This window comes from Gulosibacter massiliensis (assembly GCF_900626105.1).
GTDB lineage: Bacteria > Actinomycetota > Actinomycetes > Actinomycetales > Microbacteriaceae > Gulosibacter > Gulosibacter sediminis.
On record NZ_UYZX01000001.1, the window covers coordinates 113,456 to 228,798 of the forward strand.

Below are 115,343 nucleotides of genomic sequence, written 5' to 3' on the forward strand. Positions count from 1 at the left end.
CGGCCAGAGCTACGACACGTCGATCGGCTGGCGCTTCCCGAACCCCCGCTTCGTCGACGGCGAGCTCGCCCGCGACGGCAAGATGACCTTCTCGATGCCCGAGACCGGCGAGGAAGTCGCCGAGGTCTTCGGCATCAGCCGCGAGGACGCCGATGCCTTCGCGGTGCGCTCGCACGAGAACGCCTTCGCGGCGATCGAAGCTGGCCGCTTCGACAATGAGATCGTGCCTGTCGAGGTGCGCGACCGCAAGGGCAACGTGACGGTCGTCGACACCGACGAGGGGCCGCGCGCGGGCACGACGCTGGAGGTCCTCAGCCGGCTTCGCCCGGTGGTGAGGCCAGGCGGCGTGGTCACCGCCGGCAATTCTTCGTCGCTCAATGATGGCGCCTCCGCGCTCGTGATTGCCTCCGACCGCGCGATCGAGCGCTTCGGTCTCACGCCTCGCGCCCGCATTGCGGGCTCTGGCTCGGCCGGTGTAGCGCCCGAGATCATGGGAGTCGGCCCGGTGCCTGCGACGCGCAAGGCCCTCGACCGCGCTGGGTGGTCGCTCGACTCGGTGGGCGCGATCGAGCTCAACGAGGCGTTCGCGACGCAATCGCTCGCCACGCTGCGCGAACTCGGTGCCGACCAAGGCCGGGTGAATCGCAACGGTGGCGCGATCGCGCTCGGTCACCCGCTCGGTTCCTCCGGTGCCCGCATCACCGTGACCCTCATGAACCGCATGGAGCAGGAGGGGGCCGACCGCGGCCTCGCCACGATGTGCATCGGCGTTGGCCAGGGCACCGCCGTGCTGCTCGAGCGCCCGTAGCCGCCCGCTATCGAAGAACTGGAGCACCTCCATGACGATTTCCGACCTCGTCGCGCGCGCGGCCGCATTCGAACGGCTTCGCGTCGACGTTGCCGCCGACCGCGTCATCGTGACCCTCGACCACGCGCCCACCCGCAACGCGATTGACCAGCAGATGGTCGATGAGCTGCACGTCCTGTGCGGCGAGCTCGAGCGCGAGCCACGCATCCTCATCATCACCGGCGCCAACGGCATCTTTGCCTCGGGCGCCGACATCGCGCAGCTGCGCGAGCGTCGCCGCGACGATGCCCTCGCGGGCATCAACTCGACGATCTTCGACCGCATCGCGAAGCTGCCGATGCCGGTCATCGCCGCGATCGAGGGCTACGCCCTGGGCGGCGGAGCGGAGCTCGCGTACGCGGCGGACTTCCGCATCGCGACCCCCAATGTGAAGCTTGGCAACCCCGAGACCGCGCTCGGCATCATGGCCGCGGCGGGCGCCACCTGGCGGCTCAAGGAACTCGTGGGGGAGCCACTCGCGAAGGAGATCCTGCTCGCGGGACGTCAGCTCGGCGCTGACGAAGCGCTCGCCTGCCATCTCATCACCGAGGTGCACGAGGCCGAGTCGCTGCTCAACGCGGCGAACGTGCTGGCCGACCGCATCGTGAAGCAAGACCCGCTCGCGGTGCGCATCTCGAAGTCGGTCTTTCACCTACCTCGTGAGGCCCACCCGGTCGTCGACACGCTCGCCCAGGGCATGCTGTTCGAATCGCAGCAGAAGTTCGATCGCATGCAGGCCTTCCTCGACCGACGCGAGGCGAAGCGAGCTGCCAGTGCGGCCGAAAACGAGAGCAAGGAGAGCAAGTCATGAGCACATCCGTGCTTCCCGCCCGCGTTGGCGTCATCGGCGGCGGGCGCATGGGCGCCGGCATCGCCCACGCCTTCCTCATCAACGGCGCCGACGTCGTCGTACTTGAGCGCGACGAGGCCGCCGCTGCAGCGGCGCACGATCGCGTGGTCGAGAGCGTCGCGAAGTCGATCCAGCGTGGATTTGAGCTCGACGCCGAGGTCACGGCCGCGCGGCTCCGCACGGCGGTCGACTACTCGGCGCTCGCCGACCGCGACCTGGTCGTCGAGGCGGTGTTTGAAGACTTCGCGGTGAAGCGGGATGCGCTGCGCGCGGCCGAGGCGCAACTGCGCGCCGACGCGACGCTCGCGTCAAACACCTCGTCGATCTCGCTCGACTGCCTCGCGGCCGAACTCAAGCGCCCCGAGCAGTTCCTCGGGCTGCACTTCTTCAACCCGGTGCCCGCGTCGACGCTGATCGAGGTCGTTATCGCCTCGGCCACGTCGGCGGCGCTACGCGAGGCGGCGCCCGAGTGGGTGCGCGCGCTCGGCAAGACGCCGGTCGTCGTGCGGGACTCGCCCGGCTTCGCCTCGTCGCGCCTCGGCGTCGCGATTGCACTCGAGGCCATCCGCATGGTCGAGGAGGGCGTCGCGAGCGCCGAGGACATCGACGCCGCGATGGAGCTCGGGTACAAGCACCCGCAGGGGCCACTGAAGACGACCGACATCGTTGGCCTCGACGTGCGCCTCGGCATCGCCGAGTACCTCGCCGAGCACCTCGGCGAGCGCTTCGCCCCGCCGCAGCTGCTGCGCGACAAGGTGGCTCGCGGCGAACTCGGCCGCAAGAGCGGCCGCGGCTTCTACGACTGGAATTAGGCGCGTCGGCACCGTCGCCGCCGCGGAGAGGACACAGCAACCATGACCCGGGTCAGCAACACCATCGACTTTGTGCCGAGCTACGTGCGCGGTGAATGGTGGACGCCGTCCGGCGAAACCGCCGGGCAGCTCGTGCGGGATGCCGCGACGGGTGACGTGATCGCGCAGGTCTCGACCGACGGCCTCGACCTCGCCGAGGTGGTGGAGTACGCGCGCACGGTCGGTCGGGCCGGGCTTGGCGCGTTCACGATTCACCAGCGAGCGATGATCCTGAAGCAGCTCGCGCTGCTGCTCACCGAGCGCAAACCCGAGCTCTACGAACTCTCGATGCGCAGCGGTTCGACCAAGGTCGACAACTTCATCGACATCGACGGCGGTATCGGCGTGCTCTTCACGATGAGCTCGAAGGCACGACGCGAGCTGCCGAACTCGAATGTCGTCATCGACGGGCAGCTCGAGCAGCTGTCGAAAGACGGCTCCTTCGTCGGCGAGCACATCTACGCCCGCACGCCCGGCATCACCGCCGAGATCAACGCCTTTAACTTCCCCGTCTGGGGCATGCTCGAGAAGTTCGCCCCGGCGTTCATCGCGGGCGTGCCGTCGATCGTGAAGCCCGCGACGCCAACGGGGTACATCACCGAAGCCTGCGTGCGCATCATGGTCGAGTCCGGGCTGCTGCCCGACGGTTCGCTGCAGCTCGTCTCGGGCTCGGCTCGTGAGCTGCTCGACCACCTCGACTTCCGCGATTCCGTCGCCTTCACGGGCTCGAAGTCGACGGCTGACAAGCTGCGACAGCACCCGAACGTTGCCGAGGGAGGCCTGCGCTTCAACGCCGAGGCCGACTCGCTCAACGCGGCGATCCTCGGCGACGACGCGACGGCCGACTCGCCCGAATTCGAGTCGTTCGTCCGTTCTGTGGTGACCGAGGTGCAGGCGAAGGCGGGGCAGAAGTGCACCGCGATTCGTCGCGTGATTGTGCCGAACGCGCTTGTCGAGCCGGTCATCAACGCGATCGCGCAGCGCCTCGACGAGAAGGTCCGCGTGGGCGACCCCCGCGCCGAGGGTACGACGATGGGCGCGCTCGCGTCGCTCGAGCAACTGCACGACGTGCAGGATGCGGTCGACCGCCTGATCTCGGGCGGCGGCGAAATCGTCTACGGCTCGAACGAGCGCGATGAGGAGGCCACTGCGGCCTTCATGTCGCCGGTCGTGCTCAAGTGGGATGACAACCGCGCGGAGGCACTCCACGCGACCGAGGCGTTCGGGCCGGTCACCTCGGTCACGGGCTACGACACGCTCGACGAGGCCGTCGAACTCGCTGCGCTCGGCGCGGGCTCGCTCGTTGCGACGATTGCGACGAACGACCCCGAGGTGGCACGCACGCTGACCACCGGCATCGCGGGCTACCACGGTCGCGTGCACCTGCTCAACCGCACGACGGCGAAGACCTCGACCGGGCACGGCTCGCCGATGCCGCACCTCGTGCACGGCGGCCCGGGCCGCGCCGGTGGCGGCGAAGAGCTCGGCGGCGTGCGCTCGATCTTCCACTACATGCAGCGCAGTGCGATCCAAGGCTCGCCCGATCTGCTCACCGCGGTGACAGGCCAGTGGCACACCGGCGCGGCCCAGCAGCGTGTCGGCGCGCCGAGCTACGGCGGCACGCCCGAGGGCGAGAACGGGGCGGTGCATCCGTTCCGCAAGTCGCTCGAGACGCTGCGCCTCGGCGATGCGTTCGTGTCGGAGCTGCGCCAGGCGACGCTGCAGGAGATCACCGATTTCGCGAACACGACCGGCGACATCTTCTACGCACACACCAATGCGGAGGCGGCCGAGGCGAACCCGTTCTTCCCAGGCATCGTCGCGCACGGCTACCTGCTCATCAGCTGGGCAGCCGGCCTCTTTGTCGCTCCCGGTCGCAGCGCCGTCTACGCGAACTACGGCATGGAGCGGCTGCGGTTCATCACCCCGGTCGGCGTCGATGACTCGGTGCGCGTCGAGCTCACGGCGAAGCGCATCACCCCGCGTGAGACCGAGGACTACGCCGAGGTCGTGTGGGATGCGGTGCTCCGCAACCAAGACGACGAGCTCGTCGCAACCTACGACGTGCTCACCCTCGTCGCGAAGCGCGAGGAACAGGCGCTCGGCTAGGCGACGTGCGCGAAGCTATGAGCTTCGCGCACGCAGGCCCTGGAAGACCAACCGCACGACGAGGTCGCCCAGGGCCTGTCCGTTGAGCGGGCCGTCGGTGCGGTACCACTCGGTGATCGAGTTGATCATGCCGAAGACGAGCCGTGTCGCCGCGCGAGGGTCGATGTCGGCGCGAATGTTCTCTTCGTCGGCCACGTCCTGCATCAGTTGGGCGACCGCGCGGTCGAAGTGGCGTCGGCGCTCGAGCACGCGGCGCTCGAGCTCGGTGTTGCCGCGCAGCCGCAGCAGTAGGGTCACCTCGGCGAGCTCCCCTGTTAGTACCGTGACGGTGCCGCGCATGACGAACTCGAGCCGGTCAACAACGTCGCCGGTCACGGCCTGCGGGTCGTCGAGCACGGCCTCGAGCGCGCCCATGGCATGGTCGAGCGCGGCGGCGAGCAGTTCTTCCTTGCTGCGCACGTGGTGGTAGATCGCCGACTTCGAGACACCGAGCTGGTCGGCGATCATGCCGATCGTCGTGGCCTCGTAGCCGTGCTCGTTGAACAGGCGCACGGCCGCTGAAATGACGTCGTCGCGATCGTTGCCGGGGCGGCCGCGGCGGGGCGCGTCGGGCTTGGTGCTGGAGATACTCATGTCTGGGGCAATCCTAGGCGGGAATGGGAGCGACGGGCACGTACGCAAACGGGACCCGCTGGTGTGGCGGGTCCCGGATGCGGTGGTCGCGTTAGCGCGTGAGCGGGCGGTAGTGGTCGGGTAGCTCCGACTGCGGCCGGTCGCGGTAGTCGAAAATGCGCTTCGCTTTGCCCTCGGAACGGGCGACGGTGTTCGGGTCGACGATGTGGATGCGCACCGAGGAGCCGATGCGGATCTTGATGTCCTGGCGCAGGTGCTCGCCGCAGGCCTGGGCCTCAGCCATGGTGAACTCGGGGCGACGCTCGATCACGACCGTGAGCTCGTCCATCCGCTTCGGGCGCGTGAGCTCGAGGTGGTAGTACGGGCTGAGCGCGCGCTGGCCGAGCGCGAGCTCCTCGATCTGCGACGGGAACATATTCACGCCGCGCAGGATGATCATGTCGTCGGTGCGGGTTGCGACCTTCTTCATGCGGCGCATGTTCGGGCGGGCGTCGCCTGGCAGCAGCGTCGAAAGGTCCTTCGTGCGGTAGCGGATGATCGGCATGGCTTCTTTGGTGAGCGAGGTGAACACGAGCTCACCGATCTCACCGTCTGGCAGCACCTTCGTGAGGTCGTCCTTGTCGACGATCTCGGGGCGGAAGAGATCCTCCCAGATCGTCGCACCGTCTTGATGCTCGACCGACTCGCCCGCCATGCCGGGACCCATGAGCTCCGACAGGCCGTAGATGTCGATGGTCTTGAGGTCGAAGCCGCGCTCGATCTCGGCGCGCATCTGCTCGCTCCACGGCTCGGCGCCGAGGATCGCGATCTCGAGCGAGGTGTCGCGGGCATCGAGGCCCTGCTGATGCATCTCGTCGAGGATCGTCAGCAGATACGAGGGTGTACACATGATGATGCGTGGCGTGAAGTCCCGAATCATCTGAATCTGGCGCGAGGTCTGGCCGCCCGACATCGGCACGACCGTAAGGCCGGCCGCTTCGATGCCGGCGTGGGCGCCGAGACCGCCGGTGAACAGGCCGTAGCCGTAGGCGTTATGGACGATGTCGCCCTTCCGGGCACCGGCGAGTCGCATGACGCGGGCGACGGCGCGGGCCCAGCGGTCGAGGTCGCCCTCGGTGTAGCCGACCACGGTTGGGCGCCCGGTCGTGCCCGACGATGCGTGCACACGGCGCACCTGCTCCATCGGCACGGCGAAGGTGCCGAACGGGTAGTTCTCGCGGAGATCTTCCTTCGTCGTGAACGGGAACTTCGCGAGGTCGGCAAGCTCCTGCAGATCGTCGGGGGTGACGCCGGCCTCGTCGAACTTCTTGCGGTACATCGGCACGTTCTCGTACGCGTGACGCACGGTCCACTTGAGGCGCTCGAGCTGCAGTGCGTCGAGCTCCTCACGGCTCATCTGCTCTTCGGGGTCGAGCGTGTCGAGATCAAATTTCTGGTCCACGGGAAATCGTTGCCTTCTCAGATCGATTGGTGGGGGAGTGGAGTCGGTGGCTACTCGGGCTTGCGGATGGTCCGGCAGCGGCCGCGGAAGAGGGCGATGCGTTGTGCCTCGGTGTCGTCGGGGCTCTGCGCGAAGATTTCGATGTCGCAGATGCCGCTTCGGGCCTGGTGCTGCATCTCGGCGCGAGCGGTGAGGGTTTGCCCCTGCGTCGCTTGGCGGAGGAAGTTGATGTCGACTCCCTGCGCGACCGTGATGGTGCCGTCGTCCTCGGGTGGATTGCACGCGAGAGCGAACGCCGTGTCGGCGAACGCGAACACCATGCCACCGTGGGCGATGCCAAATCCGTTGAGCATCTCCTGGCGAAGCTCCATCTCGATCTCGACCTTGCCGGGCGCGTACGAGCGCACGCGAATGCCCATCCACTTGCTCGCAAAATCGTCCTGCAGGATGCGGTGGGAGGATGCGAGCTCGTCGAACGTGGGGGTGGATTCGACAGCGGAATTCCTGGTGGTCGGCGACGGTGCCTGGGTCATGGGTTCACTCCTTCGTGAATTCCTGAACAGTCTTACAGAAAATTCGAAATATCGCTGAGAGTCGGTTGCTTGACCTTTCGAGTGGAACACATATACTGAACGCACGTTCTGTAATTGCTGACGTGTAGTCGCGTGCGCCCACGCGGCCACCGCCAAGTCGAAGGAGACACACAGTGACGAACAATGTGACCGAGCTGCCCGGCCGCGACGAACTCGACCTCGAGCGGGCGCAGGCGTACTTTGACCAGCTCATCGCCGACGACACGCGCGTCGAGCCGGCCGACTGGATGCCCGACGCCTACCGCAAGACCCTCACGCGCCAGATGGCCCAGCATGCGCACTCCGAGATCATCGGCATGCAGCCCGAGGCGAACTGGATCACCCGAGCCCCGTCGCTGAAGCGCAAGGCGATTCTCACCGCCAAGGTGCAGGACGAGGCCGGCCACGGCCTCTACCTCTACTCGGCCGCTGAGACGCTCGGCACTCCGCGCGACGTCATGACCGAGCAGCTCATCTCGGGCAAGGCGAAGTACTCGTCGATCTTCAACTATCCGGCCCGCACCTGGGCCGACATGGGCGCGATCGGCTGGCTCGTCGACGGTGCCGCGATCTGCAACCAGGTGCCGCTGTGCCGCTGCTCGTACGGACCGTACGGCCGCGCGATGGTGCGCATCTGCAAGGAAGAGTCGTTCCACCAGCGCCAGGGCTGGGAGATCCTCTACTCGCTCTCGAACGGCACGCCCGCGCAGAAGCAGATGGCGCAGGAGGCCGTGAACCGCCTCTACGGCCCCGCGCTGCAGATGTTCGGCCCGCCCGACGACCAGTCGCCGAACTCGCAGCAGTCGATGGACTGGAACATCAAGCGCTTCTCGAACGACGTGCTGCGCCAGCGCTTCGTCGACATGATCGTGCCGCAGGCCGAGGCGCTCGGCCTCACGCTGCCCGACCCCGAGCTCAAGTGGAACGAAGAGCGCGGCCACTACGACTTCGGCGAGCTCGACTGGACCGAGTTCTTCGACGTCATCAAGGGGCATGGCCCCGCGAACGCGCAGCGTCTCGCCCGCCGCAAGGAGGCGCACGAGAACGGCGCCTGGGTGCGCGAGGCTGCCGCGGCCTACGCCGCGAAGCAGGCCGACGTCGCCACCCGCGTGGCGTAGCCCGTACTAGTTTTCTCGTTGCGGTGGAGCACCGCGACGACTCGATGGAGAGTGTGAAATGTCCGAAACGACCGAATCCGTTCAGCCCGCGGGCCGCAACGAGTGGCCGCTCTGGGAAGTGTTCGTCCGTTCGTCGCGTGGCCTGAGCCATGTACACGCCGGCTCGCTGCACGCGCCCGACGAACATATGGCTCTGCGCAACGCGCGCGACCTGTACACCCGTCGCAACGAGGGCGTTTCGCTCTGGGTGGTGCGCAGCACCGACATCACCGCGAGCGACCCCGACCACAAGGACTCCTACTTTGAGTCGTCGCAGGGCAAGAGCTTTCGCCACGCGACCTACTACACGAAGTCCGAAGGGGTGAAGCACCTGTGAGCGGCTCGGGTTTCGATTCCGCGACCCTCATCTCGGCCGGCTACGCGCTCACGAGCGAGGAGCTCATCCAGCGCGACGTCAAGGCGAGCGAGGATGTCGCTCAGTACGCGCTTCGCCTCGGCGACGACGCGCTGATCCTCGCGCAGCGCAACCTCTGGTGGGTTGCCCGCGCGCCCGAGCTCGAGGAGGACATCGCGCTGAGCAACATTGCGCTCGACCTGCTCGGTCACGCGCGCGTGCTGCTCACCTACGCGGGCAGCGCGTGGGGCAAGAGCGAGGATGACCTCGCCTACTTCCGCGAGGAAGAGGAGTTCCGCAGCCTCCACCTCGTCGAGCTCGAGAGCGAAGACTTCGGCCGCACCATCGCCCGCCAGCTGGTGTGGGCACACTACGGCTTCGAGCTGTTCACCCGTCTGTCGCAGTCGCAGGATGAGATTCTCTCGGCCATCGCACAGAAGGCCGCGAAGGAGTACGACTACCACGTCGACCACGCCGAGCAGTGGACGCTGCGACTCGGCATCGGTACTGAAGATGCGAACGCGCGCCTGCAGGCCGGGCTCGAGCACATCGCGCCCTACCTCGACGAGCTGTTCGAAGACGAGGAGCTGTACGATCGCCTCGACGGCATCGCGCCGCGCCCGTCCGAGCTGCGCGAGCCCGTCATGTCGCGCGTGAACTCGGTGCTTGCGGAGGCCGGCCTGACGCTGCCCGAGGTGCCCCAGGCCCTCACCGGAGGCCGCCGCGGCGAGCACCGCGAGTCGCTCGGTTACCTCCTCGCCGAGATGCAGGTGCTGGCACGGAAGCACCCTGGCGCGAGCTGGTAGGTGGGGGCATGAACACGCAGGTGCATCCCCACACGTCGACGCGGCCCAGCGACGCCCGGGCGGGTGCGGTGTGGGACGTCGCCGCGCAGGTTGCCGATCCGGAGATTCCCGTGCTCACGATCGACGACCTCGGCATCCTCCGCGATGCGCTCGTCGCCGACGACGGCACGGCGCAGGTGATCATCACGCCGACGTACTCGGGCTGCCCGGCGATGGGCACGATTAAGCAGGACCTCCTGCACGCGCTCGAGTCGGCCGGCTACGCCGACCCCGAGGTTGTGCTCGTGCTCGCGCCGGCCTGGAGCACCGACTGGATTACCGACGAGGGCAAGCGCAAGCTCGAGGAGTACGGCATCGCGCCGCCCTCCGGCCGCTCGGCCGTCGGCGCGCAGCGCGGCGCGACTCGCCTCTCGCTCTCGGTACGCTGCCCTCGCTGCGGGTCCATCCAGACCAACGAACTCAGCCGCTTCGGCTCCACCTCCTGCAAGGCGCTGTATCAGTGCGCCGAATGCAAGGAGCCCTTCGATTACTTCAAGGTGCACTAGTGACTGCTACGAATCTGAACAAATCCGACTCATCGGCCGGCGAAGGCTCTGGCATGGGCAAGCGTCGTGCGACGTTTCACCCACTCGAGGTGTCGCAGGTGCGCAGGCTTACTGACAGCGCGGTCGAGGTGAGCTTCGCCGTGCCCGCCGAACTGCAGGACGAATACGACTATGTGGCGGGCCAGTACGTGGCGCTGCGCACCGAGATCGACGGCACCGAGATCCGCCGCAGCTATTCGATCTGCGAGGCGCCCACCCCGGGTGTGCTCAAGGTCGGCATCAAGAAAGACCTCGGCGGCGTCTTCTCGACCTGGGCGAACGAAGACCTCAAGGCGGGGGAGACGCTCGAGGTGATGAGTCCGCAGGGTGCGTTCATCTCGCAGCACCGGCTCACCGGCATGAACGATGCCGAGGCCGTTTCGGGCGAGGCGCTCGCGGCGGGGCGCACGCATTTCGTGGCGGCCGCAGCCGGCTCGGGCATCACGCCCATCCTCGCGATCGCGAAGACCCTGCTCGCGCATCCTGAGACGACGCTCGACCTGATTTACGCGAACCGTTCCGCGAGCGAGGTGATGTTCCTCGAGGAGCTCGCTGACCTCAAGGACCGCTACCCGTCGCGGCTCGCGATTCACCACGTGCTCTCGCGCGAGCAGCGCCAGGCGCCGATCTACTCGGGGCGCATCGACGCCGACCGCCTCGAACAGATCTTCACGCACCTCATCGATGTCGACAAGGTCGACGAGTGGTTCCTCTGCGGGCCGTTCGAACTCGTGCAGCTCATCCGCGACGAGCTGGATGGCCGCAATGTGCCGGCCGCGAAGGTGCGCTTCGAACTGTTCTCGACCGGCCAGCCGGGCGAGGGCGCCCAGGGCAGCGCCGGGCGACCGGTCGAGGTCGACCCCGAGGGCGAGAACTTCGAGATCAGCTTCCAGCTCGACGGCCTGACCGGCGACGTGAAGTCGCCGAAGACCGCCCGCGAGACGGTGCTCAACGCGGCGCTGCGCGTGCGCGCCGACGTGCCTTTCGCCTGCGCCGGCGGGGTCTGCGGCACCTGCCGCGCGAAAGTCACCGAGGGCACCGTCGACATGGCCGAGAACTACGCGCTCGAGGCCGACGACGTCGAGCGCGGCTACGTACTGACCTGCCAGTCGCGACCGACGAGCGATCGCGTCGCGGTGGACTTCGACGCCTAGGAGGCACGCCGTGATTACGACCCAGGTGACCGACCGGGTGATTGAGATTGTCCTGGATGCGCCCGAGCGGCTCAACTCGCTCGGCTTCGGCGACCTTGAGGAGCTCGCGACGGCGATTCGAGCGGCGGCCTCGGCCGTCGACTCGGGCGAGATTGGAGCGCTGGTGCTGCGAGGCGAGGGCCGCGCATTCTGCGCTGGCCGCGACATCTCGGGCGTCGACCCCGCCGAGGACGACGTGATCGGCTATCTCGAGGGTGGCGTCGAGACGGTCATGCGCGCGCTCAGCGAGTTTCCCGCGCCGACATTCGCGGCGGTGCAAGGCGCCTGCCTCGGGGTCGGGCTCGGGCTCGCGCTCGCGTGCGACGTCGTTTACGTCGCCGAACGGGCGAAGCTTGGTTCGCCGTTTGCGAACCTCGGGGCGACGCTTGACTCGGGCGGGCACTGGCTGTTCACGGAGCGCCTCGGGCCGCATCGCACGCTCGACCTCATCTACACGGCCGAGTTCATGAGCGGCCGCGAGGCGGTCGATCAGGGGCTGTTTAGCCGCTGGGTCGCCGACGATGAACTGCTCGAATTCACGCGCGTGCGCGCGGCGAAGGCGGCCTCGGGAGCCAGGCTCGCGTTCAACGCCTCGAAGGAGCTTGTGCAGCAAATCCGCGATCAGCGAGTTGGCCTGTGGAAGTCGATGTCGGCCGAGAACCACGCGCAGGCAGACCTCTGCGCGACCGAAGACTATCGCGAGGGCTTCGCCTCGTTCCAGCAGAAGCGCAAGCCCACATTCACAGGCCGCTGACCGGCCCCGCCTAGGCGGGTTGGCCCATCGCGCGACCCACGTACGCGACCGTGCCCTCGAGCTTGGTGCCCGACGCATCCCGGCGGGCGACCAGCTCGGGCAGCTGACGAATCGCGCCGTCCTTCGCATTCGCGTGCGCGGGGCCTGGGCCGACCCAGCCGATCGCAAGGGCCGATTCGCCGCGCACGAAGCGCTGCGCGCGCACGCCGCCGGTGCCGCGGCCCTTGGTCGGGTACTCGGCGAGCGGGGTGACCTTCGCGCTGCCCTCGACGTCGGCGAACAGCGCTTCGTCGCTCGGTGGCTCGGCGATGGTCACGACGACCGCGTCGTCGCGCTGCGCCGAGGTAACGACCGAGAAACCGATGACCCGCGCGCCGTCGCTGAGCCGCACGCCGGCCATGCCGCCGGCGCCGATCCCTTGCGGACGCACGTTCGACGCCTCGAACCGCAGCAGCTGGGCGTCGGACGTGACGAACACAAGGTCGTCCGCGTCGTCGGCCCGGGCGGCGCCCACCACCTCGTCATCACCCTTGAGCGCGATGGCCGAGAGCTCGTGCTGCTTGCCCCATTCGGCGGGGTTCACACGCTTGACGACGCCGTTGCGGGTGCCAATGGCGAGCGGCGTCGATACGCTCAACGGCACGAGGCCCACGATTCGCTCTGCCTTGTCGGTGATGCCGAAGTAGTCGCGCGCCATGACGCCACCGGTGAGCAGCACTGAGCTAGCCGGCGAGGCGGGCAGCGAGACGGCGGTCATGCGGTAGACGATGCCGCGGTTCGTTACGGCACCGATGTCGCTCAGCGTGGTGGTCGCGATCTCGGCGAGGATCGCGTCGTGCTTCGTGCGGCGCTTCGGGCGCACGAACGTCTCGCCCTCGGCCACGTTGACGCGCAGGATGCGTCCGCTCGCCGAGAAGATGACGCGGGTCGGGTCGTCGCTCGACTGCAGCGACGCCTCGCCCGACTTCGCGCTCTGCTTTGCCGCCCGAATCTCGGTGTCGTCGGCGATGAGCACGGTGCGGCGCGGCGTCGCAAACTGGTCAGACGTGTCGCTGAGTTCCTGGCTGACGGCCTGGCGCAGCAACTGCTCGTCGGCGAGGAGCGCCTCGAGGTCGGCAATCTTGCGTCGCAGCTCGTCGGCTTCGGTCTCGAGCTCGATGCGCGAGAACTTCGTGAGGCGACGCAGGCGCAACTCGAGGATGTATTCGGCCTGGCGTTCCGAAAGGTCGAAGACGAGCATGAGCCGGCTCCGGGCGGCCTCAGCGTCGTCGGACGACCGGATGATCTCGATGACCTCATCGATGTCGACGAGCGCGATGAGCAGGCCGTCGACGAGGTGCAGACGGTCCTTGTGCTTGTTCAAGCGGAACTGGCTGCGGCGCCGCACCGCGCTGATGCGGTGCTTGAGATACACGTCGAGCATCTCGCGTAGGCCGAGCGTCTTCGGCGCGGTGTCGACAATCGCGACGTTGTTGATGTGGAAGGAATCTTCGAGCGGGGTGTGCCGGTAGAGCTGTTCGAGCACGGCCTCGGGTGCAAATCCCGTCTTCAGCTCGATGACGAGCTTGAGGCCCGACTTGCGGTCGGTGAGGTCGGTGACCTGCGAGATGCCGGCAAGCTTCTTGGACTGCACGCCCTGCTTGATCTTTTCGATGACCTTCTCAGGGCCAACGAGGTACGGAAGCTCGGAGACGACGATGCCGAGGCGGCGGGCGGTGACGTGCTCGATCGATGCCGTCGCGCGCATGGTGAACGAGCCACGCCCGTTCGCGTAGGCGTCGCGTACACCGTCGAGGCCGACGATGCGGGCACCGCCCGGCAGATCAGGGCCGGGCACGTGCTCCATGAGGTCCTCGAGCGTGGCGTCGGGATGCGCGAGCAGGTGCCGCGCGGCCGCGATCACCTCGCCGAGGTTGTGCGGCGCCATATTCGTCGCCATGCCCACGGCGATGCCCGAGGCGCCGTTGACGAGCAGGTTCGGCCACGCCGAGGGCAGCACCTCCGGCTGCTGCAGCGAGTTGTCGTAGTTCGGCACGAAGTCGACGACGTCTTCGTCGAGCGAGTCTGTGAGAGCAAGGGCCGCGGCGGTGAGGCGGGCCTCGGTGTAGCGGGGCGCGGCGGGGCCGTCGTCGAGCGAGCCGAAGTTGCCGTGGCCGTCGACGAGCGGGACCCGCTGCACGAACGGCTGCGCGAGGCGCACGAGCGCGTCGTAGATCGCCGAGTCGCCGTGGGGGTGCAGCTTGCCCATGACGTCGCCGACGACGCGGGCCGACTTCACATGCCCGCGGTCGGGGCGCAGACCCATCTCGGTCATCTGGTAGAGGATGCGCCGCTGCACGGGCTTGAGGCCGTCGCGGGCGTCGGGCAGCGCGCGAGAGTAGATGACGGAGTAGGCGTACTCGAGGTACGACCCCTGCATCTCGCCCGAGACGTCAACGTCTTCAATGCGTTCGCCGTTTGCGCCCGTCGCCATTTGTTGCATCCACCTGCCTTGTCGCACGCCAAAACGGCGTTCCGGCCGGGCATTGCGAGTGTGAAAAGATACTCAGATGCCGTTTACGTTAGTGGAATCACCGGGTGATCAGCCGCTCCTCGCCGACGTGTTGCCGGATTGCCTTGCCGCGATGGGCGTGCCGTCGCCCGACGCGACGGGGCGGCTCGACCTCCCCGAAGTTCGCGGCGCCATCGTCATCCTCGTGGACGGCCTCGGGGCGCATCAGCTCCGGGCCCGCTCGGGGCATGCGCGCACGATCACGCGTGCCTGGAACGACGGCACCGCGCAAAGCTTCCCCTCAACCACGGTCTCGGGCATCACCTCGCTCACGACCGCGAGCCGGGCTGGTGACCACGGCATGGTCGCGTACTCGGTGTGGGACCGCGAGCAGCGCATGTACCTGAACCAGCTCTCGGGCTGGGGAACGAACATGCCGCCCGACACTTGGCAGCTGCGCGACACCGTGTTCGAGACGGTTCGTGGCGCGAGCCCCGTTGTCGTTTCGGTCGAGGATTACCGTGACTCCGGGCTCACACTCGCGAGCCTGCGCGGCGCCGACTACCTCGGTGCCGAGACGATGCGCGAGCGCAGTGAGGTGGCCGCGCAGGCGGCGCGCGAGCTCGCGCATCCGCTCATTTACCTGTACCACGCCGAGCTCGACCAGACGGGCCACTCGCAGGGCTGGGAGTCGGATGCGTGGACGGCCCGGCTCGAGGAGCTCGATGCGTCGATCGACCGCCTGCTCGAGCTCGTACCCGACGACATCGGCATTCTGCTGCTCGCCGACCACGGCATGGTCGATGTCGCTCGCGAGCGACAGCGCGACATTGACGACGCTTTGCCGAGCGACGTGGTTGCCGTCGCGGGGGAGCCGCGGCTGCGGCACATCTACCTGCCCGACGACGCCACCGACCTCGACCGCGAGGTGCTCGCGAGCCGGTTGCGAGCGGCCGAGGGCGACCTCGCCGTCGCGCTCACCCGCGACGAGGCGATCGCGCGCGGCTGGTACGGCGACGATGTCGACCCAGAGGTGTTCGACCGCATTGGCGACGTCGTGCTCGCGGCCGTCGGCGATGTCTCGTACTACGTGCGCCCCATGCCCGCGAGCATGCGCCAAATGATCGGCCAGCACGGCTCGGTCACACCGGAAGAGACAACGGTGCCGCTCGTACGCCTCGGGGCCTTCGTGCGCTAGCCGACTCGCGCGCGAGTCGGCGCTAGTCGTCAGTGCGAGTACCGAAGACGATTTCGTCCCACGTCGGCATCGCCGGGCGCGCGCCGGTGCGTTTGCGCGACTGCGACGGTGCCTGCTCGGCCTCGTCGACCGCGAGGTCGAGCTGGTTCGCGTCGTCGTCGAGCGCGACCGGATCGTGCTCGGGGTCGACCTCAGCCTCGGGCTCCGCCGGCGACTCGTCGGGCTGCGCGCTCGCGGCCGCGAACGGCGTCACGCGCGCCTGTGGCTCGGACGCGTCGGCCGGGCCGTCGATGACGAGCTCGTCGTCGTCCTGGTACTCGGCCATCTCGTCGTAGACCGTGTGCTGGCGCTCGCCGCGGCGGCGGCGCAGCTGCTCGAGCAGGTCGGCGGTCTCGTAGGTCGTGGCCGAGCTCGTGGCCTCGCTCGCTTCGGGCGCCGCGGGGGCGTCCTTCTCAGCGACGGGAATCACGCCCTCGGGATGCTCGTGGGCGACAGCGCGCAGGTGCGGCCCGCGCATGCCCTGCACCTCGCCCTGCTGCGACAGCGTGACGGCCGCGGGGGAGTCGGGGCGCAGCGCGTGGCCCTTCGTGTCGAACTTCCACAGCGCGTGGCGCTCGACGTCGCCCGTGACGAAGTTGAGGCCAACGTGCCAGCCGGTCTCGGGGTCGCGCCAGGCATCCCAGCGCACCTGCCGTGCCTCGAGCTGCTCGAGGCGCGCGTCGATCGCGACGCCGAAGCTCGTGGCCTCGCTCGAGAGCGGGTCAACCTGCTGCTGTAGTCGCACCGGCACCCCTCGCGCCTGTTCGACGATGTAGCCGCGCTCAGCAATGATCGGCGCCTCGAAGCGCTCGACCGTCTCACGGTCGGCGCCGGTCTCGGCCACGACCTCGTCGACCGTGTGGCCGGCGCGAATCAGCTGCTGGATCTCACGTGGCGGCACCTTCGGGCCGGCGCTGCGCACCTGGCGTTGCGGCCGGAGTGCGGCCTGCAGCGTGTCGTCGACACGAAGGCGGAATCGGTCACCGTTTTCGTTGGTGGCGAGCATCCAGCCGTCCTCGACGCTGACGAACCGCAGTTCCTGCATTTGAGCCTCCTCTATCGCCAAAAAGCTTCACAGATAAGCCCGAAAGAGTGCGGCAAATGGCTCGCGCGCCGCCGAAATATTCGCTCTCAGCGAGTTCCGCCCAAGGTCGCGTTGCGCGGGCTGCAAATGTCGTGCATAATTGCGCGCCAGCAGGGGTGTTTCCCTGCCACGTTCTTGAGCTATTGGATGGTAATGGCAACTGACTACGATGCCCCTCGTAAAACAGAAGAAGACACCGACTCGATCGAAGCGCTGAAGGAACGAGTACCCGCCTCGGCTTCCGCGAATGTCGACATCGACCAGGGTGATGGTGTTCACGGGTTTGACCTGTCGGACAGCGATCTCAGTGATATTGAGCTTGAGACCGTCGTGATTCCGCCGCAGGCCGACGAGTTCACCTGTATGGAGTGCTTCCTCATCAAGCACCGCTCGCAGCTCTCGTCGCACTCGACGCAGGGCAACCCGGTCTGTAAGGACTGCGCCGGCTAACTCACCGCCCGCGCGCTCAGTGGCTCAGCTTCGCTTCGGAAGCTGAGCCACTGCCGCATCCAGCGCCTTCGCAAGCTCCTTGGGGCGGCGGGTCGAGAACAGCCAGTAAGGGATCGGGTCGCGCTCGTCGGTGATCTCGACGCGCACGCTCGTGCGGACCCAGCCGCGCAGGCTCGTCCATGCCCGCGCATCCAGGCCTGGACCCGCTGCGTGGCGGGCCGCTGGCACGGTCTCGTTGGCGGTGACGGCGCCGACATGGCGCAGCGGAATCTGGGCGGCGCCGACGCGCAGGGTCGCGTCGCTGACCTCGATGACGGGGGAGCTGCTGACGAGAAAGGCGACGTACCCGCCGTACAGGGCGATACCGAGGATCACGCCGACGAGGGTGTTGATCGGCAGAAATACCACGATCATCGCCGGCACAATGAGTGCCCCGGCGATGTACATCCAGAGGGACGGGGAGACTCGTTCGCGGTAATTCACCCTGCTATGCAATCACCGTCACCGCGTGGATTCCTGAGTTCTCGGTGCTCGATTCATTAGAGCTTTCCCCGGTCGACTAGCCTACGTAGCGTGAGTGGCCACTACGACATCCCCTTTACCGGTACCCGGCCTTACCGGGCGAATCCGAACGACGCTGGCGCCGATTTGCTCTCGGCCGAGGAGCTGACCTTGCAACCGGGCGAGCGCGCGCTCGTTGGCACCGGCACCGCGATCGCGCTGCCGACCGGTACGGTCGGACTCGTCGCACCACGCTCGGGTCTCGCCGCGAAGCATGGCATCACGATCGTGAATGCGCCGGGCGTCATCGACGCGGGATATCGTGGCGAGCTCAAGGTTTCGCTGCTGAATACAGATGCTCGCGAGCCGTACACGATCAACGTGGGCGACCGCATCGCCCAGCTACTAGTAGTGCCGATTCCCACCGTCGTGTTCTCGCAGGTGGATGTGTTGCCCGAGGGTGAGCGCGGGGAAGCAGGATTCGGCTCGAGCGGATACGCGCACGGCGCGACCGCGACGCAGGCAGGAGAGGAGCCCGTGAATGGGTCTGTTTGACATGTTCCGCAAGCAGGAGGATGTGCCGAAAGCGGAGAAGCTCGTCGTCGAGGATGACGAGCTCGAGGTCGACGCCGAGACCGACGAGGTGGAGCCCGAGGAATTCGAGAAGGAGGCCCCGGCCGACCGTGCTGAGGAGGGCCCCTACGACGAGTCTGAGGCCGACGCCGCGACGAACCCGAGCGGCTACATCGACTTTGGCGCCCTGCGCATCCCTGCCCGCGAGGGGCTCGCGCTGCGCCTCGAGTTTCTCGAGAAGACGCGCCGGGTCATCGCCGTTGCACTCGACCTCAACGGCTCGACGCTGCAGGTGCAGGCGTTCGCCGCTCCGCGCTCGTCGGGCATCTGGGCGGATGTGCGCAGCAAGCTCAAGACGACCGTCACGCAGCAGGGTGGCGAGGTGACCGAGGTCGAGTCGGATCTCGGTACGGCGCTGCACACATTCTTGCCACAGGTGGCGAACCAGAAGGGCGCCGCGCCGCGCCGCGGCGCCTTCTTCTACGGTGTCGACGGCCCGCGGTGGTTCCTCCGCGGTGTCGTGAGCGGTGCCGCGACCCGCGATGACGAGAAGCTCGAAGAGATGCTCGCGCTGTTCCGCGGCGTCATCGTGGTGCGTGGCGGCCGTGCTGCGCCGCCCCGCGACCTGCTCGAGCTCACGGTGCCGAAGGCGATGGCCGAGCAAATGCAGAAGCAGGCCGCCGCGCAGGCGGCGAAGCGCAAGCTTCAGGCCTAACGGAACAGTGACGACATGAGCGACGAACCGCGCGAGCGCGACACGGCGGCTGAGGGCCCGAGCGGCGACGAACTGCAGCAGAAGTTTGGCGCCGCCGCGCGCAACTCGGCGCTCGGGCGCGTCGCCGAGACCGACTCGATGTCGGCAGCGCTGCTCACCGCGATGGGCGGCTGGCGCGGCCTCGTCGAGGCGCTGCTGCCGGGGATCGCGTTCCTCGTGCTCTACGTGCTCACGCAGGACCTCTGGCTCTCGGTGGGCGTGCCCGCCGTGATCGGTCTCGCATTCGTGATCGTGCGCCTGGTGCGCCGCGAGCCGGCCGCATCCGCGGTCGGCGGCCTGCTCGGGCTCGTCGTCTCGGGGTTCCTCGCGCTGCGCAGTGGCGAGGGTGCGCAGTATTTCGTTGTCGGGTTCTGGACCAACGGTGCCTACGCGGCCGGGCTGTTGCTCTCGATGCTCGTCCGCTGGCCGATCATCGGCGTCATCTCGGGTTTCCTGTTTGGCGACGGCACCAAGTGGCGCGCCTCGCGGCGGCTGATGTGGTGGATGCAGTTGGCGACTGGCGTCTGGGTCGTGTTTTTCCTGGCTCGCCTCGCGGTGCAGTTGCCGCTCTATTTTGCTGGCGCCGTCGAGGCCCTCGGGGTTGCCCGTTTGGTCATGGGGGCGCCCCTGTTCGCGCTCGTGATCGTGCTCACTGTGCTCTTTGTTCGCGCCGTATACCAAACCGCATCCGACCCCGCCAAGTCAGGCGAACCTAAGCAGAACCTGGCCGACGAATGAACTCGTCGCACCCGCAAATACGGTAAGATCTCTCTAAGTCGAGATATCTTCCGGCAAGTCAAAGATTAGGAGCATCGTGACTGCTATCAATAGTTTCGGCGCCAAAGACGTTCTGAGCGTCGAGGGCACGGATTACGAGATTTTCCGCATCGACAAGGTTGCCGGCTACGAGAAGCTGCCTTTCAGCCTCAAGGTGCTGCTCGAGAACCTCCTTCGCACCGAAGATGGCGCGAACGTGACGGCCGAGCAGATCCAGGCACTCGGCTCGTGGGATGCCTCGGCCGAGCCGAACACCGAGATCCAGTTCACCCCGGCCCGCGTGGTGATGCAGGACTTCACCGGTGTGCCCTGCATCGTCGACCTTGCCACCATGCGCGAGGCCGTGAAGGACCTTGGCGGCAACCCCGAAACGATCAACCCGCTCGCACCCGCCGAGCTCGTGATCGACCACTCGGTTATCGCCGAGCTCTTCGGTAGCGACGACGCCTTCGAGCGCAACGTCGAGATCGAGTACCAGCGCAACGGTGAGCGCTACCAATTCCTCCGCTGGGGCCAGGGTGCCTTCGACGACTTCATGGTCGTCCCCCCGGGAACCGGCATCGTGCACCAGGTGAACATCGAATACCTGGCGCGCGTCGCCTTCGTGCGCGAGGTCGACGGCGTCAAGCAGGCCTACCCCGACACCCTCGTCGGCACCGACTCGCACACCACCATGGTGAACGGTCTCGGCGTGCTCGGCTGGGGCGTTGGCGGCATCGAGGCCGAGGCCGCGATGCTCGGCCAGCCCGTGTCGATGCTCATCCCCAAGGTCGTCGGCTTCAAGCTCAACGGCTCGATCCCCACCGGCGTGACCGCGACCGACGTCGTGCTCACGATCACCGACATGCTGCGCCAGCACGGCGTCGTCGGCAAGTTTGTCGAGTTCTACGGTGAGGGCGTCGGCCAGGTACCGCTCGCGAACCGCGCCACCATCGGCAACATGTCGCCCGAGTTCGGTTCGACCGCCGCGGTCTTCCCGATCGACGACGAGACGCTGAACTACCTCCGCTTCACCGGCCGCTCGGAAGAGCAGGTCAAGCTCGTTGAGGCGTACGCCAAGGAGCAGACGCTCTGGCACGACGCCGCCAACGAGCCGAACTTCTCGGAGTACCTCGAGCTCGACCTCTCGACCGTCGTCGCGTCGATCGCCGGCCCCCGCCGCCCGCAGGACCGCATCGAGCTCGACAACGCGAAGACGCAGTTCGAGAGCGACCTGAACAACTACGCTTCGGAGGCCTCGAAGCCCGTCACCGTCAGCAACAACGGTGCCGAGTTCGAGCTCGACCACGGCCACGTCGGCATCGCCGCGATCACCTCGTGCACGAACACCTCGAACCCCTCGGTCATGATGGCCGCGGGCATTCTCGCCCGTAATGCGGTCGAGAAGGGCCTGCAGTCGAAGCCGTGGGTGAAGACCACGCTCGCACCGGGCTCGAAGGTCGTCACGAACTACTACGACAAGTCGGGTCTCACGAAGTACCTCGACGACCTCGGCTTCTACCTTGTCGGCTACGGCTGCACCACCTGCATCGGTAACTCGGGCCCGCTCGATCAGCCGATCTCGGAGGCCATTAACGACAACGACCTCGCCATCACGGCGGTGCTGTCGGGTAACCGCAACTTCGAGGGTCGCATCAACCCCGACGTGAAGATGAACTACCTCGCGTCGCCGCCGCTCGTCGTGGCCTACGCCCTCGCCGGCTCGATGGACTTCGACTTCGAGAACCAGCCGCTCGGCCAGGACTCGGACGGCAAGGACGTCTTCCTCGCCGACATCTGGCCCGACGCGGCCGAGGTGCAGCAGGTAATCGACGAGTCGATCGACACTGAGATGTACACGAACGAGTACGCCTCGGTCTTCGAGGGTGACGACCGCTGGCGTTCGCTGCCGACCCCGGCCGGCTCGACCTTCGAGTGGGACTCGGAGTCGACCTACGTGCGCAAGCCCACGTACTTCGACGGCATGACGCTTGAGCTCACCCCGGTGGCCGACATCACCGATGCCCGCGTGCTCGTCAAGCTCGGCGACTCGACCACGACCGACCACATCTCGCCCGCGGGTTCGATCCCGGCCGCGAGCCCGGCAGGTCAGTACCTCACCGAGCACGGTGTGGAGCGTCGTGACTTCAACTCCTACGGCTCGCGCCGCGGTAACCACGAGGTCATGATTCGCGGTACCTTCGCGAACATTCGCCTGAAGAACCAGCTCCTCGATGGCGTCGAGGGCGGCTACACCCGCGACTTCACGCAGACCGACGGCCCGCAGTCGTTCATCTACGACGCGGCGCAGAACTACGCCGCGCAGGGCACTCCGCTCGTCGTGCTCGGCGGCAAGGAGTACGGTTCGGGCTCGTCGCGTGACTGGGCTGCTAAGGGCACCAGCCTGCTCGGCGTTCGCGCGGTCATCGTCGAGAGCTACGAGCGCATCCACCGCTCGAACCTCATCGGCATGGGCGTTGTGCCGCTGCAGTTCCCTGCTGGCGAGTCGGCCGCATCGCTCGGCCTCGACGGCACCGAGTCGTTCTCGATCACGGGCCTCGAAGAGCTGAACAACGGCACGACCCCGAAGACCGTGCACGTCGTGGCAACCCCGACCGAGAACTCGGAGGCCGGTCGCGAGCCGGTCGAGTTCGACGCCGTCGTGCGCATCGACACGCCCGGTGAAGCCGACTACTACCGCAACGGTGGCATCCTGCAGTACGTGCTGCGCTCGCTCGTCGCGAACAAGTAGTTCACCGCAGACCGCGTCGGCGGGTAGCCTTAAGGGCTGCCCGCCGACGCGGTTTTCCGCGCGCGGGCGGTAGAATTACTGCTTACGTGAAGAAGGGAGTCCGAATGGCGGAGCAGCTCTTGCCATCGATTAAGGGGCCCCGAGATCTTGACCGTCTCTCGCAGGCGGAGCTCGAGCAATTGGCGGAAGAAGTCCGCGCGTTCCTGATCGAGCACGTCAGCCGTACCGGCGGGCACCTTGGCCCGAACCTCGGCGTCGTTGAACTGACGCTCGCGATTCATCGCGTCTTCGACTCACCGAAGGACGCCGTGGTGTTCGACACGGGGCACCAGTCGTACGTGCACAAGCTGCTCACGGGGCGCCAGAACTTCGACGAGCTGCGTGAACGCGGCGGCCTCGCTGGCTACCCGCAGCGCGCCGAGTCTGAGCACGACATCGTCGAGTCGTCGCACGCCTCGAGCTCGCTGAGCTGGGCCGACGGCATCTCGCGCGCCTGGCAGGTCACCGGCCAGCGCGACCGCGCCGTCGTTGCCGTCGTCGGCGACGGCGCGCTCACGGGCGGCATGACCTGGGAGGCGCTGAACAACATCAGCGACGACAACTCGCGCCGCCTCGTCATCGTCGTTAACGACAACGGCCGCTCGTACGCGCCGACCATCGGCGGCATGGCCCGCTTCCTCAACCGCGTGCGGACCGACCGCACCTACACGAGTCTCCAGAAGTCCTCCGACCGTGCCTTCTCGCGCTTCGGCGGCAAGTTCGGCCGCAGCGTCTATCGCGCGGTGCGCGGCGGTCTACACGGCTTCCTTTCGCGCTTCACGAACAACGAGTCGCTCTACTCGAACCTCGACGTCAAGTACCTCGGCCCGATCGACGGCCACGACGAGCGTGCCGTTGAGGAGGCACTGCGCCAGGCCCACGACTACGGGCAGCCCGTCATCGTGCACGTCATCACCGAGAAGGGGCACGGCTTCAAGCCGGCCACCGATGACGTGAACGACCAGTTCCACGCGGTCGGCCAGATCGACCCGATCACGGGCGAGCCGGTGGCCGAGTCAAGCGGGCAGTCCTGGACGGCCGTGTTTGGCGACGAACTCGTCAAGGTGGCCGACGAACGCGAGGACGTCGTGGGCATCACCGCGGCGATGCTGCGCCCGGTCGGCCTCGAACCGTTCGCGAAGAAGTACCCGAAGCGCGTGCACGACGTCGGCATTGCCGAGCAGCACGCGGTCACTTCGGCCGCCGGGATGGCCTTCGGCGGTCTGCACCCGGTCGTCGCGATCTACGCGACGTTCATGAATCGGGCGTTCGACCAGGTGCTCATGGATGTGGGCCTCCACCACGCGCCGGTCACCTTCGTGCTCGACCGCGCCGGCGTGACCGGCCCCGACGGCCCGAGCCACCACGGCATGTGGGATTTGGCGTTGCTGCAGATCGTGCCGGGCATTCGGCTCGCCGCGCCGCGCGACGCGACGCGGCTGCGCGAGGAATTCCGCGAGGCGGTTGCCGTGGAAGACGGCCCCACCGTGCTGCGGTATTCGAAGGGCAAGGTCGGCGACGAGATCGAGGCGCTACGTCGGCTCGACGATGGCGTCGACGTGCTGCATGTCGGCAGCCGTTCCGATGTCCTCATCGTCGCGGTTGGGTCGATGGCGGGCACCGCGATTGAGGTCGCGAAGCACGTCGAGGCCCAGGGCATCGGCGTCACGGTCGTCGACCCCCGCTGGGTCGTGCCCGTGCCCGAGAGCATCATCGCGCTCGCCGACGAACACCGGCTCGTCATCACGCTCGAAGACGGCATCGTCGTCGGCGGCATCGGCACCCGGGTGCGACAAGACCTGCGCGCGGCCGAGGTCGACACGACCGTGACCGAGCTCGGCCTGCCCGACGAGTTCATCGACCACGCGAGCCGCGGCCAGATTCTTGAGGATGCGGGGCTCACGCCCCAGCAGATCGCGCGAAACGTCGTGGCACAGGTGCTCGGGTCACGCATTCCGCACGCGCGACCCGAACGCGTTGGCGGCTCGACTACGCCGGAAAGTCTGCTTCGCCCTCGGCAAGCACCTCACCAGTGATCGTGAGCCGGGTACCTACCGCACGGATGCGCGTATCCGTGAGCTCAATGCCCGAGGGCAGTTGCTCGTTGATGGCGATGGTTTCGGGAATGCGCCCGTCGCGCAGCACGATGCGTTCGACCGCCTTGTAGGCGAGCGCGAGCACGGGGTTCTTGCTCGAGAACTTCACCTGCTTGATGTGCAACACCATGTCATCGTCGATGCTCGCCTGCGCATCGACGATGATGCTCGCGCGCACGATGCCGTAGCCGCAACGCAAGGCGATGCGCACGTGGGCCTCGCGGTCGCTCGGGGCCTCGACCTCGGGCGTGAACTCGAGCAGCTTCACCTTCGCGTCGGCGCGCTCGAGCACCTCGCGCGCGAGCGGCTCGAAGTCGCGTGTGTCGACCTCGAACTGCGCCGAGGCGTGCCCCGGCTTGCCGTCGGCCGACTTGAGGTGCTCGACCCAGAGGCCGCCCTTCGCGTCCTCGAGCCAGGCGTAGCGGATGTTCTCTGCCGAGCCGGTCGCCCTGAGCTCGAGGGGCCCCAGCTTGAGCGGCTGCGCCGAGAAGGATGCCGCGTCGACCTGCACGATCGTGGGCGATACTGGCTTCGCGGGCTCGTCCGGCACCTCCTGCTCTCGCTCCTTCGCCTGCTCGACGAGCTGGCGCGGGCTGAGCTGCGTGCCCGAGAGGTCGAGGTCGAGGCGCTCGATGCGGGTGCCCTCGTCGTGCACCTGGCTCGTCATGCGAATCGCGTCGACCTGGGCCCGGGTGAGGGCGCCATCCTCGGCGATGATGTCGCGCAGGAGCGCATGGAGTGACTCCGAGTTGGTCGGGCGGGGCGAGTCGATGAGGTATTCACGCATGCCACGACGCTAGCCGACGGCAGTGGCCGCAAAACTGAGTCGGGAAAACGAAGCGGGCCGGCTCCCGGTGGGGGAGTCGGCCCGCGTTCGGGCGTTCCTTAGCGCTGCGCGGCGCCGCGGATCGTCGGGGTGTGGAACGTGCCGCCGAAGGCGCGCTCGCTGGCGCCCACGCGGTCGAGGTACGGCGTGATGCCGCCATCGAGCAGCGGGAAGCCCGCGCCGAGGATGAGGCTCAGGTCGATGTCCTCCGGGGCGGTAACGACGCCCTCGTCGAGCATGATCTTGATCTCTTCGGCGAGCCCGGTCTCGAGGCGCTCACGGAGTTGCTCGGCGGTCATGGGGGTCTTGCCCTCGGTGCCGACGATCTTCTCGAACTCCTTCGTGTAGCCCTTCGGGCGACCCTTGCCGTCGCGCTCGATGAGCTTCGCGCCCGAATCGGCCAGCGCATCCAGGTTCTTCGACTCGAAGAAGCGGTCGGGGAACGGCGTGTGGTGCGAGGTGAGCACGTGCGCTCCGACCTTGAGACCAACCAGTTCGAGTAGCTCGAACGGGGTCATCGGCAGGCCGATGGGGTCGGAGGCGTGGTCGACGACGGCGATTGGGGTGCCGGTGTCGACGGCGTGCATCGCCTCACCGAGCACCTTGGCGAGCACGCGGTTGACGACGAAGCCCGGGCGGTCGCTGGTGATGACCGCGGTCTTCTTGAGGTTCTTCGCGACCTGCATCGCCGTCGCGAGCGTGGCCTCGTTCGTCTTCGCTGCGTTGACCACCTCGACGAGCGGCATGACGGCGACCGGGTTGAAGAAGTGGAAGCCGACGAGACGCTCCGGGTGGCGGAGCTTCGAGCCGATCTCGTCCACTGAGAGCGAGGAAGTGTTCGTTGCGAGGATCGCTTCTTCAGAGACGATGTTCTCGAGGTCGCCGAAGACGTCCTGCTTCACCGAAACCTCTTCGAACACGGCCTCGATCACCCAGTCGCAGTCGGCGAACTGGCTGCGGTCGGTCGTGCCGGTCACGAGGGCGGTGAGGCGGTTGAATTCGTCGTTGTCGAGGCGACCCTTGTCGCGCAGCTTCTCGAGCTCGGCGTGCACGTTCGCGACACCGCGGTCGACGCGCTCCTGGTCAAGGTCGGTCATGATGACGGGCACCTTGAGGCGTCGCACGAACAGCGTCGCGAACTGGCTGGCCATGAGGCCGGCGCCCACGACGCCCACCTTGGTGACCTTGCCTGCGAGCGACTTGTCGGGCGCACCGACGGGGCGCTTCGCGCGGCGCTGCACGAGGTCGAAGCCGTACATTGATGCCATGAACTGGTCGCCCGAGATGAGGTCGGCGAGCGCCTCGTTCTCGGCCTCGAACCCGCGCGCGAGGTCGTTATGCTTCGCGAGGGCGATGATGTCGAGGGCCCGGTAGGGTGCCTGCGGCACGGTGCCGAGACGCTCCTCGACCGACTTGCGCGCGATCTTCACCGCGATGTCCCATTTTGTGACTCGCTCGATCTTGCCGGGCTCGTTCGGGCGCTTCACCGTCTCGCCGCCGAGCACCGCATCCGCGAACTTCAGCGAGTCTTCGAGGAAGTTGACCGGCGCGATGAGCCGGTCGACGAGGCCGAGCTCGAGGGCCTGCTTCGGCTTGAGGGTGCGGTTCATCTTGAGCGGGTTCTCGATGATGACCTTGAGGGCGTTCTCGATGCCGATGAGGTTCGGCACGAGGGTGGCGCCGCCCCAGCCGGGCACGAGGCCGAGGTAGACCTCGGGGAGGGCGATGGCCGGGGTCGAGGCGTCGATGGTGCGGTAGGTCGAGTGCAGCGCGACCTCGACGCCGCCGCCGAGGGCGAGACCGTTGACGAACGCGAAGCTCGGCACACCGAGGTCGCCGAGCAGTCCGAGCGCGTGGTGCCCGATCTCGCCCATGAGGCGCGCGACGTCGCGGCTCGGGATGCGGTCGACGAGCGACAGGTCGGCGCCGGCCGCGAAGCTGAAGCGCTTGCCGGTGATGGCGACGGCGTCGATCTCACCGGCGGCGGCACGCGAGCGCAGCGACTCGAGCGTCTCGCCGAGCGCGGCGAGCGTGTTCGGGCCGAGCGTGTTCGGACGCTTGTAGTCCTTGTTGTTGTCCAGGGTGATGAGGGCGAGGGTGCGACCGGATGCGAGGCGTACGTCGCGCACCTTCGACTCGGTGATGACCTCGACATCGGCGGCCGACTCGAGCAGCGCCGCATACTTGCTGCGGTCAAACTTGGGGAACTTCACTTGTTCTGCCTACTTTCCTGCTCGCGCGTGCTTCTTGCCGTTCCAGGACGGGTTCTCCCAGATGATCGTGCCACCCTGGCCGAGACCGACGCAGAGCGCGGTAACGCCGTAGCGCACCTCGGGGAACTGCTCGAACTGGTTCGCGAGCTGCATCATGAGGCGCACGCCGCTCGCTGCGAGCGGGTGGCCGAGGGCGATTGCCCCGCCGAAGCGGTTGACCGAGGCGTCGTCGTCGGCGATGCCGAAGTGGTCGAGGAACGAGAGCACCTGCACCGCAAACGCTTCGTTGAGCTCGAACAGTCCGATGTCGTCAATCTTGAGGCCAGCGCGCTTGAGCGCCTTCTCGGTCGAGGGGATCGGGCCGAGGCCCATCACCTCGGGCTCGACGCCCGCGAACGCGAACGACACCATCTTCATCCGCGACTTGAGGCCGAACTCCTTGAGCGCGTCGTCGGAGACGAGGATCGACGCGGTGGCGCCGTCGGTGAGCGGCGAGGCGTTACCTGCCGTCACGCGACCGTGCGGGCGGAATGGCGTCTTGAGACCGGCGAGGCCCTCCATGGTGGTGTCGGGCCGCAGGTGCTCGTCGCGGTCGGCGAGACCCCAGCCGGCTTCGCTCTCGATGGCGACCGGAACGAGGTCACGGGTGAAATTGCCGTCCTCGTACGCCTTGGCGGCCTTCTGCTGCGAGGCGAGCGCGAAACGGTCGGCGCGCTCCTTCGTGTACTGGGGGTAGCGGTCGTGCAGGCGCTCGGCCGTGTTGCCCATGTTCAGAGCCTCGCCGTCGACGAGCCGCTCGGAGAGGAAACGGGGGTTCGGGTCGACCCCCTGACCCATCGGGTGGTGGCCCATGTGCTCGACGCCACCCGCGATGACGACGTCGTTCTGCCCAAAGCCGATGGTCGAACCCATCAGCGCCGAGGCGGTGAGCGCACCGGCGCACATGCGCTCGATCGCGAGGCCGGGGACGCTCAGCGGCAGGCCCGCGAGGATCGCGGTCGTGCGGCCGAGGGTGAGACCCTGATCGCCCTGCTGCGTCGTCGCCGCGATAGCGACGTCGTCATAGCGGTCGGCCGGGATCTGCGGATTGCGGTCGATGAGTGCCTTCATGGCCTTCACCGCCAGATCGTCGGCACGGGTTCCCCAGTACATGCCCTTTTCGCCAGCGCGGCCAAAAGGCGTGCGCGTGCCGTCAATGAAATGGACCTCTGATCCGGTCACTATTCCTCCTCGTGGTCCGCATCGTTACGGACCGTTGTGATCAGGGCGAGCCTATCGAGAGGAGATGTCGGAATCCGTAGCGCCTTGGGCAGCCTCGACAAATGACCTCGCGATTACGGGGGCCGTCATGTCGACCTGCCACTGTCGCGCTCCCAAATTACTGAGTTCAGTCCGAATCTCGGATTCAGTCTCGGCCGTGCCGTCCCAAGCAAGCTGTCGCAGGAGCGACGGCGTGAGCAGATTCTCGGTCGGCAGGTGCAGTTCTTCGGCGAGTTCGGCAACGGCGGGACGCGCTGCGCTGACCCGGGTGAACGCCTCGGGACGCTTCTGCTCCCAGGCCTTGATAGGCGGCACGCGGTTCGCATCCGGGGCTGCCCGCTTTGGCGGCACGGGGTTCTCACGGCCTGCGGCGACGGCAGCCCACCAGCGATCGAGCTGCGAGCGCGACTGCTTGCCCGTGAAGTCGCTCATCGCGCTGAGTTGTCCACGAGAGCGGGGCTGCGCCTTGGCGACTGCGAGCACGGCGCGATCGGGAACGATGCGACCGGGCGCCGTGTCGGTTTCGCGGGCGTAGGCGTCGCGGCTCAGCCAGAGTTCACGGGCGATCGAGAGCGCGCGCGGCGAACGAAGCTGATGCACGCCCGAGAGCGCACGCCACCGCTCGGGGTCGGCGTCGGGCTCGAGCGTCAGGTGCTTGACCGGATTGAGGGGCCGGCGCAGTTCATCCGCGAACTCCTCGCGCGCCCAGTCGGCCTTGCCCGCATCCGTCAGTCGCTTCGCGAGCTCGTCGCGCACATCCACGAGCAGCTCGACGTCGAGGGCCGCATATGCGAGCCACTCCTTCGGCAGCGGGCGAACCGACCAGTCGTCGGCCGAGTGCGCCTTCGCGAGCTCGATGCCGAGCAATTCCTGCACGACCGCGCCGAGCCCGACGCGATCCATGCCGAGCAGGCGCGCGGCGAGCTCGGTGTCGAACATCCGCGTTGGTTCGAGACCGATGTCGCGCATGCAGGGGAGATCCTGCGTCGCGGCGTGGAGGATCCACTCGTCGTCGGCGATCACCTCGGTCACTGACTTCAGCGAGCCGAACGGGATCGGGTCGATGAGCAGGGTGCCCGTCCCGCGACGGAAAATCTGAATGAGGTAGGCCCGGTCGGAGTACCGGTAGCCCGAGGCGCGCTCGGTGTCGATGGCGATGGGTCCGGTGCCCTCTTCGAGCCGGCCCAGGGCGTCGCTCAGGGCAATATGCGTGTCGATAACCTCGAGTCCGCCGCGCTCGAGGCGCTTGCCGTCAACCGCGGCCATGTTCACGCGCCGCGTGCCGCAGGATCGCGACGTCCTGCGAATCGACCGGCGGAAGTCCAGCGAGCATGCAGAGCAGCGTTGACCACGCCTCGACGTGGGTGGCAAGGTCGGAATTCTGCGGCGTCCACGAGGCGCGCATTTCGATCTGGGAGCCCTCACCCTGCTCGGTGAGCTCACCGAAGCCCTTCGAGTTCACCACTGTGACCGTGCCCGAGGGGAAGCGATAGTCGGCGCCGTTCTCGTCGAGCGCGTCGACGAGCCACGACCAGGCGACCTCCGGCAGCATGGCGTCGCCGCCAATGTCGGTCTCCAGCGGGGCCTGCGCGAAGCAGACGACGCGGAAATCACCGCGCCATGCATCCGGCTCGGAGGGGTCGTGCAGCAGGATGAAGCGGCCCGTGCCGAGCTGGGAGTCGCCCTCCAGGTTGCCAGGACTAACATCTGCTGCGAGCGCCAACGCATGAGGGGCCAGACCCTCGGGTGAACGGATTTCCTGCACCCGTAGGTCGCTGCGAAACTCGACAGCTCGAATTGACTCGACTGCCATGTCGAACGCTACGGGCACCGGATGCAAGCTGACCACCACGCCTGAAGGTTAGGCCGGGTGGTGCGGCCTGTGAGCTGCGGCGCGCCGACTTGCCGCGAACGGAGGAAAATGACCGAACGACCCCTCAGGAACGCGACCGCGCTTGCGGCCGGTGCCACCGTGTTTCTTGGCTCGCTCGCGGCAACCGCGGCGACCATGCTCGCGCGCCAGGTGGTGAACCCGCCGCGGAGCACGCGCGGGCCGGTGCGGGTCATCAAGTGCGACCTGCACAATCCCGAGGCAACGGCGGGCACGATCACGCTTGAGCGCACGATTGAATCGGAGACGTCGGGGGAGTACACCCTGTTGTGGGACTCGGCCCGGGGCCGCGCGCGCCTCGGCGAGATCGTCACCGCCGACTTGCGGACGGTGACGCGGCGCTTCAGCGAAGCGATCGGTACGCCAATTGTCGGCATTCGTACTGTGCGGGTGGCCTCTGCCCCGCAGCGCGACATTCGCGACCTCGGCCTGCACTGGCGCGAGGTGGAGGTGCCCGGCGAACTCGGCCCGATGCCCGCCTGGTTCGTGCCGGCCGACCGCGAGGGCAGCCACGACTGGGTCATTCACGTGCACGGGCGCGGCGCGGCAATGACCGAGCCGCTGCGCGCGGTGCCGCTCGTGCGGGCGCAGGGGTGGAACTCGCTCATCGTGAGCTATCGCAACGACCTCGGCGTGCCTTCGCCGGCCGACGGCAAGTACGGCCTTGGACTCACCGAGTGGCACGACGTCGATGCGGCGCTCGAGTGGGCAATTTCGCGCGGTGCCGAGCGAATCGTGCTCACCGGCTGGTCGATGGGCGGTGGCATCGTCGGGCAGACCTACCTCAACTCACGCTTCCGTAAGCGCATCGTCGGCCTCATGCTCGAGTCGCCGGCGGTGAACTGGCACGACACCCTCGAGTACCAGGCGGCGCAGATGCGCGTCCCCGCGCCGGTAGCAAAGCTCGGCATGTGGCTGCTCAACTCGCCCCTGCACCGGGGCCTGCTCGGCACCGACGAGCCGCTCGACCTCGCGGAGCTCGACCTCGTGGCGCGGGCCGACGAGTTCGAGGTGCCGATTCTGTTGCTGCACTCGACCGCCGACACCGTCGTGCCGGTGACCTCGAGCCAACGGCTCGCGCAGGCGCGGCCCGACCTCGTCGACTACGTGGAGTTCACGCGTGCGCGGCACACACGGCTCTGGAACGTCGACCGCGAGAGCTGGGAGACGGCGGTGGACGACTGGTTCGCCGGGCTCAGCGTGGAGGCTCAGGCGTCGTCGCGCACGAGCCGCTGATAGAGGAAGCCGAACTCGTCCTCGAGCAGCAGCTCGCGCCGGAAAGCCGAGTTGCGCGACGAGGAGGGGAGCGCCGGGGAGGTGTCGGGGCCGAACACCGGCGCCTGCGTGAGGCACACCTCGTCGAGGAGCGCCCCGTCGAGGAACTGACCGATCAGGGTCGTGCCGCCCTCGACGACGATCTGGTGTAGCCCGCGGCCGCGCAGCTCCGCGAGCACCGCATCCAGCGGCACCCGGCCACCCGACGTGTCGAACTCGGCGAAGTTGGCGCCGGGCATCGTCTCGGCCGCGCGGTCGCGCGCCGAAGCCGGCCCGCACACGAGCACCGAGGCAGCCGCATCCGCCTCGCTGATGCGGTGGCCCGTAAGGTTGCCAGACTCCGAGATGATGCAGAGCCAGGTGGGGCGGGTCGCGGTGTGGCGCTCCTCGCGCACCGTGTTCGCGCCGACCACGACCACATCGCTCATCTCACGGATGAGCCGGAGGATGCGCCGGTCGGCCCGGTTCGAGAGGCTGTCCGAGGTGCCGTCGCCGCCGGTGATGCGGCCGTTGAGTGAGCCGAGCATGTTCATGCGCACCCAGTCGGGCCGCGGCGGCGCATAGTGTTCGCGCAGCCACGACTCGGCGGCGCCGATGCCATCGCCGGTCAGGTCGAGCAGGTTGCCGGCACCGCCGAGCTGGCGGAGCCAGGCCGGGTCCGGCATGCGGCTGAGATCAAACGGCTGCGAAGTGTCGGGCACATCAACCAACCTACGCGCTCGTGGCCTCCCGGACCTGACGCTGCACGCGACCGAGCATGCCGACCATGCCGTTCAGGCGCAGCGGCGAGACCTGCTTGGTGATGCCGAGCTCGAACGGGAAGTCGACGGGGATGCCGATCACCTCGTCGGTCGAGAGCCCGTCGATGCCCTGCACGAGCACTGAGGCGAAGCCGCGGGTCGTGGGCGCCTCGGCCGGGGCCTTGGCGAACAGGTGCACTGTGCCGTCGTCGACCTCGGTCGTGATGAAGACCGGTGACTGGCACTCAATGACGCGCTCGAATTCGACGTCGGTGAAGCGTTCGGGCACGTCGGGCAGCTCATCAGAGAACTCGAGCAGCATCGTGAGCCGCTCGCGCTCGGGGATCGCGAGGAAGTCGTCGCGGATCTCCGCGAGCTGAGCAGGAATTGCAGACATCATTGCCTCTATCGGGTGGGCGCGGTGCCGGGCTCTTCGCCGACGACGATCGGGGCGCCAACGAGCGAACCCCACTCGGTCCACGAGCCGTCGTAGTTGCGCACCGTCGGGAAACCGAGGAGGTACTTCAGCACGAACCACGTGTGGCTCGAGCGCTCGCCGATGCGGCAGTATGCGATGACATCGTCGCTGTCGCCGAGGCCGAGTTCGCCGCGGTAGATCTGCTCGAGCTCCTCACGCGACTTGAACGTCGCATCCTCATTCGCGGCGCGCGCCCACGGCACCGAGTGGGCCGAGGGGATGTGTCCGCCGCGCAGCGCCGACTCCTGCGGGAAATCGGGCATGTGCGTGCGCTCGCCCGTGTACTCGGGGAAGCTGCGCACGTCGATGAGCGGCTTGCCCTCGCTCAGGTGCGCGACGACGTCGTCGCGACGGGCGCGCAGGCCGGTCTCGTCGCGCTCGACGACGGGGTAGTCCGAGGCGGTACGCTCGGGCACCTCTCGAGTGAGTTCCCGACCCTCGGCGACCCACTTCTCGCGGCCGCCGTTGACGAGGCGGATGTCTTCGTGGCCGAACAATTCGAACACCCACATGGCGTAGGCGGCCCACCAGTTCGAGCGGTCGCCGTAGAGCACGATGGTCGTGTCGCGGCTGATGCCGAGGCGGCTCATCAGCTCGGCGAAGCCCTCGCCGTCGACGTAGTCACGTACGACGGGATCGTTGAGGTCGGTGTGCCAGTCGACCTTGACTGCACCCGGAATGTGCCCGGTGTCGTAGAGGAGTACGTCTTCGTCAGACTCGACGACCACGAGGCCGTCATCGTGAAGGTGCTCGGCCAACCACTCGGTCGAGACAAGACGGTGGGGCTGCGCGTACTGCGCGAATTCCCGGGATTCGTCGAAGACGACGGACATGACTACTCCTCGAATACTGCGGCGTTCGTACCTAGGTCAGCGTAGTCTTGACCCAGCTTATTCCTGCGCAAAAGGAGACCTCTGTGACCGTAGGCACCCTCGTACATCTCACCGAACAGGTTCCGCAGATGACGCCGGATGAGATGGTGCGGGCCCTGGTGCCGCCGCCGCAGTTTGCGCACGCGAGTTTCGAGAACTACGTGCCCGATGAGTCCTATCCGTCGCAGATGCAGGCGGTCGAGATCTCGCGCGACTTCGCGAAGGCCGGGGGAGACCGCTCGAGCGGCCGCGGCTTCATGTCAAAGATGTTCAAGCGCGCACCGACGGTGAAGCCCGGCGTCTACCTCGACGGTGGCTTCGGCGTCGGCAAGACCCACTTGCTTGCCGCGACATGGCACGCCTTTAGCGGTCGCAAGTACTTCGGCACGTTCATCGAGTACACCTCGCTCGTCGGCGCACTCGGCTACCAGAAGGCCGTCGAGGCATTCACCGGCGCTAGCCTGCTCGCCATCGACGAGTTCGAGCTCGACGACCCGGGCGACACCATGGTCATGACCCGCTTCCTCGGCGCGCTCGTCGAGAAGGGCACCCACGTCATGGCGACCTCGAACACCCCGCCGAATGCGCTCGGTGAGGGACGATTCGCGGCGCAGGACTTCCTCCGCGAGATCACGAAGCTTGCCGACGTGTTCAAGACGGTGCGCATCGACGGCGTCGACTACCGTCGGCGCGCGGTTGAGGGCCACGCGATCGTGAGCTCGCCGGCCGAGGTGCAGGATGCGGTGGATGCGTGCATCAGCGCGGGCAAGACAGTCGCGCAGGACGACTTCCGCACCCTCATCGACTTCCTTGCCACCGTGCATCCCTCGAAGTATGTGCGCCTCGTCGACGGCATCAGCCTGCTCGCACTCACCGATGTGACCGAACTCACCGATCAGTCCGAGGCGCTGCGCTTCGTCGCCTTCATTGACCGGGTCTACGACGCCGAAATCCCGATTGTCGCCTCGGGCGTGCCCCTCGACGCGATCTTTGGTGGCGGCATGGTCGACGGCGGTTACCGCAAAAAGTACCTTCGCTCGGTGTCGCGACTCATCGCATCCACCGGCGCCGCCAGCGCGTAGCGCGCGCCGCGTTCGTCGCAGCCCGTAGCCCCGGAAAATTCCCGGGTTACGGGCTGATTCTTTGCAATTTTGCGCAATCTTCAACAAGGTTGCACGAAAGTTAAAATTTGTTGAGAGTGCAAAGTTACTCAAAATATGCACTGAAAACGCCATTTATTTTTGGCGTTCGGTCTACTCTCAGGAACCACACACCAACGGTTTCGGGTCGAGCGGTTGACCCGCCGGGTGTGATTGAGAGGAGAACTTCAATGGATACAGGTGGTGCGGCCTGGCTCATTACTGCGACGGCGTTGGTGTTGTTTATGACACCGGGCCTCGCGCTGTTCTACGGTGGCCTCGTTCGCGAGAAGGGCGCCATCTCGATGATGATGATGTCCTTCGGCGCGCTCGCGTTGGTCGCTGTGCTCTGGGTGCTGTTCGGACACGCGATGATCTCGGTCGACGGCTCGTCCTTCTTCCAGTTCGCGGGGAACCCGTTCACGGACTTCGGCATGGTGGCGACCTCGGGCGATAACGAAGCCATGATGGGCAGTGCCTACTCGGCGACATTCGCGATCATCACGGTGGCCCTCATCTCGGGCTCGATCGCGGATCGTGCACGCTTCGGCTCCTGGCTGCTGTTCGCGGGCATCTTCGCGACGCTGGTCTACTTCCCGGTCGCGGCCTGGGTGTGGGGCGGCGGCTGGATCTCACAGCTCGGCACGGCGCTCGGCTTCGGCGACCTCGGCGTCATCGACTACGCCGGTGGAACTGCGGTGCACATCAACGCGGGTGCTGCTGCCCTCGCTCTTGCGCTGGTGCTTGGTCGCCGCCAGGGCTTCGGCAAGAGCCTCAACCAGCCGCACAACGTGCCGCTCGTGCTCGTTGGTACCGCAATCCTCTGGTTCGGCTGGTTCGGCTTCAATGTCGGCGCCGAGGGCACGGGCAACCTTGTCGACGGCATCCCCGGCCTGATCACGGTCAACACGATCGTGGCCCCGGCTGCCGGTATCCTCGGCTGGCTCGCGATCGATCGACTTCGCGGCAAGAAGCCGACCGCGGTTGGCGCTGCCTCTGGTGTCATCGCTGGCCTCGTGGGTATCACCCCCGCGTGTGCCGACATTCTTCCCGGATGGGCTCTGCTCCTCGGCTTCGTGTGTGGTGTTGCCGCTGAGTACGCTTGCGACCTCAAGTGGGCCGCGAAGTACGACGACTCGCTTGATGTCGTGGGTATCCACCTGGTCGCGGGCCTCATCGGCTCGATCTGGCCCGGTCTGTTCGGAACTACCTCGGGACTGTTCATGGGCTTCGGTGTCCAGCAGCTGATCCTGCAGGTTGTCGCCTCTGTGGCGGTATTGATCTACTCGTTCGTGGTTGCGTATGTGGTGGGGATGGTCATTCAGAAGACCATCGGCTTCCGAATCACGAGCGAGGAGGAGCTCGCAGGTGTGGACGAAAGTGTCCACGGCGAACGCGCTTACCAGCGCACCGGCGAGCTCAACCAGGTTGGTGCGGCGTAGGCCACTGATCGTCCTACGACGAATGGATGGCGGTGCCGGAAGCACTCACTGCGGGCCAGCGTAATGCTGTGTGAGTGATTACGAAGCCGCCGACCACACCAACCACCAGGGCCCCGGAGTCATCGACTCCGGGGCCCTTATTAATTCTCCCGTTGCGCGCCCTGCGCGGCCGCTACGAGCGTTGTGGCCGTGCGTGCGCACCTGTGCCCGCGTATTCGCACTCGCACCAGATCGCGCCGCAGTCGATGTGGTTTTCTACGTTTGATGCGGTTGTACGCGCAGCGCTAGTAGAAAACTGCAGGGATCACCGGTTAGTGCTCTCGGAGTCGCGTGATGAGTTCGCTCTTTGTAGATCTGGACACTCCTGTGATGCCCAGCTCTCGCGCTCGCGCGCGGAGCTCCGGCACGGTCCGGTCCTCGTAGTTCTCAGCGGCTCCGCCGCGTTTGCCCACTGCGGTCCTGCCTTCCTTCGCTGCTGCGTTCGAGATCCGCGCTGCCTGTTCCTCAGACTTTCCCTCGGCGCGCAAGCTTTCGTACAGTTCCGGGTCCTTTAACGATGATCGACGTTGACGTGGCATGGTCCGCTCCAATCAGTTCGTTTGTGCGAGCACCTTCGCCTGCTTGACGGTGTCCCTCGCACGAGATTGTTTGCATGCAATTACCACCTTCGCGAATCTGGGCCGACACGTCTACCCGCGTTGAGGAGACGGACCGGGGCAGTACGGGTCGCACTCAGACACGCCCGCGCGGGATGCGCGGCATAGACCGGTCGGATGGCCGGCGACGGGGGAGTCGGGGAAACGAATCAGGGCCTCCCGTGGGAGGCCCTGTGAGGTGGGTGATACTGGGATCGAACCAGTGACCCCTTCCGTGTGAAGGAAGTGCGCTACCGCTGCGCTAATCACCCGCAACAAGGGTCTATCTTGGCACACGCGAGCTATGTCGCGCAAACCGGCTCCCTCGAGACACGCTGCTGGGAACGAATTTCATGCTGTTGATCTGGGATTTCTAAATTCCCCGCCGTCTCGATTTGCATTGCACGGAATGCTTGCATTAATGTAGTTCGAGTGCTGAGGCGCCGAAAGGAAGCCAAGGTCACGCGGATGTAGCGCAGTTGGTAGCGCATCACCTTGCCAAGGTGAGGGTCGCGAGTTCGAGTCTCGTCATCCGCTCGAGTGTGAACAAGACCACGTCTTGAGAGCACGGGCATAGACCCAGTACGGTGACGTGGCCGAGAGGCGAGGCAGCGGCCTGCAAAGCCGTTTACACGGGTTCGAATCCCGTCGTCACCTCGGTATCCTGTACGGGATGCACAATGCAAGTCTCGAAAGAGATGAGCGCGATTGGCGCAGCGGTAGCGCGCTTCCCTGACACGGAAGAGGTCACTGGTTCGATCCCAGTATCGCGCACGAGCAAAACCCCCTGAGTAATCAGGGGGTTTCTTCGTTAGGCAGTGACCTGGGGCGATGTTTCGGAGCGCGAACGGGCCCTTTGTCGTCGCCTCTCGGTAGGCTGCAGGCCGACGAATAGGAGCGGACGTGACAGCGAATCGAACCCCAAAGATTGTGGCGCCGATGGTTGACGAGCTGCGTCTGCCAGAGCTCACCGACGCCAGTGCGCTCGAGATCGTCGCTGCCGGCTACTACGAGGCACGTCGGTATGTCGATGCAGACCTCGGGGGTCGTGAACTTTCGAGCGTGAGCGTGAGCGAGTGCGAGTTCCTCGGGCTCGAGGTGCACGCGGCGCAGCTCCGCAACGTCAGCATCGCTGAGACTCGGCTCGAGCGAGTCAGCGCACCCGAGCTCAAAGCGGCCGGCTCTGACTGGCGCGACGTGCACATCGAAAGCTCCCGGCTCGGCGCCGTCGACCTTGCTGAGGCCGACCTCCGCGGGGTGCGAATCACCGCATCCAAGATGTCGTTTGTGAACCTTCGTGCCGCGACGCTACGCGATATTCGCTTCGAGAACTGCGTCATCGACGAACTCGACTTGACGCTGGCCCGCGCAGACCGGGTCGCGTTCCACGAGTGCACGGTGCGCACACTCATCCTCGATCAGGCCAGGTTGCAGCACTTCGATCTGCGCGGCGCTGAACTGAGCCGCGTGCGCGGCCTAACGTCGATGCGTGGCACGATCCTGACGTTTCACCAGGCCGTTGACCTCACCGAAACGTTCGCTGACCACCTCGGCATCACGCTCGCCGACTGAGCACGCTTGCAACCCGGGCGACGGCTGGGATGCGGCGGCGAGCGTCGCGAAGGACCGCTCGAGTGCTCGCCTTCGCAGACGTGAGCGCCTTCTTCACGCAAGCTATCCATACGCCGATTCAGGGCGAGCTGCCCAGGCTGCTCGGCGTGGGTGTGTTGAAGACCGCCTGGCGGGTCAGCGTGATGTTGCTCGCCTCGTCGCTCGCTGTGCCGATTAGCGCGCTCGTCGTAGAGATCGTCGACTGGCAAATACCGTTCGTGGCCACAGCCATCGCGTCGGTCGCGGGCCGCGCCGAGGGTTCCGTCGGGCCATAGCCGCTGCTCGTGGCCGCGCCTGTCTGTGCGGCGATGGGGGCGTTCATTCGCCGGCTGCCCATCAACGACGAGATCGCTGACGTGCTCGAAGCGGCGACGCCGACATCGTACGAAACACTTGCGGGCTTCCCGGGTCGATAGGATGGCCCGGTGAATCAGGTGAGTGGCAGCAGCATGCGTCGGGTCAAGGGAATCGGCATCGCGGCGGCGGTCGGCGCAGTGTTGGCCGGCTGCTCGGGCGGCGGGGAAGCGGTGCCCGCGGTGACCGGTGACGCGACCGAATTCTCGACTGTCGAGGAGCTGCGCGACGCGTATGTCGCCGCGGGCGGCACCTGCGAGGCCTGGGAGGAAATCGACCCGGGCGACTACGACGCCAAGGCTGGGCGCTGCTCCGACACCGTCGTCATGGCCGTCTACGCGAACCCCGAAGAACTCGCGGCCGCGGTCGATCGCTCGAAGAACCTCGCCGTGCAGACGCACCTGCTCGTCGGCGAGAACTGGCTGCTCAACGTTGACAACCCGCAGGACTTCGTCGACGCCCTCGGCGGCACCACGGTCAGCTAGGGCAACCCGCACCACCTAGAATCGTTCGATAGCCGACGCGCCGTGCGCCGGCAACTTAACCACCGCATCCGCGCAAGTAGGAGACGACGTGTCTGCACTAGACCTCAAGAACGCACCAGCACCCCTGCGACTCGAGGCCAGCACGACGACGACGGGCACCGAACTCTTCGCGGACGCCCCGAAGCAGCCCGCGATCGTCGCGATGCGCGTTGACGGTCAGCTGCTCGACCTCTTCCGCGAGATCGAAGCCGGCCAGACCGCCGAGGCGGTAACCATCGACAGCGAAGATGGCCTGAACATCCTGCGCCACTCGGCCGCGCACGTCACCGCGCAGGCCGTGCAGAAGCTGCACCCCGACGCGAAGCTCGGCATTGGGCCGTTCATCACTGACGGCTACTACTACGACTTCGACGTCGAAGAGCCCTTCACCCCGGCCGACCTCAAGGCCGTCGAGAAAGAGATGCAGCGCATCGTTAAGCAGGGCCAGCGCTTCGCCCGTCGCGTCGTGAGCGACGAGGATGCGCGCGCTGAGCTCGCCAGCGAGCCGTACAAGCTCGAGCTCATCGGCCTCAAGGGCAACGCGGGCAGCGACGCCGGCGAAAACGTCGAGGTCGGCGCCGGCGAGCTCACGATCTACGACAACGTCGACCCGAAGTCGGGCGACACCGTCTGGTACGACCTCTGCCGCGGCCCGCACCTGCCGTCGACAAAGCTCATCGGTAACGGCTGGTCGCTCATGCGCAGCTCGGGCGCTTACTGGCGCGGCAGCGAGAAGAACCCGATGCTGCAGCGCATCTACGGCACCGCGTGGCCGACGAAGGACGAGCTCGTCGCTTACAAGACCCGCATCGAAGAGGCCCAGAAGCGCGACCACCGTAAGCTCGGCGCCGAGCTCGACCTGTTCAGCTTCCCCGACGAAATCGGCTCGGGTCTCGCGGTGTTCCACCCGAAAGGCGGCATCATCCGTCACGAGATCGAGTCGTTCATGCGCGAGCAGTTGCTCAAGCATGAGTACGAGCTCGTCAACTCGCCGCACATCACCAAGGGCGCGCTGTTCGAAACAAGCCAGCACCTCAACTGGTACAAGGACGGCATGTTCCCCGCGATGCACCTCGACGAGGTCACCGACGACGAAGGCAACGTCACCAAGCAGGGCCAGGACTACTACCTGAAGCCCATGAACTGCCCCTTCCACAACCTCATCTTCCGCGCCCGCGCCCGCAGCTATCGCGAACTGCCACTGCGCCTTGCCGAGTTCGGCACGGTCTACCGCTACGAGAAGAGCGGCACGCTCTCGGGCCTCACCCGCGTGCGCGGCCTGACGCAGGACGACGCGCACATCTACGTGACGGATGAGCAGGTCAAGGGCGAGATTCAGCGCCAGCTCGAGTTCGTGTTCGAGACGCTGCGCGCCTTCGGACTGAACGACTTCTACCTCGAGCTCTCGACGCGCGACCCCAAGAAGTCGGTCGGCACCGACGAGCAGTGGGAGATCGCCGAGCAGACCCTACGCGAGGTCGGTGAGGAGTCGGGGCTCGACCTCGTCGACGACCCGGCTGGCGCCGCGTTCTATGGCCCGAAGATCTCGGTGCAGGCGCGCGACGCCATCGGCCGCACCTGGCAGCTCTCGACGGTGCAGCTCGACTTCAACCAGCCTGAGCTGTTCGAACTCGAGTACGCGGCGGCCGACGGCACGCGCAAGCAGCCGGTGATGATTCACCGCGCCCTGCTCGGCTCGATCGAGCGCTTCTTCGCGATCATGCTTGAGCACTACGCGGGCGCGTTCCCGGTCTGGCTTGCACCCGAGCAGGTCGTCGGCATTCCGGTCGCAGATGAGTATGCCGACTATCTCGGCGAGGTCATCTCGCGCCTGCGTCGCGAGGGCGTTCGTGCGCAGCTCGACGACTCGGCCGACCGCATGCCGAAGAAGATTCGCACGCACACCAAGGCGAAGGTGCCGTTCATGCTCATCGCGGGTGAGGACGACCGCCAAGCGGGCGCCGTCTCGTTCCGCTTCCGCGACGGCTCGCAGCGCAACGGCGTGCCCGTCGACGAAGCGATCGCGCTCATCACCTCGGCCATCCGCGAGCACACGCTCGTGAGCTCCGACGCCGACGTGCTGGCGTAATGACGGGCGAGCGCGAACCCTACGAACTGCAGCCGGCCGACGACTTCGTCGGCGTGCCCGACGGCTTCGAGCGCACCTGGGTGCCGCACCGCATGGCGTACATCGACAATGGCGAGGAACGGCGCAAGCCCGACCATGCCTGCGTCTTTTGCTCGGCGCCCGACAAGAGCGACGAGGACGGCCTCATCGTCAAGCGGGGCGAACTCTGCTACGTCGTGATGAACCTGTACCCCTACAATACGGGGCACCTGCTTGTCTGCCCGTACCGTCACATCGCCACCTACGACCTCGCGACCGACGCTGAGGTCATGGAGATGGCGCACCTCACACAGCGCGCGATGACGGTGCTGAAGTACCAGGGCGGCGTCGGTGGCTTCAACATCGGCATGAACCAGGGCGAGGTCGCCGGCGCCGGCATTGCTGGGCATCTGCATCAGCACATCGTGCCGCGCTGGCCGAACGACGCGAACTTCCTGCCGATCATCGGCCGCACGAAGCCGATGCCGCGTCTGCTCGGCGAGCAGCGCGCCGAGATCGCGGCCCTCTGGGACGCCGAGTAGCTCGCACGCGCTCGCGCTAGAGCGCCGCCCGGAGCCGCGCGAGTCCCTCGGCGAGTTGCGCCTCCGAGAGGTGCGCGTAGCCGATGACGATGCTGCCCGAGGCGGATGCGCTGCTCGCGCCGCTCGGGCCGCTCGGTGACGCACCGCTCGGCTCACGCCAGTACACGGCGCCGGGCGACACCCGCACGCCAGCCCGCTCGCACGCCGCCATGAGCTCGGCCTCATCGCGTCGCGTGTGAATCACGGCGTGGAGGCCGCCATCCATGGGGGAGACCTCGACCTGAGGCAGGTCGCCGAGCACCGCGAGCACCGCGGCGCGGCGCTGGCGATAACTGCGGCGCATCCGAGCGGCGTGTCGAGCCAGTTCACCCGAGGCGAGGTACTCGGCGAACGCCCGCTGGGTCACTGCCGAGACCGGGGTGCCGAGGTCGGCGCGCGTCGCGAGCAGCCGCTCCCGCAACGGCGCCGGCGCACCGAGCATCCCAATGCCGATTGTCGGCGCGACGGTCGACGAAAACGTGCCGAGGAGCGCGACGGTGCCGTCGCCCGTGCGGTCGAGCGCGGTGAGTGTCGGCAATGGCTGGCCGACGTACCGGAGTTCGGAGTCGAAGTCGTCCTCGACGATGAGCACGCCCTCGGTGCGCGCCCACGCGAGCAGGTCTTGGCGGCGGGAGATAGGCAGTGAGCCGCCAAACGGGTATTGGTGGCTCGGCGTGACGATCACGAGGTCGGGCTTCGCCGCGCCACGGGGGAGCCGGTCGGTGCGCAGCCCGTCACGGTCGACCTCGAGTGGCACGAGCTCGCAGCCGAGGCGCGCGAGCACGCGGCGCAGCGAGGGGTAGCCGGGAGACTCGACACCGACACGCACCGGCGCGGCGCCGGTCCGCTCGGCCGCGATCGTCTGCACGATGAGCGCGAGGCCTTCGCGGGCCCCGGCCGTGACGAGAAAGGTGCCGGCGTCGCGGGCGAGCCCGCGCATCCGCCGAAAGTGCTCGCTCACGGCGGCGAGGTAGCGCGGGTCGCCCGCGAGCGGCAGCGTCGCGAGGTCGGCGTCGGCCGCGTTGCGCCACGCGCGCCGCCACGCGGGCGTGCGCAGGGTGCCGGTCGAGGGTTGACCTGGGAGGAGGTCAATGGGGTCGAGGGAGGTCTCGGGTGCGCGGCCACCGGTACTCGGGAGCGAGGGGATGCCGGCTGCACCTCGCGCCGCATCACGCCGGCCAGGGTGCGTCTGCCCAAGCGCGGGGTTCACGGTGGTCGCGGCGCCAGTCTGCGACGTGAGATAGCCCTCGGCCGTCAGCTGTTCGAAGGCGGTCACGATGGTGCCGCGCGAGACTCCGAGCCGCGCGGCCCACGCCCGCGACGAGGGCAGCGCATCCCCGGCTCGCAGCACGCCGCGGTCGATGAGCGCCCGCACTGAACCCGCGAGCTGCTGCGGCAGTGGCAGCGGATGCGCGCGGTCGAGCGACACGGAAAGCTCGGCGATTTCGGGAGAGCGCATGGCTCGAGTCTGCCGAAGTGGTCTAACAAAGTCCAGCGATAGTGGATCTTCCAATGGGCCAATTGACCTCGCAGGATGGAGGACATGACCACTTCTGCAACTCCCCCCACCAACGCCAGCCCGAGCACCGACCGCGTCAAGCGCGGTCTCGCCGAGATGCTCAAGGGCGGCGTGATCATGGACGTCGTCACACCCGAGCAGGCCCGCATCGCTGAGGATGCCGGCGCCGTCGCGGTCATGGCGCTCGAGCGCGTTCCCGCCGACATTCGTGCCCAGGGCGGCGTCGCCCGCATGAGCGACCCCGACCTCATCGACGCGATCATCGCCGAGGTGTCGATACCCGTCATGGCCAAGGCCCGCATCGGCCACTTCGTCGAGGCGCAGGTGCTCCAGTCGCTCAAGGTCGACTACATCGACGAGTCGGAGGTGCTCTCGCCGGCTGACTACGTCAACCACATCGACAAGTGGCAGTTTGACGTGCCCTTCGTCTGTGGCGCGACCAACCTCGGCGAGGCCCTGCGCCGCATCAACGAGGGCGCCGCGATGATTCGCTCGAAGGGCGAGGCCGGCACCGGCGACGTTTCGGAGGCGATGAAGCACATCCGCAAGATCAGCTCCGAGATCCGCGCCCTTTCGTCGCTCTCGAAGGACGAGCTCTACGTTGCCGCGAAGGAGCTCCAGGCCCCGTACGCCCTCGTCGAGGAGGTCGCGTCAACCGGCAAGCTGCCCGTCGTGATGTTCGTCGCCGGCGGCGTCGCGACCCCCGCCGACGCAGCGATGATGATGCAGCTCGGCGCCGACGGCGTGTTCGTCGGCTCGGGCATCTTCAAATCGGGCAACCCTGAGGCCCGGGCTGCCGCGATCGTCAAGGCGACGACCCTGTTCGAGAACGCCGACGTCATCGCCGAGGTCTCGCGCGGTCTTGGCGAGGCGATGGTCGGCATCAACGTCGCCGACCTCGCCCAGCCGCACCGCCTTTCCGAGCGCGGCTGGTGAGCCCCGCGCCGATCATCGGCGTGCTCGCGCTGCAGGGCGACGTGCGCGAGCACGCCCGGATGCTCGAGCAGCTCGGCGTGCGGGTGCGGCTCGTGCGCACCCCGGCCGAGCTCACCGAGGTCGACGCGCTCGTGTTGCCGGGAGGCGAGTCGAGCACGATTGACAAGCTTTCGCGCATCTTCGAGGTGGCCGAGCCGATTCGTGCGCGCATCGCCGAGGGGATGCCCGTGTTCGGCACCTGCGCCGGTCTGATCCTGCTCGCCGACCGCATCACCGACGCGGCCCCCGGGCAGCAGACGTTTGGCGGCCTCGACGTCACCGTGCAGCGCAACGCCTTCGGCTCGCAGCTCGACTCGTTCGAAGCCGAGGTCGTCTCGCCGATCGAGGGGGAGCAGCCCGCGACGGTCGCCTTTATTCGGGCGCCCATCGTCGTCGAGGTCGGCGAGCGAGCCGAGGCACTTGCTAGCGTTACGGGCGATCGGGTCGTCGCGGTGCGGCAGGGCAATCTGCTTGGCATCTCGTTCCATCCCGAGGTGACCGGCGATACGAGCTGGCACCGCCACTTCCTCGAACTCGTCGAGGAGGCCCGCTAACCGACCCCGAGGAGCCGCGCGTGACGCCGACGATCGATACCACGTTTACCCAGATTCGTGACCTCGTAAGCGCGTCACCCACCGCGTTCCACGCTGCCGAGGAGGTGGCCCGGCAGCTGACGCTGGCCGGGTTCACCCGGCTCGAGGAAACCGACGAGTGGCACCTCGCCGCGGGCGGCTACGTCGTCGTCCGCGACGGCGCCGTCATCGCCTGGGTGCTTCCCGAGCACCGTGCGGCCGCCGCGCCAGTGCATCTCGTCGGTGCGCACACCGACTCGCCCGGCTTCCGGCTCAAGCCGAGCCCCGCATCCGCCCGCGAGGGCTGGCAGACGGTCGGCGTTGAGGTCTACGGTGGCCCGCTGCTCAACTCGTGGCTCGACCGCGACCTACGCGTCGGGGCGCGGCTCGCCCTCGCCGACGGCAGCACCGTGCTCGCCCACACGGCCGACGGGGTCGCGCGCATCCCGCAGCTCGCGGTGCACCTCGACCGCGGCGTCAACGCCGACGGCGTCAAGCTCGATCGCCAGCAGCACACCCGGCCCATCGTCGGCCTCGACACCGCCGGCCAGCTCGTCGACGCGCTCGCCGCATCGGCCTCGGTCGACCCCGCCGCGGTCGTCGCGCTCGACGGCTTTGTGGTCGACGCGCAGGCGCCCGCGCGCATCGGCCTCGAGTCGAACCTGCTCGCGTCGGGCCGACTCGACAACCTTGTCAGCGTGCACGCCGGGCTGCGCGCGCTCATGTCGGCGACGAACCCCCAGGGCGCAATCCCGATGCTCGCCGCGTTCGACCACGAAGAGGTCGGTTCGGCCTCGCGCACGGGCGCGGCCGGGCCGTTCCTCGAGGACGTGCTCGCGCGCATCCGCGCTGGCCTCGGCGCGGAGGTCGAGACCGTGAAGCGCGCCAACGCCGCGAGCTGGAGCATCTCGAGTGATGTCGGCCACGCCGTGCACCCGAACTACCCGAGCCATCACGACGACGAGGTGCGCCCCCACGCCGGCCGTGGGCCGATCCTCAAGATCAACGCCGACCAGCGGTACACGACGGACGCGGCGGGCGAGGCCCTCTGGCACGGACTGTCGACGCGCGCCGGGGTGCCGGTGCAGCGATTCGTCTCGCGCAACTCGATTCCCTCGGGGTCGACCATCGGCCCCATCTCGGCCACCCGGCTCGGCTTCCGCACCGTCGACGTCGGCATCCCGATCCTGTCGATGCACTCGGCACGCGAGCTCGCCTCGCTCGAGGATGTGCTCGGCCTTGAGCGTGTCCTGCGCGAGTTCTTGGGCCAGTCGTAAGCGGAGGGTGGGCTCGGCCCGCTAAAATAAAGCGTTCAGCAAGCGCAATCGATTCAGGGGGAACCAATGTCGGGTCACTCCAAGTGGGCAACTACCAAGCACAAGAAGGCCGTTATCGACGCCAAGCGCGCGAAGGCCTTCGCTAAGTACATCAAGGTGATCGAGGTTGCCGCGCGTACTGGCGGCCCCGACCCCGACGGCAACCCCGCGCTCGCCGATGCGATTCAGCGCGCCAAGAAGATCTCGGTGCCGAACGACAACATCGACCGTGCCGTCAAGCGCGGCGGCGGCCTTACCGGTGAAGTCGTCTCGTACGACAGCATCATGTACGAGGCCTACGCTCAGGGCGGCGTCGCAATGCTCATCGAGTGTCTGACCGACAACCGCAACCGTGCGGCCGCCGAAACGCGACTCGCCGTGACGCGGTCGGGCGGCACCATGGCCGACCCGGGCTCGGTCGCGTTCAACTTCGAGCGCAAGGGCGTCATCGAGGTCGCAAAGCGCTCCGGCGAGCCGAGCGAAGACGACATCCTGCTCGCCGGCCTCGACGCCGGCCTCGAAGAGGTCATCGACCACGGCGAGGCGTTCGAACTGCGCACCGAGGCCACCGACCTCGTCGCCGTCCGCACCGCGCTGCAGGAGGCCGGCATCGACTACGAGTCGGCCGAGGCGGAATTTGTCGCGAACGTGCTCGTGCCGGTCGACCTCGAGACCGCGAAGAAGGTGCTCGGCGTGATTGACGCGGTCGAGGACCTCGACGACGTGCAGAACGTCTACACGAACATGGAGATCCCGAGCGACGTGCAGGAGCAGCTCGACGCTGAATAGCGGCGAGCGATCCCGCGTGGCCCAACGCATCCTCGGCATCGATCCCGGTCTCACCCGTTGTGGGGCCGGGATCGTCGACGTTGGCCAGGCGCGTCGGGTCGACCTCGTGCACGTCGAGGTCATCCGCACGCCCACCGACGCCGAGCTCCAGCCGCGGCTCGGGCTCATCGGAGTCGCGGTCGAGCGGCTACTCGACGAGTATCGTCCCGAGGCGGTGTCGATCGAGCGCGTCTTCGCCGAGCAACGCAACCTCAACACCGTCATGGGCGTTGCACAGGTGACCGGCATCGTGATCCGCGAGGCGCACCGCCGTGGCATCGACGCCGAACTGCACACCCCATCCGAAGTCAAGGCGGCCGTGTCGGGCTACGGCAACGCCGACAAGGCCCAGGTGCAGCGCATGGTGCAGCGCATCCTGCGCCTGGATGCGCCGCCGAAGCCCGCCGACGCCGCCGACGCCCTCGCGCTCGCCATCTGCGCCGCGTGGCAGTCACCGCTCGCCCGCGTGCGCCCAGAGCAGCGCACCCACGGCTCCGGGCTCGGGCAGGTAAAGCCCGTCAGTGGCGCCACGCCGGCGCAGGAAGCTTGGCTCGCCGCCGAGCGTTCCGCGAATTCGGGTCGCCGACGCCTACGCTGAATTAGTGATTTCTCAGCTCACCGGAACGGTGTCCTACGTCGGCGCCACGCGCGCCATCATCACGGTCGGTGGCGTCGGATTCGATGTGCTCGTCACCGCGACGCACGCGCTCGAGCTGCGCGTCGGCGCCGAGCTCACGCTGACCTGCACGCTCATCGTGCGTGAGGACTCGCTGACGCTCTACGGTTTCCGGGATGCGCGCGAGCGCGAAGTTTTCGGGTTGCTCACGTCGGTCACGGGCGTCGGCCCGAAGTCGGCAATGGGCGTGCTCGCGCAGCTGCGACCCGACGAACTCGCGACGGCGGTCGAGAACGAAGACCTCGCGGTCTTCAAGAAGGTCTCGGGCGTCGGCCCGAAGACGGCAAAGCTCATCACGGTGCAGCTCAAGGGCAAGCTCTCGGGTGTCACCGTTTCGGGGACCACCGGGGGAGCCACGGTCTCCGGTTCGACCCGCGACGACGTGGTTGAGGCGCTCATCGGACTCGGCACGCCACAGAAACAGGCGCAGGAGGCCGTCGAGCGTGCGAGCGAGGGCGCCGCCGGGGTCGACGTGCCCATGCTGCTTCGCGCCGCGCTACGAGAGCTCGGCGGTGCGCGATGACCCAGAGCCCGCTCGACGCGCAACGGAACGACGGCGAACTCGAGTTTGAGTCGACGCTGCGTCCGCGGCTGCTCGATGAATTCATCGGCCAGGAGAAGGTGCGCGAGCAGCTGCACCTGCTGCTGCGGGCCGCGGAGCTGCAGCACCGCACGCCAGATCACATCCTGCTTGCGGGTCCGCCCGGACTCGGCAAGACGACCCTCGCGATGATCGTGGGCCAAGAGACAGGGCAGGCGCTGCGACTCACCTCGGGGCCCGCGCTGCAGAACGCGGGCGACCTCGCGGCCGTGCTCTCGAGCATGGTGCCGGGCGAGGTGCTGTTCATCGACGAGATTCACCGCATGGCCCGCACGGCCGAAGAAATGCTCTACCTCGCGATGGAGGACTTCCGCATCGACATCATGGTCGGCAAGGGTGCGGGAGCGCAGTCGGTGCCGCTTGAGCTTGCGCCGTTTACCGTCGTCGGCGCCACCACCCGCTCGGGCCTGCTGCCCGCGCCGCTGCGCGATCGCTTCGGCTTCACGGCGCACCTCGAGTTCTACGCCGACAACGAGCTCGAGCGCGTGCTGACCCGCACGGCGCGCCTGCTCGACCTGGATGCTCGGCCCGGGGCCCTCGACGTGCTCGCGTCGCGCTCGCGGGGCACGCCCCGCATCGCGAACCGGCTGCTGCGTCGCGTGCGCGACTACGCGCTCGTCCACGATCGCCCGATCGACGACGTCGCCGTGGGCGAGGCGCTCGCCCTCTACGACGTCGACGGCCTCGGCCTCGATCGGCTCGACCGCGCGGTGCTCGACACGCTCATCCGCCGCTTCGAGGGCGGCCCCGTCGGCGTGCGCACGCTCGCCGTCACGGTGGGCGAGGAGGCCGACACCGTCGAGGCCGTCGTCGAGCCGTTCCTCGTGCGCACCGGGCTGATTGCGCGCACCCAGCGCGGCCGTATCGCAACACCTGCCGCCTACGAGCACCTTGGCGTACGGCCAGGTGCCCTATAATCGTCACGTTTATCGAGCTTTCAGCTCGCTGCGCGATCCCTCACCCCACACGAACACTTCTGGAGTCACTTTATGGATCTCATGCTCGTCCTTCCCCTGCTGCTGCTCGTCGTCATGATGGTCTTCATGTGGCGGAGCAACAAGAAGCGGCAGGCGCAGCAGCAGGAGATGCGTCAGCAGCTCGTGCCCGGCACCGAGGTCATGACCCAGGCCGGCATCTACGGCACCATTGTCGACATGGACGAAGCGAACAACGTCGTCACCATCGAGAGCGGCCCGGGCACCCAGCTGCGCGTGCACTCGGCGACCATCGTCAACGTCGTGACGCCGACCGTGCCCGACGACGCCTCGTCGCTCACCGGTGAGGAGTCGGCCGACGACTTCAGCGAGCAGCTGGACGCAGAGACTGTCTCGCCCACCGACGCCGACACCTCGCTCGAGGCCGACTCGCGCTACGACGTCGACCCGGAGTCGACCGACGACGACGCTGCCGACGACGGCCGTTCGAAGCTCTAACCACGAAATTCAGCGCCGCGTCCGCGGCGTGAAAGGCACGATTCTTGGCAACCTCGAAACGATCCTCGCAGGCGGTGCGGGGAGCCAAATCCACCCTGCTCTGGTTCGGCATCATTCTCATCGTGCTCGGCGGCCTGAACTGGGCCTCTGTCGCGTTCCAGAATGGACAGTGGACCCCGAAGCTCGCCCTCGACCTTGAAGGTGGCACCCAGGTGGTGCTCGCGGCGCAGCTCCAGGAGGGTGCCGCCGCGCCCTCGGGCGACCAGATGGCGCAGGCAGCGTCGATCATCCGACAGCGCGTGGATGCCTCGGGCATCTCCGAGGCCGAGGTGACGACCCAGGGCGGCACGAATATCGTCGTGTCGGTTCCCGGCGAGCTCGATGCCGAGACCCAGAATCGCATCGAGTCGAGTGCCAAGCTCGAATTCCGCCCCGTGCTGTACACGGATTCGGCCTCGAACGTGCAGGTCGTCAAGCCCGAAGACTTCGGCATGGAGAGCTTCAACGCGACCCCGACCATCGAGCCGACCGATGGCTCCGATGTCGCCCAGCTGACCGACCAGCTCTTCGCCGACTTCCTCGCGTTCGACTGCGCCGACGTCATGAACGACCCCGAGGTCGCCGACCCCGAAGAGCCGATGATCGCCTGCGACGAGAGCGGCACCGAGAAATTCGTGCTTGGCCCCGTCGAGATCTCGGGCGAGCACATCAGCGACGCCACCTCGAGCATGGTGACGAACCAGCAGGGCGTCGCGACCGGCCAGTGGGGCGTCAACCTGCAGTTCGACGCCACCGGTACCGCCGAGTTCCGTGCGGTGACCGAGCGCCTCGTCGCGATTGGCGCGACGCCAGACCCGACCACGGGCATGGCCGACACCACCCGCTCGCGCTTCGCCGTGACCCTCGACGGCAACGTCATCGTCGCCCCGACCGCCAACGAGATCATCACCGACGGTAAGGCGCAGATCACCGGCAACTTCACCGAGCAGTCGGCGAAGGACCTCGCCGACCAGCTGAAGTTCGGCGCGCTGCCGTTCAGCTTCCAGACGCAGTCGACGCAGACCATCTCGGCGACCCTCGGCACCTGGCAGCTGCAGGCCGGCCTCATCGCGGGCGCGATCGGCCTCCTGCTCGTGCTGCTCTACTCGCTGCTGCAGTACCGCCTGCTCGGCCTCGTGACCATGGCGTCGCTCGTGTTCCTCGCGGTCGTCTCGTACCTCGTCGTCACGCTCATGTCGAATCAGGAGGGCTACCGCCTGTCGCTCGCCGGCGTCGCGGGCCTCATCGTGGCGATCGGCATCACGGCCGACTCGTTCATCGTCTACTTCGAGCGCATCAAGGATGAGCTGCGCGAGGGCCGCTCGCTACCGTCGGCCGTCGAGCGCGGCTGGGCGCGCGCGATCCGGACGATCCTCGCCTCGGATGCGGTGAACCTGCTCGTCGCGATCGTCCTGTTCTTCGTCGCGGTCGGCAACGTGCGCGGCTTCGCGATCACGCTCGGCATCACGACGCTCATCGACCTCTTCGTCGTGACGATGTTCACCCACCCGCTCATGCGCCTGCTGGCCACCACGAAGTTCTTCGGCGGCGGGCATCCGGCCTCGGGCCTCGACCCGCGCGCGCTCGGCGCCGCGTACCGCGGCCGGGGAGAGTTCCGCCGCGCGTCGACGGTCAAGAAGACGAAGGCCCAGGCGTCCGCGAAGGAGGCCGAGCGCCGCCAGTCACTGGCGGAACGTAAGGCAGCCGAGGCCGCCGCGAAGGGGGAGAAGTAATGAAGCGCTTCACGCAGTGGGGTAACGAGCTCTACACCGGCGAGACCTCGATCGGCTTCATCCGCCGACGCAACACGTGGTTCGTCGTCGCGATCCTGTTGATCTGCCTTTCGGTGGCATCGCCGTTCCTGCGGGGTGGCTTCAACTTCGGCATCGAGTTCACCGGCGGTTCGGAGTTCCAGGTGAGCGCGCCGACGAGCCAGGACCAGACGCTCGCGACCGACGACGTCGCCGCATACAGCGAAACGCCCGCGCGCGTGCAGCAGCTCGGCGACGGCTCGATTCGCGTACAGACCGACACCCTGACGCAGGAGCAGAACAACGCGCTCCGCGCCGACCTCGCGGAGTCGTATGGCACGACGGTCGAGAACGTCGCGGTGTCGACGATTGGCCCGTCGTGGGGCGCCGACATCACGCGTCAAATGGTCATCGGCATCATCGTGTTCCTCCTGCTGGCTGCGGCGCTCATGTCGTTCTACTTCCGCACCTGGAAGATGGCCGTGGCCGCGATCCTCGCGCTGTTCCACGACCTCATCGTGACGGCAGGTGTGTACGCGCTCACGGGCGTTGAGATCACGCCGGCGGCGGTCATCGGCTTCCTCACGATCCTCGGCTACTCGCTCTATGACACGGTCGTGGTGTTCGACAAGGTGCGCGAGAACACGGCGAACTACGGTCCGGGCAGCGCCCGCACCTTCGCCGAGTCGGTGAACCTCGCGATCAACCAGACCCTCGTGCGCTCGATCAACACCTCGGTCGTCGCGCTCCTGCCCGTCATGGCGATTCTCTTCATCGGTGCGTTTGTCATGGGCGCCGGTACGCTTCGCGACATTTCGCTCGCGCTGTTCATCGGCATCCTCGTCGGCGCGCTCTCGACGATCTTCCTGGCGGGCCCGCTTTACTCGGCCCTGCGTGCGCGTGAGCCCAAGATCCGCGAGACCGACGCCGAGATTCGCCGCCGACGCGACGCGGGCATCGAGCCCGACGCGGAGCCCGAGCATGAGGACGACGACGCCGACGGCGAACCGGCCCGCCCCGAGCGCGAGAACGACGGCGCTCAGGTATAAACTCGCACTTCTAGGTACCTCGCGGTGGCGGGGTGGTGAGGAAAGGCGGGCGGGATGAGCGAAGCGAGTTCGCTGTCGATGCGTCGGCTCGTGCCGCGGATCTTTACGAAGTCGGCGTCAGCGCCCGCGATTGAGCGGCTCGTGCGCGTCCTGCGGGGCCACGACTCGCGAGCCGATATCGGCCTCGTGCAACGTGCCTATGAGGTCGCCGTTCGCTTTCACGAGGGGCAGTTCCGCCGCAGCGGCGAGCCCTACATCACCCACCCCATCGCCGTCGCCGAGATCCTCGCGGGGCTCGGCATCGGCCCCGTCACGATCGCCGCTGCCCTCCTCCACGACACGGTGGAGGACACCGACTACTCGCTCGATCAGCTCCGCGAGGAGTTCGGTGACGAGATCGCGATGCTCGTCGACGGCGTCACGAAGCTCGACAAAGTCACCTATGGCGACGCTGCGCAGGCGGAGACGGTCCGCAAGATGATCGTCGCGATGTCGAAAGACATTCGCGTGCTCGTCATCAAGCTCGCCGACCGGCTCCACAATGCCCGCACGTGGGGCTTCATGCCTCCCGAGAAGGCACAGAAGAAGGCCACCGAGACCCTCGAGATCTACGCGCCCCTCGCCCATCGCATGGGTATTCAGGCGATGAAGAACGAGCTCGAGGAACTCTCGTTCGCGGTGCTGCACCCCAAGATCTACTCCGAGATCGAACACCTCGTGAAGGATCGCCAGCCGCAACGACAGCGCTACCTCGACCGAGTGATGAAAGAGGTCCGCGGCGACTTGCGCGATATGCGGGTACGTGGCCAGGTGAACGGGCGCCCGAAGGAGCTCTACTCGATTTACCAGAAGATGGTGGTGCGCGGCCGCGACTTTGACGAGATCTATGACCTCGTGGCGATCCGCATCATCGTCGACACGGTGCGCGACTGCTACGCCGTGCTCGGCGCGATCCACGCCCGCTGGACCCCGATGCCTGGCCGGTTTAAGGACTACATCGCGACGCCCAAGTTCAACCTCTACCAGTCGCTCCACACGATCGTGATCGGGCCCGACGGCAAGGCCGTCGAGATCCAGATTCGCACCCACGAGATGCACCAGCGCGCCGAATTCGGTGTTGCCGCTCACTGGCTCTACAAGCAGAACATGCAGAACGGCCAGTCGGCGCGAGGCTCGGGTGTGACGAGCGAGATGGCCTGGCTCGAGCGCATCAACGATTGGCAGCAAGAGACGAGCGACTCCGACGAGTTCCTCGACTCACTCCGCTTCGAGATCGGGGCGAAGGAGGTCTACGTATTCACGCCGCAGGGCAAGGTCATCGGCCTGCCGCAGTCGGCGACGCCGGTCGACTTCGCATACGCGATTCACACCGATGTCGGGCACCGCACGATGGGCGCGAAAGTTAATGGCCGACTCGTGCCGCTCGAGACGAAGCTGCAGAACGGCGACACTGTCGAAATCTTCACTTCGAAGAACCCGGATGCGGGGCCCAAGCAGGACTGGCTTGGGTTCGTCGCGTCGCCGCGGGCCCGCAATAAGATTCGCCAGTGGTTCTCGAAGGAGCGCCGTGACGAGGCGATCGAGCTCGGCAAGGAGCAGGTCGCCAAGGAGATGCGCAAGGTCAACATGCCGATGACCCGCGACATCGTGCAGGAGGCCTTCGAGACCGTCGCCTCGACCCTGCGGTACGTTGACGTCTCGGGGCTCTACGCCGCCGTCGGCGAGGGCCACGTGTCGGCAAAGTCGGTCATCGAGAAGATCCAGAACGAACTCAGCGCCGATCAGGAAGTCGACGAAGAGCTCGGCGACCGCCACATCACGGGCAGCCCGATCAGCCAGCCGGCCGTGAGCGACTCCGGAGTGCTCGTGCGGGGCTCACCCGACATCCTCGTCAAGGTCGCGAAGTGTTGCACGCCAGTGCCGGGGGACGAGATTGTCGGCTTCATCACGCGCGGCCAGGGCGTGTCGGTGCACCGCACCGACTGCCGCAACGTCACCTCGCTCGAGCTGCAGCCCGAACGCATGATCGACGTCGAGTGGGCGGCGAGCTCGAAGGCCGTGTTCCTCGTGAACATCCAAGTCGAGGCGCTCGACCGGGGCGGCCTGCTCAGCGACATCAGCCGCGTGCTCTCGGAGCACCACGTGAACATCCTTTCGGCGACGGTGCACACGTCACGCGACCGGCTGGCGATCTCGAAGTTCTCGTTCCAGATGGGTGACACGACGCATCTCGACCGACTGCTCGGGGCCGTGCGCCACATCGACGGCATCTACGACGTCTATCGCGTGCACAACGGGTAGCCCGGCGATCAGCTCGAGCGCGGCGGCGAACTCGCCGGCCTCGAGGGCGTCGAGGATCGTGCGCGCCGGGCTGGTGATCGTCAGCCCTGCGAGGCGGCGCACCTCGCGCGGCGCGTAGGTGCCGTAGCGGGGCGCGACACCGGGCAGGTCGAGGGTCGCGCGCCAACTGCGCCGCGTGATTTCGACCACGCCCGGCGCCGAACCGCCGAGATAGACCCAGCGTGCGGCGGCGCCACTCACGACGCGGCCCTCGAGACGTACCGACCAGAGACTGCGGGCGCGGTCGCGCAGCGTCGGCGGCTCGTCGAGCGGCAGATAGAACTCGAAGCCCGGGATGCCGTGGCGCGAGATTTCGCCCGCGCGCCACATGTGCTGCAGCTCGGTCGGGGTGAACTCGTCGAGTTCGGCGGGGGAGATGGTTTCCATGCCGGCATCCTGCCGGAAAACGATGGTGCCGGGCTGCGTTGTCCACAGCCCGGCACGGTCGAGTTGAGCGAGGAGCTTAGCCCTCGATGGCGCGCAGCCACGCCTGGCGGGCGGCGAGCGCCTCCTCTGCATCCTTGAGGCGCTTCGGGTTGCCCGACTCCTTCGCGGCGGCCACGTCGGCCTCGAGCTTCGCGATCGCGTCGTGGAGCTGCGAGGTCATGCCCGACTGGCGTGCCTGCTTCTCGGGGTTCGAGTTCGCCCAGTGGTCGTCGTCGAGCTTGCGCACGTGCGCCTCGATGCGGCGCAACTGCTCCTCGACGTCGCGGAAGCGGTCGCGCGGCACGCGGCCAACCGCATCCCAGCGGTCCTGCACGTGGTTGAGGCGCTCGCGCGCCTGACGGCGGTCGGTGATGTCGAGAATCGGCTTCGCGTCGTCGAGGATCGCGAGCTTGAGCGTCAGGTTCTCCTGGTACTCGGCGTCGTCCTGCGCATCCACCTCGGCCTTCGCCTGGTAGAGCACGTCGCCGGCGGCCTTGAACTTCGCCCAGAGCGCGTCGTCGTGCTTGCGGCCGGCCCGGCCGACGGTCTTCCACTCGTCGAGCAGTCGGCGGTACTCCTGCACGCCGTCGGCACCCTTCGGCGCGAGCGCCTCGGCGCGCGCGATGATGTCCTGCTTCGCGTCGCGCGCGGCGCGGTGCTCACTGTCGAGGTGGGCGAAGAACTTGCGACGCTCGGTGTCGAGGGTCGTGCGTGCCACGCGGAAGCGCTTCCAGAGGGCGTTCGCGTCGGCCTTCGGCAGGCGCGGGCCGGTCTTCTGGTGGTCTTGCCACTTCGCGAACAATTCCTCGACCTTCGCCGAGGTCTGCTTCCACTGAATCGAGCTCGGGTCTTGCGCGGCGAGCGTCTCGGCCTCGACGACGATCGACTCGCGGTAGGTCATCGCCTCGCTCACTGCTTCGCGGTGCTCTTCCTGCTGCTTCTCGCCGAGCTCGGCAACCTCGCCGCCGAGGGCGTCAAGGCGGGTGCGCAGGGCGGCGAAGTCGCCGACGGCGCTCGCGCCGTCGAGCTGGCCGCGCAGTGCCTTCACCGAGCGGGCGATGTCATTCGGGTTGGCGCCGGCCTTCGAGCGCTGCTCGAGCAGCGACACCTGTGCGGCGAGGTCGTCGAACTTGCGCACGAAGTAGTCGAGTGCTTCTTGCGGGGTGCCGTCGGGGTACTGACCCACCTGGCGTTCCTGTCCGTCCTCGGTTACGAAAACCGTCCCGTCGGCTTCTACTCGGCCAAATGGGTGCTCGGGCAGTCCAGTCATGTTGGGGAATTCCTTGATCGTCATCGATGGAATGGAGACTCAACAGAGTCTTGGCGGTACGGCAATGCTATTGCATGGCGGTGGGCGGGCCTGACCCCGCGTTGTTGGCTATTCGACGGTGATGTCGGTGATGACGGCGGGCGCGACGGGCGTGCCGTCCGTGGTCGGGCCGCTCGAGGGGTCAACACCCTCGTCGACGATCTGCGCCTGCAGCTCGTCGAGGCCGCTCGTGACCTGGCCGATCACCGAGTAGCCGGGGGCGGGCAGCTCGGTGTCTTCGTAGACGATGAAGAACTGCGAGCCCATTGAGTCCTCGGCCTGGCCGCGGGCCATCGCGATGGTGCCGGCGGGGTAGACGCCGTCCTCGGGGATGTTCTCGAGCGGACCGAACTGGTAGCCGGGGCCGCCGGTGCCGTCGCCGCTCGGGTCGCCGCACTGGAGCACGTAGAGGCCCTCGGTGGTGAGGCGGTGGCAGGAGGTCTCGTCGTAGAAGTCCTTCTGCGCGAGGTCGATGAGGTTCGCGGTCGCCTGCGGCGCGTTGACGCCGTCGAGGGTGATGCCGAGCTCGAAGGCGCCGTCGTTGAAGTCGATCGTGCCGGTCCACTCGCGGTCCTCGGCGATCGACGCGTCGGGCACCGCCGCATCCGGCGCCGCGGTCTCGACCGGCGCGGTCGTCTCAGCGGCCGGCGAGGCGGCGAATCCGCCGGTGGTGGTGAACGCAACCTGCCCACCGACGGCGACGAGGGCGGCGACGACCAGGGCGATGATGCCCTTGCGGTTGTCGGTGCGGCGACGGTCAGTCTGCACGTCATGCACGACAATTCGTGCCTCGTGCTCGCGCTGACGGCGCCGCAATTCCTTCGCGTTCTCTGCCACGGTTCTCCTTCGGCTGGGCATTCGACCCATGCAGCTTACTAACATTAGTGACGATGACTGGTCAGGTGACGCTTGGAAGCGACGGTGTCGCGCCGCTTGCTGCGCGCATGCGGCCGCGGGATCTCGATGAGGTAGTGGGGCAAGAGCACCTGCTGCGGCCGGGGTCGCCGCTGCGGCGGCTCGCGAGCGCCGAGGTGGCGGACAACGCTGGCACCTCGGTGATTCTTTGGGGACCGCCCGGCACCGGCAAGACGACGATCGCGCAGGCGCTGGCCAACAGCGGCGGGCGGCGGTTCGTGCAGCTCTCCGCGATCTCGGCGGGGGTGAAGGACGTTCGGGCCGTCATGGACGAGGCCCTGCGTCAGCGCGACTTCTACGACGAAGGCACTGTGCTCTTCCTCGATGAGATCCACCGCTTTACTAAGGCACAGCAGGATGCGCTGCTGCCAGGGGTCGAGCAGGGCTGGGTCACGCTCGTGGCCGCGACGACCGAAAACCCGTCGTTCTCGGTGATCTCGCCGCTGCTCTCCCGCTCGCTGCTGCTCACGCTGCGCTCGCTCGACGATGCCGATCTGGCCGGGCTGCTTGATCGCGCCGTGAGCGACAAGCGCGGCCTCGACGGCGCCGTCGGCCTCGATGAGGATGCTCGCGCCGCGATCGTGCGCATGGCGAGCGGGGATGCGCGCCGCGCGCTGACCACGCTGGAAGCCGCGGCCGCCGGCGCGCAGGCCGCCGAGCATCCGACCATCACCGCCGAAGACGTCGAGAGCGCGAGCGACCAGGCACTGCTGCGCTACGACCGGCAGGGCGACGAACACTACGACGTCATCTCGGCGTTCATCAAGTCGATTCGGGGCTCTGACCCGGATGCGGCGCTGCACTACCTCGCGCGCATGATCGTCGCGGGGGAGGACCCCCGCTTTATCGCGCGGCGCCTCATGATCTCGGCCTCGGAGGACATCGGCATGGCCGACCCGCAGGCCATGGTGATCGCGGAGTCGGTGGCGAGCACCGTCGCGCTCATCGGTATGCCAGAGGGGCAGATTCCGCTCGCGAACGCGACCGTCTATCTCGCGACCGCGCCGAAGTCGAACGCCTCGTACACCGGCATCGGCGCCGCGATCGCCGACGTGAAGGCAGGCAACGCGGGGCGCGTGCCGATGCACCTGCGCGATGCCCACTACCCGGGCGCGAAGCGGCTCGGCCACGGTAAGGGCTACGCGTATCCGCACGATGACCCAATCGGCGTCGTCGAACAGCAATACCTGCCCGACACGCTGCGGGATCGCGTCTACTATTCACCGACCGAGCACGGCTGGGAGCGGGAAATCACGCAGCGGCTCGACAAACTGCGCCGCATCACCCGCGGGGACGCGGGCTAAGCGCGTGCCGTGGTAAGCTAGTTCGGTTCATTTGACGCCTCGTCCACAGGGAGAGGCGGAGAGCACTATTTGTCTGCACGCTCACGCGTGTCATGCGAACATCAGAAAGGAAGACTTCGTGTCGAAGAAGTCGCGTACCCGTTCGAAGGTGCGTCTGTCGCGCGCCCTCGGCGTTGCACTTACCCCCAAGGCCGCCCGTCTCATGGAGAAGCGTCCCTACGCTCCCGGTGAGCACGGCCGCACCCGCCGCAAGACCGACAGTGACTACGCTGTCCGCCTGCGCGAGAAGCAGCGTCTGCGCGCCCAGTATGGCCTGCGCGAGAAGCAGCTTCAGATCGTCTTCTCGGAGGCTCGCCGCAGCGCCGGCCTGACCGGTGAGAACCTCGTCGAGCTGCTCGAGCAGCGCCTCGACGCCCTCGTCGTGCGTGCCGGCTTCGCCCGCACCACCGCGCAGGCGCGTCAGCTCGTCGTGCACCGCCACATCCTCGTCGACGGCAAGATCGTCGACCGCCCCTCGTTCCGCGTGCAGCCGGGCCAGACCATCGGCGTCAAGTCGCGCTCGGAGGACCTCGAGATCTTCCAGGTTGCCGCTGCTGGTGGCCACGCCGAGGTGCTCCCGGCCGTGCCGGGTTACCTCGAGGTGCAGCTCGACAAGCTCCAGGCGAAGCTCGTGCGTCGCCCGAAGCGCGAAGAGGTGCCCATCACCTGTGAGGTCCAGCTCGTCGTTGAGTACTACTCGGGCCGCTAAGCGTCCCGAGCGGTCCTCAACCGCCCGCTAGCATAGAGAGCGGATCGCCCACCGGCGATCCGCTCTCGTCATTTCAGGTTCAGGAGAATTTCGCTATGTCAGGTGGTGACATCGCCGGGCTTATCGCTGCGGGCGCGTTCCTGCTACTCGTCGTGCTGCTTGCGGTGCCGATCATCAAGCTCGGTCGAGTGCTCGACGAAGTTCGCCGCGGTGTCGGCGACTCGGTCGACAGCATCACGCCGACGCTGATTGAGACGCAAGAGACCATGCGTGAGACGAACCGCCAGCTCGCGAAGGTCGACGCGATCACCGAACAGGTGCACGAGACCACCAGTAATGTGAACTCGCTTGTCGCGCTTACCGCCGCCACGGTCGGTGGCCCCCTCATCAAGCTGGCGGGCTTCTCCGCCGCGGCGGCGGCCGGGTTCCGCGCGTTGAAGCCGCAGCGCGGCTCGCGCAAGAAGTAGTCACTTTCCTCCGTCGTCCCTCCAAGGAGCTCATCGCACTATGCGTAACGTCGTTCGTTCCGTCGCACTCGTCGTCGGAGGCGTCGCCGCTGGCTTCGCCCTTGCCCACTTCATGAACTCGACGCCCCGAGGCCGCGCCGCGTTCGCCGCGGTGAACGAGTTCACCGTCGACTTCACCGAGGCGGTCAAGCAGGGCTACGAGGCCCGCACCGAAGCCATCTACGCCGCCATCGAAGCTAACGAAAAGTAAGAGTCCCGCACAGCCATGCTCACCGCCGAAATCAAGCGCCGCTTCCTCTCCTACTTTGAGGAGCGCGGCCACACCGTCGTCCCCTCCGCCTCGCTCGTCAGCGACGACCCCACGGTCATGTTCACGATCGCGGGCATGGTGCCGTTCATTCCATACATGACCGGCATGGTGCCAGCGCCGTACCCGCGTGCGACGAGCGTGCAGAAGTGCATCCGCACGAACGACATCGAGGAAGTCGGCAAGACGCCGCGCCACGGCACTTTCTTCCAGATGGGTGGCAACTTCTCATTCGGCGACTACTTCAAGCGCGAGGCGATCGAGTTCGCCTACACGCTCCTCACCAAGCCCCAGTCCGAGGGCGGCTTTGGTTTCAACCACGAAGACCTCTGGGTCACCGTGTACAAGGGCGATGACGAGGCGTACGACGCCTGGCTCGAGCTTTCCGAGATCCCGGCCGAACGCATCCAGCGCCTCGGCGAGGACACGAACTACTGGTCTGCTGGTAAGCCCGGCGGCCCCGCCGGTCCCGACTCGGAGATCTTCTTCGACCGCGGCCCTGCCTACGGCGTCGACGGCGGACCCGCGACCGATGACGACCGCTATGTCGAGATCTGGAACCTCGTGTTCATGCAGTACGAGCGAGGCGCCGACAACGGTGACGGCACGTTCGAGCTGCTCGGCGAGCTGCCGCAGCGCAACATAGACACCGGCATCGGCATCGAGCGCATCGCGTTCCTGCTGCAGGGCGTCGACAACATGTACGAGACCGACCAGGTGCGCCCCGTGCTCGACCGCGCGAGCGAGATGGCCGGCCGAAGCTACGGCGCGAACCACGAGGACGACGTGCGCCTGCGCGTCGTCGCCGACCACGTGCGCTCGTCGCTCATGCTCATCAGCGACGGCGTCCAGCCGAGCAACGAGGGCCGCGGGTACATCCTGCGCCGCCTGCTGCGCCGCGTCGTGCGCAACATGCGCCTCCTTGGCGTTGAGACGGCGACCTTCCCCGAGCTGTTTCCGGTGTCGATGCAAGCCATGCGCGACGCCTACCCCGAGGTCGAGGCCGATTTCGACCGCATCAGCCGCATCGCCTATGGCGAAGAGGTCACGTTCCTGCGCACCCTCGCGCAGGGCAACACGATCTTCGACGAGGCCGTGGCCAAAGCGAGCCAGGCGGGTTCGTCGGTGCTCGACGGAGAAACCGCGTTCAAGCTGCACGACACCTTCGGATTCCCCATCGATCTCACGCTCGAGATGGCCGAGGAGTCGGGCCTGCGCGTGAACCGCGACAAGTTCGACGAGCTGATGCGCGCGCAGGTCGAGCGCGCGAAGGCGGATGCTCGGGCGCGCCGTTCGGCGCTTGCTGACCTCAGCGTCTACAGCGACTTCCGCGCGCTCGGCGAGACCGCGTTTGTTGGCTACGACCAGCTCGAGACCGAGTCCGAAGTGCTCGGCATTATCGTCGACGGCGTGAGCGTCCAGGAGGCCGCGGCCGGCCAGACGGCCGAGCTCATCCTCGGAGAAACGACGCTCTACGCCGAGGCCGGTGGCCAGGACGCCGACCAAGGCTGGCTGCGCTCGCCCTCGGGCGGGTTCACTTCGCGCGTGCTCGACGTGCAGAAGCCCGTGCCGGGCCTCATCGCGCACACCGTTGACGTGACGCAGGGCACGATCGGGGTCGGCGAGCGCGTCGAGTCGGTCGTCGACGCGGTCTACCGCCGCCAGGCCTCCGAGGCCCACACCGCGACCCACCTCATCCACGCCGCCCTGCGCGACACACTCGGCGGGGATGCGCACCAGACCGGTTCATATAACAAAGCCGGCTACATGCGCCTCGACTTCTCGTGGAACGACGCGCTCTCGATCGAGACGCGTAGCGAGATCGAGGAGATCGCGAACGGCGCCGTGCGCCGCGACTACGAGGTCATCACCCGCGAGATGGCGCTCGACGAGGCGAAGGAGCTCGGCGCCCGCGCCCTCTTCGGCGAGAAGTATGGCGACCGGGTGCGCATGGTCGAGATCGGCGGCGCGTGGTCGCGCGAGCTCTGCGGTGGCACCCACGTCGACACGTCGGCGCAGGTTGGCATCGTCAATCTCATCGGTGAGTCAAGCGTGGGCGCGACGAACCGCCGCGTCGAGGCGCTCGTTGGCCGCAACGCCTTTGCCGAGTTCGCGACCGAGCGCGCGCTCGTCCGCGAACTTTCGAGCGGCCTGCGCGTGCCGCGGGAGCAGGTGACTACCCGCGTCAACGACCTGCTCGCCGACCTGAAGCAGGCGCAGAAACGCATTGCCGAGCTCGAGACGCAGCAGCTGCGCGCGCGCATCCCCGAACTCCTCGCAGGCGGTACCCGAGTGGGCAATGTGACGTTCATCGGCGCGTGGATCGGCGCTGTGGGCAGCGCCGACGACGTGCGCACCCTCGCGCTTGAACTGCGCGAGCGCGCCGGCAGCGAAGCTGTCGTCGTGGCGCTCGTCGGTCAAGCTGGCGAGAAGCCTTCGGTCGTCGTCGCCACGAACCAAGCCGCGCGCGACGCCGGCGCGAACGCTGGCGCCCTCGTCAAGGTCGCCTCGGGCGCGCTGGGCGGCGGCGGCGGCGGGAAGCCGGATGTCGCCCAGGGCGGCGGCCAAGATGCGTCAAAGCACGAGGACGCGCTCGCCGCGATCCGCGCGGCCCTGCAGGCCAACTAGTGCGCCGCGGCGTTCGCTTCGCCGTCGACGTCGGCAAAGCCCGCATCGGGGTCGCCCGCAGCGACCCCGATGGGCTGCTCGCCGTGCCCGTCGAAACGGTGAAGCGCGACCTCGAGGGTGACACGCACATCCGCCGACTCGTCGAACTCGTCGACGAGTACTCGGTGATGGAGGTCATCGTCGGTCACCCGCTTAACCTGCGCGGCGAGTCGACGCCCTCGACTGAGGATGCGATCGGCGTTGCGCGCGAGCTCGCGGCCGCGATGACAGCACCCGTGCGGCTGCTCGACGAGCGCCTCACGACGGTGTCGGCGGCGAAGCAGTTCCGCGCGAGCGGCAAACAGGCGTCGCGCTCGCGTGACCAAATCGACCAAGCCGCGGCAGTAGTACTGTTGCAAGACGCACTTGAGCGGGAACGCTCGAGCGGAATGCCGCCGGGCGCCGCACTCGACTAATCCGCGAGGAGCCTCGTGACCAACGAAGATCACCAGCAGCCTGCCGATGATCAGCAGCCGATCACGCGACGTGAGGCTCGAGAGCGTGAGCGGGAACGACTCGCGCGTGAGCTGAAGGCGCAGAACACCGGGCCGCTCGACGTCTCGGCGGCTGCGGCATCAGCCCCGGCAGGGTCGCAAACCGAGCCAGCTGGCGCACCGCAGCCCTCGTCAACGCCGCCCTCGCGCGCTGAGGCAGCCGACCACGACCCCGTTGCCGAGATCTTCAGTTCGACGATCGACGAGCGGTCGTCGAAGGGTCGCGGTCGCGGTCGGCGTCGCCGTGGACGCGGTTGGATCGCGATGCTCGTGGCATTGCTCGTGCTCGTCGGCGGCGCGTTCTGGGGTTGGCAGCTCGTCGGCGACCGCATTCTCGGCATGTTTGGCATCCACAATGACGACTTTGAGGGCACCGGCAACGGCACCGAGGTCGACTTCAGCATTCTTGAGGGCGACACCGGCACGACGATCGCGACCCGGCTGCAGGAGAAGGGCGTGATCAAGGAGTCGACCGCGTTCATCCGCGAAGTCACGTCGCAGACCGAAGAGCCGCAGTTCTACCCGGGCACCTACGGGCTCGAGGAGGAAATGAGCGCGGCCTCGGCGCTCGAGGTGCTCACCGACGACACGGCGCGCATCGAAAACACCGTGACGATTCCCGAGGGCACGGTCGCGTCTGACATCTATACCCTCGTCGAGTCGAACGTCGGCATCTCGGTCGACGAGCTCCAAGCCGCGGCGAAAGACCCCCAATCGTTCGGCCTGCCCGACGAGGCCGAGAGCTTGGAGGGGTTCCTATTCCCCGCCACCTACACGTTCGAACCCGGCGTCGACGCGACGACGGTGCTGCAGACGATGGTCGACCGCACCTACCAGTCACTCGACGCGGCCGGCGTGCCCGACGACCAGGTGTGGGACATCATCCGCATGGCCTCACTCGTCGAGAAGGAGGCGCGCATCACCGAGGACTTCTACAAGGTCGCGCGCGTCTTCTACAACCGCCTCGACATCGACATGCCGCTCCAGTCCGACGCGACGGTGACGTATGGCACCGGCGAGTACGACCGGGCCGCGACGACCGACGACGAGCGCAACAATGAGGACAACCCGTACAACACCTACGTGCACACGGGCATGATTCCCGGTCCGATCTCGAACCCGGGCGACACCGCGATCGACGCCGCGATGAATCCGGCCGACGGCCCCTGGCTCTACTTCGTCACCGTCAACCTCGAGACGGGCGAAACGGTGTTCTCGGAGACCTACGAGCAACACCAGCAGGCGGTCAACCAGTGGCTCGCCTGGATGGAAGAGCACCCGGACTACGGATAGCCCGCATGACGAACGAACGCTACCCCGTGGTGCCCGAGGGCTTCAACGATAGCGAGCCACCGCGCGGCATCGGTTCGCAGCGGCTCGCCGTGCTCGGCGACCCCGTCGGCCATTCGCGGTCGCCGCAGCTGCAGCTCGCGGCGTACCGCGCGCTCGGGCGCCGGTGGGAGTATTCCCGGTGGCGCATCCCTGCTGGACAGCTCGCGGCTGCGCTCGACGCGCGCAGCCAGGGCTGGCGCGGTTTCTCGGTGACGGCGCCGCTCAAAGCCGAAGCGCTCGCGTTCGCGAGCGAGGTGAGTGCGGATGCGCGGCGCAGCGGCGCCGTGAACACGCTCGTCTTCGATTCGCTCGAGCCGGGCGCCCCCGCGCGGGGTGAGAACACCGACATCCCGGGTATTGTCCGGGCCTTTGGCGAACGCGGCCTCGAGCGCATTGAAGGTGTCGCCCACGTGCTCGGCGCGGGGGAGACCGCGGCGAGCGTCGCGATTGCCGCCCAGCGCCTCGGCGCCTCGCGGATTGAGGTCTACGCGCGTCGCCCCGAGCGGGCGGAGGCCCTCGCCGAGCGCCTCGGCGACGGCGTCACCGGCCGCACGCTCGCGGACTGGGTGCTCGGTGGCGACACGGCGTTCGTCGGCGATACCGTGCCTGGGGGCTACGTGCTGGCCAACGACATCGGCCCCGTGCCCGCGGGCGCCGCGCTGCTCTCGGCGGCCTATCACCCTTGGCCAACGCCGCTCGCTGAGCGGTGGCAGGACGCCAGCGCTCCGGTGGTCACCGGCCTCGACATGTTGCTCCACCAAGCGGTACTCCAAGTGCGGCTGTTCGGCGGCGACACGATCGACGAGCCGCTGCCGAACGAGGCCGAGGTCGTCGAGGCAATGCGCGCCGCGCTGTCGTGAGAGAATGGGGGAATGCTTCGTTGGCTGACCGCGGGGGAGTCTCACGGCCCCGAACTGCTCGCTGTTCTTGAGGGACTGCCCGCCGGCGTCCCCATTTCCAAGGCCGAGGTGCAGGCCGACCTCGCGCGCCGCAAACTCGGCTATGGCCGTGGCGGCCGCATGAAGTTTGAGGCCGACGAACTCACGCTCTCGTCGGGCGTGCGGCACGGCGTGACGATCGGGTCGCCCCTTGGCATTCGCATTCAGAACACCGAGTGGCCGAAGTGGACCGAGGTCATGAGCCCCGAGCCTGTCGGGCCCGAGGTGTTCGAGACCGGCCGCGGCACGCGCCTCACCCGCCCCCGACCCGGTCACGCCGACCTCGTCGGCATGCAGAAGTACGGCTTCGAGGAGTCGCGTCCCGCCCTCGAGCGCGCGAGCGCCCGCGAGACCGCCGCCCGCGTCGCACTCGGGGCCGTCGCGAAGAAGTTCCTCGCCGAGCTCGGCATCAGCACCGTCAGCCACACCGTCTCGATCGGCGACGTCGCCCTGCCCGATGACGCACCCCGGCCACTGCCCGACGACGTCGAGCGGCTCGACGCCGACCCGGTGCGCTGCGTCGATGAGGCGACGAGTGCCGCCATGGTGGCGCGCATCGACGAGATTCGCCACACGGGCGACACCATCGGCGGTCTCACCGAGGTGCTCGTCTACGGCCTGCCTCCGGGGCTCGGCTCGTACGTCCACTGGGACCGCCGTCTCGACAGCCGCCTCGCAGGAGCGCTCATGAGCATCCAGGCGATCAAGTCGGTCGAGGTCGGCGACGGCATCGAGACGACCCGCCGCCCGGGCACCGCGGCGCACGACCCGCTCTACGCGGTCGAGGGCGAGATTCACCGCTCCTCCGACCGCGCCGGCGGTATCGAGGGCGGCATGACGACGGGCGGCGTGCTCCGCGTTCGCGTCGGTATGAAGCCGATCGCGACGGTGCCCCGGGCGCTGCACACCGTCGATGTCGCCACCGGCCAGAACGCCACCGCGCACCACCAGCGTTCTGACGTCACGGCCGTGCCCGCCTCGGGCGTCGTCGCCGAGGCCATGACGGCGCTCGTACTCGCGAACGCCGTCGTCGAGAAGTTCGGCGGCGATTCGCTCGAGGAGGTGCGCCGCAACCTCGGCAGCTACCTCGCGTCGATCCCCGATCACCTGCACACGAACCCCGAACTCGTCGACCCCGACGCGGTCGATGAGGAGGTCGACGAGACGCCGATGGGCGACTCGCGCAGCGAGTGGCGCGTATGAGCCTCGTGTTCATCGGGCCGCCCGCGGCCGGTAAGACCCGGGTCGGCAAGCGGCTCGCGCGCAAGCTCGGGGCCACCTATGCCGACACCGACAAACTCATTGCACGCGAGCACGGCGCGATTGCCCAGTTCATTCCCGAACACGGCGAGCAAGAGTTTCGCCGCATCGAGCGCAACACTGTGCACGCGGCCCTCGCGGCCTACGAGGTGGTCTCACTCGGCGGCGGCGCGATTCTCAACGAGGACACCCAGACGCAGCTTGCAAGCGGCGAACACACCGTCGTACTGCTCGTCGCCTCGCCCGAGGCAATCAGCGAGCGCATCAGCGGCAAGACGAACCGGCCGCTGCTCAACGGCATCGACTCGTGGGTTGCGACCTACGAGGCCCGCCGCGAAATCTACGAGCGGCTCGCGCACCTCACGGTCGACACGAGCTTTCGCCCCATGTGGCAGGTCTCGAACGAGGTGCATCGCTACCTCAAGCGCATCGGTTCGCCGCTCATCCGCAATTCCAGCCCCACACAAGCCGACAACTAGGAGAATTCGTGACCAACGACATCACCACGCTCGAGGTCGAGGGCCCGCACGGGCCCGTGCTCGTGGGGCGAGGACTGATCGCGAATCTTGACCAACACCTGCCGAAATTGCTCGGCGACACGGCTGAGCAGGTATTCATCATCCACCAGCCGTCGCTTGGCGCGATCGCCGAGCAACTGCGGATGCAGCTCACGCCGCACTTCCGACGCGTGCTCATGGCCGAGATTCCGGATGCGGAAGACGCGAAGCGTGCGCAGGTCGCGGAGTGGCTGTGGCAGCTGCTCGGCCAGAGCGACTTCACCCGCACCGACGCGATTATCGGCCTCGGCGGCGGCGCGACCACCGACCTCGCCGGCTGGGTCGCGGCCTCATGGCTGCGCGGCGTGCGCGTTGTGCAGGTGCCCACCACGGTGCTCGGCATGGTCGACGCCTCGATTGGCGGCAAGACCGGCATCAACACGAACGAGGGCAAGAACATGGTGGGCGCGTTCCACCCGCCGGTCGGCGTCGTCGCCGACCTCGACGTGCTCGACCAGCTACCGCGCAACGAGCTCGTCACCGGCTTTACCGAGGCGGTCAAGGTCGGCTTCATTCACTCGCCCGAGATCCTCGACCTCATCGAGGCCGACCCCGAGCGCGCGACCGACCCGACGAGCGACGAGTTCCGGCGCATCCTCGAGCTGTCGATCCAGTACAAGCTCGAGGTGACCGCGGCCGACCTTCGCGAGAGCGGTGGCCGCGAGATGCTCAACTATGGGCACACGCTCGGACACGCGATCGAGCACACCGAGCGGTACCAGTGGCGCCACGGCGCCGCCGTCGCGATCGGCATGCACTACGCGGCCGAGCTTGCCCGGCTCTCGGGCCGGCTCAGCGACGCGGCAGCCGACCGGCACCTGCGCATCCTCAAGCTGCTCGGCCTGCCGACCGGGTACCCGGCCGACCGCTGGGCGACCCTGCTGTCGGTGATGCACCGCGATAAGAAGGCGCGCGGCAAGCTGTTGCGTTTCGTCGTGCTCGACGACATCGGCCACCCCACGATCATGACCGCGCCCGACGAGAGCCTGCTCTTTGCGGCCTACCAGGAGATCGCCTCCTAACCGCTCGAGGGCGCAACCGCGCGGCGAACGGTCGCGGGTACGGGCGCGCTATGCTAGAGCGTCGAAAATTTGAAAGGAAACTCAGATGGCAACCACCGCTGATATCAAGAACGGGATCGTGCTGATCATCGACGGTCAGCTCTGGCAGGTAATCGAGTTCCAGCACGTCAAGCCCGGCAAGGGTGGCGCCTTCGTGCGCACGAAGCTGAAGAACATCGTCCAGGGCAAGACGGTCGACCGCACGTTCAACGCAGGTTCGAAGATCGAGACCGCGATCGTCGACCGCCGCGACTTCCAGTACCTCTACCAGGACGGCGATGGCTTCGTCTTCATGGACCAGTCCGATTACGACCAGCTCACCGTCCCGTCGACGATCGTCGGCGACGGCGCGAAGTTCCTGCTCGAGCAGCAGGAAGTTCAGATCGCCATGTACCAGGGCGAGCCCCTCTACATCGAGATGCCGGCCTCGGTCGTGCTCGAGATCACCTACACCGAGCCCGGCCTGCAAGGCGACCGTTCGAACGCCGGCACGAAGCCCGCAACCGTCGAGACCGGCGCCGAGATCCAGGTGCCTCTGTTCGTGAACCAGGGCACCCGCGTCAAGGTGGACACCCGCACGGGTGACTACCTGGGCCGCGTGAACGACTAGTGAGCGCCCGCACCAAGGCCCGCAAGCGGGCCATGGACATGCTGTTCGTGGCCGATGTCATGGAGCGCGAGCTGCGCGACGTGCTCGCCGAAGAGCAGGCCAAGGCGCTGCACGAGCCCGAACGCGAGGCCTCGTGGCGCTATGCGCGCGAGATCATCGAGGGCTACCTCGAGCACGAGCACGACATTGACACACGCATTGAGGCGACGGCGAACGGCTGGACCCTCGAGCGCATGCCGAGCGTCGACGCCGCGATCCTGCGCATCGGCGTGTGGGAAATCATCTATAACGGCGAGGTGCCGGCCGAGGTCGCCATCAACGAGGCGATCACGGCGGCGGGGGAGTACTCGACCGACGACTCCTCGCGCTTTATTAGCGGCGTGCTCGGCACGATCGCCGATGGCAACGCCACCGCGTAACCAGCGCATCCCTTCACCGCGCCGTGCACCCGAGTCTGGCTCGGGGCACGGCGCGTTCGCATTCGAGGTAAGATAGACGCCGGTAGATCGTCCTTTAATGAGCCGTCCAGAGAGGCGGAGAAGGGGGTCGAACGTGACGGAACGCGAAGTGCTCCAGTCCGACGACGTCGAACGTGTCCTGAAACGGATTTCACACGAGATTCTCGAAGCCAACGCTGGTGGCGAGGAAGTCATCCTCCTCGGCATCCCCACTCGCGGCGTGCCCCTCGCTCGCCGTCTCGGCGAGTTGATCGCCCGCATCGAGCACCGCGAGGGCTCCGTCGACGAGTTCGTCGGCGAGATCGATATCACCCCGTATCGCGACGACCTGCGCAGCCGGCCCCTCACCGAGTCGCACCCGACGCGCATCCCGCTCAGCGGCATTGACGGCAAGACCGTCGTGCTCGTCGACGACGTGCTGTTCTCGGGCCGTACCGTGCGAGCCGCGCTCGACGCGCTCAGCGACCTCGGCCGCCCGCGGGTGGTGCAGCTTGCGGTGCTCGTCGACCGCGGCCACCGCGAGCTGCCGATTCGGGCCGACTTTGTCGGCCGCAACCTGCCCTCCGCGCGCAGCGAGCGCATCTCGGTCGAGCTGCGCGAAATCGACGGCGCCGATCGCGTCGTCATCACCGATGGGGGTCGCGCGTGAAGCACCTCATCTCGACCCGCGACCTGAGCCGCGACGACGCCCTGCTGCTGCTCGACACCGCCGCCGACATGGCCGCGACCCAGCGTCGAGAGGTGAAGAAGCTGCCTGCCCTGCGCGGGATCACGGTCGTCAACCTGTTCTACGAGGACTCAACGCGCACGCGCATCTCCTTCGAGGCCGCCGAAAAGCGCCTCAGTGCCGACGTCATTAACTTCGCCGCCAAGGGGTCGAGCGTCTCGAAGGGAGAGTCGCTCAAGGACACCGCCCAGACGCTGCACGCGATCGGCGCCGACGCCGTGGTGATTCGCCACCCCTCCTCTGGCGCACCGCAGCTGCTCGCCGACCGTGACTGGATCGACGCGCCCGTGCTGAACGCCGGCGACGGCATGCACGAGCACCCCACCCAGGCGCTCCTCGACGCCTACACGCTCCGCGAGCGCCTGCACGGCGACGCCGCGCGGGGGCACGACCTCGACGGCGTCCACGTCGTCATCGTCGGCGACATCCTGCACTCCCGCGTCGCCCGGTCGAACGTGTGGCTACTCACGACGCTCGGCGCGCGCGTCACGCTCGTCGCGCCGCCGACGCTCCTGCCGTCGGACACCTCGCACTGGCCAGCCGAGGTCAGCTACGACCTCGACGCCGTGCTCGCGACCCGCCCCGACGCGGTGATGCTGCTGCGCATCCAGGGCGAGCGGATGCGCGACGCCTACTTCCCCCACACACGCGAGTACGCTCGGATGTGGGGCCTGAACGCCGCCCGCTTCGAGCGGCTCGGTGGCGACACGCTGATCATGCACCCGGGCCCAATGAACCGTGGCCTCGAGATCTCCTCGGTCGCCGCGGATTCGCCGCAGTCGACCGTGCTCGCGCAGGTCGCAAACGGCGTGAGCGTGCGGATGGCCGCACTGTACCTACTTTGCTCCGGAGCTCGAGAGGCTGGCGACAAATGACCCTTCTGCTGACCGGGGCGCAGCCGTATGGCGAGCAACCGCGCGACCTGCTCATCGTCGACGGTGTGATCCGCGAGGTGGCCGAGCCCGGCACCATCACCGCGCCCGAGGGTGCCGAGACGATCGATCTCCGCGGTCAGGTGCTGCTGCCCGGGCTCGTCGACCTCCACGTGCACCTGCGTGAGCCCGGCTTCGAGTCCTCCGAGACCGTCGCCACGGGCTCCCGCGCCGCCGCGAAGGGCGGCTTCACCACGATCTTTGCGATGGCGAACACCTCACCGGTGCAGGACACCGCGGGCGTCGTTGAGGCGGTCTGGGCCCTCGGCCGAGACGCCGGCCTGGCCGACGTGCGTCCCATCGGCGCGGTCACGGTGAGCCGCGCGGGCGAGCAGCTCGCCGAGCTCGGCTCGATGGCCGACTCGCGTGCCGGCGTGCGCGTGTTCTCTGACGACGGTGACTGCGTGTTTGACCCGCTCATCATGCGGCGCGCGCTCGAGTACGTGCGGGCCTTCGACGGCGTCGTCGCGCAGCACGCCCAGGAGCCGAAGCTCACGGTCGGCGCGCAGATGAACGAAGGCGCCGTTTCGGCCGAGCTTGGCCTCGGCGGCTGGCCCGCCGTCGCCGAATCGTCGATCATCGCGCGTGATGCGCTGCTCGCCGAGCAGACCGGCTCCCGCGTGCACGTCTGCCACGTCTCGACCGAGGCCGCGATCGAGGTAGTGCGCTGGGCGAAGGCCCGCGGCATCGACATCACCGCCGAGGTGACCCCGCACCACCTCATCCTGACCGAGGAGCGCGTGCGCGGCTTCGACGCCCGCTTCAAGGTGAACCCGCCGCTGCGCACCGACGCCGATGTGGTGGCGCTGCGCGCCGCCCTCGCTGACGGCACGATCGACGCCGTCGCGACCGACCACGCCCCGCATCCGCGAGATGCCAAGGAGCGCGAGTGGGACTTCGCCGCGATGGGCATGGTCGGCCTCGAGTCGGCCCTGCGTGTCGTGTACGCGACCATGGTCGAGCCCGGCACCATCACGTGGCAGGACGTCGCGCGCATCATGAGCGAGGCACCGGCTCGCATCGGCCGCGCCGACGACGCCGGCCGCCCCATCGCCGTCGGCGAGCCCGCGAACCTCACCGCCTTCGATCCGTCGGCCGGGGGAGAATTCACCGAGGCTGACCTCGCGGGCAAGTCCACCAACTCGCCGTTCCTTGGCATGCACTTGCCGGGCGCGGTCACCACCACGATCTTCCGCGGCGTCCCCACGCTGCGCGAAGGCAACGTCGTTATTCCGGGGGAGGAGTCCTAATGCCCGGTCCGATCATCGCCACTTCGTGCATCCTTGCGGTCTGCGCCATCATCGTTGGTGCCATGGCCCTCGGCTGGCGACGACGACAGCGAACGCAGACCGCCCTCGGCACTCCGGATGCCCTACCCGAGGGCCTCGGCGAGCCGCGCTTCGCGGTTGACGACGCCCACTACGTCGCGACCTCGACGACGGGCAACGCACTCGACCGCATCGCGGTGCGCCCGCTTGCCTACCGCGGCCGCGCCACCGTCGAGGTGCACTCCGACGGCCTCGCGGTCGGTATCGCCGGCGAGGACGCCTTCTTCATCCCCGTCAACAAGCTTGAGACCGTTGCGGTCGCGCAGGCGACGATCGACCGCGCCGTCGAGCGCGATGGCCTGATCGTCGTGCGCTGGCTGCTCGACCCGGACCACTCGGTCGAGACGTACCTGCGCGTCGTCAACCCCGAGCACCGCGAAAAGCTCATCGCCCGCATCGGCGACCTCATTGAACCCGCACCCACCACCCAGGAGACCGCATGATCACCACCGAACCTGCCGTACTCGTTCTTGAAGACGGCGCCCGTTACGAGGGCCTGGCCTACGGTGCACGGGGCGCACGACTCGGAGAGCTCGTGTTTACGACCGGCATGACCGGCTACCAGGAGACCCTGACCGACCCGAGCTACGCGGGGCAGATCGTCGTGCAGACGGCGCCGCACATCGGCAACACCGGCGTGAACCCCACCGACATGGAATCCGACCGCTACTGGGTCGAGGGCTACGTCGTGCGCGACCCGAGCCGCGTCGTCTCGAACTGGCGCGCGACGGGCGACCTCGAGGACGCGCTCGACGAGCAGGGCATCGTCGGCATCTCCGAGGTCGACACTCGCGCCCTGACGCGTCGCATCCGCAGCGAGGGCGCGATGCGCTCGGGCATCTTCTCGGGCGACGCCTACAACGACTCGCCGGAGGCCCAACTCGAGCAGGTGCGCGCCCAGCCGTCGATGGCCGGCCAGTACCTCTCCGACAAGGTGACGACCGAGGCCGCGTACCTGAGCGAGCACACGAACGACGGCGACGCGCTCGGCAAGGTCGCGCTGCTCGACCTCGGCATCAAGCTCGCCACGATCCGCAACCTCAACACGGCCGGGTTCGACGTGCACGTGCTGCCGGCGAACGTGACGGCCGACGACGTGCGCGCGCTCGGCGTCGACGCGCTCTTCTACTCGAACGGCCCCGGCGACCCCGAGGCGAATCAGCAGCAGGTTGAGCTGCTCGCCGAGCTGCTGCGGGATGGCCTGCCCTTCATGGGTATCTGCTTCGGCAACCAGCTGCTCGGGCGCGCGCTCGGCTTCGGCACCTACAAGCTGCCGTTCGGCCACCGCGGCATCAACCAGCCCGTGCTCGACACCGAGACCGGCCGCGTCGAGATCACGGCGCAGAACCACGGCTTCGCGGTCGACATCCCGATTGGTGAGCCCGTCGAATCGCCCGCCGGCTTCGGCCGCGTCGAGGTGAGCCACATTGGCCTCAACGACCAGGTGGTCGAGGGCCTGCGCTGCCTCGACATCCCCGCCTTCTCGGTGCAGTTCCACCCCGAGGCCGCGAGCGGTCCGCACGACGCGGCCGCCCTCTTCCTCCGCTTCCGAGACCTCGTGCTCGGCAACACGACCCCCGCGACGAACAACTAGGAGCCGACGAATACATGCCAAAGCGCACCGACATTAATAGCGTCCTTGTCATCGGTTCCGGCCCGATCGTCATCGGCATCGCGGCGGAGTTCGACTACTCCGGCACCCAGGCGTGCCGCGTGCTGCGCGAGGACGGCATCCGCGTCATCCTCGTGAACTCGAACCCGGCGACGATCATGACCGACCCGGACTTCGCCGACGCGACGTACATCGAGCCGATCACCCCCGAGGCGATCGAGAAGATCATCATCAAGGAGCGCCCCGACGCGATCCTTCCGACGCTCGGCGGCCAGACGGCCCTGAACGCGGCCATGGAGCTCGACGAGCTCGGCATCCTCGCGAAGCACGGCGTCGAGCTCATCGGTGCGAAGGTCGACGCGATCCGTCGCGGTGAAGACCGCCAGGTGTTCAAGGAGCTTGTCGTCGAGGCGGGCGCCGACGTCGCGCGTTCGCACATCGCGCACACCATCGACGAGGCGAAGGTGGCCGCGGCCGACCTCGGCTACCCGCTCGTGGTGCGCCCCTCGTTCACGATGGGTGGCCTCGGCTCGGGCTTCGCCCACACCGAGGAGGAGCTCGTGCGCATCGTCGGCGAGGGCCTGCTCGCATCGCCGACCACCGAGGTGCTGCTCGAGGAGTCGATCCTCGGGTGGAAGGAGTATGAGCTTGAGCTCATGCGCGACAACTTCGACAACACCGTCGTCATTTGCTCGATCGAGAACTTCGACCCGGTGGGTGTGCACACGGGCGACTCGATCACCGTCGCGCCCGCGCTGACGCTCACCGACGTCGAGTTCCAGAACCTCCGCGATATCGGCATCGACATCATCCGCCGCGTCGGCGTCGACACCGGTGGCTGCAACATCCAGTTCGCCATCGACCCGGCCACCGGTCGCATCATCGTCATCGAGATGAACCCGCGCGTCTCGCGCTCGTCGGCGCTCGCCTCGAAGGCGACCGGATTCCCGATCGCGAAGATCGCCGCGAAGCTCGCGATCGGCTACCGCCTCGACGAGATTCCGAACGACATCACCCGCGTCACGCCGGCGAGCTTCGAGCCCACGCTCGACTACGTCGTCGTCAAGGTGCCGCGCTTTAACTTCGAGAAGTTCCCGGCCGCCGACCCGCTGCTCACGACGACCATGAAGTCAGTCGGCGAGGCCATGGCGATCGGCCGCAACTTCACGACGGCGCTGCAAAAGGCGCTGCGCTCGCTCGAGAAGCGCGACTCGTCGTTCACCTGGGGCGACGATCCGCGCAGCATCGACGAGCTGCTCGAGAGCATCGCGATTCCGACTGACGGCCGCATCGTCGACGTGCAGATCGCCCTCGCGAAGGGCGCGACGCCTGAGCAGGTCTTCGAGGCGACGAAGATCGACCCCTGGTTCATCGACCAGATCGCGCTCATCAACGAGGTCGCCGACCACGTGCGGCAGGCCGAGGGCCTGGATGCGCCGACACTGCGGCTCGCGAAGCGTCACGGCTTTTCGGATGCCCAGCTTGCGCAGCTTCGCGGGCTCGGCGAGGGTGAGGTGCGCGCCATCCGCCGCAACGCCGGCGTCGTGCCTGTCTACAAGACGGTCGACACTTGCGCGGGTGAGTTCCCGGCCTTCACGCCGTACCACTACTCGAGCTACGACAGCGAGACCGAGGTGACCTCGAGCGACCGCAAGAAGATCATTATCTTGGGCTCGGGGCCGAACCGCATCGGGCAAGGCATCGAGTTCGACTACTCGTGCGTGCACGCGAGCTTCGCGCTCTCGGATGCCGGGTACGAGACCATCATGGTGAACTGCAACCCCGAAACGGTCTCGACCGACTACGACACCTCCGACCGCCTGTACTTCGAGCCGCTAACGCTCGAGGACGTGCTTGAGATCGTCGACGCAGAGCGGGCGAGCGGCGAGCTGCTCGGCGTGATAGTGCAGCTCGGCGGCCAGACGGCCCTTGGCCTCGCGAAGGGCCTTGAGGCCGCGGGCGTGCCGATCCTTGGCACCGACCCCGCCGCGATCGACCTCGCGGAGGAGCGCGGGCTATTTTCTGAGATCCTCGACAACGCGGGGCTCGCGGCGCCCGCGAACGGCACCGCCGTCGACGCCGCCACCGCCCACGAGGTCGCCGAGTCGATCGGCTACCCCGTGTTGCTTCGCCCGAGCTTCGTACTCGGCGGTCGCGGCATGGAGATCATCTACGACTCGGCGCAGCTCAACGACTACTTCGTGCGCACCGCGAACCAGGTCATCATCTCGAAGTCGCACCCGCTGCTCGTCGACCGCTTCCTCGACGACGCCACCGAGATCGACGTCGACGCGATCTACGACGGCACCGAGCTCTACATCGGCGGCATCATGGAGCACATCGAAGAGGCCGGTATCCACTCGGGCGACTCGGCCTGCACGCTTCCCGCGATCACGCTCTCGAACCGCGTGCTCGAGGAGGTCCGCGACGCCACGCTGAAGATCGCCGAGGGCATCGGCGTCAAGGGCCTGCTCAACGTGCAGTTCGCGATTAGCGCCGGCCGACTGTACGTCATCGAGGCGAACCCGCGTGCATCGCGCACCGTGCCGTTCGTGTCGAAGGCGCTCGGTGTGCAGCTCGCGAAGGCGGCAAGCCGGGTCATGGTCGGCGACTCGATCTCGCAGCTGCGCACCGAGGGCATGCTCGCGGCCGAGGGCGATGGCACCATCCAGCCGATGGATGCGCCGGTCGCGGTCAAGGAGGCCGTGCTGCCGTTCAAGCGCTTCCGCACCCGTGACGGCAGCATCGTCGACGCGCTGCTCTCGCCCGAGATGCGCTCGACGGGCGAGGTCATGGGCATCGACAACGACTTCCCCCGCGCCTTTGCGAAGAGCCAGATCGCGGCCTATGGCGGACTTCCCGAGTCGGGCAAGCTGTTTGTGTCGGTGAACGACCGCGACAAGCGGTCCATCGTCGCGCCGATCATGCGGCTTGTCGATCTCGGCTACGAGCTCTACGCCACCGAGGGCACCGCCCGGGTGTTGGCGCGCCACGGCGTCCATGCCGAACTCGTCGGCAAATTCACCGCCGACGAGCACTCGACGATGCCGACGGAGCGCCCGAACATCGTTGACATGATTCACGCTGGCGAGATCGATATGGTCATCAACACGCCCTCGGGGGGAGCCTCCCGGGGCGACGGCTACGAGATCCGGACCGCCGCAGTCTCGGCCGACCTCCCCATCTTCACCACGATGTCGGAGCTGCAAGCCGCGGTCGCGAGCTTCCAGGCGCTGCGTGATGGCTACGACGTGACCCCGCTGCAGGACTACAACGCACGTAGGAAGGCAATCTCATGAGCGACACCACCCAGCCGGCCGTACCGGCATCGACCGGCCCTTCGTTCGGTGAGCGCCTCGCCGACACGATGGACCGCTACGGTCGGCTCTGCGTCGGCATCGACCCGCACACGCACCTGCTGCAGAAGTGGGACCTGCCCGTGAGCGCGGTCGGCGCGCACGAGTTTGGCCTGCGCATCATCGAGAAGCTCGCGGGCCGGGTCGGCATCGTCAAACCGCAGGTAGCGTTCTACGAGCGCTTCGGCGCGAGCGGGTACCGCGTGCTCGAGGATGTCTTCGAGGCGGCACGCCAGGCCGGGCTGATCGTGATCGCCGATGTGAAGCGCGGCGATGTGGGTACGACCCTCGAGGCTTACTCGGAGGCGTGGCTGACCCCTGGCATGCCCCTCGAGGCCGACGCCATGACGATCAACCCGTACCAGGGCTTCGACACTTTCCGGAAGCCGCTCGAGATGACCGAGCAGTACGGCAAAGGTGTGTTCGTGCTCGCCGCCACGTCGAACCCCGAGTCGGCGTCGGTGCAGACCGCTCGCCGCGTACGCGGCTCGCAGGAGGGCCGCTCGGTCGCCGGCGGCATCGCCGCGCGCGCGGCGCTCTGGAACCGCGAGCACTCGGTGGGGCGCGCGAAGGGCTCGGTCGGTGTCGTCCTTGGCGCCACCGTCGACATGCAGCTGCTCGATATCGATGTCGACGACCTGGCGACCGAACCCGACACCCCGATCCTCGCGCCGGGCTTCGGCGCGCAGGGTGCGGCGTTCGAGGACGTCACGAAGATTTTCGGGAAATCGGCCAAGAATGTCATAGTTACTTCATCGCGCTCGATGCTCGACGGCGGCCTCGCCGGCCTGGACGACGCGATCACCTCGAAACTCGACACCCTGAAGAACGCCTTCGCCGTATGACTTTGACCCCGCCTCCCGTTGACCGCTCCGCCGCCTCAAAAGCGGCGGTCGCCGCCCGGCGCGCCCGGGCCGAGGTGAAGAACCGCATCTCGTCGGGCGCCGCTCGACCCATCGACGTGCTCGACGCCGCGGGCGATCGGGAGCATCCGGCCTCGACGCTGCGCATCACGCAGTTCCTGCGGTCGATTCCGCACATCGGCGTCACGAAGACCGAACGCATCCTCGCTGAGCTGCAGATCGCACCCGTCAAGCGCCTCGGCGGTCTCGGTCGCAATCAGCGCGAGCGGCTGCGCGCCTGGCTCGGGGAATGGGAACACGCGAGCGGTGCGACGCCCCGGGTCGTCGTGCTCGCCGGGCCGACGGCGGTGGGCAAAGGCACGGTGTCGCGATACATTCGCGAGCACTACCCCGACGTGCACATCTCGGTCTCGGCGACGACCCGCAGCCCTCGTCCCGGTGAGGTCGAGGGGCGGGACTACTACTTCGTGGACGACGCCGAGTTTGACCGCATGGTCGAGTCGGGCGAGATGCTCGAATACGCGACCGTGCACAACTCGTATCGCTACGGCACGCCGGCCGCGCCGATCCGCCGCGAGCTCGCGGCCGCGCATCCGGTCTTGCTGGAAATTGACCTTCAGGGCGCGCGACAGGTGAAAGCTGCGATGCCAGAGGCTAGACTGGTGTTTTTGTTGCCCCCGTCATGGGATGAGTTGGTTCGCCGACTCATCGGACGCGGCACGGAAACGCCCGAGGAGCAGCAGCGCCGGCTCGAGACCGCGAAGGTGGAACTGGCCGCGCAGCACGAGTTTGACGCCCGAGTCGTCAACGAAACCGTTCCGAGGGCCGCCGGCGAAGTCGTCCGCCTCATGGGATTCGACGTTCCCCGAGACGACGCAAGCTGACGCACGAAGCCGACTGAATACAAGGAAGCACCATGATTGACAAGCCCAAGGGCATCATCGACCCGCCGCTCGACGACCTGCTCGAGCGCGTCGACAACAAGTACCAGCTCGTGATCTTCGCCTCGAAGCGCGCTCGTCAGATCAACGACTACTACACCGACCTGCAGGACGGTGCGATCTACGACAACGTCGGCCCGCTCGTCGACTCGGCCGTGGACGACAAGCCCCTGTCGATCGCCCTGCGCGAGATCAACCAGAACAAGCTCGTCATGCGCGAGCCCCAGGCAGCGCCCGAGATTGTTCTGCCCGGTGACGACGACATCATCGATTTCGGTGACGACGACGTCACCCCCGCCGAGTCCGAATAGCCTCAGGCGCACCGCGACGATGACGACAGCGAACGAGCACGCGGCCGCCAGCTGGCGCATCGTCGTTGGTGTTTCGGGTGGTATTGCCGCCTACAAGGCTGTCTCGGTCATTCGGCAGCTCGTGCTGCTCGGCCACCACGTCGAGGTGATCGCCACTCCGTCGGCCCTCGAGTTCGTCGGTGCGCCGACGTTCGAGGCGATTAGCCGCAACCCGCTGCGCCGCGACGTGTTCGAAAACGTCCATGCGGTGCAGCATGTCGCGGTCGGCCAGCATGCCGACGTCGTCGCGGTCGTGCCCGCGACGGCGAACACGCTTGCGCGGATGGCCGCCGGGCTCGCCGACGACCTGCTCACCAACACGATTCTCGCGACCGGTGCCCCGGTCGTGGTAGCGCCCGCGATGCACACCGAGATGTGGCAGCACCCCGCGACCCAGGCGAACGTCCACCGGCTCGACGAGCGCGGGGTCACCATCGTTGGCCCCGAGTCCGGGCGCCTCACCGGCACCGACGAGGGCCCTGGCCGGCTCGTCGATCCCGACGACATCGTCGCGGCGATCCTCGCCGCCGCTCGCACCGCCGAGCGCGAGCGGGCCGCGGCCGCGCAGGGTCGCGACCTGGCGGGCATCCGGATGCTCGTGACCGCCGGCGGCACCCGCGAGGCGATCGACCCAGTGCGGTATCTGGGCAACCGTTCCTCGGGCAAGCAGGGCGTCGCCCTCGCCGCCCGGGCGGCGGCGAGGGGTGCCGAGGTGACTCTCATCGCCGCGAACGTCGAGGTCGCCACCCCCGACGACGTACAGCTCGTGCGTGTCTCGAGCGCCGAGCAGCTCGCCGCGGCCGCGACCGAGCTCGCGCCGAAACAGGACGTCATCATCATGGCCGCGGCAGTCGCCGACTTCCGGCCCGATCGCGTCTCGAATGACAAGATCAAGAAGGAGTCGACGGGCGACACCCTGACGCTCACCTTCACGAAGAACCCCGACATTCTGCGCAACCTCGTCGAGGTGCGACCCGAAGGTCAGCTCATCGTTGGCTTCGCGGCCGAGACCGAGGCCGACGACGCGGCCCGGCTCGAACTCGCGCGCGCCAAGGTGAAGCGCAAGGGCAGCGATCTGCTCGTGCTCAACCGAGTCGGCTGGGATCACACCTTCGGCCGCGAGGAGACCGAGATTCAGGTGCTCAACCTCGCCGGCGACGTGCTCGCTGAGGACGTCGGCGACAAGCTGTCGGTGGCCAACACTATCCTTGACGTCGTCGTGGCCGAACGCGGCGACGACACCGCGAACTAGCGTTCGCACTTCACACAAGTCCTCCCACGCGGCGCCCGGCGCCGCGCACTCCTAGGGAAAGTGAGCCAATCATGTCAAATCTCCGACTCTTCACCTCCGAATCGGTCACCGAGGGGCACCCCGACAAGATCTGCGACCAGATCTCCGATCGCATCCTCGACAACCTCCTCGCCCAAGACCCCTCGGCGCGCGTCGCCGTCGAGACCCTGGTGACAACCGGCCAGGTGCACGTAGCGGGCGAGGTGCGCACCTCGGGCTACGCGGACATCGCGGGCATCGTGCGCAAGACCATCACCGAAATCGGCTTCACCTCGAGCGACTACGGCTTCGACGGCAACCTCTGCGGCGTCTCGGTGTCGATCGGCGAGCAGTCGCTCGAGATCTCGAGCGGCGTCGAGCAGTCGCTCGAGCATCGCGAGGGGTCAAGCGACGACGAGATCTCGAAGCTCGGCGCAGGCGACCAGGGCATCATGTTCGGCTACGCCAGCAACGAGACGCCCGACATGCTCCCGCTGCCGATTTGGCTTGCGCACCGCCTCGCCGAGCGCCTCACCGAGGTGCGCAAGAACGGCGTGCTCGGCCACCTTCGTCCCGACGGCAAGACGCAGGTGACCATCGGCTATGACGACGAACACCAGCCCCGCAGCGTCGAGACGATCGTCATTTCGACCCAGCACGACGCCGACGTCACCCTCGAGCAGCTCAAGAACGACGTCGTGCGCGAGGTCGTCACGCCCGTACTCGCCCGAGTGAGCGAACTCGATACGTCGGGCCTGCGCATCCTCATTAACCCGGCCGGCAACTTCGTGCTCGGTGGCCCCGCGGCCGACGCGGGCCTCACAGGTCGCAAGATCATCGTCGACACCTACGGCGGCATGGCCCGCCACGGTGGTGGCGCGTTCAGTGGCAAGGACCCATCGAAGGTCGACCGCTCTGCCGCGTACGCCATGCGCTGGGTCGCGAAGAACATCGTCGCGGCGGGCCTCGCCGACCGCGCCGAGCTCCAGGTCGCCTACGCCATCGGCACGGCCGAGCCGGTGGGCCTGTACTGCGAGACCTTCGGCACCGAAAAGGTCTCGAACGAGACGATCCTCGCGGCCGTGCGCCAGGTGTTCGACCTCCGCCCCGCCGCGATCATCCGTGACCTCGAGCTGCACCGCCCGATCTACTCGAAGACGGCCGCTTACGGTCACTTCGGTCGCGATTTGCCCGAGTTTACGTGGGAGCACACCGACCGAGCCGAGGCGCTGCGCGAGGCCGCCGGCCTCGAATGACCCACGCCGTCGCTCGAGTCGTACTCGAGTCGCCGCTGCCACAGCTCGACCGGGTCTTTGAGTATGAGATTCCGGTCGAGTTGCGTGGTCAACTCCGCGAGGGGATGCGCGTCAAGGTGCCGCTGCGCAGTGGCGGTCGCGTCGTGGGCGGCTACGTCGTCGAGTTGACCGACGACCCCGAGTACACGGGACGACTCGCGAAGGTCGAGCAGCTCGTATCGGGGGCGCGGGTGCTGCCGCCCGAGCTCGCCCGCCTTGCGCGGGCCGTGGCCGATCGCCAGGCCGGCACGATGTCCGACGTGCTGCGCCTCGCGATCCCGGCCCGCTCGGCGCGGCTCGAGGGTCGCTGGCTCGACGACGAAACGGGGGAGCGAGCCGGCCGCGCCGCCGCAGCCGCACCGGTGCTTAGCTCGCACACCTCGCTCGAAGCCAGCTACGGCCCCGAACTCCTTGACGCGCTGCGCGGCGACACGCCGGTGCGGTGGTCGCTGCGCGTCCCCGTCGGGGTCGCTGGCGCTACTCCGCGCGCGCTGCGCACGCTCGTCGAGATGGCCGCCGAACTTGTCGCGATGAGCCGTTCGGCCATCGTGCTCGTGCCGGACTACCGCGACCTCGATCTCGCGATCGCTGCGGCCGAGGAGGTGCTGCCGACGGCGTCGGTGCGCCGCTTCGACTCACGACTCAAGCCGATGCCGCGCTACGAACAATTTCTGCGGGCGCTTGAGCCGGTACCCCAGCTCGTGGTTGGCACCCGGGCGGCGGTCTACGCGCCCGCGCATCGGCTCGGCGGCATCCTCATGTGGGACGACGATGATGAATCGTTCCGCGAGCCGCACGCGCCGTACGCACACGCGCGCGAGGTGGCGCTCATGCGTGCGCAACAGCAGAACTGCGCCGTGATTCTTGCGGGCCATGCGCCCTCGCTCGAGGCGGCGCGGCTGCTCTCGACCGGCTGGCTGCACGAAGTCCGGCCGCTGCGGCCCCAGCGGCCGAAGGTCATCCCGGCTGCCGCGACGCTCGGTGACGAGTCGGCGCAGCGCGAGGCGCGCATCCCCTCGTCGGCCTGGCGCGCCGCGCGCGAGGGACTCGACCGTGGCCCGGTGCTCGTGCAAGTCGGGCGGGCCGGATATCGCCCGTATCTCGCGTGCGCGAGCTGCCGCACGCCGGCCTCGTGCTCATTCTGCGGCGGTCGGCTACAGCAGCACGGCCCTGGCGGCGTGCCCTCGTGCGCCGTCTGCGGTCGGCCACATGCCGATTGGACGTGCCGCGAGTGCGGCGAGGCGAAGCTGCGCTCCGGCGGCATCGGCCACCAGCGCACGGCCGAGGAGCTCGGCCGTGCGTTTCCTGGCGCGCGCATCGTGCTGGCCGATGGCGAGGAGCGCCTCGTCGCCGTCGACGCGACGCCGCAGCTCGTCGTGGCCACCCGCGGCGCCGAGCCGGTGCCCGAGGGTGGCTATCGGGCGGTGCTGCTGCTTGACGTCGAGGGCGCCCTCGCGCGCGAGTCGCTCGGCGCTACGGAGGCGGCGATGCGCGCCTGGTCGAACGCGGCGGCCCTCGTCGCCGACGACGGCGCCGTGATTCTCGCGGGGCAGCCGTCGCCTCCGCTCATCGCCCTGCGCGATTGGCAGCAGACCAAGTGGGCGAGTGCCGAGCTGGCCGAGCGGCGCGAACTCCACTTCCCGCCCGCTGTGCGGGTCGGGGTGATCACCGGTAACGAACTCGAGGTCGACACCGCGGTGCGGCGACTCACCGACCTCGACGCGGTCGAAGTGCAGGTGCTCGGTCCGGTGCCAGACCCCGAACAGCACGACCGGGCGCGGGCCGTGATTCGCTTCAGCTATCGCGACGGTGTCACGGTCGCGGCCGCGTTGAAGTCCGAGCTCATTGCCCAGGCATCGGCGAGTCGACGTCGCGCGGGCGGGCGGGGAACGCCGTCATCGACGCTGCGCGTTCAGCTCGACGCACCCGACGTGTTCTAGTCAGTAGCATCGTTTCAGGAGGATCCATGCGAATCGCATTTGCCGGAACACCGCAGGCCGCGGTGCCGACGCTCGAGGCGCTCGTCGCCGCCGGGCACGACGTCGTCGCGGTGCTGACGCGCGAGGATGCGCCCGTCGGCCGCAAGCGCGTGCTCACGCCGTCGCCGGTCGCCGCGCGGGCCGAGGAACTCGGGCTGCACGTGGTACGCGCGAACCGGGTGACCGACGAGGCCACCGCCGAGCTGCTGGACCGTGGCTTCGACCTCGGTGTGGTCGTGGCCTACGGCGGCATTCTGCGCAGCCCGCTGCTCGACACGCCCCGCCACGGGTGGATCAATCTGCACTTTTCGCAGCTGCCTCGCTGGCGCGGTGCCGCGCCCGTGCAGCGGGCGATCATGGCCGGCGACGCGGCGAGCGGTATCGCGGTGTTCCAGCTCGAGGCGGGCCTCGACACGGGGCCGACCTTCGTGAACCGATCGGTTGATATCGGCACGCACGAAACCGCCGGCGAGCTCCTCGAGCGGCTCGCCGAGCTCGGCGCGCCCGACGTCGTGACGACGGTCGCCGAGATCGAGGCAGGGACCGCCGAGGCGACGCCCCAGACCGGGCACGCGACCACCGCGGCCAAGCTCACGGTGCGCGACGGGCTTGTCGACTGGCACGGCAGCGCGGCCGAAATCGACGCGCTCGTGCGGGGCGTGACGCCCGAGCCGGGCGCCGCCAGCGAGCGCGACGGTCAGCGGTTCAAACTGCTGCGCGGCGCCGTGGCCGAGACCACGCACGCGGCCGGCTCGCCCGGCGACGTGAGCGAGCGCGAGGGCCGCATCTTGGTGGCGACCGGCGAGGGCAGCTACGAACTGCTCGAGGTGCAGCCCGCCGGCAAGAAGCCGATGTCGGCCGCCGATTGGTGGCGGGGCCAGCGCGGCGCCGCGGTGCGCCTCGGATGAGCCGCTCGCGGACCCCGCGCGAGGTCGCGCTTGACGTGCTCATCGCGGTGATCGAGGACGATGCCTACGCCAACCTGCTGCTGCCGAAGCGGCTCGAATCGGCCGATCTCCACGGCACCGATGCCGCGTTTGCGACCCAGCTGACGCACGGCACGCTGCGCGCGCTCGGCTTCTACGACTGGATCATCGCCGAGGTCTCGGGCCGGCCGCTACGCAAGATTGACGCCGTCGCGCTTGCCTCGCTCCGGCTCGGCGCACACCAGTTGCTTGACACCCGCGTCGCGGCCCACGCCGCCGTCAATGAGACCGTGAACATCGTGCGACGGCGGGCGGGCCGTGGGCCCGCGGGCTTCGTCAACGCGATTTTGCGGGGCATCGCGCGCCGAGACCGCGGCGAATGGCTCGCGCAAATCGAGACGAAGGTTTCGGATGCGCGGGAGCGGCTCGCGATCACGCACGCGCACCCGCGTTGGATCGTCGACGCGTTTGCGGCGGCGCTCAAACGGGAGGACCGCGCTGGGGAACTCGTCGCGCTGCTCGAGGCCGACAACGTGGCGCCGCACGTGCAACTGGCTGCCCTTCCCGGTCGAGCCGGCAGGGATGAGCTCGCGAGCGAGTCCGCACGACTCCGAGCGCAGCCCGCGGCACCGACCGCGCTCGAACTCGAGTCGGGTGACCCCGCCAAGCTCGAGGCCGTGCAAGCGCACCGGGCGCGAGTGCAGGACGCCGGCTCGCAGCTCGTCGCGCTCGCGCTGACCCGAGCCGAAGCGCTGCGGCCGGGGGAGCGACTCCTCGATCTTTGCGCCGGGCCCGGCGGTAAGTCGGCGCTCGTCGCGGCGGAGACCCTCGTCGCCGGCGCCGAGTTCACGGCGAACGAGGTGACACCCTCGCGCGCCGGTCTCGTGCGACAGGCGCTCGAGCCGCTCGGGGAATTCGAGGTGACCGAACTCGACGGTCGTGAATTTGCCGAGCGAGCCGGCCGCTTCGACCGCATCCTCGTCGACGCACCGTGCACGGGCCTCGGCGCTCTGCGGCGTCGGCCCGAGGCGCGCTGGCGCAAGTCCGAGCAGGATGTTCGCGAACTCGTGGTGCTGCAGCGCGAACTGCTCGACGCGGCGCTGCGGGCGACCGCGCCGGGAGGGCTCGTCGCGTACGTGACCTGCTCACCGCATCCGGCAGAGACGACGGAGGTGGTCGAACGCGCCGTCGCCGCTGGCGCCGCATCTCCCCTCGACACTCGAGCGATTTGCGGTGAGCTCGCGCCCGATCTCGACCTTGCCGAGATCCGCGTTGGCACCGGCACCGCGGTGCAACTGTGGCCACATCGCCACGGCACCGACGCGATGTTCCTCGCGCTGCTGCGCACCCCGAACGAAGAGGAGCCCCCTCGTGGCTGACGTCCGCATTAACCCGTCGATCCTCGCCGCCGACTTCGCGAACTTCGCTGGCGAGCTCGACCGCATCCGCACTGCCGATGCGGCCCACGTCGACATCATGGACAACCATTTCGTGCCGAACCTCACGTTCGGCCAACCGATGGTGGAGCGCCTGCAGCAGATCTCGCCGATTCCGCTCGACCTCCATCTCATGATCGAAGATCCAGACCGCTGGGCGCCGCAGTTTGCCGAGCTCGGCGTCTTCTCGGTGACATTCCACCTCGAGGCCGCGACCGCGCCCGTGACCCTTGCCCGCGCGATCCGCGATCGCGGCGCACGGGTGGGGGTGGCGCTGCGACCCGGCACACCGCTCGCTCAGATCGAGGAGCTGCTCGAGCACTTCGACCAGCTGCTGATCATGACGGTGGAGCCGGGCTTCGGCGGGCAGTCGTTCATGGCCGAGACGATGCCGAAGCTTCGGCAGGCGCGCGAGTGGGCCCGCGCGCACGACGCCGAACTCTGGTTGCAGGTCGACGGCGGCATCTCGGCCGACACCATCGAGATTGCCGCCGCGGCCGGAGCAGACACGTTCGTGGCGGGCTCGGCAGTATTCCGAGGCGAGCCGGCGGACGAAATCGCCCGCCTGCGCGAGCTCGCGAGCGCGCACGTGCACGCTGCTGACACCGCAACCCACTAGGGTGGAGCCGTGAAGAGCTTTGAAGATCTGTTTGCCGAATTGAGCGAAAAAGCCGCCACGCGCCCCGAGGGTTCGGGTACGGTCGCGGAGCTGGATCGCGGGGTCCATTTCATCGGCAAGAAGCTCGTCGAAGAGGCTGCCGAGACGTGGATGGCAGCCGAATACGAATCCGACGCCGAGTGCCAGGCAGAGATGTCCCAGCTCATCTACCACCTGCAGGTGATGATGCTCGCCAAGGGTTACTCGCTCGAAGACATTTACCAGCACCTCTAGGAGACCCCCACACATGCTTCGCATTGCTGTGCCCAACAAGGGCATGCTCGCGGCGACCGCCAACGAGATGCTCATCGAGGCGGGCTACCGTGGCCGCCGCGGCGACCGCGAACTTGTCGCGTTCGACCCCGTCAACGAGGTCGAGTTCTTCTATATTCGCCCGCGCGACATCGCGACCTATGTCGGCGAGGGCGTGCTCGACGCCGGCATCACCGGCCGCGACCTGCTGCTCGACTCCGAATCGAAGGCGAGCGAAATTCGCGCGCTTGACTTTGGTGGCTCGACCTTCCGCTTTGCCGCGAAGCCCGGCGAGTTCTCGGAGCTCGCCGACCTCAACGGCAAACGGGTCGCCACCAGCTTCGTCGGCCTGCTCGGCGCCTACTTCGCTAAGCACGGAGTTGACGCCGAACTCGTGAAGCTCGACGGCGCCGTCGAATCGTCGATTCAGCTCGGCGTCGCCGACGCGGTCGCCGACGTCGTCTCGACCGGCACGACGCTGCGCCAGGCCGGGCTCGAGATCTTCGGCCCCGTCATTCTTGAGTCGACCGCAGTGCTCATCTCGACGCCAGCCAAGGTCGAGCACACGCGCACGCTGATCAAGCGCCTCGAAGGTGTGCTCGTCGCGCGACGCTACTCGATCATGGACTACGACATCCCCGCCGAGAAGCTACAGGCCGCCATGGCGATCACGCCGGGCTTCCAGTCGCCGACCGTCTCGCCGCTGCACGACGAGACGTGGTTTGCCGTGCGCTCGCTCGTGCCGAACCGCGAGCTCAACCAGGTGATGGACCAGCTCTCCGACGTCGGCGCCCGCGCGATCCTCGTGACCGCGCTCCAGGCCGCACGGATGTAACCATGACGAGCTCCACCACCGACTCGCTCGCGGTTCGGGTCATCCCGTGCCTCGATGTGGCCGACGGCCGCGTCGTCAAGGGCGTCAATTTCCTCAACCTCCGCGACGCCGGCGACCCCGTCGAACTCGCGATCGCGTACGCGCAACAGGGCGCCGACGAGATTACCTTCCTCGACGTCACCGCGACGAACGAGAACCGGGCTACCACGTTTGACCTCGTCACCCGCACGGCCGAGAACATCTTTATTCCCCTCACCGTTGGCGGCGGGGTGCGCAGCGTCGAGAATGTCACGCAGCTGCTCGCGTCGGGCGCCGACAAGGTCGGCGTGAACTCGGCGGCGATCGCGCGGCCGAGCCTGATCGACGAGATCGCGGCGAAGTTCGGGGCGCAGGTGCTCGTGCTCTCGCTCGATATTCGCCGCAGCGACTCGACCGAGTCGGGGTTCGTCGTTACGACCCACGGAGGCCGCACCGACACCGGCATCGACGCGCTCGGTTGGGCGCGCGAGGCCAGCGAGCGCGGCGCCGGCGAACTCCTCGTCAACTCGATGGACGCCGACGGCACGAAGGCGGGCTTCGATCTTGAGCTGATCGAGCGGATGCGCGAGCTCGCGACCGTGCCCGTCATCGCCTCGGGCGGTGCGGGCAGGGTCGACGACTTCGCGCCCGCGGTCGCTGCCGGCGCCGATGCGGTGCTCGCGGCAAGCGTCTTCCACTACGGCGAGATCACGATCCCCGAGGTCAAGCGGTCCCTGCGCGACTCGGGTGCGGTGGTGCGCGATGTCTGAGCAGCCCGACCTCACGACCGAGCAGATCGAACAGATCATCGCCCAGGTGCAGTTCGCTGAGAACGGCCTCGTCCCGGCGATCGCGCAGCAGTGGGACACCGGCGAGGTGCTCATGATGGCGTGGATGAGCGCCGAGTCGATCCGACGCACGCTCACCGAGCGTCTGGCCGTCTACTGGTCGCGCTCGCGCGACGAACTCTGGCGCAAGGGTGATACCTCGGGCCACACGCAGGTCGTGAAATCGTTCGCGGTCGACTGCGACGCCGACACCGTGCTGCTGCGCGTGCACCAGGAGGGCGCCGCGTGCCACCTTGGCACGCGCACCTGCTGGGACTCCGACCCGAACGCGGTGCATTTCTCGTGAGCCCCCGCCTGAGCAAACGATTGAGCCTCCTTGGCCCGGTCGTGTTCGCCGCGCTCGCGATGATCGCGTGGACGCAACCGTGGGCGCACCTCGTCCTCGACGTTGAGGGCACCTCGGCCGACATCACGGCCTCGGGCAGCGATGCCTCGCTGCCCGTCATGGCGCTCTCGCTCGCGGCACTCGCGGGCACCGCCGCGATGGCGATGGCGCAGCGCAGTTGGCGGCTCATCCTGGCGATCCTGCTCGTCCTGCTCGGCGCGGGCATCGCGGTCACCGCGAGCCTCGCCTATGGCGATCCCGCCGCCGGCCTCCTCGCCCCGGTCGGTGAGGCGACCGCGATCGGCGGCGAAAACGCGATTCGTCAGGTCATCGCGACCGGAGAGGTGAGCGGCACCGCGTGGCCACTCATCGCCGCGATCGGCGGCGTCGGGGTGGCGCTCTCCGGCGCGTTCGCGGCGATCACCTCGCGCAGCTGGGCGAGCGGCGGCCGTCGATTCGATCGGGATGCGAGCAGCGAACAGGAGGCCGATGAGGCCGTCGGCGACACGCGCGTGAGCCAGTGGGACGCGCTCTCGGCGGGCGATGACCCGACCGACGAAGAATCGCCCACTCGCCAGGTAGACTGATCAGGTATCTGGCAGCGACACAAGGAGTCATGGGATGTCGAACGAGGACGTCGTTTTCTCGAAGTACCACGTCGAAGACGAAGGCAACTCGGTTGCGGGCTGGACGGGCTTCACGCTGATCTGCCTCGGGTTCTTGATCGGAACCGTCGGTCTCTTCCTCAACATCGACATCATTCTCTGGATCGGCGTTGCGCTGATCCCGATCGGTGCGCTTGCCTGGGTCATCATGCAGGCGGCTGGCCTCGGGCCCAAGGAACACCACTAAGCCATGATGCTCGACGACCTTCTTGCGGGGTCGCTCGAGGACGCCGCGCGCCGTCGCGCCGAAGTGCCAACTGCTGAGGTCGAGCGTCTTGCGCTCGCCCAGTCGCCCGCGCTCGACGCGGTTGCTGCGCTGTCTCCGCGCGACACCGTCAATATCATCGCCGAGGTGAAGCGCGCGAGCCCCTCGCGCGGCGCCCTGGCAGGCATCCCCGATCCGGCCGACCTCGCTCGTCGCTACGAGCGCGGGGGAGCCGCGGCCATCAGCGTGCTCACCGAGGAGCGCAAGTTTCTCGGCTCGCTCGACGACCTCCGCGCCGTGCGCGCGGCCGTCGACATCCCGGTGCTCCGCAAGGAGTTCATCGGTGAGGAGTACCAACTGCTCGAGGCCCGCGCGGCCGGGGCCGACCTCATCCTGCTCATCGTGGCGAGCCTCGACCAGGCGACCCTGACGCGACTCAAGTCGTTTGCCGAAGACCTCGGCATGACGGCACTCATTGAGGCGCACACCCGCGAGGAGTTCAACCGCGCGCTCGACGCGGGCGCCAAGGTGCTCGGCGTGAACGCGCGCGACCTCCAGACGTTCGAGATGCATCCCGAGCTCTTCGGCGAGCTTGCCCCGAGCTATCCCGAGGGCGTCATCAAGGTTGCCGAGTCGGCGGTGCTGCGCCCGGAACACGTGCGCGCCTACCGCGACGCTGGCGCCGACGCCGTGCTCATCGGCGAAGCGCTCGTGACGGGCGACGATCCAGAAACCACCATCAAGGAATACCTACAGGCATAACGTGACTCAGTACCGGAACGCGCAGGGACCATACTTCGGCGAGTTCGGTGGACGCTTCGTCCCCGAAAGCCTCATCGCCGCGCTCGACGAGCTCGACCGCGAGTGGACGGCCGGCAAGAATGACCCGGAGTTCTGGGGCGAGTTCCAGCGCCTCCTGCGTGACTATGCTGGGCGGCCCTCGCTGCTCACCGAGGCGCCGACCTTCGCGAAGTCGGCGGGCGGGGCGCGCATCCTGCTCAAGCGCGAGGACCTCAACCACACCGGCTCGCACAAGATCAACAACGTGCTCGGCCAGGCGCTGCTGACCAAGCGCCTCGGCAAGACGCGCATTATCGCCGAGACCGGCGCGGGCCAGCACGGCGTCGCGACCGCGACCGCGGCCGCGCTATTCGGCCTCGACTGCACCATCTACATGGGCAAGGTCGACACCGAGCGCCAGGCCCTCAACGTCGCACGCATGCGCCTGCTCGGCGCCGAGGTGATTGCCGTGGCCTCGGGCTCGCAGACGCTGAAGGACGCCATCAACGAGGCGTTCCGCGACTGGGTCGCAAACGTCGAGACGACGAACTACATTTTCGGCACCGCGGCCGGGCCCCACCCATTCCCGGCCCTCGTGCGCGACACGCAGCAGGTCATCAGCGTCGAGGCACGTCAGCAGTGCCTCGACCTCACCGGCGCACTGCCGGATGCCGTGGTTGCCTGCGTCGGCGGCGGCTCGAACGCGATCGGCATGTTCGAGGCCTTCCTCGACGACGAGACCGTCTCGCTGCACGGTATCGAGGCGGCGGGGGAAGGCGAGGACACCCCGCGCACCGCGGCGACGATTGGCACCGGCCGCACCGGTGTGCTGCACGGCGCCAAGACGCTGCTCATGCAGGACGAGGACGGACAGACGATCGAATCGCACTCGATTTCCGCCGGCCTCGACTACCCGGGCGTCGGTCCCGCGCACTCGTGGCTCGCCAGAGCGGGCCGCGTGAGCTACTCGGGCGCGACCGACACCGAGGCGATGGAGGCCATGCGCCTGCTCTCGCGCACCGAGGGCATCATTCCGGCGATCGAGTCGGCGCACGCGCTCGCCGGCGCGATCAAGATCGGGCAGCAGCTTGGCCCGTCGGCAACGATCATCGTGTCGCTCTCGGGCCGCGGCGATAAAGACATGGAGACGGCAATGAACTACTTCGAGCTCAGCGACGCGAGCCGCGTGATCGGGGGCGACAAGTGAGCACGTCGCAGGTCGAACGCGCGATTGACGCGGCCCGCGCGGAACGCCGCGGTGCCTTCATCGGCTACCTCCCGGCAGGATTCCCCGACCTTGACGCCTCCGTCGACGCGGCCATCGCCCTGTCGCGCGCTGGCGCCGACGTGATCGAGTTCGGCGTTCCCTACTCCGACCCGGTGATGGACGGCCCCGTGATCCAGGCTGCCTGCCAGCAGGCGCTTGCCTCGGGCTTCCGGGTGAGCGATCTGTTCCGGGCCATCGAGCGAGTGCGCGCTGAGGTCGACACGCCCATCCTGGTGATGAGCTACATCAACCTCATGCTGCAGCACGGCATTGAGGCGTTCGCGGCCGACCTCGCCTCGGCGGGCGGCGCGGGCGCGATTACGCCCGACCTGATCCCCGACGAGGCCGACGAGTGGCTCGCGGCGGCCACCACGCACGACCTCGACCGCGTGTTCCTCGCGGCACCGGCGTCAAGCGACGAGCGCCTCGAGAGGATCATCGCCTCGTCGCGCGGCTTCGTCTACACCGTCTCAACGATGGGCATCACCGGTGCCCGCGCCGACGTCGACAATGCGGCGCGCGTGCTCGCCGACCGGCTCCACGCGGCCGGCTGCGAGCGGGCCTGCGTTGGCATCGGCATCTCGACCGGCGAGCAGGTTCGCGACGTGCTCGACTACGCCGAGGGCGCGATCGTCGGCTCGGCGCTCGTGCGCTCGCTCGGCGAGGGCTTCGACTCGCTCACCGACACCGCCCGCTCACTCGCACAGGGAACGGAGCGCTAGTGCCCGCGCTGACCTCGATTCCATCGCCGCCCGCCGAGTGGGCGGCCTTCTCGATCGGCCCCTTGACGCTGCACGTCTACGCCCTCGTCATCGTGCTCGGCATCGTCTTCGCCGTGTGGTGGACGAACCGGCGTCTGACCGCGCGCGGCGGCGAGCCGTGGATCATCATCGACATTGCGGTGCCCGCGGTGATCCTCGGCCTGCTCGGCGCGCGGCTCTACCACGTGGCGACGCACCCGGCCGACTACTTCTACGAGGGCGCCGACTGGTGGCGCGTGTTCGCCATCTGGGAGGGCGGCAACGCGATCATCGGCGGCCTCATCGGCGGCGCGATCGGCGCATACATCGTCTGCCGCATGCGCGGCATCCGCTTCCTCAGCTTCGCGGATGCGGTGGCCCCGGCGCTGCTCGCGGCGCAGGCCATCGGGCGCATCGGCAACTGGTTCAACCACGAGCTGTTCGGCTGGCCGACCGACCTGCCCTGGGGCCTCGAGATTCCGCAGCCGAACGCCGCGATCCCCGAGGGGCTGCCCGCCGGCACGCTGTTCCACCCGACTTTCCTCTACGAAATGCTCTGGAATCTCGTCGGCATCGGTGTGATCCTTGTGCTCGAGCGGATGTTTCGGATGCGCTGGGGCAAGACGGTCGCGATCTACTTCATCTGGTACGGCGTGGGTCGCATGATGATCGAGTCGATCCGCGTCGACTACTCCGAGGTCATCCTCGGCCTGCGTTCGAACGTGTTCGGCGCGCTCGTGCTCGCACTGATCGGCGTCGTGCTCTTCATCGTGCAGACGCGGCGATACCGCACCGACGAGAGGTCCATCTACGCCGATGACCATGTCTGGAGCGACGAGGCGGAAGCCGAGGCCGAGACGCCCGCGCGCGAGAAATCTCCCGCGGCGGTCACGGCCGGCGTCAACGAAGCTGTAACCACTACCGACAAGAATGGCTCCGACGAGTCGAAGTAATCGACTCGTTCTCGCGAACTACGAAGAGGTCAACATGACACGACGCGCGAAAATTGTCGCGACGCTCGGCCCCGCGGTGTCCTCACCGGAGGGCATCCGAAGCCTGCTGACGGCCGGCGTCAACGTGACGCGATTTAACCTCAGCCACGGCGACCACGAGGTGCACACAACCAATTACGGTTACGTGCGCGACGCATCCGAAGAACTCGGCCTGCCGGCGGCGGTGCTCGTCGACCTGCAGGGCCCGAAGATCCGCCTTGGCAAGTTCGAGGCCGGCCCGTACCAGCTCGACAAGGGAGACACCTTCAAGATCACGGTTGACGACATTGTCGGCAACCAGCAGATCGTCAGCACCACCTTCAAAGGGCTCACCGGCGACGTGCGCCCCGGCGACCCAATTCTCATCGATGACGGACGCGTCGCGCTGCGCGCGACCGAGGTGACCGACACGACCGTCACGGCGGTCGTCGAGGTTGGCGGCCCCGTCTCGAACAACAAAGGCATCAACCTGCCCGGCGTTGCGGTCAACGTGCCGGCGCTGAGCGAGAAAGACGAAGACGACCTCCGCTGGGGTCTGCGCATCGGCGCCGACATCATCGCGCTCTCGTTCGTGCGTGGCCCCGAGGACATCACTCGGGTGCACGAGATTATGGACGAGGAGGGCGTTCGCCTGCCCGTTATCGCGAAGGTTGAGAAGCCCCAGGCGGTCGACCACCTCGCCGACATTGTCGATGCCTTCGACGGCATCATGGTGGCCCGAGGCGATCTCGGCGTCGAGCTTCCCCTCGAACAGGTGCCGATCGTGCAGAAGCGTGCGATCGAGCTCGCACGCCGGCGAGCGAAGCCGGTGATCGTGGCGACGCAGATGCTCGAATCGATGATTTCGAGCCCGCGCCCGACCCGTGCCGAGGCCTCGGACTGCGCGAACGCGGTGCTCGATGGCGCCGATGCGCTCATGCTCTCGGGCGAGACGAGCGTCGGCGAGTACCCGATCATCACGGTCGAGACGATGGCGCGCATCATCGAGTCGACTGAGGAGCACGGGCTGAGCATGATTCCGCCGCTCGGCACCCAACCCTTCACCCAGGGCGGCGTCATCACCCTCGCCGCGACGGAGGTCGGTGAGTTCCTCGGCGCGAAGTACTACTGCGTCTTCACCGAGTCAGGCGACTCGGTGCGCCGCCTGTCGCGGCTGCGCCCGCAGATCCCGATGCTCGGCTTCACTCCGAGCGCGGCGATTCGTCGCCGCATGAACCTCAACTGGGGCGTCGACGGCATCATCGTCGAGCGCAAGAAGCACACCGATGAGCTGTTCCTCCAAGTCGATGAGTACCTCATCTCAACCGGCAAGGCGCAGCGCGGTGACAAAGTCATCGTCATTGCCGGTTCCCCTCCGGGAGTTCCCGGCTCGACGAACGACCTGCGCGTGCACCGCGTAGGCGACGCCCTCGACGCGGTGGCGCCGGCCTACGAGGGGCGCCACTCCCGCAAGGGCTAGCGGCTCGCGCGTACGAACAGGGCTGCCACGATCGAACTGATCGTGGCAGCCCTCTTCGTACGCGGGCGAGCAGTTCGAGCAGTTAGAGCACGCGGCGGCGCAGGATGGTCCAGAGGAACACCGTGCCACCCACGAACTCGATGAGAATCGACACGACGCCCTGCGCATAGAACACGTGGTTCATGATGAAGTAGGCGCTCGTGAGCACGAGGAAGGCGAAGGTGATCGCAAGCGGGAACACGAAGCGGTGATCCGAGGTGTTCGCGAACTGGTACGCGAGCGTAGCGACGAGGAAGCCGAGGAAGGTCATCGGGCCAACCAGCGCCGTCGACACCGCCATGAGCAGCGTCACGAGGGTCAGCGTCGTCATGAGTTCACGGGTGTGGTTGAGGCCCAGGCCGGTGGCGATGTCCTTGCCGAGCGCCATGACGTTGAGCCGGCGCGAGCGCAGGTAGAGCAGCGCCGCGACGACGATGACGATGGGAATCGCGACCGGCAGATACTCCTCGCGCGCGTTGTTCACCGAGCCAAAGAGGCGAGCGGTGAGCAGGTCGAACTCGCTCGGGCTCAGCATGCGCTGCATGAAGCTCGAGACGCTGCCGAGGCCCGTTCCGATCACGATGCCCACGAGCAGCATGATCTGGAGGTTTGCGAACCGGCCCGAGAGCAGCCAGCCGTATAGGAGCGCCGCGAGGGCCACCATGACGGCGATTTGCGCGAGGAACTGGCCGATGCCCGAGAACGCAGTGAGCCCGGTCGAGCCGAGGAAGAACATCACGCCCGTCTGGATCGCGACGTAGAGCGACTCGAATCCCATGATGCCGGGCGTAATGATGCGGTTCGTCGTGATCGTCTGGAACGCGACGGTCGCGGTCGCGTGGCACACCGCGATGATGAGCATGACCAGCACGCTGCTCGCGCGGCGACGGGCGATCACCCAGAAGGGGTCGGAGCCGAACGCGACGGGGATGTTGTAGGTCAGAAGGCCGATCGCGAACAGCACGGCAAGCGTGACGCAGACGCCGAGGGTAAGCCAGTAGCGTCGGCGCGCTCGGTCGTTCTGGAAGGCAACCGAGCCGCTGCGCTGGCGGGGCAGCGTGGGGGATGCGGTGGTGCTAGCCATAACGTCGCTTTCGCAGCAATAGGAGCACGAATGCAATCGAGCCGAGCACACCGAGGATGAGCGAGACCGGCACCTCGAACGGCATGATGATCGTGCGGCTCACGATGTCGCAGACCGTGACGGTCGCGATACCGAGCAGGAACACCCACGGCAAGTTGCTGCGCAGATTGTCGCCGCGGAACATCGAGACGATGTTCGGCACGATCAGCCCGAGGAACGGCAAGTTGCCGACGACGACCGTGACGACGCCCGTCGCGACCGCGACGAGCGAGGTGCCGATGAGCATCATCCGGTTGTAGTTCAGTCCGACGTTCGTCGCGATCTCCTCGCCGAGCCCGGCCACCGTCAGACGGTCCGCAAGCACAAATACCGCCACGAGCACGATCGCGACGATCCAGAGCACCTCGTACTGGCCGCGCAGAATCGGCGCGAAGCTGCCGGCGAACCAGATGCCGAGCTGCTGCAGCATGTTCGTCTGCAGCGCGAAGAAGGTCGAGACCGAGCTCACCACCGCGCCGAGCATGATGCCGACGATCGGAACGATGAGCGAAGAGCGCAGCGAAACCCGACGCAGAAACGCGAAGAAGATCGTCGTGCCGATGAAGGCGGCGATGATCGCGCCGACCATGCGACCAAGCAGGCTCGCGGTCGGGAAGAAGATCATCACGGCAAGGAGTCCGAGGCCGGCCCATTCGGTGGTGCCGGTGGTGGTGGGCTCAACGAAGCGGTTTTGCGTGAGTAGCTGCATCACGAGCCCGCAGATCGCCATCGCCGCGCCCGCGAGCACGAGCGCGAGGGTGCGTGGCACGCGGGTGATCCAAAACATGTCTGGCGACCCCTCGCCGTGGCCATCCAGGGTGTACACACCGATGAACAGTGAGGCGCCAAGGAGGGCGACCACAGCGAGTGTCGCCAGATACAGCTTCCAGTCAAGACGGTCGCGGCGAACTGGAGCGGCCGCGACCGTCGAGGTTGAGCTGGGGTTGGTCATGAAGGGTGAGTTGGCCTTACGACGCGGCGTCGAACGCGTCGGCGAGCTGGTTCAGGTACTCGGTGTACGTCTGGATGCCCTCGTTGGTGTAGGTGTCAGCAGGCATCACAACGATCTGGTCCTTCTGCACCGCGGGCACCTGCTGCAGGGCCTCGGATTCGGCGATGAGGTCGGCACCGGGCTGGTAGCCTTCTTCGTCCGCCGCGACGGCAGCGTCACGGTCCATCACGAGAATCCAGTCGGGGTTCGACTCGGCGATTGCCTCGACCGAGACCTCGTCGCCCTCGTGGTCGTCGCTCGCGCCCTCGACGACCAGCGCCGGGGTGAAGTCGAACCAATCGAACAGCACGCCGAGGGTGCGGCCGACGTGCGGCGCGAGGTAGCCGATCTGGCCGCCCGAGGTGTTGACCGCCATGAAGGTCGCGTCGGCCGGAGCCGCCTCGGCGACGCGGTCGTAGGCGGCGTCGAACTCGTTGTTCAGCGCGGTGGCCTCGTCCTGCATGCCGAACAGCTCGCCGAGCACGGTGGTCTGGCGCTTGAGCTCTTCGGCGAAGTCCTCGCCCTCGCGGGGCTCAAGGTTGATGATCGTTGCGTCGGGCACGAGCTCAGCGATCTCGTCCTCGTAGTCGGTGAAGCGCTGGCCCATGATCACGAGCTCGGGCTCGACGGCGGCAATTGCCTCGAGGTTCGGTTCGCGGTGGTTGCCGATGTTCACGATCGACTCGTCGGTCTTGTAGTCGATGGTCTCGGGCATGAGGTCGAGGGGAGCCGCGGCGAGTTCGACGCCCCAGGACTGCAGCGTCTCGAACGTGCGGTTGTCGAGGGAGACGATCGACTGCGCGGGCATCTTGACCGTCTGCGTGCCGTTGTTGTCTTCAACGGTGATAGTGCCTTCGGCGCCCGCGGCCGAGGTCGCGTCGGTGTCGGCGGCGCCTGTGCTGCAAGCGGCGAGGGTGAGGGATGCGGCAATCGCGCTAACGACGCCGAGCAACCGCAGTCGAGGGGTTCGCATGGGTACGAGCTTCTTTCGTATCGATGGCGCGAGGCAGGGGGAGGCCCCGCGGGAGCTGGTCCAGAGGTTAGGCTAACCTAAAGGCTTGTTGTGCTCAACTTGTGAGTTGGGTGACAGCTCGCCATGTTTACTCGTTGCAACACCCCCGGAGGCCCCTGCGTGATCACCCTGGATTCCGTCGCGAAGCGATATGGCGACCACGTAGTCGTCGACGACGTTTCTCTCACGATTCCCGCGGGTGGCATCACCTCGATCATCGGACCGAACGGTGCTGGCAAGTCGACGCTGCTCGGGCTCATGAGTCGAATCGAGCCGCTCGAGAGCGGCATCGTCACGGTCGACGGGCTCGACGTCAGCGCGACAAAATCCTCCGTGCTCGCGAAGAGACTCGCCATCCTGCGCCAGGAGAATCACCTCGTGGTGCGGCTCACGGTGCGTGAGTTGGTCGCGTTCGGTCGCTTCCCGCACTCGCAAGGTCGCCTCACCGCCGAGGACGAGCGGCACATCGACGCCGCGCTCGAATTTCTCGGGCTCGCGGATTTGCAGGGCCGCTTCATTGACGAGCTCTCGGGTGGCCAGCGGCAACGCGCCTATGTCGCGATGGTGATCTGCCAGGACACCGACTACGTGTTGCTCGACGAACCGCTGAACAACCTCGACATGCGGCACAGTGTAAACATGATGCAGCACCTGAGCCGCATCGCCAGCGAGCTCGGCAAGACGATCGTCATCGTGATTCACGACATCAACTTCGCCTCGGTGTATTCCGACAACATCGTTGGTATGCGCGACGGTCAGGTGATCGCGCAGGGCTCGCCTGATCTCATCATGAACTCGGGCATTCTGAGCCAGATCTATGACATGCACATTCCGATCCACGAGATCGGGCGACACAAGCTGGCGACCTATTACTGGGCGTCCGAAACGGTCACTTCCTAGTGTGCCGGCTGGGGGACTCGAACCCCCACGCCCTCTCGGACAGCGCATTTTGAGTGCGCCGCGTCTACCGTTCCGCCAAGCCGGCCTGCTTGCCTCGACCACAGTAGCGTAATCTGGCAATGTGACTGAGAACACAACCGCTTCCGCACCCCGCCGAGTAGTCGTCGCTGAAGACGAATCGCTCATCCGCCTCGACATCGTTGAAACGCTTCGCGACAACGGTTTTGACGTTGTCGGTGAGGCCGGCGACGGTGAGACCGCGGTAGCGCTGGCCAAGGAACTCCGCCCCGACCTCGTCGTGATGGACGTGAAGATGCCGAAGCTTGACGGCATCTCTGCTGCGGAGCAGCTCTCGGAGGACAACGTCGCACCCGTCGTGCTGCTGACGGCCTTCAGCCAGAAGGAGCTCGTGGAACGCGCCACCGAGGCCGGTGCGCTCGCCTACGTCGTCAAGCCGTTCAACCAGAACGACCTCCTGCCGGCCATCGAGATCGTCCTTGCGCGTCACCAGCAGATCGTCGCCCTCGAGCGTGAGGTGGCCGACCTCGCGGAGCGTTTCGAGACTCGCAAGCTCGTTGACCGCGCGAAGGGCCTCCTCACCGACAAGATGGGCCTGAGCGAGCCCGAGGCGTTCCGTTGGATTCAGAAGGCGTCGATGAACCGTCGCCTCACTATGCAGGAAGTCGCGCAGGCGGTCGTCGAGCAGCTCGCGCCGAAGAAGAAGTAGCCGCTAACGACGGGTGCGCAGCATGTTGGTGATGCGCACCGTCGAGCACCGGCGCCCGTTCGCGTCGGTGATCACGACCTCGTGCACGGTCATGCTGCCGCCGAGGTGAATCGCGCGGCACTCGCCGGTCACCCAACCCGATGTGGCCGAGCCCGTGTGTGTCGCGTTGATGTCGATGCCCACCGCGTAGCGGCCCTCGCCGGCATGCAGCGAGGCGGCAACCGAGCCGAGGCTTTCGCCGAGCACGCAGTTGGCGCCGCCGTGGAGCAGTCCGAATGGCTGCGTGTTCGGCGCCACCGGCATGACCGCAATCGAGTGCTCGGGCGAAAGCTGCACCATGAGCATCCCCATGGCCGCGCCGAGCGCGCCGACGCCCAGTCCGCCCGTCACGGCCAACTGGTCGGGAATCTCGAGGCCGTTGATGACGGGCTCGGGCACCGGGGCCAGGTGCACAGATGGCTGAGACTCGGGCATCGCAATCTCTCGTCGACGTAGGCTGGTTGCGTGACTGCAACTCAGCCAAAGCCTACGCTCATGGTCATCGACGGCCACTCGCTCGCATTCCGCGCGTTCTTCGCGCTGCCGGTCGAGAGTTTCGTCAATTCCGAGGGCCAGCACACGAATGCCGTCCACGGCTTCATCTCGATGCTGCTCTCGCTGCTGCGTGACCACAATCCGAGCCACATCGCCGTCGCATTTGACGCAGGCTCGAAGTCGTTCCGCAACCGCGAATACGAGGATTACAAAGGCGGCCGCGACGAGACGCCGCCAGAGTTCCGTGGCCAGATCGGCCTGCTCAAGGAGGCCCTTACGGCGATGGGCATTGACTGGCTAGAGAAGGACGACTTCGAGGCCGACGACCTCCTCGCCACGCTGTCGCACCAGGGCGAGGAACAGCAATTCGACGTGCTCGTCGTGTCGGGCGACCGCGACGCGATCCAGCTCGTCAACGAGCAGACAACGCTGCTCTACCCGTCGGTGCAGGGCGTCTCGAAGCTCACGCGCTACACGCCCGAGAAGGTGTTCGAGAAGTACGGTGTGCTGCCGCACCAGTACTCAGACCTCGCGGCGATGGTCGGAGAGAAGGCCGACAACCTGCCTGGTGTGCCCAAGGTCGGGCCAAAGACGGCGGCGAAGTGGATTAATCAGTTCGGCTCGCTCGAAGGAATCCTCGAGCACGAGGACGAGCTCACCGGCAAGGTCGGCGAGTCGTTCCGCGAGCACCGCGAGAACGCGATCCGCAACCGCAAGCTCAACCAGCTGCTGCGCGACGTCGAGCTCGACTTGAAGCCGGACGATCTTGACATTCACCCAATTGACGTGGATGCGGTGCGCGAGGTCTTCACCCGCCTTCAGTTCCGCACGCTGCAGGACCGCGTGCTCAAGCTCGCGTCCGAACGCGACGGCGCGGTTGCGACGAGTGACGATGACGGTGCGCTCGACGACGTCGAGGTGCGCGAGCAGCTCGCGGGCGACGAACTCACGACCTGGCTGAGGGATGCGCAGGACCAGCCGCTCGGGCTGGTCCTGCGCATCGGTGAGTCGGGTCAGATCGATGCGGCGCTGGCGACCGAGCAGTCTGCCGTGTCGGTGAACGACGTGGCGGCGAATGAGCCACTCGTCGCGTGGCTCGAGAGTGACGCAGCAAAGTGGATGTTCGACGCGAAGCCGACCCTGAAGCATGCCCGCGCCGCCGGTGTCACGCTCGGCGGACCGATTCTCGACGGACAGCTCGCCGCGTTCCTCGTGAACCCGCTTAGCCCGCCGAAGCGACTGTCGGAGCTCGTGCAGCAGTACCTCGGCGAGTCGATGCCCGAGACCGACCCGAACCAGCTTCTCGAGGTTGAGGATGAGCAGGGCACCGGCTTCGCGGCGGAGGCCTGGTACGCGCTCCGCGGGGGTCTCGCCGCTCAGGCACGGCTGCCCGAGCCCACCGCCCCGGTGTTCACCGACATCGAGTCGCCACTCGAACTCGTGCTCGCGAATATGGAGTACACGGGTATCCACATCGACGTGCCACTGCTCGAGCAGCTCTCGTCGGAACAGGGCGAGAAGGTCGCGCAATACGCGCAGGAGGCCTTCGCGGCGATCGACGGCGAGGAGATCAACCTTGGCTCGCCGAAGCAACTGCAGACCGTGCTGTTCGAGAAGCTCGACATGCCGAAGACCCGTCGCACCAAGACCGGCTACTCGACTGACGCACAGTCGCTCGAGGAACTCGAGGCGAAGGCACCGCATCCGTTCCTCGGCGCGCTTCGGCACCACCGCGACGCCACGAAGCTCAAGCAGATCATCGACGCGCTCATCCGCGCGGTCGGCGACGACACGCGCATCCACACCACCTACCTGCAGACGGGCTCGTCCACCGGGCGGCTCGCGTCGACCGACCCGAACCTGCAGAACATTCCGATTCGCTCGGCCGAGGGCCAGCGCATCCGGGGCGCCTTCACTTGCGACGAGCGCTTTGAGGGCCTCCTCACTGCCGACTACTCGCAGATCGAGATGCGCATCATGGCGCACCTCTCGGGCGACGACGCGCTCATCGCCGCGTTCAACTCGGGCGAGGACACGCACCGTTTCGTCGGCTCGCAGGTGTTCGGTGTGGACCCGAGCGAGGTGACCCCGACGATGCGCAGCAAGGTGAAGGCGATGTCGTACGGCCTCGTCTATGGCCTGAGCGCGTTCGGGCTCTCGAAACAGCTCGGCATCGAGGTGGCCGAGGCCCGCGAACTGATGAACGGCTACTTCGAGCGCTTCGGCAAGGTGCGCGATTACCTGCGCGAATCGGTCGAGCAGGCGCGCAGCACCGGGTACACCGAAACGATCTTCGGGCGCCGCCGGCCGTTCCCCGACCTGAATTCGACGAACCGGCTCGCGCGGCAAAACGCCGAGCGGGCGGCGCTCAACGCGCCAATTCAGGGGTCTGCGGCCGACATCATCAAGCTCGCGATGCTCCGCGTGGATGCTCGGATGCGGGCTGAACAACTCGAGTCGCGCCTGCTGCTGCAGGTGCACGATGAGCTCGTGTTCGAGGTGGCTCACGGCGAAGAGACCGCCCTCGAGGCCATCGCGCGCGAGGAGATGGCGAGCGCCGCGACGCTGAGCGTGCCGCTCGACGTTTCGGTCGGTCGCGGCGCCAACTGGGAGACCGCGGGCCACTAGCGTGGGGGAGTTCGCGAGTGGTATCGGCCTCTTCTTCCGGGGCGTCGGGTTTTGGGCCCGGCGCCCGAAGCTCTTGGCCATCGGCGCGGTGCCCGCCCTCATTACGACGGTGCTCTACGGCATCGCGCTCGTATGGCTGTTCAGCAGCGTCGACGACTTCGCGGTGCGGCTCACACCCTTCGCCGAGTCGTGGGCCGAGCCATGGCAGACGATCATCCGGGTCGCCGTCGCGGGTGCGTTCCTGGTGGGTGGCTTCGCGGCCATGGTGTTCACCTTTGCCGCGGTCACGCTGACGATCGCGGCGCCGTTCATCGACAACATCCAGGAGCGCGTCGACCGCGAGCTCGGCGGCGTCGACCCCATCAACGAAGGGTTCTGGCCCTCGGTACGCCGGGGCATCGGCGACGGGGTGCGACTGTTCGGCATGGGCCTGTTCGCCGCAGTGATCGTGTTCGTCTGCGGCCTGCTGCCGCTCGTGGGCTCGCTCATCGGCTGGCTGCTCGGTGCGTACTTTGCCGGGCGCGCGTTCGCCGTCGATCTTACGGGCACGCCAGGGGAGGCCCGCGGCATCCCGCTGACCGTGCGGCAGCAACTGCTCTCCTCGAACCGCGCCAAGTCGCTCGGCTTCGGCGTCGCGGTGTACCTTTCGTTTCTCATTCCGCTCGGCGCCGTCGTCGGCACACCCGCGGCAGCGGTCGGCGGCACACTGCTGCTGCGCGAACTCCACGGCGAGCCCACGGAGCCGCGTCGGTAGGGTAGCGGCATGACGCACCGCGAGCCCACCGAAATTGATGCCCTTGCCGAACGCTTCGTCGACGCGACGACCGCCCTCCAGCCCGAGTCGCGCGTGTACCGGGGGAGCGAGGGAGACAAGACCGAGTACCAGGACTACTCGCCGAACGGTGTCGCCGCCCTGGGCGAGCTCTACGCCGCGACACGCCGCGAGCTGGCCGCCCTCGAGGCGGTGGACGACGTCGACGTCGTCACGAAGCTCGACCTCGACCGCGTGCTCGAGCTCGGTGGCCAGCGCATCGACGCGGGCTGGTACCAGCGCGACCTCAACAATCTCGCGAGCCCGCTGCAGGAGATCCGCGACATCTTCGACCTGATGCCCACCGACGGCGACGACGACTGGCACGACATCGCCGGTCGCATGGCGAACGTCGGCGGTGCGGTTGACGGGTACATCGCATCGCTTCGCGAGGGGCTGCGGGGCGGCAACACGCCGGCGGCCCGCCAGGTGGAGATCGGTGCGCGCCAGCTCGACGAATTCGCTCCCGGCGCCGGGTTCTTCCACGACCTTGCCGGCCGCGGTGCGGCGGCGTCGGGCGTCAACGCGAGTGCGCTTGCGTCCGGCGCCGAGGCCGCGACGGCGGCGTTCGCGCGCCTGCGCGGATTCCTCAGCGACGAGCTCGCCCCCGAGGCTCGCACCGACGACGCGGTCGGCCGCGACCTCTACGAGCTCGCGTCGCGCGAATTCCTCGGCGCCCGCGTCGATCTCGACGAGTACTACGAGTGGGGCACCGAGGAACTCGAGCGAATGCGCGTCGAGCAGGAGGCGATCGCCCGCGAGATCCTCCCGGGCGCCACCGTCGCGGAGGCCATCGCGCACCTCGACCAGGCCGGCGAACACCGACTCAACGGCACCGACGAACTGCAGCGGTGGATGCAGCGCACCGCCGACGAGGCCGTCGCCGCACTGAACGGCACCCACTTCGACATTCCCGAGCCGGTGCGGCGCATCGAGTGCATGATCGCGCCGACGCAGACCGGCGGCATCTACTACACCGGCCCGAGCGACGACTTTTCGCGGGCGGGTCGGATGTGGTGGTCGGTGCCTGAGGGCGTCACCGAGTTCGACACCTGGCGCGAGCTCACGACCGTCTATCACGAGGGCGTGCCCGGTCACCACCTGCAGATCGGCCAGGCTGTGTACCTGCGCGACTCGCTCAACTCGTGGCGGCGCGAGGCCTGGACGAGCGGGCACGGCGAGGGCTGGGCGCTCTACGCCGAGCAGTTGATGGACCAGCTCGGATACCTCACGACCCCGGCCGACCGACTCGGCATGCTCGACGGGCAGCGGATGCGCGCGGCCCGCGTCGTGCTCGACATCGGCGTGCACCTCGGCAAGCAGATGCCCGGCGGCGGCGCCTGGACGTTCGAGTCGGCGCTGCAGTTCATGAGCGCGAACGTGAACATGAACGCGCCGTTCGTGAAGTTCGAGGTCGAGCGCTACTTCGGCTGGCCCGGGCAGGCGCCCGCGTACAAGATCGGCCAGCGGGTCTGGGAGGACCTCCGCGACGAAATCGCGCAGCTCGAGGGCGACCGTTTCGACCTCAAGGAGTTCCACCGGCGCGCGCTCGGCATCGGGGGCTGCGGCCTCGACACGCTCCGCACCGCGGTGCGGCGGCTCTACGCGGACGGTGCTTCGCGATGACGCTCGTCCCGCCGGCACTCGACGCCAGCTTTCTCGCCGCGGCCGCCGCGTTCGTCGAGCTGGTCGATCGCGTGCCGGCGGGCATGCTCGCCGAGCCCGCGCTCGGCACGTGGAACCTCCGCGACCTCATCGGCCACACGACGCGAGCCCTGCGCACGGTTGCCATCTATCTCGACCGCCCGGCCGATCGCATCGAGCGTGCTGATGCGATCGAGTACTTCGAAGCGTGCCGCGACCCCGCGAACGCGCCGGTGGTCGCGGCGCGCGGCGTCGCCTCCGGCCGCGAGCTCGGCGACGACGTTCCGGCCGGCGTGCGACTCGCGTTCGACGACGTGGTCACCGCCCTCGGCCACGTGCGCGACACCGACCCGGTCATCGAAACTGCCGCGGGCGGGATGCGATCGCACACCTACCTGCCCACGCGAACCTTCGAACTTGTCGTGCACTCGAGCGACATCGCGCAGGCCGCCGGGGTGAGCTACGAGCCGCCCGCCGCGGCGCTCGCCGAGGCGACCGAGCTCGTCCGCGGCCTCGCCCTCGCGCAGGGGCACGGGCTCGCGCTGGTTCGACGCCTCACTGGCCGAGAGTCCGGCGCCGAGCTGCCGGGCTCCGTGCTGTAACTATCGCGGCGGCGAAGCCTCAGAACGACACCAGGCGGCTGGCGTATGCTCGCAGCACCGTGACAAGGAGGTCAGGGTGAGTTTGCAACTGTCCTACATGGGCGAGGTCATCGCGGCGTCGCGAGACCGTTCGGTGCGTGCGCTCGGTTCGCCCGACAACGCGATGCCGCGCGCGGCCATCGCGCTCGACGACGTGCGCGAATGGCGCGGCGAGACCCCGCTCGCGCGGTACCTGCCCATGGTTACCGAACTGCTCGGCGAACCCCTGCGCGAGAGCGGGCTCGTGGTCGCGCTCGGGGACGCGGCCGGCCGCCTGCTCTGGGTCGACGGCGATCCTCGGATGCGCGGCGCCGTGGCCGACATGGGCTTCGTTCCCGGCGCCGACTGGTCGGAGGACACCGTGGGTACGAGCGCGCCGGGCACGGCCCTCATCGCCAACCGAGCCGTGCTCGTGGCGGGCGACGAGCACTTCGCGCCGACCGTGCATCCATTCAGCTGCACCGCCGTGCCCGTGCACAACCTCGCGACCGGCGAGGTGCTCGGCGTGCTCGACATCACGGGTGGCGCCGCCGCCGTGAGCTCGGCGAGCCTCGCGATGCTGCGCGCCACGGCGCGCGCGATCGAGACCGAGGAGCAGCTGCGCCACTTCCGCACCGGCATGCGCGTGGCGCCCACACAGGCGGCGCCGTCGCGCCCGTGCCTGCGGCTGCTCGGCCGCGACGTTGCCCGCCTCGAGGCACCCGACGCCACACCGGTCGAGCTGAGCCGCCGGCATTCCGAGTTGCTCGCCCTACTCGCGGCCCACCCCGAGGGCCTGCGCAGCGGCGAACTGGCCGATCTCATGCACGAGCAGGGCATCCCTGCCGTCACGCTCCGCGCCGAACTCGTAAGGTTGCGGCAGGTGCTCGGTACGGCGCTGCCGGGGGTTCAGCTTGAGTCGCGCCCCTACCGGCTTTCGGTGCCGCTCGGCACCGACGCAGGCCAGGTGCTCGACGCCGTCGACCGAGGCGCGCACCGCCAGGCCCTGCGCGACTACCGCGGCGCCGTGCTGCCGGCTTCCGACGCCCCGGGCATCGTCGCGCTGCGTGAACGCACGCGCGCAACCCTGCGCGAGGCACTGCTCGAATTCGCGAGCGCCGAAGCCCTGCTCGCCTGGCTCGAGGTGCCCGGCAACGAGGACGACGCCGAAGTTCAGCTCGAACTGCTGCGCCTGCTGCCGCCCCGCTCGCCGAAGCGGGCTGCCCTCGTCGCGCAGCTCGGCACGCTCTAAGGGGCATGCAACTCGACTGCAACCTTCCCGTAGCTACGGTCATGACACGTGCATCACAGATGTACGAATCGGAGATCCACGACAACGAAGTCAAGGAGCATCATGACCGTATATGCGAACCCCGGCACCCAGGGCGCCGTGATGGAGTACCGCAGCCGCTACGAGCACTACATCGGGGGTGAGTGGGTGGCCCCCGTCAAGGGGGAGTACTTCGAGAACGTCTCGCCCGTCACCGGCCAGGTGTTCTGCGAGGTCGGCCGCGGCACCGCGGAAGACATCGAGGCCGCGCTCGACGCGGCCCACGCCGCGAAGGAGGCCTGGGGCAAGACCTCGGTCGCCGAACGCTCGCTCGTGCTCAACCGCATCGCCGACCGCATCGAGGAAAACCTCGAGAAAATTGCCGTCGCCGAGACCTGGGACAACGGCAAGCCCGTGCGCGAGACGCTCGCCGCCGACATCCCGCTGGCCGTCGACCACTTCCGCTACTTCGCCGGCGTGATTCGGGCGCAGGAGGGCACCCTCTCGCAGCTTGACGACAACACGACGGCCTACCACTTCCACGAGCCCCTCGGCGTCGTCGGCCAGATTATTCCCTGGAACTTCCCGCTCCTCATGGCGACTTGGAAGCTGGCGCCCGCGCTCGCGGCCGGTAACTGCGTCGTACTCAAGCCCGCCGAGCAGACGCCGGCCTCGATCCTTTACCTGTTCGAGCTCATCGGCGACCTGCTCCCCGCCGGCGTCGTGAACATCGTCAACGGCTTCGGCGTTGAGGCCGGCAAGCCGCTCGCGTCGAACCCCCGCATCTCGAAGATCGCCTTCACCGGCGAGACCACGACCGGTCGCCTGATCATGCAGTACGCATCGCAGAACATCATTCCGGTCACCCTCGAGCTCGGCGGCAAGTCGCCGAACCTGTTCTTCGAGGACGTCATGCAGCAGGACGACGCGTACTTCGACAAGGCACAGGAGGGCTTCACGCTCTTCGCGCTCAACCAGGGCGAGGTCTGCACGTGCCCATCGCGTGCGCTCGTGCAGGCGTCGATCTACGACAACTTCCTCGACGCCGTTATCGAGCGCACGAGCAAGATCGTGCAGGGCAACCCGCTCGACACGAACACACAGATCGGTGCGCAAGCGTCGAACGACCAGCTCGAGAAGATCCTGAGCTACATCGACATCGGCAAACAGGAGGGTGCCAAGGTGCGCATCGGTGGCGAGCGCGCCGACCTCGGCGGCGACCTCGCGGGCGGTTACTACGTCAACCCGACGATCTTCGAGGGGGACAACTCGATGCGCATCTTCCAGGAGGAGATCTTCGGGCCCGTCGTCGCGGTGACGAAGTTCGACGACTTCGACGACGGCATCCGCATCGCCAACGACACGCTCTACGGTCTCGGCGCGGGCGTCTGGTCGCGCTACCAGAACACCGCCTACCGCGCCGGCCGCGCGATTCAGGCTGGTCGCGTCTGGGTGAACCAGTACCACGCGTACCCCGCCCACTCGGCGTTCGGTGGCTACAAGTCCTCGGGCATCGGCCGCGAGAACCACCTGATGATGCTCGAGCACTACCAGAACACCAAGAACCTGCTCGTGAGCTACGACGAAAACAAGCTTGGCTTCTTCTAAGCCGACCGACCCCGCAACAAGATCATTCGCTGAACGTTCAAAGGAGAACCTGAAGATGAACACCCAGATCAAGGCCGCGGTCGTCACGGCATTCCAGCAGCCCCTGTCCGTCGAAACCAATTACGAACTGCCCGAGCCCGGGCCCAACCAGGCCCTCGTGAAGCTCGTCACGTCGGGTGTTTGCCACACCGACCTGCACGCCGCCGAGGGTGACTGGCCGGTGAAGCCGAGCCCGCCGTTCGTGCCGGGTCACGAGGGCGTCGGCGAGGTCGTCGCAGTCGGCCCCGGTGTCACCGACGTCAAGGTCGGCGACATGGTCGGCAACGCCTGGCTGTGGAGCGGGTGTGGCTCGTGTGAGTACTGCGAGACGGGTTGGGAGACCCTGTGCGAGCAGCAGCGCAACGGTGGCTATTCGGTCGACGGCTCGTTCGGCGATCACATGATCGTCGACACGCGCTACGCGGCACGTATTCCCGAGGGCGCCGACCCCGTCGAGGTCGCGCCGGTGCTCTGCGCCGGTGTCACGGTGCTCAAGGCGCTCAAGCGCACCGAGGCCCGCCCCGGCCAGTGGGTCGCCATTACCGGTATCGGTGGCCTTGGCCACATCGCGATTCAGTACGCGAAGGCGCTCGGCCTGCGGGTCGCGGCCGTTGACATTGCGGACGAGAAGCTCGAGCTCGCGCGCAAGCACGGTGCCGAGATCACCGTGAACGCGAAGAACGAGGACCCGATCGAGGCGATCCAGAAGGCGACGGGCGGTGTGCACGGCGTGGTCGTGACCGCCGTGCATCCCGCCGCCTTCGGCCAGGCAATCGGCTTCGCCCGCCGCGGTGGCACGATCGTGTTCGTTGGCCTGCCGGCCGGCGACTTCCCGGCACCGATCTTCGAGGTCGTGCTCAAGGGCCTGACGATTCGAGGCTCGATCGTGGGCACCCGCCGCGACCTCAAGGAGGCGCTCGAGTTCTACGCGCGCGGCCTCATTCACCCGACGGTTGCGACCCGGCCGCTCGAGGAGATCAACGAGGTCTTCGACGAAATGCGCCAAGGCAAGATCGATGGCCGCGTAGTCATCGACTACCGCTAGATTGGATTGAGCGCGGGCGGGAGGCGACCGTAGGTCGCCTCCCGCCCCGTCACCAGTTCAGGGAGGACGACATGTCCGAGATCAACGAAGAAGTTGTGATCAGCCCGGCGATCGAAGCGCGCCCGGTGATTGAAGGCGAGACCCAGTCGCGGGTCGGGCTTTCTGCGACGGCGGTCGAGCTGCTGCAGGAGCTGGCCGAGCGCAATGGCCCGCTAATGTTTCATCAGTCCGGTGGGTGCTGCGATGGTTCAGCCCCGATGTGCTACCCGGCGGGCGACTTTCTCACCGGCGATGCCGACGTGCTGCTCGGCGTGTTCGAGCTTCCGAACAGCTCGGGTGATGGCTCGAGCGAGCTCGAGTTCTGGATGTCGAGGGAACAGTTCGAGTACTGGCGGCACACTCGCTTGCTCGTCGACGCTGTGCCCGGCCGCGGCGCCGGTTTTTCGCTCGAGGGGCCGACCGGAAAACGGTTCCTGATACGGTCGACTTTGCTCGACTCCTAGGTGATTTCGTAGGGCGTACCAAATTGGAATTCCGGCGGATTCTCAGGTAGGCTTGTAGAGCACTTTTGTGCGTCTACAACTATCCGTTTCCCATTCGGCACAGGACAGCGGCGCGAGCTGCTGGCGTCGAATCGGGCCGACACAATTATCCAGCTGGAGTACCAACTACATGACGAACACCACGACCGAATCGGCTAAATCGCAGATCGCCGTCAACGACATCGGCACTGCTGAGGACTTCCTCGCCGCGGTCGAAGAGACGATGAAGTACTTCAACGACGGTGACCTCATCACCGGTACCGTCGTTCGAATCGACCGTGACGAGGTACTCCTCGACGTCGGTTACAAGACCGAGGGTGTCATCCCCTCGCGTGAACTCTCGATCAAGCACGACGTCGACCCCAACGAGGTTGTTGAGCTCGGCGACGAGATCGAAGCACTTGTCATCCAGAAGGAAGACAAGGAAGGTCGCCTCCTCCTCTCGAAGAAGCGCGCACAGTACGAGCGCGCCTGGGGCGATGTCGAGAAGATCAAGGAAGACGACGGCGTCGTCACCGGTACCGTCATCGAGGTCGTCAAGGGTGGCCTCATCGTCGACATCGGGCTCCGCGGCTTCCTCCCCGCTTCGCTCATCGAGCTTCGTCGCGTCCGCGACCTCACCCCGTACCTGGGCCAGGAAATCGAGGCGAAGATCCTCGAGCTCGACAAGAACCGCAACAACGTCGTGCTCTCGCGCCGTGCGCTCCTCGAGCAGACCCAGTCGGAGACCCGCGCCAACTTCCTCAACCAGCTCCAGAAGGGTCAGGTTCGCAAGGGTGTTGTCTCGTCGATCGTGAACTTCGGTGCGTTCGTCGACCTCGGCGGCGTTGACGGCCTCGTCCACGTCTCGGAGCTCAGCTGGAAGCACATCGACCACGCTTCGGAGGTCGTCGAGGTTGGCCAGGAAGTCACCGTTGAGGTGCTCGAGGTCGACATGGACCGCGAGCGCGTTTCGCTCTCGCTGAAGGCGACGCAGGAAGACCCGTGGCAGGTGCTCGCTCGCACCCACGCGATCGGTCAGATCGTGCTCGGCAAGGTCACCAAGCTCGTTCCGTTCGGTGCGTTCGTTCGCGTCGCCGACGGCATCGAAGGCCTCGTGCACATCTCGGAGCTGTCGAACCACCACATCGAGACCGCCGACCAGGTCGTCTCGGTTGGCAAGGAGCTCTTCGTCAAGATCATCGACATCGACCTCGAGCGTCGCCGCATCTCGCTGTCGCTGAAGCAGGCGAACGAGGGCGTTGACCCCGAGGGCACCGACTTCGACCCCGCCACCTACGGCATGCTCGCCGAGTACGACGAGCAGGGCAACTACAAGTACCCCGAAGGCTTCAACCCCGACACCAACGAGTGGATCGAGGGCTTCGAGGCACAGCGTGAGGCCTGGGAGCAGGAGTACGCGCTCGCCCAGTCGCGTTGGGAAGCTCACAAGGAGCAGGTCCGCGGCGCGATCGAGGCCGAGGCGAACGCCCCCGAGGCTACCGAGCAGGGCGGTTCGGCCTTCTCGAGCGAGTCGGAAGACGCGTTCGGCACCCTTGCCGACGACGCTTCGCTCGCCGCGCTTCGCGAGAAGCTCTCGGGTAACTAATTCCCGGTAGTCAGTAGACGGCCCGGCTCGATTCAATCGAGCCGGGCCGTTTCCTTGTTGGCGGGGCCCGCCTCAGCCGTTCCCCGTGGCGGAGCGCGCATTGCGCCGCGCGAGCATCCCACGCAGTCGCCGCGTCACCGCCACGGCCATGACGAACAGCCCGGCGAGCAGCACAAGCACGAGCACCGGCGCGAGCACGGCGCTCGCCACGAGGCCAAAGCTCATCGCGTCCTCGCCGGTACTGAGCAGCGGGGCGGATGCGCCGACCGTCATCGCGTTCACGGCGGCCCGAGTCGACGTCTTCGTGAGATGCGTCACGAGGGCGATGATCGCGCCGAGCGCGATCGCCACCCAGAGGTGCGCTGAGAAGAACTGCGACGGTTCGTCAAGGCTCACGGTCTGCGCCGAGGTGCCGGCGCCAAACACGATGCCGCCGGATGCTGGGCGAACGACGGTCTGGACGATGTCGTTGACGGTGTCGATGGCGGGAATCTTGTCGGCGACAAGATCGAGCACCGTCAGCCCACCGATCACGACGAGCGCGATATCGCTCGAAAGCCAGTCCCACGCTGCTGGCAAGGTCATGAGGTCGGTGAACCGATCGAGCAGCCCGAGGATGAGCATCGGGAGGAAGGCACCGAGCCCGGCCGCGGCGGCGAGTCCCGTTCCGGTGAGTAGTTCCAGCAATTGAACCTCCTGTGGCAGTAGTCTGACAGAACGGGAGTCACCGTTGATTCGAGGAGGTAGCGACATGACCACCATCGCGCTCACCGGCGGCATCGCCTCCGGCAAGACGACCATCTCCAATCGGCTGCGCGAGCTCGGCGCCGTGATCATCGACGCCGACGAGATCGCTCGCGAGATTGTCGAGCCGGGACAGCCAGTGCTCGAGGCGATCGCGAAGCAGTTCGGAGAGGGCATCCTCGAGGCCGATGGTTCGCTCAACCGTGCCGCGCTCGCTGACATCGTGTTCGCGGACGAGGACGCTCGCCGCGCGCTGAATGACCTCACGCATCCTGAGATTCGCCGCATCACCGAGGAGCGCATCGAGACGGAGCGCGCGGCTGATCCCTCGACCATCTTCGTGCACGACATTCCGCTGCTCGCCGAGACCCGCTCGAACTACGACTACGACGAGATCTGGGTGGCCGACGCCCCCGCAGAGGTGCGCGTCGATCGGCTCATCGCCGACCGCGGCATGACGCGCGAGGAGGCGCTGGCACGGATCGAGGCGCAGGCGAGCGACGAAGAGCGACGGCGGATCGCGGACGTCGTGCTCGACACGACCCGCCCGATCTCTGACACGATCGAGCTCGTCGACGAACTCTATTCGCGCCTGCGCATCACGGATCGCCTCGACGACGACGAGATCAGCTAC

General features: G+C 67.5%; 110 protein-coding genes and 5 tRNA genes (2 of these 115 running past the window's edge). 90 read left to right on the forward strand and 25 right to left on the reverse strand.

The features are described from left to right. The 4 genes in view from EJL01_RS00525 to paaZ are tightly spaced (at most 42 nt apart) and all read left to right on the forward strand, a layout consistent with a single transcriptional unit that may run on beyond the window. Positions 1–808: the 3' portion of a thiolase family protein gene (locus tag EJL01_RS00525; protein WP_125105787.1), read on the forward strand. The gene continues 407 nt to the left of window position 1, outside the view; only the last 808 of its 1,215 coding nucleotides appear in the window; the start codon falls outside the window, past its left edge; it ends in the stop codon at positions 806–808. Positions 809–839: 31 nt separating this feature from the next. Next, positions 840–1,658: an enoyl-CoA hydratase/isomerase family protein gene (locus EJL01_RS00530; protein WP_125105788.1), complete on the forward strand. Its 819-nt coding sequence runs from the start codon at positions 840–842 to the stop codon at positions 1,656–1,658. Continuing rightward, positions 1,655–2,509, forward strand: a complete 855-nt coding sequence (locus EJL01_RS00535) for a 3-hydroxyacyl-CoA dehydrogenase family protein (protein WP_125105789.1) — start codon at positions 1,655–1,657, stop codon at positions 2,507–2,509. The genes EJL01_RS00530 and EJL01_RS00535 overlap by 4 nt, the downstream gene beginning before the upstream one ends. A 42-nt stretch (positions 2,510–2,551) precedes the next feature. Next, positions 2,552–4,657 carry a phenylacetic acid degradation bifunctional protein PaaZ gene (paaZ, locus tag EJL01_RS00540; protein WP_125105790.1) on the forward strand — a complete coding sequence of 702 codons (2,106 nt, stop codon included), beginning with the start codon at positions 2,552–2,554 and terminating at the stop codon, positions 4,655–4,657. 15 nt (positions 4,658–4,672) lie between these two features. Here paaZ and EJL01_RS00545 read toward each other — a convergent pair whose 3' ends face one another. From EJL01_RS00545 to EJL01_RS00555, 3 genes are all read right to left on the reverse strand, one after another. Continuing rightward, positions 4,673–5,290 carry a TetR/AcrR family transcriptional regulator gene (locus EJL01_RS00545; RefSeq protein ID WP_125105791.1) on the reverse strand — a complete coding sequence of 206 codons (618 nt, stop codon included), beginning with the start codon at positions 5,288–5,290 and terminating at the stop codon, positions 4,673–4,675. Between the two features lie 91 nt (positions 5,291–5,381). Further along, positions 5,382–6,686: an AMP-binding protein gene (locus EJL01_RS00550; protein ID WP_125107328.1), complete on the reverse strand. Its 1,305-nt coding sequence runs from the start codon at positions 6,684–6,686 to the stop codon at positions 5,382–5,384. Positions 6,687–6,781: 95 nt separating this feature from the next. Further along, positions 6,782–7,264, reverse strand: coding sequence for a PaaI family thioesterase (locus tag EJL01_RS00555; RefSeq protein WP_125105792.1), 483 nt, complete (start codon positions 7,262–7,264; stop codon positions 6,782–6,784). A gap of 173 nt (positions 7,265–7,437) precedes the next feature. On the opposite strand from EJL01_RS00555, the gene paaA reads away from it, so the two are divergent. The 6 genes from paaA to EJL01_RS00585 are packed head-to-tail and all read left to right on the forward strand — an operon-like array spanning position 7,438 to position 12,152. After that, positions 7,438–8,421, forward strand: a complete 984-nt coding sequence (paaA, locus tag EJL01_RS00560) for a 1,2-phenylacetyl-CoA epoxidase subunit PaaA (protein WP_428831904.1) — start codon at positions 7,438–7,440, stop codon at positions 8,419–8,421. A gap of 58 nt (positions 8,422–8,479) precedes the next feature. Continuing rightward, a complete protein-coding gene (gene paaB, locus EJL01_RS00565; RefSeq protein ID WP_125105793.1) occupies positions 8,480–8,797 on the forward strand; it encodes a 1,2-phenylacetyl-CoA epoxidase subunit PaaB in 318 nt (105 codons plus the stop codon). Beyond that, positions 8,794–9,621 carry a 1,2-phenylacetyl-CoA epoxidase subunit PaaC gene (gene paaC / locus EJL01_RS00570; protein WP_125105794.1) on the forward strand — a complete coding sequence of 276 codons (828 nt, stop codon included), beginning with the start codon at positions 8,794–8,796 and terminating at the stop codon, positions 9,619–9,621. Before paaB ends, paaC begins: the two co-directional genes overlap by 4 nt. An 8-nt stretch (positions 9,622–9,629) precedes the next feature. Next, positions 9,630–10,166: a 1,2-phenylacetyl-CoA epoxidase subunit PaaD gene (gene paaD / locus EJL01_RS00575; protein ID WP_125105795.1), complete on the forward strand. Its 537-nt coding sequence runs from the start codon at positions 9,630–9,632 to the stop codon at positions 10,164–10,166. Positions 10,167–10,219: 53 nt separating this feature from the next. Continuing rightward, the gene (gene paaE, locus EJL01_RS00580) at positions 10,220–11,359 is read left to right on the forward strand and encodes a 1,2-phenylacetyl-CoA epoxidase subunit PaaE (protein ID WP_125107330.1); all 1,140 of its coding nucleotides are present in this window, start codon (positions 10,220–10,222) and stop codon (positions 11,357–11,359) included. A gap of 10 nt (positions 11,360–11,369) precedes the next feature. Next, positions 11,370–12,152 carry an enoyl-CoA hydratase/isomerase family protein gene (locus EJL01_RS00585; RefSeq protein WP_125105796.1) on the forward strand — a complete coding sequence of 261 codons (783 nt, stop codon included), beginning with the start codon at positions 11,370–11,372 and terminating at the stop codon, positions 12,150–12,152. A 10-nt stretch (positions 12,153–12,162) separates the two neighbouring features. Here the strand turns inward: EJL01_RS00585 and EJL01_RS00590 are convergent, their stop codons facing one another. Beyond that, positions 12,163–14,625 carry a DNA gyrase/topoisomerase IV subunit A gene (locus EJL01_RS00590; RefSeq protein WP_125105797.1) on the reverse strand — a complete coding sequence of 821 codons (2,463 nt, stop codon included), beginning with the start codon at positions 14,623–14,625 and terminating at the stop codon, positions 12,163–12,165. 76 nt (positions 14,626–14,701) lie between these two features. Here EJL01_RS00590 and EJL01_RS00595 point away from each other — a divergent pair, with 76 nt between their 5' ends. Further along, positions 14,702–15,841, forward strand: a complete 1,140-nt coding sequence (locus EJL01_RS00595; RefSeq protein ID WP_125105798.1) for an alkaline phosphatase family protein — start codon at positions 14,702–14,704, stop codon at positions 15,839–15,841. A gap of 22 nt (positions 15,842–15,863) precedes the next feature. On the opposite strand, the gene sepH is transcribed toward EJL01_RS00595, so the two are convergent. Continuing rightward, entirely contained in the window at positions 15,864–16,925 is a 1,062-nt protein-coding gene (gene sepH / locus EJL01_RS00600; RefSeq protein ID WP_125105799.1) for a septation protein SepH, read from the reverse strand. Between the two features lie 192 nt (positions 16,926–17,117). Between sepH and EJL01_RS00605 the strand changes: the two genes are divergently transcribed. Then, the gene (locus EJL01_RS00605; RefSeq protein ID WP_125105800.1) at positions 17,118–17,414 is read left to right on the forward strand and encodes a DUF4193 domain-containing protein; all 297 of its coding nucleotides are present in this window, start codon (positions 17,118–17,120) and stop codon (positions 17,412–17,414) included. A gap of 24 nt (positions 17,415–17,438) precedes the next feature. Here EJL01_RS00605 and EJL01_RS00610 read toward each other — a convergent pair whose 3' ends face one another. Continuing rightward, positions 17,439–17,897, reverse strand: coding sequence for a DUF3093 domain-containing protein (locus EJL01_RS00610; protein WP_241209064.1), 459 nt, complete (start codon positions 17,895–17,897; stop codon positions 17,439–17,441). Between the two features lie 90 nt (positions 17,898–17,987). Here EJL01_RS00610 and dut point away from each other — a divergent pair, with 90 nt between their 5' ends. The 5 genes from dut to dxs all read left to right on the forward strand — a co-directional run bounded on the left by dut (position 17,988) and on the right by dxs (position 24,825). Next, entirely contained in the window at positions 17,988–18,470 is a 483-nt protein-coding gene (gene dut, locus EJL01_RS00615) for a dUTP diphosphatase (protein WP_125105801.1), read from the forward strand. Then, on the forward strand, positions 18,457–19,203 hold the full coding sequence (locus tag EJL01_RS00620; protein WP_235988237.1) for a DUF3710 domain-containing protein: 747 nt from the start codon (positions 18,457–18,459) through the stop codon (positions 19,201–19,203). Before dut ends, EJL01_RS00620 begins: the two co-directional genes overlap by 14 nt. A gap of 15 nt (positions 19,204–19,218) precedes the next feature. Further along, positions 19,219–19,980 carry a DUF3159 domain-containing protein gene (locus EJL01_RS00625; protein WP_125105802.1) on the forward strand — a complete coding sequence of 254 codons (762 nt, stop codon included), beginning with the start codon at positions 19,219–19,221 and terminating at the stop codon, positions 19,978–19,980. A gap of 73 nt (positions 19,981–20,053) precedes the next feature. Then, positions 20,054–22,750, forward strand: coding sequence for an aconitate hydratase AcnA (gene acnA, locus EJL01_RS00630; RefSeq protein ID WP_413229345.1), 2,697 nt, complete (start codon positions 20,054–20,056; stop codon positions 22,748–22,750). A gap of 104 nt (positions 22,751–22,854) precedes the next feature. Then, positions 22,855–24,825 (forward strand): 1-deoxy-D-xylulose-5-phosphate synthase, encoded by a 1,971-nt coding sequence (gene dxs / locus EJL01_RS00635; protein ID WP_125105804.1) that lies wholly within the window; start codon positions 22,855–22,857, stop codon positions 24,823–24,825. On the opposite strand, the gene EJL01_RS00640 is transcribed toward dxs, so the two are convergent. The 5 genes from EJL01_RS00640 to EJL01_RS00660 all read right to left on the reverse strand — a co-directional run bounded on the left by EJL01_RS00640 (position 24,779) and on the right by EJL01_RS00660 (position 30,997). After that, positions 24,779–25,672, reverse strand: coding sequence for a hypothetical protein (locus tag EJL01_RS00640; RefSeq protein ID WP_125105805.1), 894 nt, complete (start codon positions 25,670–25,672; stop codon positions 24,779–24,781). The genes dxs and EJL01_RS00640 overlap by 47 nt on opposite strands. Before the next feature lie 98 nt (positions 25,673–25,770). Further along, on the reverse strand, positions 25,771–27,924 hold the full coding sequence (locus EJL01_RS00645) for a 3-hydroxyacyl-CoA dehydrogenase NAD-binding domain-containing protein (RefSeq protein ID WP_125105806.1): 2,154 nt from the start codon (positions 27,922–27,924) through the stop codon (positions 25,771–25,773). 9 nt (positions 27,925–27,933) lie between these two features. Continuing rightward, positions 27,934–29,148: a thiolase family protein gene (locus EJL01_RS00650; RefSeq protein WP_125105807.1), complete on the reverse strand. Its 1,215-nt coding sequence runs from the start codon at positions 29,146–29,148 to the stop codon at positions 27,934–27,936. A 48-nt stretch (positions 29,149–29,196) separates the two neighbouring features. After that, complete coding sequence (locus EJL01_RS00655) at positions 29,197–30,450, reverse strand: ribonuclease D (protein WP_125105808.1); 1,254 nt, start codon at positions 30,448–30,450, stop codon at positions 29,197–29,199. Beyond that, positions 30,437–30,997, reverse strand: coding sequence for a DUF3000 domain-containing protein (locus EJL01_RS00660; RefSeq protein WP_125105809.1), 561 nt, complete (start codon positions 30,995–30,997; stop codon positions 30,437–30,439). The genes EJL01_RS00655 and EJL01_RS00660 overlap by 14 nt, the downstream gene beginning before the upstream one ends. A gap of 108 nt (positions 30,998–31,105) precedes the next feature. Between EJL01_RS00660 and EJL01_RS00665 the strand changes: the two genes are divergently transcribed. Further along, positions 31,106–32,311, forward strand: a complete 1,206-nt coding sequence (locus tag EJL01_RS00665) for an alpha/beta hydrolase family protein (RefSeq protein WP_125105810.1) — start codon at positions 31,106–31,108, stop codon at positions 32,309–32,311. On the opposite strand, the gene EJL01_RS00670 is transcribed toward EJL01_RS00665, so the two are convergent. From EJL01_RS00670 to EJL01_RS00680, 3 genes are read right to left on the reverse strand one after another with little or no spacing between them, the layout of a single operon-like run. Next, entirely contained in the window at positions 32,284–33,051 is a 768-nt protein-coding gene (locus tag EJL01_RS00670) for a dihydrofolate reductase family protein (protein WP_125105811.1), read from the reverse strand. The genes EJL01_RS00665 and EJL01_RS00670 overlap by 28 nt on opposite strands. Positions 33,052–33,061: 10 nt before the next feature. Next, on the reverse strand, positions 33,062–33,487 hold the full coding sequence (locus tag EJL01_RS00675; protein WP_125105812.1) for a SufE family protein: 426 nt from the start codon (positions 33,485–33,487) through the stop codon (positions 33,062–33,064). Between the two features lie 8 nt (positions 33,488–33,495). Next, complete coding sequence (locus tag EJL01_RS00680) at positions 33,496–34,401, reverse strand: sulfurtransferase (RefSeq protein WP_125105813.1); 906 nt, start codon at positions 34,399–34,401, stop codon at positions 33,496–33,498. Positions 34,402–34,529: 128 nt separating this feature from the next. Between EJL01_RS00680 and zapE the strand changes: the two genes are divergently transcribed. Both zapE and EJL01_RS00690 read left to right on the forward strand, forming a co-directional pair. Then, positions 34,530–35,522, forward strand: coding sequence for a cell division protein ZapE (gene zapE / locus EJL01_RS00685; protein WP_125107334.1), 993 nt, complete (start codon positions 34,530–34,532; stop codon positions 35,520–35,522). A 248-nt stretch (positions 35,523–35,770) separates the two neighbouring features. Next, complete coding sequence (locus tag EJL01_RS00690) at positions 35,771–37,021, forward strand: ammonium transporter (RefSeq protein ID WP_125105814.1); 1,251 nt, start codon at positions 35,771–35,773, stop codon at positions 37,019–37,021. Positions 37,022–37,332: 311 nt separating this feature from the next. Here the strand turns inward: EJL01_RS00690 and EJL01_RS00695 are convergent, their stop codons facing one another. Together EJL01_RS00695 and EJL01_RS00700 are read right to left on the reverse strand one after the other, a co-directional pair. Then, positions 37,333–37,599 (reverse strand): DUF7218 family protein, encoded by a 267-nt coding sequence (locus EJL01_RS00695; protein WP_125105815.1) that lies wholly within the window; start codon positions 37,597–37,599, stop codon positions 37,333–37,335. Positions 37,600–37,856: 257 nt separating this feature from the next. Beyond that, a tRNA-Val gene (locus EJL01_RS00700) sits at positions 37,857–37,928 on the reverse strand. A 192-nt stretch (positions 37,929–38,120) separates the two neighbouring features. On the opposite strand from EJL01_RS00700, the gene EJL01_RS00705 reads away from it, so the two are divergent. From EJL01_RS00705 to EJL01_RS00740, 8 genes are all read left to right on the forward strand, one after another. Beyond that, positions 38,121–38,193 (forward strand) — tRNA-Gly (locus EJL01_RS00705). 49 nt (positions 38,194–38,242) lie between these two features. After that, positions 38,243–38,313 (forward strand) — tRNA-Cys (locus tag EJL01_RS00710). A 45-nt stretch (positions 38,314–38,358) separates the two neighbouring features. Continuing rightward, a tRNA-Val gene (locus EJL01_RS00715) sits at positions 38,359–38,430 on the forward strand. 129 nt (positions 38,431–38,559) lie between these two features. Beyond that, entirely contained in the window at positions 38,560–39,228 is a 669-nt protein-coding gene (locus EJL01_RS00720; RefSeq protein ID WP_125105816.1) for a pentapeptide repeat-containing protein, read from the forward strand. A 62-nt stretch (positions 39,229–39,290) separates the two neighbouring features. Continuing rightward, a complete protein-coding gene (locus tag EJL01_RS00725) occupies positions 39,291–39,542 on the forward strand; it encodes a hypothetical protein (protein ID WP_125105817.1) in 252 nt (83 codons plus the stop codon). 150 nt (positions 39,543–39,692) lie between these two features. Next, positions 39,693–40,106 (forward strand): hypothetical protein, encoded by a 414-nt coding sequence (locus EJL01_RS00730; protein WP_125105818.1) that lies wholly within the window; start codon positions 39,693–39,695, stop codon positions 40,104–40,106. 202 nt (positions 40,107–40,308) lie between these two features. Then, positions 40,309–42,234: a threonine--tRNA ligase gene (gene thrS, locus EJL01_RS00735; protein WP_241209171.1), complete on the forward strand. Its 1,926-nt coding sequence runs from the start codon at positions 40,309–40,311 to the stop codon at positions 42,232–42,234. Then, entirely contained in the window at positions 42,234–42,794 is a 561-nt protein-coding gene (locus EJL01_RS00740; protein WP_125105820.1) for an HIT family protein, read from the forward strand. Before thrS ends, EJL01_RS00740 begins: the two co-directional genes overlap by 1 nt. Positions 42,795–42,810: 16 nt before the next feature. Here the strand turns inward: EJL01_RS00740 and EJL01_RS00745 are convergent, their stop codons facing one another. Next, positions 42,811–44,292, reverse strand: a complete 1,482-nt coding sequence (locus EJL01_RS00745) for a MocR-like pyridoxine biosynthesis transcription factor PdxR (protein WP_125105821.1) — start codon at positions 44,290–44,292, stop codon at positions 42,811–42,813. Positions 44,293–44,376: 84 nt separating this feature from the next. Here EJL01_RS00745 and pdxS point away from each other — a divergent pair, with 84 nt between their 5' ends. The 11 genes from pdxS to EJL01_RS00800 all read left to right on the forward strand — a co-directional run bounded on the left by pdxS (position 44,377) and on the right by EJL01_RS00800 (position 55,893). Beyond that, the gene (gene pdxS, locus EJL01_RS00750) at positions 44,377–45,288 is read left to right on the forward strand and encodes a pyridoxal 5'-phosphate synthase lyase subunit PdxS (protein ID WP_125105822.1); all 912 of its coding nucleotides are present in this window, start codon (positions 44,377–44,379) and stop codon (positions 45,286–45,288) included. After that, a complete protein-coding gene (gene pdxT, locus EJL01_RS00755) occupies positions 45,285–45,881 on the forward strand; it encodes a pyridoxal 5'-phosphate synthase glutaminase subunit PdxT (RefSeq protein WP_125105823.1) in 597 nt (198 codons plus the stop codon). Before pdxS ends, pdxT begins: the two co-directional genes overlap by 4 nt. A 20-nt stretch (positions 45,882–45,901) precedes the next feature. Next, entirely contained in the window at positions 45,902–47,176 is a 1,275-nt protein-coding gene (locus EJL01_RS00760) for a M18 family aminopeptidase (RefSeq protein ID WP_125105824.1), read from the forward strand. A gap of 66 nt (positions 47,177–47,242) precedes the next feature. After that, positions 47,243–48,004, forward strand: a complete 762-nt coding sequence (locus EJL01_RS00765; protein ID WP_125105825.1) for a YebC/PmpR family DNA-binding transcriptional regulator — start codon at positions 47,243–47,245, stop codon at positions 48,002–48,004. 16 nt (positions 48,005–48,020) lie between these two features. Next, positions 48,021–48,641 carry a crossover junction endodeoxyribonuclease RuvC gene (ruvC, locus tag EJL01_RS00770; RefSeq protein WP_125105826.1) on the forward strand — a complete coding sequence of 207 codons (621 nt, stop codon included), beginning with the start codon at positions 48,021–48,023 and terminating at the stop codon, positions 48,639–48,641. Positions 48,642–48,645: 4 nt separating this feature from the next. Next, positions 48,646–49,242, forward strand: a complete 597-nt coding sequence (gene ruvA / locus EJL01_RS00775; protein WP_125105827.1) for a Holliday junction branch migration protein RuvA — start codon at positions 48,646–48,648, stop codon at positions 49,240–49,242. Continuing rightward, positions 49,239–50,237 (forward strand): Holliday junction branch migration DNA helicase RuvB, encoded by a 999-nt coding sequence (gene ruvB / locus EJL01_RS00780; RefSeq protein WP_125105828.1) that lies wholly within the window; start codon positions 49,239–49,241, stop codon positions 50,235–50,237. Before ruvA ends, ruvB begins: the two co-directional genes overlap by 4 nt. 81 nt (positions 50,238–50,318) lie before the next feature. Continuing rightward, entirely contained in the window at positions 50,319–50,753 is a 435-nt protein-coding gene (gene yajC / locus EJL01_RS00785; protein ID WP_164509674.1) for a preprotein translocase subunit YajC, read from the forward strand. Between the two features lie 44 nt (positions 50,754–50,797). Then, on the forward strand, positions 50,798–52,525 hold the full coding sequence (gene secD, locus EJL01_RS00790) for a protein translocase subunit SecD (RefSeq protein WP_241209065.1): 1,728 nt from the start codon (positions 50,798–50,800) through the stop codon (positions 52,523–52,525). Next, positions 52,525–53,592, forward strand: coding sequence for a protein translocase subunit SecF (secF, locus tag EJL01_RS00795; RefSeq protein WP_125105830.1), 1,068 nt, complete (start codon positions 52,525–52,527; stop codon positions 53,590–53,592). The genes secD and secF overlap by 1 nt, the downstream gene beginning before the upstream one ends. 54 nt (positions 53,593–53,646) lie before the next feature. Further along, positions 53,647–55,893, forward strand: a complete 2,247-nt coding sequence (locus EJL01_RS00800; RefSeq protein WP_125105831.1) for a RelA/SpoT family protein — start codon at positions 53,647–53,649, stop codon at positions 55,891–55,893. A 502-nt stretch (positions 55,894–56,395) separates the two neighbouring features. Here EJL01_RS00800 and EJL01_RS00805 read toward each other — a convergent pair. Further along, positions 56,396–57,628 carry a DUF349 domain-containing protein gene (locus tag EJL01_RS00805; RefSeq protein WP_125107336.1) on the reverse strand — a complete coding sequence of 411 codons (1,233 nt, stop codon included), beginning with the start codon at positions 57,626–57,628 and terminating at the stop codon, positions 56,396–56,398. 108 nt (positions 57,629–57,736) lie between these two features. Then, complete coding sequence (locus tag EJL01_RS00810; protein WP_241209066.1) at positions 57,737–58,504, reverse strand: peptidylprolyl isomerase; 768 nt, start codon at positions 58,502–58,504, stop codon at positions 57,737–57,739. A gap of 53 nt (positions 58,505–58,557) precedes the next feature. Here EJL01_RS00810 and EJL01_RS00815 point away from each other — a divergent pair, with 53 nt between their 5' ends. The 39 genes from EJL01_RS00815 (at position 58,558) to pyk (ending at position 96,844) form a co-directional block, all read left to right on the forward strand. Further along, positions 58,558–59,886: a replication-associated recombination protein A gene (locus EJL01_RS00815; protein WP_125105832.1), complete on the forward strand. Its 1,329-nt coding sequence runs from the start codon at positions 58,558–58,560 to the stop codon at positions 59,884–59,886. A 118-nt stretch (positions 59,887–60,004) separates the two neighbouring features. Then, positions 60,005–60,634 (forward strand): 30S ribosomal protein S4, encoded by a 630-nt coding sequence (gene rpsD / locus EJL01_RS00820; RefSeq protein WP_125105833.1) that lies wholly within the window; start codon positions 60,005–60,007, stop codon positions 60,632–60,634. 95 nt (positions 60,635–60,729) lie between these two features. Next, positions 60,730–61,101 (forward strand): DUF948 domain-containing protein, encoded by a 372-nt coding sequence (locus EJL01_RS00825; protein ID WP_125105834.1) that lies wholly within the window; start codon positions 60,730–60,732, stop codon positions 61,099–61,101. Between the two features lie 40 nt (positions 61,102–61,141). After that, entirely contained in the window at positions 61,142–61,351 is a 210-nt protein-coding gene (locus EJL01_RS00830) for a Na+ dependent nucleoside transporter N-terminal domain-containing protein (protein ID WP_125105835.1), read from the forward strand. Positions 61,352–61,366: 15 nt separating this feature from the next. Further along, positions 61,367–64,036 carry an alanine--tRNA ligase gene (gene alaS / locus EJL01_RS00835; protein WP_125105836.1) on the forward strand — a complete coding sequence of 890 codons (2,670 nt, stop codon included), beginning with the start codon at positions 61,367–61,369 and terminating at the stop codon, positions 64,034–64,036. Next, a complete protein-coding gene (ruvX, locus tag EJL01_RS00840; protein WP_125105837.1) occupies positions 64,036–64,491 on the forward strand; it encodes a Holliday junction resolvase RuvX in 456 nt (151 codons plus the stop codon). Before alaS ends, ruvX begins: the two co-directional genes overlap by 1 nt. Positions 64,492–64,506: 15 nt before the next feature. Continuing rightward, a complete protein-coding gene (mltG, locus tag EJL01_RS00845) occupies positions 64,507–65,862 on the forward strand; it encodes an endolytic transglycosylase MltG (protein WP_125105838.1) in 1,356 nt (451 codons plus the stop codon). 5 nt (positions 65,863–65,867) lie between these two features. After that, a complete protein-coding gene (locus tag EJL01_RS00850) occupies positions 65,868–66,761 on the forward strand; it encodes a shikimate dehydrogenase family protein (RefSeq protein WP_125105839.1) in 894 nt (297 codons plus the stop codon). Between the two features lie 12 nt (positions 66,762–66,773). After that, positions 66,774–68,042, forward strand: a complete 1,269-nt coding sequence (gene aroC, locus EJL01_RS00855; protein ID WP_125105840.1) for a chorismate synthase — start codon at positions 66,774–66,776, stop codon at positions 68,040–68,042. Beyond that, positions 68,039–68,578, forward strand: coding sequence for a shikimate kinase (locus EJL01_RS00860; RefSeq protein WP_125105841.1), 540 nt, complete (start codon positions 68,039–68,041; stop codon positions 68,576–68,578). Before aroC ends, EJL01_RS00860 begins: the two co-directional genes overlap by 4 nt. Positions 68,579–68,586: 8 nt before the next feature. Next, positions 68,587–69,678, forward strand: a complete 1,092-nt coding sequence (gene aroB, locus EJL01_RS00865; protein WP_125105842.1) for a 3-dehydroquinate synthase — start codon at positions 68,587–68,589, stop codon at positions 69,676–69,678. Between the two features lie 85 nt (positions 69,679–69,763). Beyond that, positions 69,764–70,327 carry an elongation factor P gene (efp, locus tag EJL01_RS00870; protein ID WP_125105843.1) on the forward strand — a complete coding sequence of 188 codons (564 nt, stop codon included), beginning with the start codon at positions 69,764–69,766 and terminating at the stop codon, positions 70,325–70,327. Continuing rightward, the gene (gene nusB / locus EJL01_RS00875) at positions 70,327–70,746 is read left to right on the forward strand and encodes a transcription antitermination factor NusB (protein ID WP_125105844.1); all 420 of its coding nucleotides are present in this window, start codon (positions 70,327–70,329) and stop codon (positions 70,744–70,746) included. Before efp ends, nusB begins: the two co-directional genes overlap by 1 nt. 133 nt (positions 70,747–70,879) lie before the next feature. Further along, positions 70,880–71,434 (forward strand): bifunctional pyr operon transcriptional regulator/uracil phosphoribosyltransferase PyrR, encoded by a 555-nt coding sequence (gene pyrR / locus EJL01_RS00880; RefSeq protein WP_241209067.1) that lies wholly within the window; start codon positions 70,880–70,882, stop codon positions 71,432–71,434. After that, on the forward strand, positions 71,431–72,387 hold the full coding sequence (locus EJL01_RS00885; RefSeq protein ID WP_125105846.1) for an aspartate carbamoyltransferase catalytic subunit: 957 nt from the start codon (positions 71,431–71,433) through the stop codon (positions 72,385–72,387). Before pyrR ends, EJL01_RS00885 begins: the two co-directional genes overlap by 4 nt. Then, positions 72,384–73,694: a dihydroorotase gene (locus EJL01_RS00890; protein ID WP_125105847.1), complete on the forward strand. Its 1,311-nt coding sequence runs from the start codon at positions 72,384–72,386 to the stop codon at positions 73,692–73,694. Before EJL01_RS00885 ends, EJL01_RS00890 begins: the two co-directional genes overlap by 4 nt. Then, the gene (locus EJL01_RS00895; protein WP_125105848.1) at positions 73,694–74,215 is read left to right on the forward strand and encodes a PH-like domain-containing protein; all 522 of its coding nucleotides are present in this window, start codon (positions 73,694–73,696) and stop codon (positions 74,213–74,215) included. The genes EJL01_RS00890 and EJL01_RS00895 overlap by 1 nt, the downstream gene beginning before the upstream one ends. Next, positions 74,212–75,366 (forward strand): glutamine-hydrolyzing carbamoyl-phosphate synthase small subunit, encoded by a 1,155-nt coding sequence (gene carA, locus EJL01_RS00900; protein WP_125105849.1) that lies wholly within the window; start codon positions 74,212–74,214, stop codon positions 75,364–75,366. Before EJL01_RS00895 ends, carA begins: the two co-directional genes overlap by 4 nt. 14 nt (positions 75,367–75,380) lie before the next feature. Beyond that, positions 75,381–78,683, forward strand: a complete 3,303-nt coding sequence (carB, locus tag EJL01_RS00905; RefSeq protein WP_125105850.1) for a carbamoyl-phosphate synthase large subunit — start codon at positions 75,381–75,383, stop codon at positions 78,681–78,683. Further along, entirely contained in the window at positions 78,680–79,585 is a 906-nt protein-coding gene (gene pyrF, locus EJL01_RS00910; protein ID WP_125105851.1) for an orotidine-5'-phosphate decarboxylase, read from the forward strand. The genes carB and pyrF overlap by 4 nt, the downstream gene beginning before the upstream one ends. Then, entirely contained in the window at positions 79,582–80,487 is a 906-nt protein-coding gene (gmk, locus tag EJL01_RS00915) for a guanylate kinase (RefSeq protein ID WP_125105852.1), read from the forward strand. Before pyrF ends, gmk begins: the two co-directional genes overlap by 4 nt. A gap of 32 nt (positions 80,488–80,519) precedes the next feature. Beyond that, entirely contained in the window at positions 80,520–80,855 is a 336-nt protein-coding gene (gene rpoZ, locus EJL01_RS00920; protein WP_125105853.1) for a DNA-directed RNA polymerase subunit omega, read from the forward strand. A 19-nt stretch (positions 80,856–80,874) separates the two neighbouring features. Continuing rightward, on the forward strand, positions 80,875–82,146 hold the full coding sequence (gene coaBC / locus EJL01_RS00925) for a bifunctional phosphopantothenoylcysteine decarboxylase/phosphopantothenate--cysteine ligase CoaBC (protein ID WP_125105854.1): 1,272 nt from the start codon (positions 80,875–80,877) through the stop codon (positions 82,144–82,146). 71 nt (positions 82,147–82,217) lie between these two features. Beyond that, complete coding sequence (gene metK, locus EJL01_RS00930; protein ID WP_125105855.1) at positions 82,218–83,420, forward strand: methionine adenosyltransferase; 1,203 nt, start codon at positions 82,218–82,220, stop codon at positions 83,418–83,420. Beyond that, on the forward strand, positions 83,417–85,399 hold the full coding sequence (locus EJL01_RS00935; RefSeq protein WP_125105856.1) for a primosomal protein N' family DNA-binding protein: 1,983 nt from the start codon (positions 83,417–83,419) through the stop codon (positions 85,397–85,399). Before metK ends, EJL01_RS00935 begins: the two co-directional genes overlap by 4 nt. Positions 85,400–85,425: 26 nt before the next feature. Then, complete coding sequence (fmt, locus tag EJL01_RS00940; protein WP_125105857.1) at positions 85,426–86,346, forward strand: methionyl-tRNA formyltransferase; 921 nt, start codon at positions 85,426–85,428, stop codon at positions 86,344–86,346. Further along, positions 86,343–87,743 carry a transcription antitermination factor NusB gene (locus tag EJL01_RS00945; protein ID WP_125105858.1) on the forward strand — a complete coding sequence of 467 codons (1,401 nt, stop codon included), beginning with the start codon at positions 86,343–86,345 and terminating at the stop codon, positions 87,741–87,743. Before fmt ends, EJL01_RS00945 begins: the two co-directional genes overlap by 4 nt. Continuing rightward, positions 87,736–88,419 carry a ribulose-phosphate 3-epimerase gene (rpe, locus tag EJL01_RS00950; protein ID WP_125105859.1) on the forward strand — a complete coding sequence of 228 codons (684 nt, stop codon included), beginning with the start codon at positions 87,736–87,738 and terminating at the stop codon, positions 88,417–88,419. The genes EJL01_RS00945 and rpe overlap by 8 nt, the downstream gene beginning before the upstream one ends. 9 nt (positions 88,420–88,428) lie before the next feature. Continuing rightward, the gene (locus tag EJL01_RS00955; RefSeq protein WP_125105860.1) at positions 88,429–88,692 is read left to right on the forward strand and encodes a phosphoribosyl-ATP diphosphatase; all 264 of its coding nucleotides are present in this window, start codon (positions 88,429–88,431) and stop codon (positions 88,690–88,692) included. Between the two features lie 13 nt (positions 88,693–88,705). After that, entirely contained in the window at positions 88,706–89,545 is an 840-nt protein-coding gene (gene hisG, locus EJL01_RS00960; protein WP_125105861.1) for an ATP phosphoribosyltransferase, read from the forward strand. A 2-nt stretch (positions 89,546–89,547) separates the two neighbouring features. Then, entirely contained in the window at positions 89,548–90,333 is a 786-nt protein-coding gene (gene hisF, locus EJL01_RS00965; protein ID WP_125105862.1) for an imidazole glycerol phosphate synthase subunit HisF, read from the forward strand. Continuing rightward, positions 90,326–90,697 carry a phosphoribosyl-AMP cyclohydrolase gene (hisI, locus tag EJL01_RS00970; RefSeq protein ID WP_125105863.1) on the forward strand — a complete coding sequence of 124 codons (372 nt, stop codon included), beginning with the start codon at positions 90,326–90,328 and terminating at the stop codon, positions 90,695–90,697. The genes hisF and hisI overlap by 8 nt, the downstream gene beginning before the upstream one ends. 20 nt (positions 90,698–90,717) lie before the next feature. Continuing rightward, positions 90,718–91,323, forward strand: coding sequence for a Trp biosynthesis-associated membrane protein (locus tag EJL01_RS00975; RefSeq protein WP_125105864.1), 606 nt, complete (start codon positions 90,718–90,720; stop codon positions 91,321–91,323). A 34-nt stretch (positions 91,324–91,357) separates the two neighbouring features. Further along, positions 91,358–91,588 carry an HGxxPAAW family protein gene (locus tag EJL01_RS00980; protein WP_125105865.1) on the forward strand — a complete coding sequence of 77 codons (231 nt, stop codon included), beginning with the start codon at positions 91,358–91,360 and terminating at the stop codon, positions 91,586–91,588. Positions 91,589–91,594: 6 nt separating this feature from the next. Further along, positions 91,595–92,368 (forward strand): indole-3-glycerol phosphate synthase TrpC, encoded by a 774-nt coding sequence (gene trpC, locus EJL01_RS00985; RefSeq protein WP_125107340.1) that lies wholly within the window; start codon positions 91,595–91,597, stop codon positions 92,366–92,368. Position 92,369: 1 nt separating this feature from the next. Next, positions 92,370–93,593, forward strand: a complete 1,224-nt coding sequence (gene trpB / locus EJL01_RS00990; RefSeq protein WP_125105866.1) for a tryptophan synthase subunit beta — start codon at positions 92,370–92,372, stop codon at positions 93,591–93,593. Then, positions 93,590–94,375 carry a tryptophan synthase subunit alpha gene (gene trpA / locus EJL01_RS00995; RefSeq protein ID WP_125105867.1) on the forward strand — a complete coding sequence of 262 codons (786 nt, stop codon included), beginning with the start codon at positions 93,590–93,592 and terminating at the stop codon, positions 94,373–94,375. Before trpB ends, trpA begins: the two co-directional genes overlap by 4 nt. Further along, a complete protein-coding gene (lgt, locus tag EJL01_RS01000) occupies positions 94,375–95,346 on the forward strand; it encodes a prolipoprotein diacylglyceryl transferase (protein WP_125105868.1) in 972 nt (323 codons plus the stop codon). Before trpA ends, lgt begins: the two co-directional genes overlap by 1 nt. 34 nt (positions 95,347–95,380) lie before the next feature. Further along, positions 95,381–96,844, forward strand: a complete 1,464-nt coding sequence (gene pyk, locus EJL01_RS01005; RefSeq protein WP_125105869.1) for a pyruvate kinase — start codon at positions 95,381–95,383, stop codon at positions 96,842–96,844. Between the two features lie 82 nt (positions 96,845–96,926). On the opposite strand, the gene EJL01_RS01010 is transcribed toward pyk, so the two are convergent. Genes EJL01_RS01010 through EJL01_RS01020 form a run of 3 tightly spaced genes read right to left on the reverse strand, consistent with a single transcriptional unit; the run spans position 96,927 to position 99,970 of the window. Then, entirely contained in the window at positions 96,927–97,967 is a 1,041-nt protein-coding gene (locus EJL01_RS01010; RefSeq protein WP_125105870.1) for an iron chelate uptake ABC transporter family permease subunit, read from the reverse strand. Continuing rightward, entirely contained in the window at positions 97,960–98,958 is a 999-nt protein-coding gene (locus EJL01_RS01015) for an ABC transporter permease (protein ID WP_125105871.1), read from the reverse strand. The genes EJL01_RS01010 and EJL01_RS01015 overlap by 8 nt, the downstream gene beginning before the upstream one ends. Positions 98,959–98,974: 16 nt before the next feature. Then, positions 98,975–99,970: a siderophore ABC transporter substrate-binding protein gene (locus tag EJL01_RS01020; RefSeq protein WP_125105872.1), complete on the reverse strand. Its 996-nt coding sequence runs from the start codon at positions 99,968–99,970 to the stop codon at positions 98,975–98,977. A gap of 159 nt (positions 99,971–100,129) precedes the next feature. Between EJL01_RS01020 and EJL01_RS01025 the strand changes: the two genes are divergently transcribed. After that, positions 100,130–100,909 (forward strand): iron ABC transporter ATP-binding protein, encoded by a 780-nt coding sequence (locus EJL01_RS01025; RefSeq protein WP_125105873.1) that lies wholly within the window; start codon positions 100,130–100,132, stop codon positions 100,907–100,909. A gap of 2 nt (positions 100,910–100,911) precedes the next feature. Here EJL01_RS01025 and EJL01_RS01030 read toward each other — a convergent pair. Further along, positions 100,912–100,994, reverse strand: a tRNA-Leu gene (locus EJL01_RS01030). Positions 100,995–101,030: 36 nt separating this feature from the next. Here EJL01_RS01030 and EJL01_RS01035 point away from each other — a divergent pair. Continuing rightward, positions 101,031–101,636, forward strand: coding sequence for an ANTAR domain-containing response regulator (locus EJL01_RS01035; RefSeq protein ID WP_125105874.1), 606 nt, complete (start codon positions 101,031–101,033; stop codon positions 101,634–101,636). Between the two features lie 3 nt (positions 101,637–101,639). On the opposite strand, the gene EJL01_RS01040 is transcribed toward EJL01_RS01035, so the two are convergent. Continuing rightward, positions 101,640–102,110 (reverse strand): PaaI family thioesterase, encoded by a 471-nt coding sequence (locus tag EJL01_RS01040; RefSeq protein ID WP_125105875.1) that lies wholly within the window; start codon positions 102,108–102,110, stop codon positions 101,640–101,642. A gap of 60 nt (positions 102,111–102,170) precedes the next feature. Here EJL01_RS01040 and polA point away from each other — a divergent pair, with 60 nt between their 5' ends. From polA to rpsA, 9 genes are all read left to right on the forward strand, one after another. Continuing rightward, positions 102,171–104,798, forward strand: coding sequence for a DNA polymerase I (gene polA / locus EJL01_RS01045; protein ID WP_125107341.1), 2,628 nt, complete (start codon positions 102,171–102,173; stop codon positions 104,796–104,798). A gap of 1 nt (position 104,799) precedes the next feature. Then, entirely contained in the window at positions 104,800–105,552 is a 753-nt protein-coding gene (locus EJL01_RS01050; protein ID WP_125105876.1) for an EI24 domain-containing protein, read from the forward strand. A 9-nt stretch (positions 105,553–105,561) separates the two neighbouring features. Beyond that, positions 105,562–107,235 carry a DUF885 domain-containing protein gene (locus tag EJL01_RS01055; protein WP_125105877.1) on the forward strand — a complete coding sequence of 558 codons (1,674 nt, stop codon included), beginning with the start codon at positions 105,562–105,564 and terminating at the stop codon, positions 107,233–107,235. Continuing rightward, positions 107,232–107,855, forward strand: a complete 624-nt coding sequence (locus EJL01_RS01060; RefSeq protein ID WP_125105878.1) for a maleylpyruvate isomerase N-terminal domain-containing protein — start codon at positions 107,232–107,234, stop codon at positions 107,853–107,855. Before EJL01_RS01055 ends, EJL01_RS01060 begins: the two co-directional genes overlap by 4 nt. Positions 107,856–107,931: 76 nt before the next feature. Further along, entirely contained in the window at positions 107,932–109,125 is a 1,194-nt protein-coding gene (locus EJL01_RS01065) for a GAF domain-containing protein (RefSeq protein WP_125105879.1), read from the forward strand. A gap of 102 nt (positions 109,126–109,227) precedes the next feature. Then, complete coding sequence (gene exaC / locus EJL01_RS01070) at positions 109,228–110,751, forward strand: acetaldehyde dehydrogenase ExaC (RefSeq protein ID WP_125105880.1); 1,524 nt, start codon at positions 109,228–109,230, stop codon at positions 110,749–110,751. Positions 110,752–110,806: 55 nt separating this feature from the next. Continuing rightward, positions 110,807–111,835, forward strand: a complete 1,029-nt coding sequence (gene adhP, locus EJL01_RS01075) for an alcohol dehydrogenase AdhP (RefSeq protein WP_125105881.1) — start codon at positions 110,807–110,809, stop codon at positions 111,833–111,835. Positions 111,836–111,906: 71 nt separating this feature from the next. Next, positions 111,907–112,338 (forward strand): DUF779 domain-containing protein, encoded by a 432-nt coding sequence (locus tag EJL01_RS01080; RefSeq protein ID WP_125105882.1) that lies wholly within the window; start codon positions 111,907–111,909, stop codon positions 112,336–112,338. A gap of 169 nt (positions 112,339–112,507) precedes the next feature. Beyond that, positions 112,508–113,965, forward strand: a complete 1,458-nt coding sequence (gene rpsA, locus EJL01_RS01085; RefSeq protein ID WP_125105883.1) for a 30S ribosomal protein S1 — start codon at positions 112,508–112,510, stop codon at positions 113,963–113,965. A gap of 72 nt (positions 113,966–114,037) precedes the next feature. Here rpsA and EJL01_RS01090 read toward each other — a convergent pair whose 3' ends face one another. Further along, positions 114,038–114,652, reverse strand: a complete 615-nt coding sequence (locus EJL01_RS01090) for a DUF4126 domain-containing protein (protein WP_125105884.1) — start codon at positions 114,650–114,652, stop codon at positions 114,038–114,040. Positions 114,653–114,716: 64 nt separating this feature from the next. On the opposite strand from EJL01_RS01090, the gene coaE reads away from it, so the two are divergent. After that, positions 114,717–115,343 carry the 5' portion of a dephospho-CoA kinase gene (coaE, locus tag EJL01_RS01095; protein ID WP_125105885.1) on the forward strand. It continues 51 nt past the right edge of the window, so 627 of the gene's 678 nt are visible here — the first part of the coding sequence; it begins with the start codon at positions 114,717–114,719; the stop codon falls past the right edge of the window.

Coding starts and splice junctions, on each gene's coding strand:
- EJL01_RS01020 (WP_125105872.1), bottom strand. CDS start 99,970: ATGCGAACCCCTCGACTGCGGTTGCTCGGCGTCGTTAGCGCGATTGCC.
- adhP (WP_125105881.1), top strand. CDS start 110,807: ATGAACACCCAGATCAAGGCCGCGGTCGTCACGGCATTCCAGCAGCCC.
- EJL01_RS00640 (WP_125105805.1), bottom strand. CDS start 25,672: ATGCGTGAATACCTCATCGACTCGCCCCGCCCGACCAACTCGGAGTCA.
- EJL01_RS00765 (WP_125105825.1), top strand. CDS start 47,243: ATGTCGGGTCACTCCAAGTGGGCAACTACCAAGCACAAGAAGGCCGTT.
- metK (WP_125105855.1), top strand. CDS start 82,218: ATGTCAAATCTCCGACTCTTCACCTCCGAATCGGTCACCGAGGGGCAC.
- secF (WP_125105830.1), top strand. CDS start 52,525: ATGAAGCGCTTCACGCAGTGGGGTAACGAGCTCTACACCGGCGAGACC.
- EJL01_RS01055 (WP_125105877.1), top strand. CDS start 105,562: ATGACGCACCGCGAGCCCACCGAAATTGATGCCCTTGCCGAACGCTTC.
- zapE (WP_125107334.1), top strand. CDS start 34,530: ATGACGCCGGATGAGATGGTGCGGGCCCTGGTGCCGCCGCCGCAGTTT.
- EJL01_RS00690 (WP_125105814.1), top strand. CDS start 35,771: ATGGATACAGGTGGTGCGGCCTGGCTCATTACTGCGACGGCGTTGGTG.
- rpoZ (WP_125105853.1), top strand. CDS start 80,520: ATGATTGACAAGCCCAAGGGCATCATCGACCCGCCGCTCGACGACCTG.
- coaBC (WP_125105854.1), top strand. CDS start 80,875: ATGACGACAGCGAACGAGCACGCGGCCGCCAGCTGGCGCATCGTCGTT.
- efp (WP_125105843.1), top strand. CDS start 69,764: ATGGCAACCACCGCTGATATCAAGAACGGGATCGTGCTGATCATCGAC.
- pyk (WP_125105869.1), top strand. CDS start 95,381: ATGACACGACGCGCGAAAATTGTCGCGACGCTCGGCCCCGCGGTGTCC.
- fmt (WP_125105857.1), top strand. CDS start 85,426: ATGCGAATCGCATTTGCCGGAACACCGCAGGCCGCGGTGCCGACGCTC.
- paaB (WP_125105793.1), top strand. CDS start 8,480: ATGTCCGAAACGACCGAATCCGTTCAGCCCGCGGGCCGCAACGAGTGG.
- paaE (WP_125107330.1), top strand. CDS start 10,220: ATGGGCAAGCGTCGTGCGACGTTTCACCCACTCGAGGTGTCGCAGGTG.
- EJL01_RS00980 (WP_125105865.1), top strand. CDS start 91,358: ATGTCGAACGAGGACGTCGTTTTCTCGAAGTACCACGTCGAAGACGAA.
- carA (WP_125105849.1), top strand. CDS start 74,212: ATGATCACCACCGAACCTGCCGTACTCGTTCTTGAAGACGGCGCCCGT.
- trpC (WP_125107340.1), top strand. CDS start 91,595: ATGCTCGACGACCTTCTTGCGGGGTCGCTCGAGGACGCCGCGCGCCGT.
- EJL01_RS01015 (WP_125105871.1), bottom strand. CDS start 98,958: ATGACCAACCCCAGCTCAACCTCGACGGTCGCGGCCGCTCCAGTTCGC.
- hisF (WP_125105862.1), top strand. CDS start 89,548: ATGACGAGCTCCACCACCGACTCGCTCGCGGTTCGGGTCATCCCGTGC.
- hisG (WP_125105861.1), top strand. CDS start 88,706: ATGCTTCGCATTGCTGTGCCCAACAAGGGCATGCTCGCGGCGACCGCC.
- EJL01_RS00660 (WP_125105809.1), bottom strand. CDS start 30,997: ATGGCAGTCGAGTCAATTCGAGCTGTCGAGTTTCGCAGCGACCTACGG.
- EJL01_RS01060 (WP_125105878.1), top strand. CDS start 107,232: ATGACGCTCGTCCCGCCGGCACTCGACGCCAGCTTTCTCGCCGCGGCC.
- pdxS (WP_125105822.1), top strand. CDS start 44,377: ATGACCACTTCTGCAACTCCCCCCACCAACGCCAGCCCGAGCACCGAC.
- polA (WP_125107341.1), top strand. CDS start 102,171: ATGGTCATCGACGGCCACTCGCTCGCATTCCGCGCGTTCTTCGCGCTG.
- yajC (WP_164509674.1), top strand. CDS start 50,319: ATGCTCGTCCTTCCCCTGCTGCTGCTCGTCGTCATGATGGTCTTCATG.
- paaZ (WP_125105790.1), top strand. CDS start 2,552: ATGACCCGGGTCAGCAACACCATCGACTTTGTGCCGAGCTACGTGCGC.
- EJL01_RS00800 (WP_125105831.1), top strand. CDS start 53,647: ATGAGCGAAGCGAGTTCGCTGTCGATGCGTCGGCTCGTGCCGCGGATC.
- EJL01_RS00945 (WP_125105858.1), top strand. CDS start 86,343: ATGAGCCGCTCGCGGACCCCGCGCGAGGTCGCGCTTGACGTGCTCATC.
- dxs (WP_125105804.1), top strand. CDS start 22,855: ATGGCGGAGCAGCTCTTGCCATCGATTAAGGGGCCCCGAGATCTTGAC.
- EJL01_RS01080 (WP_125105882.1), top strand. CDS start 111,907: ATGTCCGAGATCAACGAAGAAGTTGTGATCAGCCCGGCGATCGAAGCG.
- exaC (WP_125105880.1), top strand. CDS start 109,228: ATGACCGTATATGCGAACCCCGGCACCCAGGGCGCCGTGATGGAGTAC.
- ruvB (WP_125105828.1), top strand. CDS start 49,239: ATGACCCAGAGCCCGCTCGACGCGCAACGGAACGACGGCGAACTCGAG.
- EJL01_RS01010 (WP_125105870.1), bottom strand. CDS start 97,967: ATGGCTAGCACCACCGCATCCCCCACGCTGCCCCGCCAGCGCAGCGGC.
- EJL01_RS00825 (WP_125105834.1), top strand. CDS start 60,730: ATGTCAGGTGGTGACATCGCCGGGCTTATCGCTGCGGGCGCGTTCCTG.
- rpsA (WP_125105883.1), top strand. CDS start 112,508: ATGACGAACACCACGACCGAATCGGCTAAATCGCAGATCGCCGTCAAC.
- carB (WP_125105850.1), top strand. CDS start 75,381: ATGCCAAAGCGCACCGACATTAATAGCGTCCTTGTCATCGGTTCCGGC.
- EJL01_RS00935 (WP_125105856.1), top strand. CDS start 83,417: ATGACCCACGCCGTCGCTCGAGTCGTACTCGAGTCGCCGCTGCCACAG.
- EJL01_RS00530 (WP_125105788.1), top strand. CDS start 840: ATGACGATTTCCGACCTCGTCGCGCGCGCGGCCGCATTCGAACGGCTT.
- paaD (WP_125105795.1), top strand. CDS start 9,630: ATGAACACGCAGGTGCATCCCCACACGTCGACGCGGCCCAGCGACGCC.
- thrS (WP_241209171.1), top strand. CDS start 40,309: ATGCGCGTTGACGGTCAGCTGCTCGACCTCTTCCGCGAGATCGAAGCC.
- EJL01_RS00655 (WP_125105808.1), bottom strand. CDS start 30,450: ATGGCCGCGGTTGACGGCAAGCGCCTCGAGCGCGGCGGACTCGAGGTT.
- EJL01_RS00625 (WP_125105802.1), top strand. CDS start 19,219: ATGAGCGACGAACCGCGCGAGCGCGACACGGCGGCTGAGGGCCCGAGC.
- EJL01_RS00805 (WP_125107336.1), bottom strand. CDS start 57,628: ATGACTGGACTGCCCGAGCACCCATTTGGCCGAGTAGAAGCCGACGGG.
- EJL01_RS00545 (WP_125105791.1), bottom strand. CDS start 5,290: ATGAGTATCTCCAGCACCAAGCCCGACGCGCCCCGCCGCGGCCGCCCC.
- EJL01_RS00745 (WP_125105821.1), bottom strand. CDS start 44,292: ATGCGCTCTCCCGAAATCGCCGAGCTTTCCGTGTCGCTCGACCGCGCG.
- EJL01_RS00550 (WP_125107328.1), bottom strand. CDS start 6,686: ATGAGCCGTGAGGAGCTCGACGCACTGCAGCTCGAGCGCCTCAAGTGG.
- EJL01_RS00620 (WP_235988237.1), top strand. CDS start 18,457: ATGGGTCTGTTTGACATGTTCCGCAAGCAGGAGGATGTGCCGAAAGCG.
- hisI (WP_125105863.1), top strand. CDS start 90,326: ATGTCTGAGCAGCCCGACCTCACGACCGAGCAGATCGAACAGATCATC.
- EJL01_RS00535 (WP_125105789.1), top strand. CDS start 1,655: ATGAGCACATCCGTGCTTCCCGCCCGCGTTGGCGTCATCGGCGGCGGG.
- EJL01_RS00555 (WP_125105792.1), bottom strand. CDS start 7,264: ATGACCCAGGCACCGTCGCCGACCACCAGGAATTCCGCTGTCGAATCC.
- sepH (WP_125105799.1), bottom strand. CDS start 16,925: ATGCAGGAACTGCGGTTCGTCAGCGTCGAGGACGGCTGGATGCTCGCC.
- EJL01_RS00680 (WP_125105813.1), bottom strand. CDS start 34,401: ATGTCCGTCGTCTTCGACGAATCCCGGGAATTCGCGCAGTACGCGCAG.
- EJL01_RS00665 (WP_125105810.1), top strand. CDS start 31,106: ATGACCGAACGACCCCTCAGGAACGCGACCGCGCTTGCGGCCGGTGCC.
- EJL01_RS00890 (WP_125105847.1), top strand. CDS start 72,384: ATGACCCTTCTGCTGACCGGGGCGCAGCCGTATGGCGAGCAACCGCGC.
- aroC (WP_125105840.1), top strand. CDS start 66,774: ATGCTTCGTTGGCTGACCGCGGGGGAGTCTCACGGCCCCGAACTGCTC.
- EJL01_RS00895 (WP_125105848.1), top strand. CDS start 73,694: ATGCCCGGTCCGATCATCGCCACTTCGTGCATCCTTGCGGTCTGCGCC.
- EJL01_RS01040 (WP_125105875.1), bottom strand. CDS start 102,110: ATGCCCGAGTCTCAGCCATCTGTGCACCTGGCCCCGGTGCCCGAGCCC.
- EJL01_RS00860 (WP_125105841.1), top strand. CDS start 68,039: ATGAGCCTCGTGTTCATCGGGCCGCCCGCGGCCGGTAAGACCCGGGTC.
- EJL01_RS00850 (WP_125105839.1), top strand. CDS start 65,868: ATGACGAACGAACGCTACCCCGTGGTGCCCGAGGGCTTCAACGATAGC.
- EJL01_RS00605 (WP_125105800.1), top strand. CDS start 17,118: ATGGCAACTGACTACGATGCCCCTCGTAAAACAGAAGAAGACACCGAC.
- EJL01_RS00830 (WP_125105835.1), top strand. CDS start 61,142: ATGCGTAACGTCGTTCGTTCCGTCGCACTCGTCGTCGGAGGCGTCGCC.
- EJL01_RS00590 (WP_125105797.1), bottom strand. CDS start 14,625: ATGGCGACGGGCGCAAACGGCGAACGCATTGAAGACGTTGACGTCTCG.
- pyrF (WP_125105851.1), top strand. CDS start 78,680: ATGAGCGACACCACCCAGCCGGCCGTACCGGCATCGACCGGCCCTTCG.
- EJL01_RS00695 (WP_125105815.1), bottom strand. CDS start 37,599: ATGCCACGTCAACGTCGATCATCGTTAAAGGACCCGGAACTGTACGAA.
- gmk (WP_125105852.1), top strand. CDS start 79,582: ATGACTTTGACCCCGCCTCCCGTTGACCGCTCCGCCGCCTCAAAAGCG.
- EJL01_RS00740 (WP_125105820.1), top strand. CDS start 42,234: ATGACGGGCGAGCGCGAACCCTACGAACTGCAGCCGGCCGACGACTTC.
- EJL01_RS00815 (WP_125105832.1), top strand. CDS start 58,558: ATGACTGGTCAGGTGACGCTTGGAAGCGACGGTGTCGCGCCGCTTGCT.
- alaS (WP_125105836.1), top strand. CDS start 61,367: ATGCTCACCGCCGAAATCAAGCGCCGCTTCCTCTCCTACTTTGAGGAG.
- EJL01_RS00595 (WP_125105798.1), top strand. CDS start 14,702: ATGCCGTTTACGTTAGTGGAATCACCGGGTGATCAGCCGCTCCTCGCC.
- EJL01_RS00675 (WP_125105812.1), bottom strand. CDS start 33,487: ATGTCTGCAATTCCTGCTCAGCTCGCGGAGATCCGCGACGACTTCCTC.